107 protein-coding genes, 2 tRNA genes and 2 riboswitches (2 of these 111 running past the window's edge) are annotated in these 111,549 nt (G+C 68.1%); of the genes, 60 read left to right on the forward strand and 49 right to left on the reverse strand.

Annotated features, from left to right (window positions below; translation table 11 throughout):
* The 3 genes from JTE92_RS29105 to JTE92_RS29115 form a co-directional block, all read left to right on the forward strand.
* Positions 1-378: the 3' portion of a DUF488 domain-containing protein gene (locus JTE92_RS29105; protein WP_063240969.1), read on the forward strand. 9 nt of this gene lie to the left of the window's left edge; only the last 378 of its 387 coding nucleotides appear in the window; its start codon lies off the left edge, out of view; it ends in the stop codon at positions 376-378.
* Positions 379-432: 54 nt separating this feature from the next.
* The gene (locus JTE92_RS29110; protein ID WP_063240968.1) at positions 433-1,677 is read left to right on the forward strand and encodes a spore maturation protein; all 1,245 of its coding nucleotides are present in this window, start codon (positions 433-435) and stop codon (positions 1,675-1,677) included.
* Between the two features lie 519 nt (positions 1,678-2,196).
* Positions 2,197-2,475 carry a DUF1488 family protein gene (locus JTE92_RS29115; protein ID WP_029046679.1) on the forward strand — a complete coding sequence of 93 codons (279 nt, stop codon included), beginning with the start codon at positions 2,197-2,199 and terminating at the stop codon, positions 2,473-2,475.
* Positions 2,476-2,542: 67 nt separating this feature from the next.
* Here JTE92_RS29115 and JTE92_RS29120 read toward each other — a convergent pair whose 3' ends face one another.
* Positions 2,543-3,013: a universal stress protein gene (locus tag JTE92_RS29120; protein ID WP_063240967.1), complete on the reverse strand. Its 471-nt coding sequence runs from the start codon at positions 3,011-3,013 to the stop codon at positions 2,543-2,545.
* Between the two features lie 225 nt (positions 3,014-3,238).
* On the opposite strand from JTE92_RS29120, the gene paaA reads away from it, so the two are divergent.
* From paaA to JTE92_RS29160, 8 genes are all read left to right on the forward strand, one after another.
* Positions 3,239-4,255 carry a 1,2-phenylacetyl-CoA epoxidase subunit PaaA gene (gene paaA / locus JTE92_RS29125; RefSeq protein ID WP_063240966.1) on the forward strand — a complete coding sequence of 339 codons (1,017 nt, stop codon included), beginning with the start codon at positions 3,239-3,241 and terminating at the stop codon, positions 4,253-4,255.
* Between the two features lie 41 nt (positions 4,256-4,296).
* Positions 4,297-4,584 carry a 1,2-phenylacetyl-CoA epoxidase subunit PaaB gene (gene paaB / locus JTE92_RS29130; RefSeq protein WP_063240965.1) on the forward strand — a complete coding sequence of 96 codons (288 nt, stop codon included), beginning with the start codon at positions 4,297-4,299 and terminating at the stop codon, positions 4,582-4,584.
* A gap of 12 nt (positions 4,585-4,596) precedes the next feature.
* Positions 4,597-5,439, forward strand: a complete 843-nt coding sequence (gene paaC, locus JTE92_RS29135) for a 1,2-phenylacetyl-CoA epoxidase subunit PaaC (RefSeq protein WP_063240964.1) — start codon at positions 4,597-4,599, stop codon at positions 5,437-5,439.
* Positions 5,440-5,470: 31 nt separating this feature from the next.
* On the forward strand, positions 5,471-6,034 hold the full coding sequence (paaD, locus tag JTE92_RS29140) for a 1,2-phenylacetyl-CoA epoxidase subunit PaaD (protein WP_063240963.1): 564 nt from the start codon (positions 5,471-5,473) through the stop codon (positions 6,032-6,034).
* A gap of 28 nt (positions 6,035-6,062) precedes the next feature.
* On the forward strand, positions 6,063-7,151 hold the full coding sequence (gene paaE, locus JTE92_RS29145) for a 1,2-phenylacetyl-CoA epoxidase subunit PaaE (RefSeq protein ID WP_063240962.1): 1,089 nt from the start codon (positions 6,063-6,065) through the stop codon (positions 7,149-7,151).
* Between the two features lie 238 nt (positions 7,152-7,389).
* Positions 7,390-8,184 carry a DUF1835 domain-containing protein gene (locus JTE92_RS29150; protein ID WP_063240961.1) on the forward strand — a complete coding sequence of 265 codons (795 nt, stop codon included), beginning with the start codon at positions 7,390-7,392 and terminating at the stop codon, positions 8,182-8,184.
* 11 nt (positions 8,185-8,195) lie between these two features.
* Positions 8,196-8,813 (forward strand): TetR/AcrR family transcriptional regulator, encoded by a 618-nt coding sequence (locus JTE92_RS29155; protein WP_063240960.1) that lies wholly within the window; start codon positions 8,196-8,198, stop codon positions 8,811-8,813.
* Between the two features lie 446 nt (positions 8,814-9,259).
* On the forward strand, positions 9,260-9,958 hold the full coding sequence (locus JTE92_RS29160) for a GNAT family N-acetyltransferase (RefSeq protein WP_063240959.1): 699 nt from the start codon (positions 9,260-9,262) through the stop codon (positions 9,956-9,958).
* Positions 9,959-10,042: 84 nt separating this feature from the next.
* Here the strand turns inward: JTE92_RS29160 and JTE92_RS29165 are convergent, their stop codons facing one another.
* The 5 genes from JTE92_RS29165 to JTE92_RS29185 all read right to left on the reverse strand — a co-directional run bounded on the left by JTE92_RS29165 (position 10,043) and on the right by JTE92_RS29185 (position 14,296).
* Entirely contained in the window at positions 10,043-10,537 is a 495-nt protein-coding gene (locus tag JTE92_RS29165; RefSeq protein ID WP_063240976.1) for an Lrp/AsnC family transcriptional regulator, read from the reverse strand.
* Between the two features lie 416 nt (positions 10,538-10,953).
* Complete coding sequence (locus JTE92_RS29170) at positions 10,954-11,547, reverse strand: EF-hand domain-containing protein (protein ID WP_063240958.1); 594 nt, start codon at positions 11,545-11,547, stop codon at positions 10,954-10,956.
* Between the two features lie 154 nt (positions 11,548-11,701).
* Complete coding sequence (locus JTE92_RS29175) at positions 11,702-12,436, reverse strand: type II secretion system protein N (RefSeq protein ID WP_063240957.1); 735 nt, start codon at positions 12,434-12,436, stop codon at positions 11,702-11,704.
* Between the two features lie 93 nt (positions 12,437-12,529).
* On the reverse strand, positions 12,530-13,750 hold the full coding sequence (locus tag JTE92_RS29180; protein WP_063240956.1) for a globin domain-containing protein: 1,221 nt from the start codon (positions 13,748-13,750) through the stop codon (positions 12,530-12,532).
* Positions 13,751-13,843: 93 nt separating this feature from the next.
* On the reverse strand, positions 13,844-14,296 hold the full coding sequence (locus JTE92_RS29185; protein ID WP_063240955.1) for an RrF2 family transcriptional regulator: 453 nt from the start codon (positions 14,294-14,296) through the stop codon (positions 13,844-13,846).
* A gap of 207 nt (positions 14,297-14,503) precedes the next feature.
* Here JTE92_RS29185 and gspG point away from each other — a divergent pair, with 207 nt between their 5' ends.
* The 11 genes from gspG (at position 14,504) to gspF (ending at position 26,041) form a co-directional block, all read left to right on the forward strand.
* Positions 14,504-14,977: a type II secretion system major pseudopilin GspG gene (gene gspG / locus JTE92_RS29190; RefSeq protein WP_063240954.1), complete on the forward strand. Its 474-nt coding sequence runs from the start codon at positions 14,504-14,506 to the stop codon at positions 14,975-14,977.
* A gap of 33 nt (positions 14,978-15,010) precedes the next feature.
* Positions 15,011-15,508: a GspH/FimT family pseudopilin gene (locus tag JTE92_RS29195; RefSeq protein ID WP_063240953.1), complete on the forward strand. Its 498-nt coding sequence runs from the start codon at positions 15,011-15,013 to the stop codon at positions 15,506-15,508.
* A complete protein-coding gene (gene gspI / locus JTE92_RS29200; RefSeq protein WP_063240952.1) occupies positions 15,505-15,909 on the forward strand; it encodes a type II secretion system minor pseudopilin GspI in 405 nt (134 codons plus the stop codon). The genes JTE92_RS29195 and gspI overlap by 4 nt, the downstream gene beginning before the upstream one ends.
* Positions 15,887-16,603: a PulJ/GspJ family protein gene (locus JTE92_RS29205; RefSeq protein WP_063240951.1), complete on the forward strand. Its 717-nt coding sequence runs from the start codon at positions 15,887-15,889 to the stop codon at positions 16,601-16,603. Before gspI ends, JTE92_RS29205 begins: the two co-directional genes overlap by 23 nt.
* Positions 16,600-17,640, forward strand: a complete 1,041-nt coding sequence (gene gspK / locus JTE92_RS29210) for a type II secretion system minor pseudopilin GspK (RefSeq protein WP_063240950.1) — start codon at positions 16,600-16,602, stop codon at positions 17,638-17,640. Before JTE92_RS29205 ends, gspK begins: the two co-directional genes overlap by 4 nt.
* 209 nt (positions 17,641-17,849) lie before the next feature.
* The gene (gspL, locus tag JTE92_RS29215) at positions 17,850-19,319 is read left to right on the forward strand and encodes a type II secretion system protein GspL (protein WP_063240949.1); all 1,470 of its coding nucleotides are present in this window, start codon (positions 17,850-17,852) and stop codon (positions 19,317-19,319) included.
* Positions 19,320-19,338: 19 nt separating this feature from the next.
* A complete protein-coding gene (locus JTE92_RS29220; RefSeq protein ID WP_063240948.1) occupies positions 19,339-19,947 on the forward strand; it encodes a type II secretion system protein M in 609 nt (202 codons plus the stop codon).
* The gene (gene gspN, locus JTE92_RS29225; protein ID WP_063240947.1) at positions 19,947-20,771 is read left to right on the forward strand and encodes a type II secretion system protein N; all 825 of its coding nucleotides are present in this window, start codon (positions 19,947-19,949) and stop codon (positions 20,769-20,771) included. Before JTE92_RS29220 ends, gspN begins: the two co-directional genes overlap by 1 nt.
* Positions 20,772-20,805: 34 nt before the next feature.
* A complete protein-coding gene (gspD, locus tag JTE92_RS29230) occupies positions 20,806-23,268 on the forward strand; it encodes a type II secretion system secretin GspD (protein ID WP_063240946.1) in 2,463 nt (820 codons plus the stop codon).
* Positions 23,269-23,276: 8 nt separating this feature from the next.
* Positions 23,277-24,806 carry a type II secretion system ATPase GspE gene (gene gspE / locus JTE92_RS29235; RefSeq protein WP_063240945.1) on the forward strand — a complete coding sequence of 510 codons (1,530 nt, stop codon included), beginning with the start codon at positions 23,277-23,279 and terminating at the stop codon, positions 24,804-24,806.
* A 17-nt stretch (positions 24,807-24,823) separates the two neighbouring features.
* Positions 24,824-26,041, forward strand: coding sequence for a type II secretion system inner membrane protein GspF (gspF, locus tag JTE92_RS29240; RefSeq protein WP_063240944.1), 1,218 nt, complete (start codon positions 24,824-24,826; stop codon positions 26,039-26,041).
* A gap of 93 nt (positions 26,042-26,134) precedes the next feature.
* Here the strand turns inward: gspF and JTE92_RS29245 are convergent, their stop codons facing one another.
* On the reverse strand, positions 26,135-27,430 hold the full coding sequence (locus JTE92_RS29245) for an NYN domain-containing protein (RefSeq protein ID WP_063240975.1): 1,296 nt from the start codon (positions 27,428-27,430) through the stop codon (positions 26,135-26,137).
* A 339-nt stretch (positions 27,431-27,769) separates the two neighbouring features.
* Between JTE92_RS29245 and JTE92_RS29250 the strand changes: the two genes are divergently transcribed.
* Positions 27,770-31,363, forward strand: a complete 3,594-nt coding sequence (locus tag JTE92_RS29250) for an indolepyruvate ferredoxin oxidoreductase family protein (protein ID WP_063240943.1) — start codon at positions 27,770-27,772, stop codon at positions 31,361-31,363.
* A gap of 74 nt (positions 31,364-31,437) precedes the next feature.
* Here JTE92_RS29250 and JTE92_RS29255 read toward each other — a convergent pair whose 3' ends face one another.
* The gene (locus JTE92_RS29255; protein WP_063240942.1) at positions 31,438-32,049 is read right to left on the reverse strand and encodes an HD domain-containing protein; all 612 of its coding nucleotides are present in this window, start codon (positions 32,047-32,049) and stop codon (positions 31,438-31,440) included.
* A 173-nt stretch (positions 32,050-32,222) separates the two neighbouring features.
* Between JTE92_RS29255 and JTE92_RS29260 the strand changes: the two genes are divergently transcribed.
* The 3 genes from JTE92_RS29260 to JTE92_RS29270 all read left to right on the forward strand — a co-directional run bounded on the left by JTE92_RS29260 (position 32,223) and on the right by JTE92_RS29270 (position 34,388).
* Positions 32,223-32,573, forward strand: a complete 351-nt coding sequence (locus JTE92_RS29260) for a GFA family protein (RefSeq protein WP_063240941.1) — start codon at positions 32,223-32,225, stop codon at positions 32,571-32,573.
* An 8-nt stretch (positions 32,574-32,581) separates the two neighbouring features.
* Positions 32,582-32,995 carry a VOC family protein gene (locus JTE92_RS29265; RefSeq protein ID WP_063240940.1) on the forward strand — a complete coding sequence of 138 codons (414 nt, stop codon included), beginning with the start codon at positions 32,582-32,584 and terminating at the stop codon, positions 32,993-32,995.
* Between the two features lie 109 nt (positions 32,996-33,104).
* The gene (locus JTE92_RS29270; protein ID WP_063240939.1) at positions 33,105-34,388 is read left to right on the forward strand and encodes an MFS transporter; all 1,284 of its coding nucleotides are present in this window, start codon (positions 33,105-33,107) and stop codon (positions 34,386-34,388) included.
* Between the two features lie 27 nt (positions 34,389-34,415).
* On the opposite strand, the gene JTE92_RS29275 is transcribed toward JTE92_RS29270, so the two are convergent.
* Positions 34,416-35,300 carry a DODA-type extradiol aromatic ring-opening family dioxygenase gene (locus JTE92_RS29275; RefSeq protein WP_063240938.1) on the reverse strand — a complete coding sequence of 295 codons (885 nt, stop codon included), beginning with the start codon at positions 35,298-35,300 and terminating at the stop codon, positions 34,416-34,418.
* A 225-nt stretch (positions 35,301-35,525) separates the two neighbouring features.
* Between JTE92_RS29275 and JTE92_RS29280 the strand changes: the two genes are divergently transcribed.
* Positions 35,526-35,924 (forward strand): hypothetical protein, encoded by a 399-nt coding sequence (locus tag JTE92_RS29280; protein WP_232353199.1) that lies wholly within the window; start codon positions 35,526-35,528, stop codon positions 35,922-35,924.
* A 168-nt stretch (positions 35,925-36,092) separates the two neighbouring features.
* Positions 36,093-37,094 carry a hypothetical protein gene (locus tag JTE92_RS29285; RefSeq protein ID WP_232353200.1) on the forward strand — a complete coding sequence of 334 codons (1,002 nt, stop codon included), beginning with the start codon at positions 36,093-36,095 and terminating at the stop codon, positions 37,092-37,094.
* A gap of 10 nt (positions 37,095-37,104) precedes the next feature.
* Here the strand turns inward: JTE92_RS29285 and JTE92_RS29290 are convergent, their stop codons facing one another.
* On the reverse strand, positions 37,105-37,461 hold the full coding sequence (locus tag JTE92_RS29290; protein WP_063240937.1) for a hypothetical protein: 357 nt from the start codon (positions 37,459-37,461) through the stop codon (positions 37,105-37,107).
* A 139-nt stretch (positions 37,462-37,600) separates the two neighbouring features.
* Between JTE92_RS29290 and JTE92_RS29295 the strand changes: the two genes are divergently transcribed.
* Entirely contained in the window at positions 37,601-38,227 is a 627-nt protein-coding gene (locus JTE92_RS29295; protein ID WP_063240936.1) for a DNA-3-methyladenine glycosylase I, read from the forward strand.
* A gap of 310 nt (positions 38,228-38,537) precedes the next feature.
* Here the strand turns inward: JTE92_RS29295 and JTE92_RS29300 are convergent, their stop codons facing one another.
* Positions 38,538-39,506: a cation diffusion facilitator family transporter gene (locus tag JTE92_RS29300; RefSeq protein WP_063240935.1), complete on the reverse strand. Its 969-nt coding sequence runs from the start codon at positions 39,504-39,506 to the stop codon at positions 38,538-38,540.
* Positions 39,507-39,671: 165 nt separating this feature from the next.
* Between JTE92_RS29300 and JTE92_RS29305 the strand changes: the two genes are divergently transcribed.
* Positions 39,672-39,923, forward strand: a complete 252-nt coding sequence (locus tag JTE92_RS29305; protein ID WP_063240934.1) for a hypothetical protein — start codon at positions 39,672-39,674, stop codon at positions 39,921-39,923.
* A gap of 175 nt (positions 39,924-40,098) precedes the next feature.
* Entirely contained in the window at positions 40,099-40,446 is a 348-nt protein-coding gene (locus tag JTE92_RS29310) for a calcium-binding protein (RefSeq protein ID WP_063240933.1), read from the forward strand.
* A 95-nt stretch (positions 40,447-40,541) separates the two neighbouring features.
* Here JTE92_RS29310 and JTE92_RS29315 read toward each other — a convergent pair.
* The 17 genes from JTE92_RS29315 to JTE92_RS29395 all read right to left on the reverse strand — a co-directional run bounded on the left by JTE92_RS29315 (position 40,542) and on the right by JTE92_RS29395 (position 53,446).
* Positions 40,542-40,617 (reverse strand) — tRNA-Ala (locus tag JTE92_RS29315).
* 73 nt (positions 40,618-40,690) lie between these two features.
* Positions 40,691-42,412 carry a thiosulfohydrolase SoxB gene (gene soxB / locus JTE92_RS29320; RefSeq protein WP_063240932.1) on the reverse strand — a complete coding sequence of 574 codons (1,722 nt, stop codon included), beginning with the start codon at positions 42,410-42,412 and terminating at the stop codon, positions 40,691-40,693.
* A 54-nt stretch (positions 42,413-42,466) separates the two neighbouring features.
* Entirely contained in the window at positions 42,467-42,961 is a 495-nt protein-coding gene (locus JTE92_RS29325; protein WP_063240931.1) for a TlpA family protein disulfide reductase, read from the reverse strand.
* A gap of 5 nt (positions 42,962-42,966) precedes the next feature.
* Positions 42,967-43,629 carry a sulfur oxidation c-type cytochrome SoxX gene (gene soxX, locus JTE92_RS29330; RefSeq protein WP_063240930.1) on the reverse strand — a complete coding sequence of 221 codons (663 nt, stop codon included), beginning with the start codon at positions 43,627-43,629 and terminating at the stop codon, positions 42,967-42,969.
* A gap of 19 nt (positions 43,630-43,648) precedes the next feature.
* The gene (gene soxA / locus JTE92_RS29335; RefSeq protein ID WP_063240929.1) at positions 43,649-44,476 is read right to left on the reverse strand and encodes a sulfur oxidation c-type cytochrome SoxA; all 828 of its coding nucleotides are present in this window, start codon (positions 44,474-44,476) and stop codon (positions 43,649-43,651) included.
* Between the two features lie 100 nt (positions 44,477-44,576).
* Positions 44,577-45,041: a DsrE family protein gene (locus JTE92_RS29340; RefSeq protein WP_063240928.1), complete on the reverse strand. Its 465-nt coding sequence runs from the start codon at positions 45,039-45,041 to the stop codon at positions 44,577-44,579.
* 119 nt (positions 45,042-45,160) lie between these two features.
* On the reverse strand, positions 45,161-45,472 hold the full coding sequence (gene soxZ / locus JTE92_RS29345; protein ID WP_063240927.1) for a thiosulfate oxidation carrier complex protein SoxZ: 312 nt from the start codon (positions 45,470-45,472) through the stop codon (positions 45,161-45,163).
* A gap of 59 nt (positions 45,473-45,531) precedes the next feature.
* Positions 45,532-45,987 carry a thiosulfate oxidation carrier protein SoxY gene (gene soxY, locus JTE92_RS29350; RefSeq protein ID WP_063240926.1) on the reverse strand — a complete coding sequence of 152 codons (456 nt, stop codon included), beginning with the start codon at positions 45,985-45,987 and terminating at the stop codon, positions 45,532-45,534.
* A 218-nt stretch (positions 45,988-46,205) separates the two neighbouring features.
* Complete coding sequence (locus JTE92_RS29355) at positions 46,206-46,532, reverse strand: c-type cytochrome (RefSeq protein WP_063240925.1); 327 nt, start codon at positions 46,530-46,532, stop codon at positions 46,206-46,208.
* Positions 46,533-46,652: 120 nt separating this feature from the next.
* Complete coding sequence (locus JTE92_RS29360; RefSeq protein ID WP_063240924.1) at positions 46,653-47,690, reverse strand: c-type cytochrome; 1,038 nt, start codon at positions 47,688-47,690, stop codon at positions 46,653-46,655.
* Positions 47,674-49,023: a sulfite dehydrogenase gene (soxC, locus tag JTE92_RS29365; RefSeq protein ID WP_063240923.1), complete on the reverse strand. Its 1,350-nt coding sequence runs from the start codon at positions 49,021-49,023 to the stop codon at positions 47,674-47,676. Before soxC ends, JTE92_RS29360 begins: the two co-directional genes overlap by 17 nt.
* Positions 49,024-49,131: 108 nt before the next feature.
* Positions 49,132-49,548 (reverse strand): ArsR/SmtB family transcription factor, encoded by a 417-nt coding sequence (locus JTE92_RS29370; RefSeq protein WP_063240922.1) that lies wholly within the window; start codon positions 49,546-49,548, stop codon positions 49,132-49,134.
* 138 nt (positions 49,549-49,686) lie between these two features.
* Positions 49,687-50,961 carry an NAD(P)/FAD-dependent oxidoreductase gene (locus JTE92_RS29375; protein ID WP_063240921.1) on the reverse strand — a complete coding sequence of 425 codons (1,275 nt, stop codon included), beginning with the start codon at positions 50,959-50,961 and terminating at the stop codon, positions 49,687-49,689.
* 13 nt (positions 50,962-50,974) lie between these two features.
* The gene (locus JTE92_RS29380; protein WP_063240920.1) at positions 50,975-51,346 is read right to left on the reverse strand and encodes a c-type cytochrome; all 372 of its coding nucleotides are present in this window, start codon (positions 51,344-51,346) and stop codon (positions 50,975-50,977) included.
* Between the two features lie 159 nt (positions 51,347-51,505).
* Positions 51,506-52,345 (reverse strand): BON domain-containing protein, encoded by an 840-nt coding sequence (locus tag JTE92_RS29385; protein WP_063240919.1) that lies wholly within the window; start codon positions 52,343-52,345, stop codon positions 51,506-51,508.
* A 64-nt stretch (positions 52,346-52,409) separates the two neighbouring features.
* Positions 52,410-52,997: a phosphoheptose isomerase gene (locus JTE92_RS29390; protein ID WP_063240918.1), complete on the reverse strand. Its 588-nt coding sequence runs from the start codon at positions 52,995-52,997 to the stop codon at positions 52,410-52,412.
* Between the two features lie 53 nt (positions 52,998-53,050).
* Positions 53,051-53,446: a YraN family protein gene (locus tag JTE92_RS29395; RefSeq protein WP_063240917.1), complete on the reverse strand. Its 396-nt coding sequence runs from the start codon at positions 53,444-53,446 to the stop codon at positions 53,051-53,053.
* A 15-nt stretch (positions 53,447-53,461) separates the two neighbouring features.
* Here JTE92_RS29395 and rsmI point away from each other — a divergent pair, with 15 nt between their 5' ends.
* Complete coding sequence (gene rsmI, locus JTE92_RS29400) at positions 53,462-54,382, forward strand: 16S rRNA (cytidine(1402)-2'-O)-methyltransferase (RefSeq protein WP_063240916.1); 921 nt, start codon at positions 53,462-53,464, stop codon at positions 54,380-54,382.
* Positions 54,383-54,470: 88 nt separating this feature from the next.
* On the opposite strand, the gene JTE92_RS29405 is transcribed toward rsmI, so the two are convergent.
* Complete coding sequence (locus JTE92_RS29405; protein ID WP_084254758.1) at positions 54,471-55,238, reverse strand: septal ring lytic transglycosylase RlpA family protein; 768 nt, start codon at positions 55,236-55,238, stop codon at positions 54,471-54,473.
* 294 nt (positions 55,239-55,532) lie between these two features.
* Between JTE92_RS29405 and JTE92_RS29410 the strand changes: the two genes are divergently transcribed.
* From JTE92_RS29410 to JTE92_RS29420, 3 genes are all read left to right on the forward strand, one after another.
* Positions 55,533-56,183 (forward strand): MBL fold metallo-hydrolase, encoded by a 651-nt coding sequence (locus JTE92_RS29410; RefSeq protein WP_063240915.1) that lies wholly within the window; start codon positions 55,533-55,535, stop codon positions 56,181-56,183.
* Positions 56,184-56,187: 4 nt separating this feature from the next.
* Positions 56,188-56,844, forward strand: coding sequence for a hypothetical protein (locus tag JTE92_RS29415; protein WP_063240914.1), 657 nt, complete (start codon positions 56,188-56,190; stop codon positions 56,842-56,844).
* A 208-nt stretch (positions 56,845-57,052) separates the two neighbouring features.
* The gene (locus JTE92_RS29420; protein ID WP_063240913.1) at positions 57,053-57,286 is read left to right on the forward strand and encodes a hypothetical protein; all 234 of its coding nucleotides are present in this window, start codon (positions 57,053-57,055) and stop codon (positions 57,284-57,286) included.
* 81 nt (positions 57,287-57,367) lie between these two features.
* Here the strand turns inward: JTE92_RS29420 and arsC are convergent, their stop codons facing one another.
* On the reverse strand, positions 57,368-57,727 hold the full coding sequence (gene arsC / locus JTE92_RS29425) for an arsenate reductase (glutaredoxin) (protein ID WP_063240912.1): 360 nt from the start codon (positions 57,725-57,727) through the stop codon (positions 57,368-57,370).
* 179 nt (positions 57,728-57,906) lie between these two features.
* Here arsC and JTE92_RS29430 point away from each other — a divergent pair, with 179 nt between their 5' ends.
* A complete protein-coding gene (locus JTE92_RS29430; RefSeq protein ID WP_063240911.1) occupies positions 57,907-58,482 on the forward strand; it encodes a GNAT family N-acetyltransferase in 576 nt (191 codons plus the stop codon).
* A gap of 87 nt (positions 58,483-58,569) precedes the next feature.
* On the opposite strand, the gene JTE92_RS29435 is transcribed toward JTE92_RS29430, so the two are convergent.
* Positions 58,570-59,838, reverse strand: a complete 1,269-nt coding sequence (locus JTE92_RS29435) for a M20/M25/M40 family metallo-hydrolase (protein WP_063240910.1) — start codon at positions 59,836-59,838, stop codon at positions 58,570-58,572.
* Positions 59,839-59,891: 53 nt separating this feature from the next.
* Complete coding sequence (locus tag JTE92_RS29440) at positions 59,892-61,172, reverse strand: allantoate amidohydrolase (protein ID WP_063240909.1); 1,281 nt, start codon at positions 61,170-61,172, stop codon at positions 59,892-59,894.
* A gap of 407 nt (positions 61,173-61,579) precedes the next feature.
* On the opposite strand from JTE92_RS29440, the gene JTE92_RS29445 reads away from it, so the two are divergent.
* The 5 genes from JTE92_RS29445 to JTE92_RS29465 all read left to right on the forward strand — a co-directional run bounded on the left by JTE92_RS29445 (position 61,580) and on the right by JTE92_RS29465 (position 66,679).
* On the forward strand, positions 61,580-62,986 hold the full coding sequence (locus JTE92_RS29445) for a C4-dicarboxylate transporter DctA (protein ID WP_063240908.1): 1,407 nt from the start codon (positions 61,580-61,582) through the stop codon (positions 62,984-62,986).
* A gap of 47 nt (positions 62,987-63,033) precedes the next feature.
* A complete protein-coding gene (locus tag JTE92_RS29450) occupies positions 63,034-63,726 on the forward strand; it encodes a GntR family transcriptional regulator (protein ID WP_063240907.1) in 693 nt (230 codons plus the stop codon).
* Positions 63,727-64,147: 421 nt separating this feature from the next.
* Positions 64,148-64,951 (forward strand): SDR family oxidoreductase, encoded by an 804-nt coding sequence (locus tag JTE92_RS29455; protein WP_063240906.1) that lies wholly within the window; start codon positions 64,148-64,150, stop codon positions 64,949-64,951.
* Positions 64,952-65,004: 53 nt separating this feature from the next.
* Positions 65,005-65,790: an enoyl-CoA hydratase-related protein gene (locus JTE92_RS29460; protein WP_063240905.1), complete on the forward strand. Its 786-nt coding sequence runs from the start codon at positions 65,005-65,007 to the stop codon at positions 65,788-65,790.
* 52 nt (positions 65,791-65,842) lie between these two features.
* On the forward strand, positions 65,843-66,679 hold the full coding sequence (locus JTE92_RS29465; protein WP_063240904.1) for a crotonase/enoyl-CoA hydratase family protein: 837 nt from the start codon (positions 65,843-65,845) through the stop codon (positions 66,677-66,679).
* Between the two features lie 10 nt (positions 66,680-66,689).
* On the opposite strand, the gene JTE92_RS29470 is transcribed toward JTE92_RS29465, so the two are convergent.
* The 3 genes from JTE92_RS29470 to JTE92_RS29480 form a co-directional block, all read right to left on the reverse strand.
* Positions 66,690-67,058 carry a DUF2784 domain-containing protein gene (locus JTE92_RS29470; RefSeq protein WP_063240903.1) on the reverse strand — a complete coding sequence of 123 codons (369 nt, stop codon included), beginning with the start codon at positions 67,056-67,058 and terminating at the stop codon, positions 66,690-66,692.
* Between the two features lie 15 nt (positions 67,059-67,073).
* The gene (locus JTE92_RS29475; protein WP_063240902.1) at positions 67,074-67,994 is read right to left on the reverse strand and encodes a LysR family transcriptional regulator; all 921 of its coding nucleotides are present in this window, start codon (positions 67,992-67,994) and stop codon (positions 67,074-67,076) included.
* Positions 67,995-68,169: 175 nt separating this feature from the next.
* On the reverse strand, positions 68,170-68,871 hold the full coding sequence (locus tag JTE92_RS29480) for a hypothetical protein (protein ID WP_063240901.1): 702 nt from the start codon (positions 68,869-68,871) through the stop codon (positions 68,170-68,172).
* A gap of 295 nt (positions 68,872-69,166) precedes the next feature.
* Between JTE92_RS29480 and gcl the strand changes: the two genes are divergently transcribed.
* The 6 genes from gcl (at position 69,167) to ypfJ (ending at position 76,978) form a co-directional block, all read left to right on the forward strand.
* A complete protein-coding gene (gcl, locus tag JTE92_RS29485) occupies positions 69,167-70,951 on the forward strand; it encodes a glyoxylate carboligase (RefSeq protein ID WP_063240900.1) in 1,785 nt (594 codons plus the stop codon).
* A 126-nt stretch (positions 70,952-71,077) separates the two neighbouring features.
* Positions 71,078-71,860: a hydroxypyruvate isomerase gene (gene hyi, locus JTE92_RS29490; RefSeq protein ID WP_063240899.1), complete on the forward strand. Its 783-nt coding sequence runs from the start codon at positions 71,078-71,080 to the stop codon at positions 71,858-71,860.
* Between the two features lie 98 nt (positions 71,861-71,958).
* Complete coding sequence (locus JTE92_RS29495) at positions 71,959-72,879, forward strand: 2-hydroxy-3-oxopropionate reductase (protein WP_063240898.1); 921 nt, start codon at positions 71,959-71,961, stop codon at positions 72,877-72,879.
* 117 nt (positions 72,880-72,996) lie between these two features.
* On the forward strand, positions 72,997-74,319 hold the full coding sequence (locus tag JTE92_RS29500; RefSeq protein WP_063240897.1) for a glycerate kinase type-2 family protein: 1,323 nt from the start codon (positions 72,997-72,999) through the stop codon (positions 74,317-74,319).
* A gap of 74 nt (positions 74,320-74,393) precedes the next feature.
* On the forward strand, positions 74,394-75,857 hold the full coding sequence (gene pyk / locus JTE92_RS29505) for a pyruvate kinase (RefSeq protein WP_063240896.1): 1,464 nt from the start codon (positions 74,394-74,396) through the stop codon (positions 75,855-75,857).
* 251 nt (positions 75,858-76,108) lie between these two features.
* Positions 76,109-76,978, forward strand: a complete 870-nt coding sequence (ypfJ, locus tag JTE92_RS29510) for a KPN_02809 family neutral zinc metallopeptidase (RefSeq protein WP_063240895.1) — start codon at positions 76,109-76,111, stop codon at positions 76,976-76,978.
* A gap of 193 nt (positions 76,979-77,171) precedes the next feature.
* Here ypfJ and JTE92_RS29515 read toward each other — a convergent pair whose 3' ends face one another.
* The 3 genes from JTE92_RS29515 to JTE92_RS29525 form a co-directional block, all read right to left on the reverse strand.
* A complete protein-coding gene (locus JTE92_RS29515; protein WP_029046599.1) occupies positions 77,172-77,585 on the reverse strand; it encodes a hypothetical protein in 414 nt (137 codons plus the stop codon).
* Positions 77,586-77,851: 266 nt separating this feature from the next.
* Positions 77,852-78,280, reverse strand: coding sequence for a nucleoside diphosphate kinase regulator (rnk, locus tag JTE92_RS29520; RefSeq protein ID WP_063240894.1), 429 nt, complete (start codon positions 78,278-78,280; stop codon positions 77,852-77,854).
* A gap of 482 nt (positions 78,281-78,762) precedes the next feature.
* Positions 78,763-79,224 (reverse strand): Cd(II)/Pb(II)-responsive transcriptional regulator, encoded by a 462-nt coding sequence (locus JTE92_RS29525; protein WP_063240893.1) that lies wholly within the window; start codon positions 79,222-79,224, stop codon positions 78,763-78,765.
* A 192-nt stretch (positions 79,225-79,416) separates the two neighbouring features.
* On the opposite strand from JTE92_RS29525, the gene JTE92_RS29530 reads away from it, so the two are divergent.
* Positions 79,417-79,791 (forward strand): hypothetical protein, encoded by a 375-nt coding sequence (locus tag JTE92_RS29530; RefSeq protein ID WP_063240892.1) that lies wholly within the window; start codon positions 79,417-79,419, stop codon positions 79,789-79,791.
* A gap of 147 nt (positions 79,792-79,938) precedes the next feature.
* Positions 79,939-80,817, forward strand: a complete 879-nt coding sequence (gene htpX / locus JTE92_RS29535) for a protease HtpX (RefSeq protein WP_063240891.1) — start codon at positions 79,939-79,941, stop codon at positions 80,815-80,817.
* A 24-nt stretch (positions 80,818-80,841) separates the two neighbouring features.
* On the opposite strand, the gene arfB is transcribed toward htpX, so the two are convergent.
* Together arfB and JTE92_RS29545 are read right to left on the reverse strand one after the other, a co-directional pair.
* Positions 80,842-81,246 (reverse strand): alternative ribosome rescue aminoacyl-tRNA hydrolase ArfB, encoded by a 405-nt coding sequence (gene arfB / locus JTE92_RS29540; RefSeq protein WP_063240890.1) that lies wholly within the window; start codon positions 81,244-81,246, stop codon positions 80,842-80,844.
* Positions 81,247-81,280: 34 nt separating this feature from the next.
* Positions 81,281-82,114 (reverse strand): MipA/OmpV family protein, encoded by an 834-nt coding sequence (locus JTE92_RS29545; RefSeq protein WP_174544878.1) that lies wholly within the window; start codon positions 82,112-82,114, stop codon positions 81,281-81,283.
* Between the two features lie 309 nt (positions 82,115-82,423).
* On the opposite strand from JTE92_RS29545, the gene JTE92_RS29550 reads away from it, so the two are divergent.
* Positions 82,424-84,175, forward strand: coding sequence for a diguanylate cyclase (locus JTE92_RS29550; protein ID WP_063240889.1), 1,752 nt, complete (start codon positions 82,424-82,426; stop codon positions 84,173-84,175).
* 56 nt (positions 84,176-84,231) lie between these two features.
* On the opposite strand, the gene JTE92_RS29555 is transcribed toward JTE92_RS29550, so the two are convergent.
* A tRNA-Arg gene (locus tag JTE92_RS29555) sits at positions 84,232-84,307 on the reverse strand.
* Between the two features lie 455 nt (positions 84,308-84,762).
* On the opposite strand from JTE92_RS29555, the gene JTE92_RS29560 reads away from it, so the two are divergent.
* Positions 84,763-85,656, forward strand: a complete 894-nt coding sequence (locus JTE92_RS29560; protein WP_063240888.1) for a c-type cytochrome — start codon at positions 84,763-84,765, stop codon at positions 85,654-85,656.
* A 70-nt stretch (positions 85,657-85,726) separates the two neighbouring features.
* Here JTE92_RS29560 and hemN read toward each other — a convergent pair whose 3' ends face one another.
* Positions 85,727-87,223, reverse strand: a complete 1,497-nt coding sequence (gene hemN, locus JTE92_RS29565; protein ID WP_063240887.1) for an oxygen-independent coproporphyrinogen III oxidase — start codon at positions 87,221-87,223, stop codon at positions 85,727-85,729.
* A 181-nt stretch (positions 87,224-87,404) separates the two neighbouring features.
* On the opposite strand from hemN, the gene JTE92_RS29570 reads away from it, so the two are divergent.
* The gene (locus JTE92_RS29570) at positions 87,405-88,526 is read left to right on the forward strand and encodes an ABC transporter substrate-binding protein (RefSeq protein WP_116386729.1); all 1,122 of its coding nucleotides are present in this window, start codon (positions 87,405-87,407) and stop codon (positions 88,524-88,526) included.
* 115 nt (positions 88,527-88,641) lie between these two features.
* Here JTE92_RS29570 and JTE92_RS29575 read toward each other — a convergent pair whose 3' ends face one another.
* Positions 88,642-90,747 carry a UvrD-helicase domain-containing protein gene (locus JTE92_RS29575; RefSeq protein WP_063240886.1) on the reverse strand — a complete coding sequence of 702 codons (2,106 nt, stop codon included), beginning with the start codon at positions 90,745-90,747 and terminating at the stop codon, positions 88,642-88,644.
* 251 nt (positions 90,748-90,998) lie between these two features.
* Between JTE92_RS29575 and JTE92_RS29580 the strand changes: the two genes are divergently transcribed.
* The 8 genes from JTE92_RS29580 (at position 90,999) to JTE92_RS29615 (ending at position 100,011) form a co-directional block, all read left to right on the forward strand.
* On the forward strand, positions 90,999-91,226 hold the full coding sequence (locus JTE92_RS29580; RefSeq protein WP_063240885.1) for a YMGG-like glycine zipper-containing protein: 228 nt from the start codon (positions 90,999-91,001) through the stop codon (positions 91,224-91,226).
* A 104-nt stretch (positions 91,227-91,330) separates the two neighbouring features.
* Positions 91,331-91,417: riboswitch (glycine riboswitch) on the forward strand.
* Between the two features lie 21 nt (positions 91,418-91,438).
* Positions 91,439-91,577, forward strand: a riboswitch (glycine riboswitch).
* Between the two features lie 96 nt (positions 91,578-91,673).
* Positions 91,674-92,801, forward strand: coding sequence for a glycine cleavage system aminomethyltransferase GcvT (gcvT, locus tag JTE92_RS29585; protein WP_063240884.1), 1,128 nt, complete (start codon positions 91,674-91,676; stop codon positions 92,799-92,801).
* 99 nt (positions 92,802-92,900) lie between these two features.
* Entirely contained in the window at positions 92,901-93,281 is a 381-nt protein-coding gene (gene gcvH / locus JTE92_RS29590) for a glycine cleavage system protein GcvH (protein ID WP_063240883.1), read from the forward strand.
* Between the two features lie 116 nt (positions 93,282-93,397).
* Entirely contained in the window at positions 93,398-96,328 is a 2,931-nt protein-coding gene (gcvP, locus tag JTE92_RS29595; RefSeq protein WP_063240882.1) for an aminomethyl-transferring glycine dehydrogenase, read from the forward strand.
* Positions 96,329-96,479: 151 nt separating this feature from the next.
* The gene (locus JTE92_RS29600) at positions 96,480-97,856 is read left to right on the forward strand and encodes an L-serine ammonia-lyase (protein ID WP_063240881.1); all 1,377 of its coding nucleotides are present in this window, start codon (positions 96,480-96,482) and stop codon (positions 97,854-97,856) included.
* Positions 97,857-97,929: 73 nt separating this feature from the next.
* Positions 97,930-98,667, forward strand: coding sequence for an MBL fold metallo-hydrolase (locus JTE92_RS29605; protein WP_063240880.1), 738 nt, complete (start codon positions 97,930-97,932; stop codon positions 98,665-98,667).
* A gap of 26 nt (positions 98,668-98,693) precedes the next feature.
* On the forward strand, positions 98,694-99,167 hold the full coding sequence (locus tag JTE92_RS29610; protein ID WP_063240879.1) for an OsmC family protein: 474 nt from the start codon (positions 98,694-98,696) through the stop codon (positions 99,165-99,167).
* A gap of 106 nt (positions 99,168-99,273) precedes the next feature.
* On the forward strand, positions 99,274-100,011 hold the full coding sequence (locus JTE92_RS29615; protein WP_371136936.1) for an alpha/beta hydrolase: 738 nt from the start codon (positions 99,274-99,276) through the stop codon (positions 100,009-100,011).
* A gap of 37 nt (positions 100,012-100,048) precedes the next feature.
* On the opposite strand, the gene JTE92_RS29620 is transcribed toward JTE92_RS29615, so the two are convergent.
* From JTE92_RS29620 to JTE92_RS29645, 6 genes are all read right to left on the reverse strand, one after another.
* Entirely contained in the window at positions 100,049-101,164 is a 1,116-nt protein-coding gene (locus tag JTE92_RS29620; protein ID WP_063240877.1) for a YbdK family carboxylate-amine ligase, read from the reverse strand.
* On the reverse strand, positions 101,164-102,387 hold the full coding sequence (locus JTE92_RS29625) for a cation:proton antiporter (protein ID WP_063240876.1): 1,224 nt from the start codon (positions 102,385-102,387) through the stop codon (positions 101,164-101,166). Before JTE92_RS29625 ends, JTE92_RS29620 begins: the two co-directional genes overlap by 1 nt.
* A 160-nt stretch (positions 102,388-102,547) precedes the next feature.
* Complete coding sequence (locus JTE92_RS29630) at positions 102,548-104,506, reverse strand: tetratricopeptide repeat protein (protein ID WP_063240970.1); 1,959 nt, start codon at positions 104,504-104,506, stop codon at positions 102,548-102,550.
* A gap of 161 nt (positions 104,507-104,667) precedes the next feature.
* Positions 104,668-105,819 carry a branched-chain amino acid ABC transporter substrate-binding protein gene (locus JTE92_RS29635; RefSeq protein WP_063240875.1) on the reverse strand — a complete coding sequence of 384 codons (1,152 nt, stop codon included), beginning with the start codon at positions 105,817-105,819 and terminating at the stop codon, positions 104,668-104,670.
* A gap of 179 nt (positions 105,820-105,998) precedes the next feature.
* Entirely contained in the window at positions 105,999-109,976 is a 3,978-nt protein-coding gene (putA, locus tag JTE92_RS29640) for a trifunctional transcriptional regulator/proline dehydrogenase/L-glutamate gamma-semialdehyde dehydrogenase (RefSeq protein WP_063240874.1), read from the reverse strand.
* Between the two features lie 195 nt (positions 109,977-110,171).
* Positions 110,172-111,549 carry the 3' portion of a primosomal protein N' gene (locus JTE92_RS29645; RefSeq protein WP_063240873.1) on the reverse strand. It continues 920 nt past the right edge of the window, so 1,378 of the gene's 2,298 nt are visible here — the last part of the coding sequence; its start codon lies off the right edge, out of view — the gene reads right to left on this strand; it ends in the stop codon at positions 110,172-110,174.

Raw genomic sequence — 111,549 nt, forward strand, 5'->3', positions numbered from 1 at the left:
CGAATCGTAAGACTGGGAACGCCACGCGCAGCAGACGAAGGGCTCCGTATCGGTACTGTGCGGCGGCCGCCACGCGGCGTGCCGAAGTCCGAGTTCGCCAGCCGTGACTATTACGACGTCTGGTACCCCGCTCTGTCTCCCACCCCGGAACTCGTTGCGCAAGCGCAGGGCGCAGCGGACGACAAGGCATGGCGAGCATTCGTCCGGCATTTCCGTAAGGAAATGAACGAGCCGGAGCCAAGCCGCACGCTCGACCTGCTGGCTGCGCTGTCGCACCAGACCAATTTCTCGCTTGGCTGCTATTGCGAAGACGAGGCGCACTGCCACAGGTCGGTGCTGCGCGAACTGCTGGGCGAGCGCGGCGCCAAGATCGCCTGATCCGCCCCCGCCTGGCGGGAGACCCCGCTTTGACCTTTTCGTTTGCGCAATCCGATGGCCCTGAACGTTGTCTGGCTCGGCTTTTTCCTGGTTTCCTTTGTCGCCGCGTGCATCCAGCTCGCTAGTGGCAACCTGACAGTCTTCCCCGCCATGCTGGCGAGCCTGTTCGACAGTGCCCGCACAGCCTTCGAGATCGCGCTTGGGCTGGCGGGCGTGATGAGCCTGTGGCTGGGCATCATGCGCGTCGGCGAACGCGCCGGCGTCGTCGATGCCTTTGCGCGCCTGGTAAATCCGTTGCTGCGGCATTTTTTTCCCGGCGTGCCGCAGGGCCATCCGGCGCAAGGCGCCATGATGATGAATGTGTCGGCTAACCTGCTCGGCCTGGATAACGCGGCGACGCCGCTCGGGCTGAATGCCATGCGTGAGCTGCAGACGCTGAATCGTCGCCCGGACGTGGCCACCGACGCGCAAATCATGTTCATCGTGCTGAATACAGCCGGGCTGACGCTGATCCCGACGTCCGTCATCGCGATTCGTCAGGCGATTGCCGTCAAGCAAGGGCTGGTGGGCTTCAATGCGGCGGACATCTTCCTGCCGACGCTGCTGGCCACCGGCGGCTCGTGCCTGGCCGGTCTGCTGGCTGTCGCCTGGGTACAGCGGCTCAACCTGCTGCGGCCGGCGGTGCTGGTCGCATTCACCATGGTCGCCGCGGCACTCGCCGGCATGTTTGCCTGGTTGAAGCATGCGCCGCCCGAGCAAGTAGGCAGCGTGACGGCGTTGGCCGGTGCGGGCTTTATCCTGTCGCTGATCACGCTGTTCCTGGCCTGCGGCGCACTGCGGCGGGTCAACGTTTACGAAGCCTTCATCGATGGCGCCAAGGAAGGGTTCGGCGTAGCCGTGCAGATCATTCCTTATCTGGTCGCCATCCTGGTTGCGATCGGCTTGTTCCGGGCGACCGGCTGCATGGACGTGCTGATGGGCTGGCTGACGCTGGGCTTTGCGCATCTCGGCATCAATACCGATTTTGTCCCGGCCCTGCCGGTCGGCCTGATGAAGATCCTGTCCGGTGCCGGCGCGCGCGGGCTGATGGTCGATGTGATGACGACTTATGGGGTCGACTCATTCCAGGGACGCCTTGCGGCCATCATCCAGGGTTCGACCGAAACAACGTTCTATGTCCTGGCTGTCTACTTCGGCAGCATCAATGTGCGGAATACCAGGCATGCGCTTGGCTGCGCGCTGGTGGCAGATGCCGCCGGCATCTTTTGTGCGGTAGGCGCTGCTTATTTGTTCCGCTAGCGGGCAACGATTCGATACTTGTTGTATGAACACAACATCATTGTGTGCATCGCCAGACATTGACACAATTGGGCTTGGTGCGACGCAACAAACCATGTATAGTGAAGTCTGTCTCCTCCACCACCTCGGTGGATTCCAACCCACGCACAACCTGCGTGGGTTTTTTTTGCCTTGAAGCCAGCCGTTGCAACAATCGTTACGCAGGCAGCGCTGGCAGGACTCGCACTTTGTGCATCACGCACCACGGGATGCCTGTTGCCCCCCTGACCAGGCAGTGCGGTTCTGCCCTGCCTGCTTTTGTTGCAACGCACCAATTCCTGTCCTGGTGATCCGCGCGTTGGACTGGGCGGTGGCGCCAACGCCATCGCGTCGTCGTCCCTGACGTGTGTGGCTGCCCTGCGCCATAACATTGGCAGCCGGCGCGCCAAAGTCCTTTAACGGTCCTTTGCGGCGCCCTTTACGGAAGGCCGCGATGACCTAGAATGATTGAATACGTCCGTCGCCAGCACGAGGCACGCCATGCCTGAGATCACGTTCCCTCGCAGCGTCCCGACCTACTGCGCAGCCAGCCTCACGCTGTCCTGCCCCGCCACGGTCAATGGCAGTCCGACCCAGTATTCCGTCACCGCGGAAGCCCTTGAGGCCCACTTCGGTGCGCGTTCGCCGCGCGAGGAAGACCTGGTTGCCGCCTTCACCAGTAATCGCCAGCGTATTGAAAGCCTCGCCGAAAGCCTGTTCGAGCTGACGCAGGCACGCGAGATCGTGCTGCGCAGCGGCCATTTCCGCTTCGCCGGCTGACCCGCCGCCGCGATTGACCGCAGCATTCACGCCAAGACGCCGGGCCCACCCGGCGTCTTGCGCATGCTCAGTCGGCCGTGGCTTCGCCACGCACCAGCAGCACCGGCATGGTCGACTGCCGGATCACCGCTTCCGCCACGCTGCCCAGTACCAGCCGGCGCACGCCACGCCGCCCGTGCGTGCCGATTACCAGCAGATCCGCGCCCCACTGGCGCGCGGCCTCGTTGATCGATGCGCCGATATCGCCGGGCACCGGCGCCTCGCTGACCAGCCGGGTTTCATGCGGCACGCCTGCCGCCGACAGTTGTTGCGCGGCGTCCCGCAGCGCGCGCTGGCCGCTTTCCTCGAATGCCTTCTGCAGCTGGCTCGGATCGTAGTAGCCGACGTCGAACATCGGCGTACCCGTGTCGACGACATAGAGCGCCAGCACCGTGGCACCGCCCGGCGCCGCTACACGGATGGCTTCGGCGAGTGCCAGTCCGGACGTGCTGCTGCCATCCACCGCCACCACGATCTTGCTGTATGCCGCGCTTGCCATTTGCGTTACCTCCGTAGACAAAGGGAATAAGAAGTTGGACGGCAGGACGCCGTCCCGCCTTTGATACTACACATGCACAGGCCGTCACGTGACAGCACTGCCCCGGCGGCAGCCAACACAACCCGGCCAGCCTTAAATTGACCGACCGGTCGGCTTATATATAATAGGGCCAGCCGCCGCGCCAACGGTCCCCACCGGCCGCGGCCCCCGCCCAGAGGAGGCGCTATGTACACCCAAAGCCTGGACGTTCCCGGCCACGCTGACTCCGCCCGAAGCCCCGCCCCTCAGGACGATGACGTCCGCCAGGCCGCTTTCGACGCGCGTATGGCTGCCGACGGCAAGATCGAGCCGCAGGACTGGATGCCGGCGGCCTACCGCAAGACACTGGTACGGCAGATTTCCCAGCACGCGCACTCCGAGATCGTCGGCATGCTGCCCGAGGGCAACTGGATCAGCCGCGCGCCGTCCCTCAAGCGCAAGGCGATCCTGCTGGCCAAGGTGCAGGACGAAGGCGGCCACGGCCTGTACCTGTACTCCGCGGCCGAAACGCTCGATACCTCGCGCGACGAACTGGTCGACGCGCTGCACAGCGGCAAGGCCAAGTACTCGTCCATCTTCAACTACCCGACGCTGAGCTGGGCCGACGTCGGCGTGATCGGCTGGCTGGTGGACGGCGCGGCGATCATGAACCAGATCCCGCTGTGCCGCTGCTCATATGGCCCGTATGCGCGCGCCATGATCCGCATCTGCAAGGAAGAGTCGTTCCACCAGCGCCAGGGCTTCGACGCGCTGCTGGCGATGATGCGCGGCACCGATGCCCAGCGCGAGATGGTGCAGGACGCGGTCAACCGCTGGTGGTTCCCGGTGCTGATGATGTTCGGCCCGCCCGACGCGGCCTCGACCAACAGCGCGCAGACCATGGCCTGGGGCATCAAGCGCATCTCGAATGACGACCTGCGCCAGAAGTTCGTCGACGCCACGGTGGAACAGGCGCGGGTGCTGGGCGTGACCCTGCCCGACCCGGGGCTGCAATGGAACGCCGAGCGCGGCCACTATGACTACAGCCCGCTGGACTGGGACGAGTTCTGGCGCGTGATCAACGGCGACGGCCCCTGCAACAGGGAGCGCCTGGCCACGCGCGTCAAGGCGCACGAGGAAGGCGCCTGGGTCCGCGAAGCCGCGCTCGCCCACGCCACCAAGCTGGCCGAGCGCGAAGCGGGCGAGCGCCGCGCGGCCGCCTGACCCCATGCCGCAGCCCGGGCGCAAGGATTGAGGAGACAACGATGAACCGCAAGGAATGGCCGCTGTGGGAGGTGTTCGTGCGCAGCAAGCAGGGTCTTGAGCACAAACATTGCGGCAGCCTGCACGCCGCCGACGCGCAGCAGGCGCTGCACATGGCGCGCGATGTCTACACGCGGCGCCAGGAAGGCGTGTCGATCTGGGTGGTGCCGTCTGCCGCCATTACGGCGAGCGCGCCAGAGGAAAAGCCGGAGCTGTTCGACCCCATGGCCGACAAGATCTACCGGCACCCGACGTTCTACCAGTTGCCCGACGAAGTCAACCATATGTAAGGGCCACGCACGATGACCGCGTCCCCGCAACCCGCCTCCCTGGATCACCTGCCGCCGGCCCGCGCCGCCGCGCTGCGCTACCTGCTGCGCCTGGCCGACAACGCGCTGGTGCTCGGCCAGCGCAATGCCGAGTGGTGCGGCCACGGCCCGGTGCTGGAAGAAGACATTGCGCTGGCCAACATCAGCCTCGACCTGATCGGCCAGGCACGCCTGCTGTACGGGCATGCCGGCGAACTGGAAGGCGAGCTGACCGGCCTGCCGCGCCATGAAGACGACTATGCCTACTGGCGCGCCGAGCGCGACTTCCGCAACTGGACGCTGGTGGAACTGCCCCATCGCGGCCCGCTGGCGGGCACCGCCGCCGCGGAGCGCGACTACGCGGTCACCATCATGCGCAACTTCCTGTACAGCGCGCTGATGGTTGAGCTGTGGGAAGCGCTGCGGTCCAGCAGCGATGCGCAGCTTGCCGCCATCGCCGCCAAATCGGTCAAGGAGGCGCGCTACCACCTGCACCATGCCGCCGGCTGGGTGGTGCGCCTGGGCGACGGCACCGAAGCGTCGCACACCCGCATGCAGCGCGCCCTGGACCACCTGCTGCCCTATATGAATGAGTGCTTTGCCGAAGACCCGGTGGAAGCCGAGGCCGCGGCGCAGGGCATTGGCGTCGTCACCGCCTCGCTGCGGGCTGCCTGGGACGCGACCGTCGCCGAGACCCTGCAAGCCGCCACGCTGGCGCTGCCGCCTGCGAGCAGCTTTGTCTCGACCGGCAAGTTCGGCGTGCATTCCGAGCACATGAGCTACCTGCTGGGCGAGATGCAGGGGCTGGCACGGGCCCATCCGGGCGCCCAATGGTAAGCGCCCGCTTCGCCTCAAAGGACTGGCCGGCATGAACGTCACCACCCTGTCCCGCCCGGCGAAAGCTGCCGCCGATGCGCGCGTCGCGAAGGCGTGGGCGGCGCTGGAAGCGGTCCCCGACCCGGAGATCCCGGTGGTGTCGATCCGCGACCTCGGCATCCTGCGCGGGATCGCCGCCGATGCCGGCGGCACGCTGGAGGTGACCATTACCCCCACCTACTCCGGCTGCCCGGCGATGTCACAGATCGCAGAAGACATCGGCCAGGCGCTCGACGCCGCCGGCCTGGCGCCGTGGCGCCTGCGCACCGTCCTGGCGCCAGCATGGACCACCGACTGGATCACACCCGCCGCGCGTGAGCGTTTGCGCGAATTCGGCATCGCGCCCCCCGGCCAGTGCGGTGCGGCGGCGGCGGCGGCACAACCGTTGCGCTTCGTCCCGCGTGCAGCGCGCGCCGGCGCCCCGGACCGCGTCGCCTGCCCGCGCTGCGGCAGCATGCACACGCAGGAAATCTCGCGCTTTGCCTCGACGGCGTGCAAGGCGCTGTACCGCTGCCTGGATTGCCGCGAGCCGTTCGACTATTTCAAACCCTACTGAGCCCCCGCCGGGCCGAAGCCAGGCTGCCATGACCCCACAGTTCCATCCGCTGCGCGTGGCGCAGGTACGTCCCGAGACTGCCGACACCATCTCGATCGCGTTCGAGGTGCCGGAAACGCTGCGCGACGCCTACCGCTTCACCCAGGGCCAGTTCCTGACGCTGAAGGCGCCGGTCGACGGCAAGGACTTGCGGCGCTCGTATTCGATCTGCTCGGCGGTGCAGGACTATGATGCACAGGGCGAACTGCGCGTGGCGGTGAAGCTGGTCGAGGACGGGCTGTTTTCGTCCCACCTCCACGACTCCATCGCACCCGGCCAGGTGATCGAGGTGATGACGCCCGATGGCCGCTTCCACGTGCCGCTGGATCCGGCCGCGGCGCGCCACTATGTCGCCTTTGCCGCGGGCAGCGGCATCACGCCAGTGCTGTCGCTGATCCGCACCACGCTGCAGGCCGAGCCGCGCAGCCGCTTCACGCTGGTCTACGGCAACCGCAATGTCGACAGCATCATCTTTTCCGAGACGCTGGAAGACCTGAAAAACCAGTACCTGTCGCGCTTCACGCTGTACCACGTGCTGTCGCGCCAGCCGCAGGAGGTCGACCTGCTGCACGGCCGGGTTGACCACGACCGCGTCACCGCGTTCCTCCAGACCCTGATCCCGGTGGACGACATCGATGCCGCCTTCGTCTGCGGGCCGGCGTCGATGATCGACGAAGTCGAGGCGGCACTGCGCGACGCTGGCGTGGATCCGCACCGCATCCACGCCGAGCGCTTCGGCGTGCCGCTCGCGCAGGCCAGGCCCAAGCCATCGCACACGCACGCCGACCATGCCGGCACCGCCGAGCTGGTGGTCGTGCTCGACGGCAAGCAGCACAGCATGCGCCTGCCGATGGAAGACGCCAACGTGCTCGATACCGCGCTGGCCGCCGGGCTCGACCTGCCGTACGCCTGCAAGGGCGGCGTCTGTTGCACCTGCCGCGCCAAGGTGCTGGAAGGCCAGGTCGAGATGGAGAAGAACTACACACTCGAGCCGTGGGAGATGGAAAAGGGTTTCGTGCTCACCTGCCAGGCGCGCGCGCTGACGCCGCGGGTAGTGGTCAGCTACGACGAGCGCTGATCCGGGTACGCGGCGGAGGGCTGCAGGCGGCCGGCGCCGCGTACGTGTGCCGACACTCGCCGCCATTGGCCAGGCGTCGCCGTGATTACAATGGCGGCAGGCCGGCAGCGGCCTGGCGCGATGCTTGCGGAGGCGGTAAACAGCGGCGGCGCATTGCCTTGCACGGCAGCGCCTGCCGACTGTCGCGCCGGCGCCGCGCGGTGCCAGCGAACCGTCCCACCCATATACAATCACGGCCATGCAATATATCCACGTCGTCAACGGTGATGTAGCAGGCACGACCCTGCGCCAGGCGCTGGCGCAGGCTGCGCGGCCGGACCCTGTCGTGGTGCTGCGCGACGACCTGGCCGTGGGGCCGCTGGCCGATATCGACAGCACCGGCCTGATCCGTTCCGGCTTCTGGCAGCGGGTCGCCCCGCACACCGATATCGATTTCGCCGCCGAGATGCGCCAGGCGCTGGACCAGCTCCAGAGGCTGCGCCAGGACGACATGGAAGTGGCCATCTGGCACGGCCAGAGTGCGGCCGACCAGCTGATGCTGCGCCGGGTCGTGTTCCACCTGTACCAGGCGCCGCAACGGATCAATGAAGTCGCGATGGACCTGCGCGAGCTGGAGATGCCCGCGCAAGGCAACCTGGCCGCCATCGGCATGTATTCGTCGGCGCGGCTGGCGCGGCGCTTCTCCACGATCGCGCCGGTTTCGGTGCTGCGGCTGGGACGGCTCGGCTACGAGTGGCAGCAGAACGTCAAGGAAAATGCCGACGTCCGGCTGTGGAAGGGCAACACGCTGGTTCCCGCCGCCTACCACACCATCGACGACATCATCATGGATCGCGCGCCGGCGGAATGGACCCCCGCGGCGCAGGTGGTGGGCAGCGTGATGGGTGCGATCGAAGGCCTGCTGGCCAGCGACTGGTTCGTGTTCTGGCGCTGCCGCGAGCTGATCGCCTCCGGCCAGATGGTGCTGCGCGGCAATTCCGACTCGCTCGAGACCTGCGAGCTGCGCCGCCGCGCCGGTGGCAGTGGCGAGTAACCCCGATACACATGGCCCGTACCAAGGCACCCGATTTCGAGGCGCAGCGCGAACAGATCCTGGACCTGGCCGCGGCTGCCTTCGCCAACAGCAGCTACCCCAGCACCTCGATGGCCGACCTGGCCGCCGCCTGCGGCACGTCCAAGGCGCGCCTCTACCACTATTACGAGAGCAAGGAAGCGATCCTGTTCGACCTGCTGGACCGCTACACGCGGCGGCTGATGCTGCTGGTCACCGAGGTCGAAGCCGATGCCGAGCGCCATGCGCGCACCGACAAGGAGGCGTTCGCCAACCTGATCCGCGCCTTCCTGGCCGAGTACGAAACCTCGCAGACACGCCATATCGCGCTGATCAACGACGTCAAGTTCCTCGCCGAAGGCCAGCGCGACGTGATTCTCGGCCGCGAGCGCGACGTGGTGGCGGCCTTCTCGCGCCTGCTGCGCCGGGCCTACCCGGAGCGCGTCACGCGCGATAACCAGACCGCGCTGACCATGACCGTGTTCGGCATGATCAACTGGACCTTCACCTGGCTCAAGCCGGGCGGCCGGCTATCGTACGCCGACTTTGCCGAGACGGTGCTCGACCTGCTCGAAGGCGGTCTGCCGGGCCGCGCCGCCGCGATCCGCTGACGACGTCGGGCCCGTCCCGGCCTGCCCCCGCTATCGTCAGGACCATCCTGCCGCTCCGCGCTGCCGGCGCTGCTCGTGGTCCTGCCTGAACATTTCCTCCAGCTCGCCGCGGCCCTGGCGGCCCAGGCCGTCAATCGCCGCCACCGCAATGCGCGCGGGCAACACCGGTTGCGGCGTTGCAACATATCCACAGTTGATCCCACGCAACAATTCGTCAAATCTTCTTAAATCATTGATTTAATTGAATTTTTATGCGTTATGCGGCCACGTGCCCGGCTGCTGCGGCGCAGGAAGCTTACGTCAGACTGACAATTCCACTACAATACTTTTCACGCTGCATCAAGTTGGTGTTTCCCCGAATCACGCACCGAGCCAGGGAAAAGTGCCTGGCAAAACACCAAGGCAGTGCCTATTTTTATCTGTGACTGCATCAGGAAGGATTTAACGTGAACCCGCTCGAACTGAGCAAGGCTGTCGGCGCACTGACCGACGAAGATCTGCGCAAGGCAGCTGCAGCGACGCAGGCCGCCCATCGCGGCACCGTTCTGGTGCGCGAGCTGGCCGCCCATCACCGCTCGCGCCTGCTGAAGCATTTCCTCGCCCTGGGCGAGGACGATCGCCTGCTCCGATTCGGCCAGTCGGTGGGCGACCACGTGATCGAAGCCTACGTGGACAGCATCGACTTCGACCACGACACCGTGTTCGGCGTCTACGACGACAAGCTCGAGCTGATCGGCGTGGGCCACTTCGCCAACCTGCGCGACAATGCCCAGGGCCGCGTGGCGGAGTTCGGCGTGTCGGTGTCGCGCAGCGCCCGCGGCCGCGGTATCGGCAGCGCGCTGTTCGAGCGTGCGGCCATGCATGGCCGCAACACCAGCGTGCGCACGCTGTACATGCACTGCCTGTCGCGCAACGCCGCGATGATGCACATTGCCAAGAAGGCCGGCATGAAGGTCCAGTATGCCTACGGCGAGGCCGACGCCTACCTGGAACTGCCGCCGGCGGACACCGTCAGCCGCCTGACCGAGGCGCTGGACGAGCAGATGGCCGACCTTGACTACGCGGTGCGCCGCAACCTGCGCGACGCGCGCCGCTTCGGCCTGCGCTTCTGGCGCTCCATGGTGCCGCAAAAGCACACCGCCTGAGCGGGCTGCCCGCCCGCTTCGCCGCCCACGGCCACCACGGCGCATCGCAACGATGCGCCGTTCTTGCATGCGCCCCCGGATCGCTCAGGCCGCGCCGCCAACCGGCAGCGCCGTGGTGTCCTTGATGCTTTCCAGCGCAAAGCTGGAGCGCACGTCGATCACCGACGGATGGGCCAGCAGTTGCTCCTGCATGAAGCGCGCGAAGTGCTCCATGTCCTCGACATAGACCTTGAGCAGCAGGTCCATTTCGCCGGTCATGGCATGGCATGCCGCCACCTCGGGCCATACTGCGATGGAAGCGCGGAACAGGTCCAGCGGCGCCTTGCCTTTGGGCGCGCCGCCATGCTTCTCCAACCGGACGTTGATATAGGCCAGCAGGCCGAGTCCGATCTTGTTCGGCTCCAGCAGCGCCGCGTACTGCCGGATCACGCCGATCTCCTCCAGCCGCTGGATGCGGCGCAGGCAGGGGCTGGGCGACAGGTTGACGCGCTCGGCCACCTCCAGGTTGGTCAACCGGCCGTTGGTCTGCAGCACTTCCAGGATCTTCCGGTCGATCTTGTCCAACTCCACCTTGCTCACGATATTGTTGCTCCGCAATATGTTTATTGGCAATTTTTTTGCGCAAATTTAGCAAACCGTGCACAAGTACGCAATTTTTTGTGTGATTGCGTCCGCTGCGGGCCGGATTTCTGGCCAATCAGCGCCTTTTGGGTCACTCGTGCTGCAGCCGATCGGGCTGGGCAACCTGCCTGGTCGCACAGCTGCGGGGGTTGCAGTCGTGCCCGCGGCAACCGGAGAAGGCAAGGATGGTGCCAAGGCCGGCGCAGCACAGGGAAGCGGCATTCTACGGGCGTTTGCCGCCGGGGTCAGATACTTCCTGGTTGACGCGCTGCCAGCGCAGTTACGAACCGAGCCAAAACAAAAGCGCGCGGCCCGGGGGCACGCGCGCTGAACAGCGGTTTCGGGCGGACGGCCACGGCCGTCCTGCCGCGGCATCAGCCGCCGCTGGTAGATGGGGCACCCGGTGCAGACGGGGTCGCGGGAGCTGGCTGGCTGCCGGGAGCACCCTGGCCCTGCGGGCCACGGCGATGGTGGTCGCGGTGCATCTTCTGCATGCCGGCGCGGATTTCGTCGCGGGTCAGCTTGCCGTCGCGGTTGGCGTCGAGCTGGTCGAAGCGCTTGGCCAGCCGCGGCATGCCGGCATTGGCCTCGGCCTTGGTCAGGGCGCCGTCGCTGTTCTTGTCGGCAGCCTTGAATTTCTCATCGAAGGCAGCCTGCATGCGGGCGTGGCGCTCAGCCATGACGGCCTTGCGGTGCGCGTCCATCTCTGACTTGTCGATCTTGCCGTCGCGGTTGGTGTCGAGCTTGTTGAAGTAGGCATCGGCCTCGGCCTTGGAGATCGCGCCGTCGTTGTCGGTATCGACCGCCTTCATCCAGCCGCCGCCATGGCCCATATGGTGGTGGTGGCCGGGCTTGCCGGCCGGTGCGGCGGGCGCACTGGCCTGGGCGAAGGCGCCGCCGGCAACCAGCAGGGCGGCCGAGGCGGCCAGGAACGGCTTCAGGATCTGCTGCTTGTGATTGCGTTGCATGTCTTGCTCCTTGTCATCACGTTGGCATGTACGGATTAGAACGCAGACGATGCAGGGAGGTTGGCGCTTTTAATACGATGTTACCCGCCTCACAGAAAGGCTGGCGCCCCGTAAGGGAACGCAACGCGCCGCGAATATTCGCGGCCTTGCCAGCTTAATTCTTGGGGACCAGCATCCCATCCTGGCTGGGCGGCGGCGCCATCATGGGCTGATGCTGGGCAGCAGGTTGCGCCTGGGGCTGGGACTGGACTTGCGGCTGTGGGGGCTGGCCTGGAGCTGCGTGGGTCGGTTGGGCCGCTTGGGGCGGTTGGGGCGGTTGGGTCGGTTGGGTCGGCGGGCTGGCCACCGGAGCCGGCGGCGGCATCGGCGTCGCCATCGGCGCGGCGGCGCCGGCGGGCGGCGTAGGCAGCGCGGGAGCCGGTGCACCGGCGGCCGGTGCACGCGCGGCGCCCGCCTGCACCGGCAAGGCGATTTCCTGGCGCACGCCGCTGCGTTCGATCACCACCGAGCGCTGGCGGATTTCCACCAGCCGGATCTGCTGCGACAGTTCGGCACCGGACCGCACCGCCTTGGGCGGCCCGCCGTCCATCGACACGATCGCCGCGCCGGCGCCGCCATTGACCTCAGCCACCACGCCGAGCAGCTGCACGTCGCGCGGACCGCCCTGGGCCGAGCCGCCGAACAGTGTCGCCACGGCACCGGTCTCGACAGCCTCGGTCTGGGCAACGCGCGCGCTCTGCGGCACCGGCAGGGTGCGCATCGCGCTGAAGGTCAGTACCCAGTATGTAACCAGCGCGCACAGCGCGACAAACAGCGCCACGCTTGCCAGGCGCGGCAACCACGGCGCGTGGGCGTTGAAGCGAAGGACGGGCCGGAGGGAGAGTTGCACGGGAACGGTACCCCTGACGCAGATGAACGATCGCGCCAAGCGTACCAGAGCCACATGACACTGTCGCCTTCACCGGCCCGGCCGGCGAGGGCCTCAGAGCAGGTCGTCGAGCAGGTCCGGGCCAAAGACTTCGCGGTCGATGTGCGCCACCGGCACGCCGGCGCTGACCAGCGCATGGCGCTGCGCCTGCATGAAGCCCAGCGGCCCGCACAGGTAGAAGCGGCCGTCGATGAAGCGCTGCAGCTCCGGCCGGGCCAGCAACTCGGCCATCGGCATGGTGCCGGCGTGGTCGTAGTCGCGGCCGATGGCGTCGCCGGCCTCGGGCGCTTCATAGCTGATATGCGTCACCAGTTGCGGCAACCGTTCGCGCGCCCACTGCAGGTCAGCGCGATGCGCGTGGTGGCGACCGCCGCGAGCCGCATGCGCGAACAGGATCGGGCGCTGCGAGCCCTGGGCGGCAAGCGTGCGCAGCACCGAGATCATCGGCGTGATGCCGATGCCGCCCGACAGCAGCACCAGCGGGCGGCGGCCGTCGAGCGCCGGGGTGAAATCGCCGAACGGCGCGCTTACCTTCAGCTCGGTGCCGTCCTGCTCGTTGGCATGCAGCCAGTTGGAGACCGCGCCAGCCGGCGTCGATTGGTCGCCGTCCTCGCGCTTGACCGAAATGCGCCAGGTCGGCAGGCCGGTCTCACCCGACAGAGAATACTGGCGCAGCTGGCGCGTACCGTCATCGAGATGCGCCTCGACGCTGATGTACTGGCCGGGGCGGAAGTCGCGCAGCGGGCCGCCATCGGCTGCCGCCAGCGTCAGCGACACCACCTGCTCGCCCTGCGCTTCGCGGCGCATCACGCGCACCGCCGTCAGCTCGCCGGCAGCCACGCCGCTGCGCTGGTACAGCCGTGCCTCGGCGGCAATCAGCTCGCCGGCCAGCAGCCAGTAGGCTTCGTCCCAGGCGGCCAGCAGCGGCGGCGTGGCGGCATCGCCCAGCACCGCCTTGATCGCGCCCAGCAGGTGGCGGCCGACGATCGGGTAATGCGACGGAGTCAGGCCCACTGCCGCATGCTTGTGCACGATGCGGTCGACCACCGGCGCCAGCGCCGCGCCATTGTCGATATTGGCGGCGTAGGCGAACACGGCCGACGCCAGCGATTGCTGCTGGCTGCCGTTGGCCTGGTTGCCCATGTTGAACATCTGCGTGAGTTCAGGCCGGTCGGAGAACATCTCGCGGTAAAAGTGGGTGGTGATGGCCAGGCCATGCTCGCGCAGCACGGGGACGCTCGCATCGATATAGGGGCGGGAAGCGGCGGACAGCATCAAATAACACTCCGTTAATTCATGCATGTTATATGCATGTTTTTTCGCACAATAAAACCGGCGCTCGTGGGCGCCTGCGCGGACTCAGTCCACTCAGGCCGAACGCCGGTTCAGGAAATCGCGATGCAGCTGGATGATCGACTCGGCAGTCTTGCTGCCGGTGACATCGGCCAGCGTGACATCGTCCAGCGCGCGGTAGAACGCCTGCTCGGCCACGTCCAGCGCGCGCTTCAGGCGGCAGTTGCCGTTCAGCGCGCAGGGCGGGTTGTCGCAGTCGATGATGGCCTTGTGGCCTTCCAGCTCGCGCAGGATGGTACCGATGGTCAGCTGTTCGGCACCCGGCCCGAGCTGCAGGCCGCCGTGGCGACCGCGCGTGGCGGTGATCCAGCCCAGCTTCGACAGCCGCGCCGCCACCTTGACCAGGTGGTTGTGCGAGATGTCGAACTGCTGGCCCACTTCCGCAATGGTGATGGGCCGGCTGCCGTCGCCACGGGCGACGTACATCAGCAGGCGCAGTGCATAGTCGGAAAAACGGGTCAGTTGCATCGTGGCGACATCTTAAAAAATATGCATCCTGGATGCAAGTTAAATACGGTCTGGCGCACCGGCTGTGATTTGCATCACACATTGCGGCGGCGCCGACGCCACCTCCCATAAAACAGTCATGTGGCGCCGGTTATACTGACTGGCGACACCGGCCCGCCGCCAGCCCGGCCGCGGGCGCAGCCATTCCAGCAACGAGGTTCACAGACGATGCGCATTTTCCCTACCCGTTCCGCCAGCCCTGCCCGTTCCCGGCCCGCACGCGCCCGCCGCGCGCGCGGCTTCACCCTGATCGAAATCATGGTGGTGATCGTGATCCTTGGCGTGCTGGCGGCGCTGGTAGTGCCCAAGATCATGAGCCGTCCGGACGAAGCGCGCATCGTCGCGGCACGCCAGGATATCTCGTCGATCATGCAGGCGCTCAAGCTGTACCGGCTCGACAACAGCCGCTACCCGACCACCGAGCAAGGCCTGGCCGCGCTGGTGACCAAGCCCGCCACCGAGCCGGTGCCGAACAACTGGAAGGGCGGTGGCTACCTGGAAAAGCTGCCCAAGGACCCCTGGGGCCATCCGTATCAGTACCTGAACCCGGGCGTGCGCGGCGAGATCGACGTGTTCAGCTTCGGCGCCGACGGCCAGGCCGGCGGCAACGGCAACGACGCCGATATCGGCAACTGGGAATAAATCCCGGCGCGCCCCGCCCCCACCCTCTGACCCATGACCACGGCGCCGCGCCGCCGCGCGCCCTTGCGGCCCCGGGGCTTTACCCTGCTCGAGCTGCTGGTGGTCATGGTGATCGCCGGCATCGTGATCTCGCTGGTTGCGATCAACGCCTCGCCCAACGAGCGCGGTCGCGTGCTGGATGACGGCCAGCGCATCGCGCGTCTGTTCGAGCTGGCGCAGGAAGAGGCGCAACTCGGCGCCCGCCCCATCGCCTGGGAGGGCGATGCCGGCGGCTGGCGCTTCCTGGAATCGACCCCGAACGGCTGGATTCCCATGCGTACCGACGTGTTCGCGCCGGGCCGGTGGCGGCTGGCGCTGGACCAGGTGCTGGTTGCCGAAGGCGGCCGGCCCACCGGCACCGGCGGCCCGCTGCGGCTGGTCTTCGGGCGCGAGCTGATCGATATGCCGCAGCGGCTGATCCTGGTGCGCGGCAATATCCGCGTGGACGTTACCGGCGACGGCGGCGGCCGTTACTTCGCCAGCACGCCATGACCCGCCCCCTGTTGCACGGCCGCCGCCGCGCCGGCTTCACGCTGATCGAGGTACTGGTCGCGCTGACCATCCTGGCGGTCGCGCTGACCGCGGCCATGCGCGCCATGGGCTCGATGGTCGACGCCGGCGCCGCGCTGCAGACCCGCATGCTGGCCGAATGGAGCGCCGAGAACCACCTGGCCGCGCTGCGCCTGTCCAAGACCTGGCCCGAGCCCGGCGTCAGCGGTTATGCGTGCCCGCAAGGCGGCACCCCGCTGTATTGCGAGCAGTCGGTCTCGGGCACGCCCAACCCCGTTTTCCGCCGCGTCGAGATCGCGGTCTACCCGTCCGCCACCGACAAGTCCGTGCGGCTGGCGTGGCTGGTCACCATCGTTCCCAATGAAGCCCGCAATGTGCTCTGAGCGTCAACGCCCAGGCCAGCGCACCGGCGGCACCGGCGGCTTCACGCTGCTGGAGATGCTGGTCGCGATCACGCTGCTGGCGGTGATGGCCGTGATCGGCTGGCGCGCGCTCGACAGCCTGACGCGCAGCCACGAGCGCCTGACCGACCACGATGCGCGCCTGGACGCGTTGAAGATTCTCTACGGCCAGTTCCAGGCCGACTGCGAGCACCTCGCCAACCCCACGCTGCTGCAGGGCAGCCCGGTCGAGGTCGGCCAGGACCGGCTGCTGCTGGTGCGCGACCGCCGCGACGAGGGGCAGCCGCCCACGTGGCAGGTGCTGTCGTACCAGATCGACGGCAATACGCTGGTGCGGGTGGCCGCGCCGCCGGTGGCGGACCGGGCCGGGCTGCAGTCGGCGCTGCTGTCGCTGCGCCAGGGCGGCAACAATGCGGCGCAGGTGCGGCGTGTGCTGCCCGACGTCGCCGGCATGAGCGCGCGCGCCTGGGTGGAGCCTGCCGGCTGGCAGGCCGATACCGGCCGCATCCGCAACGTGCTGTTCGCCGGCAACGCCGCCAGCGCGGTGGCGGCCTCGGACGCCGGCACGGCGCAGCCCAACACCGCGGTGCGCGCGGTCGAACTGACCGTGCTCGCGCGCATGGGCGACGGCGATGCGCCGCGGCAGTTCCAGAAGATCTGCATGACCGGGCTATGAGGCGCGCTCCCGTCCGCTTCCGCCCGGGCTTCGCGCGGCGCCGCGCCCGCGGCGCCGCCGTGGTCACTGCGCTGCTGATGGTGACGCTGGCCGTGGTGGTGGTGTCCGGCATGCTGTGGCGCCAGCAGGTGCAGATCCGTGCCATCGAGAACCAGCGGCTGCTGGCGCAGGCGACCTGGATCGAGCGCGCCGCGGTCGACTGGGCGCGGCTGATCCTGCGCGACGACCAGCGCCGCACCAACGTCGACCAGCTCGGCGAGCCCTGGGCGGTGCCGATCGCCGAAACCCGGCTGTCGGATTTCCTTGGTGCTTCGCTTCGCACCGACGTTGCCGGCGAAACCTCGTTCCTGTCCGGCCGCATTCTCGATGCGCAGGCGCGCTTCAACCTCGCCAACCTGGTGATCTGGACCGCCACCGCCGGCCAGGGGCGCGCCGCTTCGGTCGATCCCGCGGCCGAGGCCGCCTATCGCCGCCTGCTGCAGACCGTGGGCCTGAACCCGCAACTGGCCGAGTCCACCGCGCGCGCCATGCTGCAGGCGGCACAGGGCGGAAGTGGCAGCGGCGATGGCGGCGGCCGCGCGGCGCCGCGCCCGCTCGACAGCGTGCAGGGGCTGCTGTCCCTGCCCGGCTATACGCCGGAAATGGTTGCGGTGCTGGAGCCGTTCGTCACCGTGCTGCCCGAGCGCACCCTGGTCAACGCCAATACGGCAGAGGCCGAGGTGCTGGCCGCCGTGATCGACAAGCTGCCGCTGGAGCGCGCCCGCGAGCTGGTACGCCAGCGCGACCGCGCCTACTTCAACAACATCGGCAACGTGCAGACCCAGTTGGCGGCGGTCGCGCCCCAGGCCGACAGCACCAGCCTGGCCAATATGATCGACGTGCGCACGCACTATTTCCTGGTCTACGGGCTGGTTCGCCACGAACGCGCCAGCCGGCTGCAGGTCTCGCTGATCTTCCGCGGCGAGCCGCTGGGTGCCACCAATACCACGCGTGTGGTCTGGATACAGGATGCCGACCGGTTGCCAGACCTGCGCTGAATGTCTGATACAACGCGCACGAAGCAGGCATGGGCGGCGCGATTTGCAGGCGCTGGCAACCGGGGAGAATGGTATTGACGCGGTTTAGTCACACAGGCAAGGTATGCTGCGACGCTGGCGCGAGCGAGGCGCCACGCGGCAATGCGCCTTCCCGGGTTTTTTCCTCCATGTCCCGCCATTGACGCCACTGACGCCACGTTAAGGAAAACTTGAGCACCACCCTGTATGTCCGCCTGCCGCTCCGGCCGCACGATCAGCCGCAACCCTGGCAGTTCGGCGTCCTGCCGTTCGCGCTTGTGCGCACCGACGCCGCGCGGCGCGGACCCGGCAGCACGGCCCCTGAAGTGTTGCGCGAAGGCCACGCCCGCATCGCCGACCTGCCCGCTGCCGAACGCCTGGTGCTGATCCTGGCGGCCAGCGACGTGCTGCTGACCACGGCCGCCGTGCCGCCGCTGCCGCCGGCGCGTTTGAAACAGGCGCTGCCCAACCTGATCGAAGACGCGCTCGCCAGCGACGCCCAGCCCTGCCATATCGGCGTGGGGCCTGTGCTCGACGGCAGCGCCGCGATTCGCGGCCCGCGCCGGCGACTGCTGATGGTGGCCGACCGAGCCTGGCTGCGGGCCGTGCTCGATGCCTTTGCCGAACACCGCCATCGCCGCCGCCATGTGCTGCCGGCGCAGTTGTGCGTGCCGTTGGCAGCGGCAGGGGCACCCATAACCGAGGCACCCATAACCGAGGCACCCATAACCGAGGCGCCCGGAGCCGAGCCCACGCTGCGCCCGACGGAGGAAGCCGTACCGGACGAGCCCGCCACGCTGGTGGTCGAGTCCGCCGCCAGCGCCCTGGCCGACGGCGGCGGACTGCTCGACAGCGCCACCGAGCCAGCCGCCGCGCTGGCCAGCCAGTGGCAACTGACCGTGCGCACCGGCGCACACGCCGGCTACGGCTTGGTGCTGGGCGGCGACGCGCTCGCTGCCTGGCAGGCGCTGGCGCCCGACGGCACCTGGTATGCCGACGCCGCAGCCGCCGCAGCGGCACCGATTCCCGCACTGCGCGGCGCCGCGCGCGCCGGCTGGCCGCTGTGGATCGAAGGCGCGCAGGCGTGCCTGCGCGAGCCGGCACTGGACCTGGCGCAGTTCGAGTTCGCGCAGGGCCGCGCCGACCGCTGGAACCTGGCGGCATGGCGGGTGCCGCTGGCGCTGCTGGCCGGCATCGTGCTGGTGCAGGTGCTGGGCATGAACATCCACTGGCTGCTGCTGCGCAACGAGCAGCAGCGCGTGGAAGCTGCGCAGCAGCAGGCCTTGCGCAGCGCCTTCCCGCAGACCCAGGCCATCCTGGACGCGCCGCTGCAGATGCGCCGGCAGGTCGAGCAGTTGCGCATCGCCAGCGGCCGCAGCACGCCGGAAGACTTCCTGCCGCTGGCCGACCGCTTTGCCCAGGCCGCGCGCCGGCTGCCGCCCGATGCGCTGCAGGCGCTGGAATACCGCGGCCGCATGCTGGTCGTGACGCTCAAGCCAGGCACGGACATTGCCGGTCTGCGCAATGCCGCGCGCCAGGCCGGCCTGCAGATGGAAGAAGACAAGACCGGTGGTGCGGCAGGCGCAGCGGCAGGTGGCGCGACGGGCAGCGCCACGCCGGTGACGCCGGGCTCGCGCTGGACCGTCAGGCCGGGCCTGTGAGCGCGGCAGCACGATACGCATGGATGCCATGAAAGACTCCGCCCGAAAGCAGACGCCAGGCCAGGCCCGCGCCGCCGGTCCCACCGCACTGCGCGCCCGCCTGGCGCGGCTGCGCCCGAGCGTGCCGCAGGCCTGGCAGGAACGCTTCAACGCGTTCTGGTCGGCGCGCAACCCGCGCGAGCAGGCCATCCTGGCCGGCGGCGGCGCGGTGCTGGTGCTGGTGATCGGCTACACGCTGCTGTGGGAGCCGGCCGCCGAAGGCCGCCAGCGCGTGGCGCGCGGCCTGCCGCAGATGCGCGCCGACCTGGCCGAAATGGCAACGCTGGCGCAGGAAGCGCGCGGCCTCAAGGCCACGCCGGCACCGGCGCTGCGCGGCGACGCGCTGACGCAGGCGCTGCAGGACAGCCTGGGCCAGCACGGCCTGAAGGCGGCCCGGCTCGCCGCCGGCGCCGACAACAATGTCCAGGTGCAGCTCGACAAGGTGCCCTTCGGCGCATTCAGCAGCTGGCTGCAGGACGTGCGCCAGCAGCAGCGCATGAAAGTGATCGACGCCCGCATCGTCTATGTCGGCGCCACGGCGCTGGTCAATGTCAGCGCGACCCTGCAGGGTCCGGGCGGCCGCAGCTGATGGTACGGCTGGAAACGCTGCGGCTGCCGCGCCGCAAGCTGCGCCAGCCGGGTGCGTGGCGGCGCCTGCGCTGGCTCGCGCTGGGACTGGCCAGCGCCGCGGTAACGGTGGTGGCGATGCTGCCGGCCGCGTGGATCGCCGAGCGCGTGGCCACGCAGACGCAGGGACGGGTCCTGCTGGCCGATGCCAGCGGCTCGCTGTGGCGCGGCAGCGCCACGCTGGCGCTGTCGGCCGGCGCCGGCAGCCAGACGGCCACGGTGCTGCCGGGCCGGCTGCAATGGACGCTGGCGTTCTGGCCGCTGCTAGCCGGCACCGCGCGCGCGGTGGTGACGCACACCGAAGCCATGGCCGCGCCGGTGGCGATCACCGCGACGCCGGGCGGCTGGACCGTGCAGTCCGGGGCGATGCGGCTGCCGGCATCGCTGCTGGAGGGCATCGGCGCACCGTTCAATACGCTGCGCCCGGATGGCCTGATGCGTGCGGACTGGTCGACGCTGCAAGGCAGCTTTTCCGGCCAGAAAGGTGACGGAAGTGGCATGCGCGGCCATGTCACGCTGCGCATCGAGCAGGTGTCGTCCGCGGTCAGCCGGCTGCGCCCGCTCGGCAGTTACCGTGCCGAGATCGACTGGAGCGGCGCCGGCGGCGGCAAGCTGCAACTGAGTACTATCGCCGGGCCGCTGCACCTGGAGGGCAGCGGCACACTTGGCCGGCAGGCGCGCTTCGAAGGCACCGCGCATGCCGAGCCCGATGCGCAAACGCAACTGACCAGCCTGCTGAGCCTGCTGGGACGACGAGACAACAACGTGACAAGGCTGCGCTTCTGATGCCAGGCAGCGCCAGGAGCGTACGGAAATGACTATGACAACCCATGCCACCCGACCTGTTTTCCAGACCGCCTGCGCCCGCGCCGTGGCCCTGCTGTGCGGGCTCTCGCTGCTGGCGCCCGCGCCGCTGTGGGCCCAGCCGGGCGCACGCGCCACGGGCACGCCGCCGGCACCGCCCGACGTCACGCCGGCCAACCGCGACCAGGTGGTGCTCAACTTCGTCAATGCCGACCTGGACTCGGTAATCAAGGCGGTCGGACAGGCCACCGGCAAGAACTTCGTGATCGACCCGCGCGTGAAGGGCACGGTGAACCTGGTCACCGAGCAGCCGGTATCGCGCGCGCAGGCGCTGCAGACGCTGGGCTCGGTGCTGCGCATGCAGGGCTACGCGATGGTCGAGAGCAACGGCTTCACCAAGGTCGTGCCCGAGGCCGACGCCAAGCTGCAGGGCTCGCCCACGGTGATCGGCGCGACGCCGAGCCGCGGCGACCAGGTGGTGACGCAGGTGTTCCGGCTCAACTACGAGTCGGCCAACAACCTGGTGCCGGTGCTGCGGCCGATGATCGCGCCCAACAACACCATCACCGCCTACCCGGCCAACAATACGCTGGTCATCACCGACTACGCCGACAACCTGCGCCGGCTGGCGCGCATCATCGCCGCGATCGACGCGCCCGCTTCGGGCGAGGTCGAACTGGTGCCGCTGCGCCATGCGCTGGCCAGCGACACCGCGCAAGTGCTGCAGAAGCTGCTCGACCCCGCCGCCGCGGGTGCGGGCGGTGGCGCGGCGCCAGGCGCCGATGCCACGCTGCGCACGTCCGTCGTGGCCGAGCCGCGCAGCAACGCGCTGATGATCCGCGCCTCCAGCCGCGCGCGGCTGCAGCAGGCACGCCAGCTGATCGAGAAGCTCGACCAGCCCTACGCCCGCCCCGGCAATATCTGGGTGGTGCCGCTGAAGAATGCCGATGCGGTCAAGCTGGCCGCCACGCTGCGCGCCATCGTCGCGGCCGACAGCAGCTTTGCCTCTTCGACCCAGCCCGGCACCGGCGGCGCCGGTGCCCCGGGCGGCATCGCCGGCGCGGGCGGCATGACCAATGTCTCGACACCGGCCGGCGGCCAGTTCACCGGCGGCACCACCGGCACGCAGACCGGCATGCGCGGCGGCACCAGCGGCATGGGCGGCGGCGGTGCTTATGGCAACTCGGCCTTCGCCGCATCGTTCGGCACCAGCACGCAGCCGACCACCGGCGGCATCATCCAGGCCGACCCGTCGACCAACTCGCTGATCATCACCGCCAGCGAGCCGGTCTACCGCAACCTGCGCGGGGTGATCGACGACCTCGACGCGCGCCGCGCGCAGGTCTATATCGAATCGATGATCGTTGAGGTCACCGCCACGCAGGCGAGCGAACTCGGCATCCAGTGGCAGGGGCTGATCAGTTCGTCGAGCGGCAACAACAACGTCTTTGCCGGCACCAATTTCGGCACCGGCGGCCAGAACATCCTGAACCTGACCCTGGCCGGCGCACTGTACAACAGCAACCAGGCCGCCGGCATCGTTGCGGCGCAGCAGCTGGTGCCGGACGTGGGCGGCCTGAACCTGGGCATCGTCAACCGGGCGATGGGGCTGGGCGCGCTGCTGCGCGCGCTCGGCACCAACGGCAGCGTCAACCTGCTGTCCACGCCGAACCTGATCACGCTGGAGAACGAGGAAGCCAAGATCCTGATCGGCCAGAACATCCCGATCACCACCGGCTCGTATGCGCAGACCGGCGGCGCGGCCTCGGTGACGCCGTTCCAGACCTTCGACCGCAAGGACGTCGGCATCACGCTGCGGGTGAAGCCGCAGATCACCGACGGCGGGCTGGTCAAGATGCAGATATTCCAGGAGTCGTCGTCGGTGGTGCCGGGCACGCTGTCACAGGTGCAGGGCCCGACCACCAATGTGCGCTCGATCGAGACCAACGTGCTGGTCGACGATGGCCAGATCATCGTGCTCGGCGGCCTGATCGAGGATTCGTACGGCGACGGCGTGCAGAAGGTGCCGCTGCTGGGCGACATCCCGCTGATCGGCGGCCTGTTCCGCTACGAGAACAAGAACCGCTCCAAGACCAACCTGCTGGTATTCCTGCGCCCGTATGTGATGCGCACGGCGGGTGCCGCCGACCGCCTGACGGCGGACCGCTACGACTATATGCGCGCGCAGCAGCAGGGCTTTGTATCGCCTAACATCATGGTGCGCGACACCAACACGCCGCTGCTGCCGCCTGCGGATGCGCCGGCCACGCCGTTCGTCGATCCGCGCGCCAACGGCCCGGTGGCGGCGCCGCTGCCTATCCCGCAAACGCTGCCGCAGACGCTACCGCAAACGCTGCCGCAAAATCCGCAGCAGCCCGGCGTGCCGGCACAGCCGCAGCCGGTGCCGCCGCCCGCGGCGGTGCAGCAGCCGCTGAGCCAGCGCGGCGAAGCCGCCACGGCGGGCGCTGTCCAGAACTGAGGCCTGCCATGGCGAGCGAAGTCCAGACCCCTCCCCTCGATACGCTCGAACCGCCCTCGCCGATGGCGGCGCGGCTGGTTTCGTACGGCTTTGCGCGCGAAGCGCCGCTGCTGATCGCGCACCAGCGCCCCGACGGACTGGAGGTATGGGTCAGCCGCGCCACCTCCCCGACCGCGCTGGCGGAAATCGCCCGGGTGCACGGCGCGCTGCGGCTGCGCGTGCTGGAGCCGGAGGCGCTCGAGCGCGCCATGTCCGACGCCTATAACCGCCAGGACGGCAGCGCCGCGCAGGTGGTGGGTGAAGTCGAGGGCGAGGTCGACCTGTCGCGCCTGATGCAGGACATTCCTGCCGTGGAAGACCTGCTCGAGTCCGAGGACGACGCGCCGATCATCCGCATGATCAATGCGCTGCTGACGCAGGCCGCGCGCGAAGGTGCATCGGATATCCACATCGAGCCGTTCGAGTCGTCGTCGGTGGTGCGCTTCCGCGTGGACGGCACGCTGCGCGACGTGGTGCGGCCCAAGAAGGCGCTGCACGGCGCGCTGATCTCGCGCATCAAGATCATGGCGCAGCTCGACATCGCCGAGAAACGCCTGCCGCAGGACGGCCGCATCACGCTGCGCGTGGGCGGGCGGCCCGTGGATGTGCGCGTGTCGACGCTGCCCACCGGCCACGGCGAACGCGCGGTGCTGCGCCTGCTCGACAAGGAAGCCGGCCGGCTCGACCTGGCGAAGCTGGGCATGTCGCCCGACACGCTGCGCGGCTTCGACCACCTGATCCGGCAGCCGCACGGCATCGTGCTGGTGACGGGGCCGACCGGCTCGGGCAAGACCACCACGCTGTATGCCGCGCTGTCGCGGCTGGATGCGCGCACCACCAACATCATGACGGTGGAAGACCCGGTCGAGTACGACCTCGACGGCATCGGCCAGACCCAGGTCAACCCGCGCATCGACATGACCTTTGGCAAGGCCCTGCGCGCGATCCTGCGCCAGGACCCGGACGTGGTGATGATCGGCGAGATCCGCGACCTGGAAACCGCGCAGATCGCGGTGCAGGCCTCGCTGACCGGCCACCTGGTGCTGGCGACGCTGCACACCAACGATTCGGCCTCGGCGGTGACGCGGCTGGTCGACATGGGGATCGAGCCGTTCCTGCTGTCGTCGTCGCTGCTGGGCGTGCTGGCGCAGCGGCTGGTACGGCGCCTGTGCCCGCACTGCAAGCGCGAGGAAGTGATCGAGGTCACCGCCGTCGATGCCGAAGCGCTGCACGCGCAGGGCAAGCCGCTGCAGCATGTGTGGCATCCGGTCGGCTGCGACAAGTGCGGACAGTCGGGCTATCAGGGCCGCATGGGGGTCTACGAGCTGCTGACCGTCGGCGACGAGATCCGCACCATGATCCACCGGCAGGCGCCGGAATCGGACATCAAGCAGGTGGCGCTGGCACACGGCATGCACACCATGCGCGGCGACGCACAGCGCTGGATCGACAGCGGCGCGACCTCGCTTGAGGAAGTGCTGCGCGTGACGCGCGACTAGGGCGGAGCAGACACCGGATGCCAGCCTTCCGCTACGAAGCCGCCGACGCCGCCGGCAAGACCGACCGCGGCGTCATCGAGGCCGACAGCGCGCGCCAGGCGCGCTCGCAACTGCGCGCGCGCGGGCTGACGCCGCTGACCGTCGATGCGCTGGCCGGGGCCGGGCTGGCGCCGCGCAGCGGCAGCCAGCTGTTCGCGCGCAAGCTGTCGACGCAGGAGCAGGCGTTGTTCACGCGCCAGCTCGCCAGCCTGATCGTGGCCGGCCTGCCGCTGGACGAAGCGCTCGGCGCGCTGGCCGACCAGGCCGAACGACCGTACGTGCATGAACTGCTGGCCGGCATCCGAGCCGAGGTGATGGGCGGCAGCTCGCTGTCGGTGGCGCTGGCGCAGCATCCGCGCGACTTTCCGGACATCTACCGCGCGCTGGTTTCGGCTGGCGAGCATTCGGGCCATCTCGGGCTGGTGCTGGAGCGGCTGGCGGGCTATATCGAGTCGCGCAATACGCTGACATCGAAGATCCGGCTTGCCTTCACCTATCCGGCTATCGTCACGGTGGTCGCGTTCGCGATCGTGATCTTCCTGCTGTCATACGTGGTGCCGCAGGTGGTAAGCGTGTTTGCGAACACCAAGCAGAAGCTGCCGACGCTCACCATCATCATGCTGTGGCTGTCGGATTTCGTGCGCAACTGGTGGTGGGCGGCACTGGCGTTCATCGCCGTGGTTGCCCTGGCGGTCCGCAGCCTGCTGAAGCAGCCGGCGGTGCGGCTGGAATGGCACCGGTGGCTGCTGACCGCGCCGCTGTTCGGCAAGCTGATTCGCGGTTACAACACCGCACGCTTTGCCGGCACGCTGGCGATCCTGGTGTCGGCGGGCGTGCCGATCCTGCGCAGCCTGCAGGCGGCCGGCGAGACGCTGACCAACGAGGCATTGCGTGCCAACGTGGAAGATGCCAATACGCGCGTGCGTGAAGGCGCATCGCTGGCGCGCGCGCTGGCGGCGCAGAACCAGTTTCCGCCGGTGCTGGTGCATTTGATCCGCTCGGGCGAGGCGACCGGCAACCTGCCGGTGATGCTGGACCGGGCCGCGCAAGGCGAGGCGCAGGAGCTGGAACGGCGCACGCTGTTCCTGACCAGCTTGCTGGAGCCGCTGCTGATCCTGACGATGGGGGTGGTGGTGCTGTTGATCGTGCTGGCGGTGTTGATGCCGATCATCGAGATCAATCAGCTGGTGCGTTAGGTGGGATATAGCAGTGGCGTCTGTTTGCCTGACGCCGCTCGCACAGGCTCCCCTCCCCCGCGTGCGGGAGAGGGAGCAAACCGCCGCGCTCAGTTACTCCGCGGCTGGTGCAGTCTTCTTGCTAGGCCGCTTGCGCGGCTTCCGTGCCGGTGCCGGTGCAGCTGCCGCTTCGGCCACCGCCTCGGCTACCACTTCGGCTACCACTTCGGCGACTCCTTCCTGTTCCGCCGCCACTTCCGGCCCCGCCCCCACCGTCGCCGTCAACACCGTCGCTCCCGGCGCCGCAAACACCGACTGGTCGATCGGCCACGGCGTCTCGCTCAACGTTACTTCCGGACGGCGCGCTGGGCGTTTGCGGCTGCGGGACTTGGGTTCCGCATCGGGCTTGGGATCGGGATCGGGCTGGGGCGCGGCTTCGAGCGGTGGCACCGGTTCGGGCTCGGGCTGCACGACGTCCGCAGCAACGAACGGGGGCGCGTCGTCGGCCAGGAATGCCGGCTGGACAGCCGCCGGTTCGGGGGCCGGCTCGGGGCTTTCCACCGGCGCCGGGATGGGATTGCGGCGCGCCGCTTCGGGCTGAGGTGCGGGTTGCTGCTGCGACGGCCGCTGTTGCTGCTCGCCGCCGCCCTTGCCGCGCTTCTTCAGCCGGATCCAGATGGTCTTGTTGTTGCCGCCGTTGCGCGTTTCCACCTCGAACAGCCCGGTCGCCGCCACCAGCTCCGAGAGCTTGCCGTAGCCATAGTTGCGCGAGTCGAATTCCGGCGCCTGCTTGGCGATGTGGTTGCCCATGCTGCCCAGCGTCAGCCAGCCGTCCTCATCGGACACGGCCTGCGCCGCGCTCTGCAGCAGGCGCACCAGGCGCGAATCCTGGCGCAGTTCGCCGGTGCTGCGCTTGCGCGTGGGCGCGGCCGCTTCGTCCGCGCCTTCGGTGTCGGCCTCGGCACGCAGCACGTCGGAGTAGATGAACTTGTCGCAGGCGGTGACGAAGGGCTTGGGTGTCTTGCGCTCGCCGAAGCCATAGACGATCAGCCCCTGCTCGCGGATGCGCGAGGCCAGCCGGGTGAAGTCGCTGTCGCTGGAAACGATGCAGAAGCCGTCGAAGCGCCCGGTGTACAGCAGGTCCATGGCGTCGATGATCATGGCGCTGTCGGTGGCGTTCTTGCCGACGGTGTAGCGGAACTGCTGGATCGGCTGGATCGAATGCGACAGCAGCCGCTCCTTCCAGCCGGCCAGGTTGGGCCGGGTCCAGTCGCCGTAGATGCGCTTGACGGCGGCGACGCCGTACTTGGCGACTTCGGCCAGCAGGCCTTCGACGATGGCGGGCGCCGCGTTGTCGGCGTCGATCAGCACGGCCAGGGTCGCGGTGCCCTGGCGGGGGGAATTGGTCATGTTCGGGTATTCGCTGGTTTGCCCGTGCATGAGACGGGCAATCGAAAATCAGGTTGCACCAGGCTGGCGCGGCAGATGTGGTGCATCGAAGACTGCGGGGCGGCAGCGCCGGCGTTCTCGATGCAACGCAGTGTACACGCGAACCCCTGTCCATACGGGAAATCACGGTTGCCGCGGGCATGTTTCGTGCTGCGCTGCAAGGTACCGCCGACCGCACGGCGGTGCTACCATGCCGCGCAGAGACACAGCCGCCCAACGCCTCCACAAGAGGCCGCGAGGCGATTGCCCACAACTGTAGGTGTCGGTGATCCCGACAAGACGCCCCATAGAGGAGCACCTATGAATGCCCCACTGACCACCCCGGTCAGCGACGCCATCCGCAGCGCGCTCGCTAATGTTTCCCTCGACGACAAATACACGCTGGAGCGTGGCCGCATCTACATCAGCGGCACGCAGGCGCTGGTACGCCTGCCCATGCTGCAGCAGGAGCGCGATCGCGCCGCCGGGCTGAACACCGCCGGCTTTATCTCCGGCTACCGCGGGTCGCCGCTGGGCGCGCTGGACCAGTCGCTATGGAAGGCCAAAAAGCACCTTGCCGCGCACAGCATCGTGTTCCAGGCCGGGCTGAACGAGGACCTCGCCGCGACCTCGGTGTGGGGCTCGCAGCAGGTCAACATGTACCCCGACGCCAAATTCGATGGCGTATTCGGCATGTGGTACGGCAAGGGGCCGGGCGTGGACCGCACCGGCGACGTGTTCAAGCACGCCAACTCGGCCGGGTCGTCGAAGCACGGCGGCGTGCTGGTGCTGGCCGGTGACGACCACTCGGCCAAGTCGTCGACGCTGGCGCACCAGTCCGAGCACATCTTCAAGGCCTGCGGGCTGCCGGTGCTGTATCCGTCGAACGTGCAGGAGTACCTGGACTACGGCCTGCACGGCTGGGCCATGAGCCGCTATTCCGGCCTGTGGGTGGCGATGAAGTGCGTGACCGATGTGGTGGAATCGTCGGCCTCGGTGGAACTGGACCCGCACCGCGTGCAGATCGCGCTGCCGGAGGATTTCATCATGCCCCCGGGCGGCCTGAATATCCGCTGGCCCGATCCGCCGCTGGAACAGGAAGCGCGCCTGCTCGACTACAAGTGGTACGCGGGCCTGGCTTATGTGCGCGCCAACAAGCTGGACCGCATCGAAATCGATTCGCCGCACGCGCGCTTCGGCATCATGACCGGCGGCAAGGCCTACCTGGATACGCGCCAGGCGCTGGCCGACCTGGGCCTGGATGACGCCACCTGCGCGCAGATCGGCATCCGCCTGTACAAGGTCGGCTGCGTGTGGCCGCTGGAAGCGCATGGCGCGCGGGCGTTTGCCGAGGGCCTGCAGGAAATCCTGGTGGTCGAAGAAAAGCGCCAGATCATGGAGTACGCGCTCAAGGAAGAGCTGTACAACTGGCGCGACGACGTGCGCCCCAAGGTCTACGGCAAGTTCGACGAAAAGGACAACGCCGGCGGCGAATGGTCGATCCCGCAGAGCAACTGGCTGCTGCCGGCGCATTATGAGCTGTCGCCGTCGATCATCGCCAAGGCCATCGCCACGCGGCTGGACAAGTTCGAGCTGCCGATGGACGTGCGTGCGCGCATCACCGCGCGCCTGGCCATCATCGAGGCCAAGGAAAAGGCGTTGGCTACCCCGCGCGTGACCGCGGAACGCAAGCCGTGGTTCTGCTCGGGCTGCCCGCACAACACCTCGACCAACGTGCCGGAGGGCTCGCGCGCGCTGGCAGGCATCGGCTGCCACTACATGACGGTGTGGATGGACCGCAATACCAGCACCTTCAGCCAGATGGGCGGCGAGGGCGTGGCGTGGATCGGCCAGGCGCCGTTCGCGGGCGACAAGCATGTGTTCGCCAACCTGGGCGATGGCACGTACTTCCACTCCGGGCTGCTGGCGATCCGCGCTTCCATTTCAGCGGGCGTCAACATCACCTACAAGATCCTGTACAACGACGCGGTGGCGATGACCGGTGGCCAGCCGGTGGACGGCCAGCTGTCGGTGCAGGACATCGCCTGGCAGGTGCACAGCGAGGGCGCGAAGAAGATCGTCATCGTCACCGACCAGCCGGAGAAGTACAACGCGGCGATCAAGCTGCCCCAGGGCATCGACATCCATCACCGCGACCGGCTCGACAGCGTGCAGCGCGAGCTGCGCGACGTGCCGGGCTGCACCATCCTGATCTACGACCAGACCTGCGCCACCGAAAAGCGCCGCCGCCGCAAGCGCGGCACGATGGAAGACCCGGCGCGCCGCGTCTTCATCAATGACGCGGTGTGCGAAGGCTGCGGCGATTGCTCGGTCAAGTCGAACTGTTTGTCGGTGGAGCCGCTGGAGACGGATTTCGGCACCAAGCGCCAGATCAACCAGTCGTCGTGCAACAAGGACTTCTCGTGCCTGAACGGCTTCTGCCCGAGCTTTGTCTCGGCCGAGGGCGCACAGGTGCGCAAGCCCGAGCAGCACGGCGTGTCGATGGACAGCCTGCCCGCACTGCCTGCGCCGGAGCTGCCGGCGATTCGCCGCGCGTACGGCATCCTGGTGACCGGCGTGGGCGGCACGGGCGTGGTGACGATCGGCGGTCTGCTGGGCATGGCGGCGCACCTGGAAAACAAGGGCGTGACCGTGCTCGACATGGCGGGCCTGGCGCAGAAAGGCGGCGCGGTGCTGTCGCACGTGCAGCTGGCCGCGCGCCCCGATGACCTGCACGCAACACGCATCGCGATGGGAGAAGCCGACCTGGTGATCGGCTGCGATGCCATCGTATCGGCCACCGATGAAGTCATCTCCAAGACCCAGGCGGGCCGCACGCGCGCCGTGGTCAATACCGCGCAGACGCCCACCGCCGAGTTCATCAAGAACCCGAAGTGGCAGTTCCCGGGCGTATCGGCCGAACAGGACGTGCGCAACGCCGTCGGCGAGAAGTGCGACTTCATCAACGCCAGCGGCCTGGCCGTGGCGCTGCTGGGCGATGCCATCTACACCAACCCGCTGGTGCTGGGTTACGCCTGGCAAAAGGGCTGGATCCCGCTGACGCTGCAGGCACTTGAGCGCGCCATCGAACTCAACGGCGTGGCCGTCGAGAAGAACAAGGCCGCGTTCGACTGGGGCCGCCACATGGCGCACGACCCGGAGCACGTGCTGTCGCTGACCGGCAAGCTGCAGACCACCGCCGAAGGCGCGGAAGTGGTCAAGCTGCCAAGCTCGACCGGCGCGATGCTGGAGAAGCTGATCGCCCGCCGCATGGAACATCTGACGGCCTACCAGGACGCCGCCTACGCGCGCACCTACCGCGAAGCGGTCGAGCGCGTGCGCACGGCCGAAAGCGCGCTGGCAGGCAGCGGCAAGCCGCTGCCGCTGACCGAGGCCGCGGCGCGCAACCTGGCCAAGCTGATGGCGTACAAAGACGAGTACGAGGTGGCGCGGCTCTACACCGATCCCGTCTTCCTCGACAAGCTGCGCGCGCAGTTCGAAGGCGAACCGGGCAAGGACTACCAGCTCAATTTCTGGCTGGCGCCGCCGACCACGGCCAAGCGCGACGACAAGGGGCACCTGGTCAAGCGCAGGTTCGGTCCGTCGACAATGACGCTGTTCCGCGTGCTGGCGAAGATGAAGGGCCTGCGCGGCGGCATGTTCGATGTCTTCGGCAAGACCGAGGAGCGCCGCACCGAGCGCGCGCTGATCGGCGAATACCGTGCCTTGCTGGATGAACTGGTGGCGGGCCTGAATGCCGCCAACCACGACACCGCCGTGGCGCTGGCCAACCTGCCGGACGATATCCGGGGATTCGGGCACGTGAAGGAAAACAACCTGAAAGCGGTGCGTGGGCGCTGGACGAAACTGCTGGAGCAATTCAGGCATCCGGAGACGGCGCAGCGTGCGGCGTAGGGCAAGAGCCTTTAAATCTCCCCGCTGTTCCTCCCCTCTCCCCGTGAGGGAAGCGGGGAACACAATCGATCCGCCTACGGCCGCGCCAGTTCCTTCTCCCCCGGCTTCACATACATCGAATGCTTCGGCTGCGACAAGACCCGCCGCACCATCGGCTCGAAGAACGACAACGGCAGCGTGTCGTAGTCCGTCATGAACGCCGCCGCATCGTACTTGCGGCAGAACTCGGCCGTGCGTTCGAACAACTCCGGCTGGCTGCGGTACTGCTCGCGCAGGTTCCGGTCGAGGCCGAGGTGATGGAAGAAGTAATAGCCCTGGAACACGCCATGCTTTTCCACCATCCACAGGTTCTCGGCGCTGACGAACGGCTTCAGGATCGCGGCCGCGATATCGGGATGGTTGAAGCTGCCGAGCGTATCGCCGATATCGTGCAGCAGCGCGCAGACCACGTATTCCTCGTCCTGCCCGTCCCGGTGCGCGAGGGTCGCGGTCTGCAGCGAATGCGTGAGGCGGTCCACCGGGAAGCCTCCGCAATCGCCGTCGAGCAGCCGCAGGTGCGCCAGCACGCGGTCCGGCAGCGCCCGCGCATACGGCATGAACTCGGCGGAAATGGCCGCCCAGTCCTCGCGGGTGCCGTGCTCCATATGGCTGAAGCTCGCGCGCGCAGGCGCGTGGGTGTCGCTCATGCTGGTCTCCTTTTGTGGGAGGGTGCGCGAGGGCCGCACATCCGCTCGTCATGTTGTGCTGGCATTGTGGCACCCGCAGCGGCGCTACACTGTCAAAAAGCTAACAATGTGCCGGCATATTGCGGCGCACCACCGGTTCACCGCGGCAACAGACCGACGCTCAAGGAGACGACATGACTTTCAACGGAAGCTGCCACTGCGGCAACATTGCCTTCGAAGTCGAGGCCGACAGCATTCCCAGCGTGATCCGCTGCAATTGCTCGATCTGCCGCCGGCGCGGCCACCTGCTGTGGTTCGTGCCGCGCGCGACGTTCAAGCTGGAAACGCCGGAGAGCAATGCATCGACGTACCGCTTCAACACCATGAAGATTGCGCACCGCTTCTGCCCGGTGTGCGGCTGCGGCCCGTACGCCGATGGCCAGGACAAGGATGGCAAGCCGATGGCGGCGGTGAACGTGCGCTGCCTGGACGATGTCGACCTGGACAGCCTGAAGGTCATCGATTACGACGGCCTGCACCACTGACGCCCGCCATGTTCCGCATCCTCGATCTCGACCACCTGGTGCTGCGCACCGCCAATGTGGACGCGCTGCGGCGTTTCTACGTCGACGTGCTGGGCTGCAGCATCGAGCGCGAGCAGCCCGACTTCGGCCTCACGCAGTTGCGCGCGGGCAGCGCGCTGATCGACCTGGTCTCGCTGGACGGCCCGCTGGGCAGCGCCGGCGGCGCGGGACCGGGCGCGGAAGGGCGCAACCTGGACCATTTCTGCCTGCGCATCGAGCCGTTCGACGAGCCCGCGCTGCGCGCCTGGCTGTCCCGGCAAGGCGTGCAGGCCAGCGAAGTCGCGCAGCGCTTCGGCGCCGAAGGCAAAGGCCCGTCGCTCTACGTCAGCGACCCGGACGGCAACGTGGTCGAACTGAAGGGTCCGCCGGTGACCGCACAGTAAAGGCGCGCACCGTTACCGCAGCGTGGGCAGCGCGCGCGCAGGATCGCTACAATTTGCCACTGGCCCCGCGCGCCGCCAGCCATGGCGACTCCCCCCGCCGGGGCCCGCCATGACAACACTAGAAGCCAGCTCCGGTCCGGACGCTGCCAGTACCGCCAGTTCTCCCTCCGGCTCCAGCCCCGCGCAGCCGGCCACGCCGCCACGCCGGCTGGTCTGGATCCTTGGCCTGACCGAGACCATCTCCTGGGGTACGCTGTTTTTCGCCTTCACCGTGTTCATCGAGCCGATGATCCGCAGTACGGGCTGGTCCAGGCCGTTCCTGGCGGGCGGCTATTCGCTGGGGCTGCTGGTGTGGGCGACGTGCTCGTTCGCGGTGGGCCGGCTGCTGGACCGCGCACCCGCGCGCAGGGTGATGGGCGCCGGTTCGGTGCTGGCCGGCCTGGGGCTGCTGCTATGGGCGTGGTCGCCCTCCCCCTCGGTATTCCTGCTGATGTGGGTGCCGATCGGGCTGGCCATGGCTACCACGCTGTACGAGCCCGCCTTCGTGGTGCTGCGCCAGGCCTATGGCGACCAGTACCAGAAGCCAATCATGGTGGTCACGCTGATGGCCGGCTTCGCCAGCACGATCTTCGTGCCGCTGGCGCAATGGCTGGTGCTGCATGTCGGCTGGCGGCCCACGCTGGTTGGCTTCGCGCTGCTGAACCTGCTGGTCTGCGCGCCGCTGCACGCACGCATGCGCTATGCCATGCATCCCACCTACACCGGCACGCCGACGGCCGGCGCCGACGCGGGCAGCGCCGGCATCGCGCGCGCCGCGCTGCGCCAGCCGGTGTTCTGGGCCGTGGTGCTGGCCTTCACCGCGACCGCGGTGGTGGCCTCGCTGCTGGGCGCGCACCTGATTCCGATGCTGACCGAGAAAGGCCTGCCGGTGTCGCAGCAGCTGGCGGTGGCAGCGCTGATCGGCCCGGCGCAGGTAGTGGGCCGCATGCTGATGATGCGCGCGGCGGTGCGCCACCCGGTGCGGCTGTCGCTGCCGGTCTACGTGCTGATGAGCACTGGGCTGCTGTGCTTCGCGCTCGGCCACGGCGCCTGGCTGATGGTGGCCGCCGTGCTCTACGGCTGCGCCAACGGCGTCAACACCATGCTGCGCGCGATGGCCATGCCCGAACTGATCTCGCCCCACCACTACGCCACGCTGAACGGCCTGATGATGACGCCGGTGCTGCTGATGCAGGCCGCCGCGCCGTGGCTGGGCGCGCTGCTGTGGCGGGCCGCGGGCGGCTACTGGCTGATGCTGTGGGTAATGCTGGCGCTGGCCCTGGCCGCACTGCTGGCGTTCGGCTACGCGCTGCACCGGCGCGGGCTGCTGCGCCTGGCGGGTGCCGCGCCGTAGCGCTGCCGAGCCGCGGCGGAAAACAACTCAGGCGGCCGCGCGCAGCGGCGTGCCGGTGCCTATTCCCTCGAACACGAAGCTGTCCATCGCCAGCACGCCGTAGGTGACCTCATCCGCCACGCGGGCCACGCGGGCTGCCGGCGTACCCGCGCCTGCGGTCCGCGGCCCCAGCGCTGCGCCCAGCGCCACGTAGAACGGCAGCAGATGCTCATCGGTCGGGTGCGCGCGGCGGGCGTACGGGGCCTGCGCACGGTAGTCGGCAATGCACCGGGTGTCGCCGGTGGCCAGCGCCTCGTCCAGCGCGTCGCGCATCCAGCCCCGAAAGGCCTCGACATAGGGCTCGGGCTGCGGCCCGTGCTGGTCGCGGCGGCTGCCACTGCCGAACACCTCCTGCAGGTTGTGCGTGAAACTGCCCGAGGCCAGCACCAGCACGCCTTCCTCTCGCAGCGGCGCCAGGGCGCGGCCGATCTCGATCTGGATGGCAGGCGACAGGTAGGGATTCAGCGCGAGCTGCACCACCGGTACGTCGGCGTTCGGGAAGAAGTGCCGCATCGGCATCCAGGCGCCGTGGTCGAGCGGCCGTTCGTCGTCCTCGCCGACAAACCCCGCGCCGGGAATGGCAGCGGCCTCAACCAGCGCCTTGACGCGCGCGGCCAGCGCCGGCGAGCCCGGGGCATCGTAGCGCAGCGCGTACAACTCGCGCGGAAAGCCGCCGAAGTCGTGCCAGGCTTCCTGGCGCTCGCGGCTGCTCACCGCCAGCGTGCTGTAGATCCAGTGCGCCGACACTGCCAGCACCGCGCGCGGCGGCTGCGCGCGCAGCCGCTCGCCAAGTGCGTCGAAGGCTGCGCCGGTCGGACCGGGGTCGATGGCGAGCATGGGCGAACCGTGCGAGATATACAGGGCGGGAAGCATGGCGTCGGGTCTCATGGATCGGTGTATTTGCCATTGAGTTTGGCAAAGATCGGCTGCCGGCATGCCCCGCTTTTGTGCATCTTTCATGCAAAAAAACTGAACTGGCGCGCGCGACGTGGGCTGGGCCACACACCGCCGCATGGGCACCGGGACGCCACCGGACACCGCGCCCTATGATGCAGCCGAGGGACAAGTGCCGCGCCCGGCAAGCCCCTCCGCCAACGCATGACGCCGCCAGCACACCACGCGTGCCCGGTGGCCGGAGACATCGTGGTACCGAACCTGCTGCGCCGCCCCGGGCGGCGCTTCCCCCTTCCCGCCTGGTGGCAGCCGGGCGTCTACGGCAGCGTGCCGGCGGTCGCGCTGTGGATCGCGGCCAGGCTGCCGGCGCAGTGGCTGTGGTCGCTCGCCGGCCAGCCGGATGCCGCTGAGTGGCTGAACCAGGCCGGCGACACGGTGTTTGTTGCCGGCTGGGCCGGCAGCGCGCTGATGCTGTGGCTGGGCCGCCACCGGCCGGCGCCGGCTGCCAGGTCCGAAGCGGCCGACGAGAGCAATGCGGGCGGTGTGGGCGGTGCAGGCGGTGCGGGCGCACAGCGGACACCTCGCCGTCATCCGGCATCCTGATCCGGGCATTGCCGCTTCCGCGCCCGATTCAACGCCTCGGCAAACCGATCTGAAAACTTTTGCGCATCGTTCCCACGCCTGCCCGCATGGCTAGAATTGCGTCGGACGGCTGCCGCCTCGCGGCGCGCCAGGTGAGCCGTGTAAGCCGTGAGCAAGGGGGGAATACCCATGTCCGTACGCCTGCCGACTGCCCGGCTTCGCGCCAGCCTGCGCCGCGCGGCCCGCTGGCGCGCCGCGGCGGCGGCGCTCGGCTTGCTGGCCACGGGGACCGCGCACGCCCAGGCCGGCAACGGACTGCAGCTGGTCGGTGCCAACGTGCAACGGCACGCCAACGCGGTGCTGTCGCTGATGGCGTATTCGGTGGTGCCCGACCTGACCTCCAGCTCGCTGTCGATCAACAACGCCAGCACCGATGACCCCGGCGTCGTCATGTCGCAGCTCGGCGGCGGCTTCACCATCAGCAAGTCGTTCCCGCTCTACCTGGAAGGCGCGATCGCCTACAGCCGCTACGATCCCACCTTTGTTGCCAGCAACGGCAGCGAATCGCGCTCCATCCCGACCCGGTGGAACACGTTCTCGGGCACCATCGGCATCGGCTGGGATTTCCCCATCACCGCCAACAAGGAGCTGGTGATCCGGCCGATCTTCAATTTTTCGCTGGGCAATGTCTCGAGCGACCTGTCGATCGGCAAGTTCGCGGTGGAGCAGGCCACCGACCGCCAGATCGACTTCCTCGATGGCGGCAGCCTGAACGCGTACGGTCTGGGCGGCGCGCTGATGCTGGACTGGGAGCACTACCGCGAGAACTACGAAGTCGACGTCGAGCTGCGCTACACCAGCATCCATTTGCAGAGCTTCGGCGGCTCCTCCAGTGCGGTGACCGGTTCGGCGACGGCGCAGACCGCCAACCTGTGGGCGCGCTGGCGGGCACCGACCGGCCTGCGCGCGCTCGACCGGCCGGTGCGCTATGTGCTGGAGCTGTCGCATTCGCACTATTTCGGCAGCCAGGCAGGCATTCTCGGCTTCAACTACCTGACCACGCTCGGCACCGGGCTGGAGCTGGATACCAGCGCGCATGAAGTGTTCGTGACGCGCATCAGGGCCGTGGTGCGCTATGTATTCGGCAACAACGTGTCCGGGGTGTCGCTCGGGCTGGCGGCCAGCTTTTGAGAATCGGCGCCTACGACTCGTCCTGCCCTTCCCGGAAGATATGGATCACGTGCCGCGCCTCGAAGCACAGCGGCATGCCCGGCGCCATCTCGTCGGTGCAGTACGGCTGGTTATCCAGTTCGCCGGTATAGAGGCTGCCCTCGCGCCCGGTCACGATCACCCACATCCGCTCGACATGGACCTCCTCGCTGCCGTCTTCGTCCGCCACCAGGATGCGGAAGATCAGCTTGACCTGCTGCCCCGGGGCCAGCGCGTCACGTTCCTCGCGGGGCGGGATCCAGAAGGTGTCGGGATGGGCGGCGGCAATGGGTTCGCCGTCATCCAGTTCCCAGCCGTCTTCATCCAGGGTCGTCAATCGCATGTCCATTTTCAGCCTTCCGCAATGTCTCAGGTGCGGGCATGATCGCAGCAAATGCGGCGCGCCGCGAGCCGGTTGAGCAGCCACTTGAGCAGCCACTTGAGCGACCACCGCGCCGGGATCCACCGAAAAGGGAGAAAGGTTACGCATGACAAGCAAGAAGGAAGCGCCGGCAGCGCCGGTGCGCTGCGGCTGGTGCGGCACGCTGGAAGACTATTGCCACTACCACGACCACGAGTGGGGGTTCCCGGTCGCGGATGACCGGCGCCTGTTCGAGAAGCTGTGCCTGGAGGGCTTCCAGTCGGGCCTGAGCTGGCTGACCATCCTGCGCAAGCGCGAGGCCTTCCGCAAGGCCTTCTCCAACTTCGACATCGACAAGGTGGCTCGCTTCGGCGAGCGCGATATCCAGCGCCTGCTCGGCGATGCCGGCATCGTGCGCCACCGCGGCAAGATCGAGGCCGCCATCAACAATGCGCAGCGGGCGCGCGAGCTGCTCGAAACCGAATCGTCGCTGGCGGCCTATTTCTGGCGCTTCGAGCCCGATCCGGCCAGCCGGCCCGAGATGCTGACGCCCGAAGTGCTGCGCACCATGGCGATCTCGCCCGAATCGACGGCGCTGTCCAGGGACCTGAAGAAGCGCGGCTGGCGCTTTGTCGGACCGACCACCATGTACGCGCTGATGCAGGCAATGGGCCTGGTCAACGATCACCAGGAAGGCTGCGCGACGCGGGCGGAGGTGATACGGGCGCGCCGGGCGTTCAAGGTGCCGCGTTAACGCCTGCTGCGATCGATGCAATGGTCCTTGTGATGGTTCTTACATTGTTTACATATGTAAACATAGTAGTAGTAGGTAAACCCATCGCTGGGCCGTGGATAAGTCACCTTTCCCCTTTCGGCTCAAGGACTTGCAGGAAAGATAACCCTGGCTGCAGCGCGCGCGTATACGTGGATAGCCAGCCGCTGGCGTATACGTCCGCGGCGACGGCCCGATGGTTGTTCGTATACGTCCCACAGCGCGCCCCCAGGCGGGGCACAGCTTGTCAGGCAAGTTATCCCCAGGCGCGGGCGCAGATGTCCACAACTGCCTAGCCAGCGGCGGCGGTGCTGGCGACGTATACCGGATCGACGTGTGTCATCACGTTGAGCACATGGTGATGCGCGAGCGCGCGGCGGCGTGCCTCGACCGCGATCGCATGGCCTTGCGCCACGGTCAGGAAGCCGTCGATCTCCAGATGCACGTCGACCAGCACCTGGTCGCCCATCTTGCGCGTGCGCAGGTCATGCAGGCCCTGCACGCCCGGCGTGCCGAGCAGGGTCGCCTCGATTGCCGCGACGGTTTCCTCGTCCGCGGCGCGGTCCATCAGGTCGCTGAGCGCATCCCAGCCGAAGCGCAGGCCCATGCGCGCCACCATCAGCCCGACCACGATCGCCGCCACCGGGTCCAGCAGGTGGTAGCCGAGCAGGTTGCCGCCGATGCCCAGCGCCACCACCAGCGACGAAGCCGCATCGGAACGCGCATGCCAGGCATTGGCGACCAGCATGCCGGAACGCACGCGCCGCGCCACCGCCAGCATGTAGCGGAACAGCAGTTCCTTGGAAACCAGCGTGGCCAGCGCCACCCACAGCGCCAGCGCCTGCACCGGCTGGGCGCCGCCGGGGTGCTGCAGCTTGCCCACCGCGGCCCACAGCATGCCCGCGCCGACCGCCAGCAGCAGCCCGCCCAGCGCCAGCGACGCCGCCGTTTCGAAACGCAGGTGACCGTACTGGTGGTCGGCGTCGGGATCCTTGCGGCTCTGCCGGGCGGCCAGCAGCACCACGAAGTCGGAGAGCAGGTCGGACAGTGAGTGCGCCGCGTCGGCCAGCAGCGCCTGCGAGCCGGCGACCACGCCCGCCACGCCCTGCGCCGCCGTCAGCCCGATATTGACCGCCACGCTGACCAGCGTGCTGCGCCGGCCCGCGCGGTGGCGCGCGTCGGCCTCGGCCGCAGTTGCCTCGGTGGTGTCGTCCGGCAGGCCGGTGCCGGAGCCAAAGCGTTTTTTGGATTCCGATTCCATTCGCGCGACTATAGCCCAGGATACGCCGGCGCCCCACCGCATTGCCCGACGGCCCGGCGCTGCCTGCCTCGTGCCGATTTCGTAACAGCGCTGGCGAAGTTCTTGCGACGCCCTTACCGTAGTCATTGACCGGCATGCAGGTCCAATGCAAGGAGGTTCCCTACGATGGCGATTCGGTCACTTGCCTCGCACAGCACGTCGCAACTGCGCCGCCTGGTCGGCCAGATGCAGGCGGAAGTCGACGCACTCGAACAACTGTCTACTCCCGATGCCGATGCGCAAAGCCGGCTCGGCTACGCCACTGCGCGGCTGCGCGACGGCATCGAGGCCGTGGAAGACGCGCTGCAGTCGCTGCGCGCGCTGCAACAGGTACGGCCTTCGGCAATGAAAGCCCGGCGGCCGACGCGGGCAGCGTGAGCCAACGGGCCCTGCAACAGCGCGCCGGGCCGCTCTCAAACGATTCAACCGGCTTCAGAAAAGATTGAATTCTGCCGGGCAATCCTCGCTGCTAGAGTGCCCCTTGCCAGTCCGGCCAGGCAACCATGCCGCCGGCACGGGCCGGCTATTCCAAGATAAAGGCGAGGAGATTCTGATGACGAAACGTGTACTGCTTACCGGTGCCATCCTGGCTGCCGCGCTTGCCACCGGGCAGGCCGCCGCACAGCAGCAGCCGCAAGCGCAGCCGGGGCAGCCGCAGAAGCCGATGACTGCCCAGGAGGCCAAGGCGATGTTTGCCGAGAAGTTCAAGGCCGCCGATGCCGACAATGACGGCAAGCTGACCCGCCAGGAAGCGGAGGCCGGCATGCCCGAGGTGGCAAAGAACTTCGACAAGATCGACCGCAAGAAGACCGGCTATGTCACGCAGAAGCAGGTCGGCTCTTACGCTGTCGCGAAGGCCAAGCAGCGCAAGACGGCGCAGGACCCCAGTTCGCTGAACTGACGATTGACGGCGGTCCGAGGATCCTTGTTCGGGCCCCCCAAAGCAAAACAACGCACGGCATCGGGAGATGCCGTGCGTTGTTTTGTAAGAAATCCTGGTGGACCGAAGGAGGATCGAACTCCCGACCTCTGCATTGCGAACGCAGCGCTCTCCCAGCTGAGCTATCGGCCCGTAGCGAAGGATTGTAGCCTACTTGGGCAGCGGCCTTCAATCCTCCCCGCTGGCATGAGGATGCTGCACAACATCAGGCTGCGATGCCCGGGTTGCCGTCCATCCGACGCACCTTGGGCTGGTTCAGCGGCCGCGCCGTGACCTCCTTCGTGCTGCGCAGCCATTGCGCCATCACGTCCCAGACCGGCGCCCCGCCGGCCTCGCGCGCGTCTTCCGCCACCGGCGCCCAGCCCGCCACCTTGTAGGTCTTGCCCGCCTCCAGCGGCTTGCCCGCGAGGCGCATGTCGGTGATGCGCCTGCCCATGCCGGCGGTGGGATCGATGGTGTACTGCAGGCCGCCGACGCGCACCATGTCCCCGCCCTGCTGGTAGTACGGGTCGGGATTGAACAGGTTGTCGGCCACGTCTTCGAGGATGGTCTTGATGGTCTCGCCGCTCATCGCCGTCACGGTCGTGTACGGGTAGGTGATGGCGGTCTGGTCCATCAGGTGTTCCATGGTGATGGCCTGGCCCGGCAGCAGCGTGGTGCCCCAGCGGAAGCCCGGCGAGAACGCGATCTGCGCGCCCTGCACCTGCATCAGGCCGTCCAGGATCAGCTGGTCGAAGGTGCCGTTGAAATTGCCGCGGCGGTACAGCAGGCCGCGGTTGACGGCGAGGACTTCGCCGAGCTTCTGTTCGTACGGTGCCCGCACCTTCCTGATGAGCGCGTCCATGGCCGGGTCGGCCGGCAGGTAATTGGCGAACACCGGCAGCAGCCGGTAGCGGAAATCTGCCACCTTGCCGCCCTTCACGTCGAAATCCAGCACGCCCAGGAACTTGCCGTTGGAGCCGGCATTGGTCACCAGCGTGGTGCCGCCGGCGTTCTTCACCGCCACCGGCGCGGGCACGCCGTCATGGGTGTGCCCGCCGAGGATGGCGTCGAGTCCGCGCACGCGCGAGGCCAGCTTCAGGTCGACGTCCATGCCGTTGTGCGACAGCAGCACCACCGCCTGCGCGCCCTTGCCGCGCGCCTGGTCGATGACCTGCTGCAGGTTTTCTTCCTGGATGCCGAAGGTCCAGTCCGGCACGAAGTAGCGCGGGTTGGCGATCGGCGTGTAGGGGAAGGCCTGGCCGATGATGGCCACCGGCACGCCGTTGATCTCGCGGATCACGTACGGCTCGAACACCGGGTCGCCGAAGTCGTTGGTCTTGATGTTCTGCGCCAGGAAGGCGACGCGGCCCTTGAAGTCCTTGTCGACGATTTCCTTGACGCGGTCCGCGCCGAGCGTCATTTCCCAGTGCGGCGTCATCACGTCGACGCCGAGCGCCAGCGCCGCATCGACCATGTCCTGCCCCTTGGTCCACAGCGCCGTGGCCGAGCCCTGCCAGGTATCGCCGCCATCGAGCAGCAGCGCCCCCGGCCGACCCGCCTTGAGCCGCTTGACCAGCGTGGCCAGGTGCGCAAACCCGCCGACCTTGCCATAGCGGCGCGCGGCCTCGTTGAAATCGAGATAGGTGAACGCGTGCGCCTGCGGCGTGCCGGGGCGGATGCCATAGTGGCGCAGCAAGGCGTCGCCGACCAGGTGCGGCGGCTTGCCGGCGTAGTCGCCGATGCCGAGGTTGACGCTGGGTTCGCGGAAATACACCGGCCGCAGTTGCGCGTGACAGTCGGTGAAATGCAGCAGGTGGACGTTGCCGAAGCGCGGCAGGTCGTACATCGACTCGGCGGCCTGCGCGGCGTGCGCGTCCTGGTGGGGGAAAGTCATGCCGCCGGCGCCGGCAATGGCCAGCACCTGCAGGAACTCGCGTCGGTTCATGTCTCTTCCTTGGAGAGTGTGCCGGTATCGGCCGGTATCGGCCGGCATCACGGGCTATGGCTTCGCGTAACGCTCCAGCGCGGCCACGTCTTCTTCGAGCATCTCGCCCACTTCCTTCTGCACCACGCGCCCGTGCGCGTCGATCACGTACAGCTCGGGCAGGCCCTTGCGTTTGCCGAACACGGCCTGCAGCGCGGTCGAATCCATCGTCGCCGGGAAGGTATAGCCGCGCTTTTTCATGTAATCGGCGGCTTCGCGCGGATCCTTGTCGATGCTGATGGTCAACACCTGCAGCGGCGTGCCGCGCGTGCGCTCGTACAGCTTCTGCAGGCGCGGGTTCTGCATCGCGCAGAACGGGCACCACGAGGCCCAGTATTCGACGACCAGCGGCTTGCCGGCCAGCGTGGCGGCGCGCAACGTGCGGCCGTCGAGCGTCTGCACGTCGGGCAGGCGCACGGTGTCGCCCACTTCCAGCGCGGCGGCACCGCCGGCGGCGCAGGCCAGGCCCGCGGCCAGCAGCCAGCGCAGCAGGACGGCACGCGCGCGCATCGGGCTTACTGGTTGACCGGCGAGGCCGGGTCGAGCAGCAGCGCCATCACGTCGCGGATCTGGGCCTCGGTCAGGATGCCCTTGTGGCCGAAGCGCGGCATGTTGGAGCAGGCGGAATAGGCGTTCGAATCCCAGATCTTGCCCCAGGTGTACTTGACCACTTCCTGCGAGTTGCCGCGCAGCTTGCCGTACTGATACAGCGACGGGCCGATATTGCCGAACGAAATCTCGGCCTTGGTCATCTGGTGGCAGGCGTAGCAGTTGCCGCCGTTGGTACCGCCGACCTGGTCGGTGAACTGCATGCCGCGGCCGTTCTGGGCGACCTTCTCGCCTTCCTTCCAGTCGCCGAGCCAGTTGCTGTCGGTGGGGTATTTCACCTGCTTGAGTTCGGCCGCCTCGATCTTCTTCGCCAGCTTGTCCGGCACCTTGCTGCGGTCCGGGTACTGGCTGCAGGCCTGCTGCATGGTGTCCTGGTTCAGCACGCCTTCCACGGTAGCCGGTCCCCTGGACGAAAACGAGTCCTCGATCAGGTGCTTCATGTCGGCGTTGCTGACGGCGGCGGGCTTGCCCTTGGCCGGGCGGGTCTTCGCGCTGTCTTGCGCGTACGCGCCGGTTGCCAGCAGGGTGGCCAGGGCTGCGACGGCCAGTGCCTTGGTGTGTCGTTGCATGTTGTCTCTCCCGTACTGGTCAGCGCTTCATCGCCGGGCCGTCGTAGGTGCCGCCGTTGGCGTTCTTCGCCAGGAACATGGTCAGCGCGGTGATCACGTCCGAGCCATAGGCGGGTTCGGGAAAGCGTTGCTGGCGCAGGCAGTCGTACAGGCGGTGCTGCATCGAGCGGACGTCGCCCTGCGACACGCGGTACGCCGGCCACGTGGTGTAGGCCGCCTGCGCGCCCTTGTCGGTCAGCAGGTTGGGCAGGTCCTGCAGGCGGATGCGCTGGCCATCGACCGCGTGGCAGGTGGCGCAGGCAAAGTCATAGGCGCCGCCGCGGTAATAGAACATCTTCTGGCCGAGGGCGTAGGTGCGCTTCTCTTCCGGGTGGTTGAGCTGGACGTTCATCTTCACGCCGCGCGATTCGCCGGTCAGGTAGGCGACCAGGCGTTCGATGTCGGACGGCTTGCCCGAGGCGGAGAACGGGTTCTTCGTCGCCTCTTCTTTCGTGAGGCCCTGCAGCGTCGTGCGGCACCAGGCCAGCCGCTGCTCCAGGTCCATCACCTTGTTGGCGTCCTTGAAGTAGCGCGGCAGCTCGGCGTAGGCACCCTTGGTCACGCCCGGGCCCTTGCCCAGGTCGCATTGCTCGAGCGAGACGTTCTTCGGGCCGGCCGGCTTCTTCCACAGCTCTTCGCCGGCGGCTTCCCACAGCTCGGCGGGATTGCCTTCGGCCAGCATCTGGCGGTACTTGGCGATTTCGTCGGCGGTGCTGCCCTGCGCGTGCACGGCGGCAGCGCCTGCGGCCGCCGCGGTGGCGGCCAGGGCCAGCGCAGCGCGCCGGGCCAGGCTTCGGATCGGTTTCATGGGGCTTCTCCTCGCGGCCGCGCCTCTCGGGACAGGCCGCTGCTTTTTCTCGCTTCTTCGCTTCTTCTCTTGTCTTGCCGTCAGGCCACGCCAGCCCGGCTCAGGGCTTGATATAGGCGTAGCCTTCCTCGGCCTGCAGGCGGGCGATCTCGACCACGCCGGCCTGTACCACTTTTGCTTCCATCAACAGCTGCGATTCGGTAATCCTGCGCGCGGTCAGTGTATTGCGGCACACGCGGAACTCCACGCCTTCAGCGGCCAGCGCGCCTACCGGGCTCTCGAAGCTGTTGCCGCGCGCATCCTTGGCGCCTTCGACCAGGAAATCGATGCCGTAGCCGAACGCGACCACCACGATCCTGGTGCCAGGGGCGCCATTCAGGTGGTTGCGCAGGTTGCCCATCGCGCGCACCGCCTGGTCGATGCCTTCCGACAGCTGGTACACCACCTTCACGCGCCCGCCCTTGCCGGCACCGGCCGGCGCCGGCTGGCCGGACTGTGCCGAGGCCTTTGCCGCCAGGCCGATGGCTGCCAGGGCCGCCGATGCTCGAATGAATGCTCGCCGCATATTGCTCCTTCCGGCCGGGTCCGTCCCGGCATTCCGCCCCGAACCTTAGCAGAGGACGGCGTGGCGTGCCGGGCGCAGGCCGGCATCGGGACCGGCGATCCGGACCAGGACCGGCAGCGTCAGGCGATGGTCGCTTCGTCGGTGCGCTTGTCGCCCTTGTTGTCGACCCAGGTCACCGTGACCTTGTCGCCCTTGGCGCCGCCCTTGAACTTGAAGTTCAGGAACGGATCCTTGGACACCGCCGGGCCGAACTGGGCGCGGAACACTTCCTTGCCCTTGCACTGGGCCGTCACGGTCTGGATATGCCAGGCCGGGATGAGCTTGCCGGACGCATCCTTGCGCTGGCCGGTCTCCATGTCGTGCTTCATCAGGATCTTTACATCAACCACGCCGCCGTTCTCGGTGGCGCGTACGCGCATCGGGTCTGCCATGTGTTTCTCCGGTTGCAGTTGGCGGGAATCTCGGTAACGGTTGTGAGGGGGTGCCGGCGTCAGCCGCCGCAGCCGCCCAGCGTGACCTTGATTTCCTTCGATGCCACGTACCACTTGCCGCCGGCCTTGACCGCGGCATGCACCACCGAGGTCTGGCCCATCTTCACGCGCGTGGAGACGAACGGCTCGGTGCCGGCCGGGATGATGAAATCGGCGGCCAGGGTATTGGGGTTCTTTTCCACCAGGATCGCGATCTGTTCGGTATCCGGGATGGTGCTGGTCACGGCCACCGGCACCACGGCGCCGTTCTCGGCGATGTCGGGGGCGTTGAAGGTGATGGCGGTGCTTTTCTCGGTGCCGCTGCCGCCGAGCGCCTTGATCACGTCGGCAACGCTCTTGCCGTCAAAGGCGGTCTTGTTCCACTCGGCCGCCTGCGCTTCGCTGATCAGGCCGGTGGCGGCCATCAGCGACAGGACAGCGGTGACCCGCAGCACTTCTCGTCGTTTGGAATTCATTTTTTGCTCTCCGGCTACTCCGTCCCAATCGGTTTGCGTGACCGCTTTGGCGGTACTCGTTGGTGTGTCTGGCTTGTGCCTTGCTTGTGCCCTGCTTGTACTGCATGTGTCCTGCTCGCGGCCGGTACATTGCCGGCCGCTGGATCTGTCCAGGTCGGGTCGGCTTGCGCCGTCCGGCCCGTTGCATCGGCGGACTGCCCGCGCGGGGCGGTCAGGCTTTACTTGGCGGGCGCGCCTGCGAGCACCCACTCGACCACGGTCTTCAGGTCGGCGTCGCCGATGGCGGCGTTGGCCGGCATCGGCACCGGGCCCCAGACGCCCGCGCCACCGCTCTTGACCTTCTTGCTCAGCGTCGCGAGGGCGTTCTTGTCGCCCTTGTACTTGGTGGCGACTTCCTTGTAGGAAGGACCGACCAGCTTCTTGTCGACCTGGTGGCAACCCATGCAGGCGTTCTTGTTGGCGATCTCCTGTGCCTTGGCGGCATCGACCGCGTGAGCCGATGCGGCGGCGCCCAGCATCAGCGCTGCGATGACAAACTGCTTCATTGTTAAGCTCTCCAAGCTCTGTAAAGCCGTGGGGACGGCAAAGGCCGCTCGGCACGTACTGCAAACGGCTTCGCGGCATACACCGGCCGCCGCCTCGGGGGCACTGCGGCGGCCAGCCCGCTATTTTGCCTCAAGAATCCACCCCACCATGGCATGGACGTCCGAATCGGGAATCTGCGGCTGCGGCGGCATCGGCACGCTGCCCCAGGCGCCCTGCCCGCCTGCCTTGACCTTCCGGGCCAGCGCGGCGTGCGCGTCCTGGCCCTTGTACTTGCCGGCGATGTCCGCGAACGACGGGCCGACCAGCTTCCTGTCCGTCGCATGGCAGGCCACGCACTGGTACTGGCTGGCCAGCCTGGCGCCGGCCGGCGCGGGCACTGAAGCGGCGGATGCGGCACTCCCAGGCGCTGCGGCGCTTGCCGCCACGCCGCGCACCGGGCCAAAGGCGCGCTGCTGCTGCGCCAGGTCGCCGTGCGCGTCGCGGGCATAGTCCGGCATCGCAGACGCGATCGAAACCTGCCCCGGACAGTCCTTCATGCACGCGGTATTGCGCGTGTCCGGGCGGCCGCGGCCAGGCCACAGGCCGTGGTCCGTGGTCATGCCGTCGCGGTTGGGCATGCGCCGCTGCACCGCGGCGATGTTGGCGTCCGACAGCGTGAAGTCGGCCGGGACGATCTCGCCCAGGTGCAGCATGTACGCAGTGACGGCATAGACCTCGTCGACGGACAGGCTCTTGGGCGCGTTCCACGGCATGGCGCGGCGGATGTAGTCCCACAGCGTGCTGACCGTGCTGACCTTCATCAGCGTGGTGCGATATGGCTGGTTGCCGGTCATGGCGGCGACCCGGCCGCGCTGGATGTCCTCGGCCGTGGTGCCGCCCACGAGCGGCGTGAAGACCTCGTTGGACTCGCCGAAATCGCCGTGGCAGGACGCGCACTTGCCGTCCCACACCTGCTGCCCTTGCGCGACGGTGCCGCTGCCCCTGGGCAGGCCCTTGAAGTCCGGGCGCACGTCGATATCCCACGCGGCCACCTCGGCCGGGGTGGCGGTGCGGCCAATTGCCGCACGGGCCTCGGCCGTGCCGGCGGCCCAGGACGGCACGGCGCAGGCCGCGGCCAGCGCCAGCGCGGCGGCGCAGCGTTCAGCCCAGGTGGACATTGGACACCTCGCCGCCTGCCGCCACCTGCCAGCTCTGGATGGCGTTGTTGTGATAGATCGAGCGCGTGCCGCGCACGGCGCGCAACTGGGCCATCTTCGGCTGTACGTAGCCGGTCTCGTCGATGGCGCGGCTCTGCAGGATCGCCGGGCTGCCATCCCAGACCCAGTCGAGGTTGAAGCGCGTCAGGCACTTGGACAGCACCGGCGACTCCAGCCGCGCGGTGCGCCAGTTGCGGCCGCCGTCGGTCGAGACATCGACCCGCGTAATGCGCCCGCGCCCCGACCACGCCAGCCCGCTGATGTTGTAGAACCCCTTGCCCACCAGTTGCTGGCCGCCCGACGGCGTGGTGATCACCGACTTGCACTCCTGGATCGAGGTGTACTGGCGCAGCTTGCCGTCCGGCATCATGTCCACGTAGTGGATGGTCTCGTCCTTGGCATTCCACGGCTGGTCGCCCAGTTCCAGCCGGCGCAGCCACTTGACCCACGACACGCCCTGCACGCCCGGCACGACCAGCCGCAGCGGGTAGCCGTTCTCGGGGCGCAGCATCTCGCCGTTCATGCCCCAGGCGACGATGATCTCGTCGGCCAGCGCCATCGGGATGGTGCGCGTCATCGATGAACCGTCGCCGCCCTCGGCCAGCAGGTAGCGCCCGCGGCGCAGGTCGGCGCCGGCATCGTCGAGCAATACCCTGAGCGGCACGCCGGTGAACTCGCAGCACGACAGCATGCCGTGCGTGTACTGCACCGTCGGCACGGCGACGTTGCCCCACTCCATGCCGGTGTTGGCGCCGCACTCGATGAAATGCATGCGCGATACCGCCGGCAGGCGCATCAGCTCGTCCATGGTGTAGACGCGCGGCGTGCGCACCAGGCCATTGATCATCAGGCGGTGGCGGGCCGGGTCGATATCGTGCCAGCCCTGGTGGTGGCGCTCGAAATGCAGGCCGTTGGGGGTGATGATGCCGAAGAAGCCCTGCAGCGGCGCGAACGCGACCGACGCCGCCGACACCCGCGTCAGGCCCGGCGATTCGCGCCGGATCAGGTTCTTCTCATGGACCGAGGGCTGGCCATAGGGCCGGGCCGCGACTGGCTGGCCGAGCGACGTGGCCCAGGGCTGCGGTTGCAGGATGGCGGGATCGCCGTCCGCCGCCAGCGCGCGCCGGCCGGCAGTCGCGGCGGCGATGCCTGCCGCGGCGCCGAGGAAGCTCTTGCGCAGGAAGTCGCGGCGCGGCGCGTCCAGGCCGTGCCGGCCGATGTCCTGCTGCAGCGATGCGCTGACGAAGTGCTCGGGCGCGGGCACGATGCGCCCGGGCCGGTTCCGTTCCTGCAATGCCGTCTCCTCCGGCAGCTTGCGTCCGTGGGGCCGCGCCGCCTGTTATTCGCGCCGCCGCGCGGGCCGCGCAACAGCGATCGATGGGCCGGAAGAGCCGCAGCGCGCTCAGCCTGCCGCCCGGCGCCTGCGCGCGGGCGCTGCCTCGGGCTGCACCATGAAGCGGTCGACCGCGCCGGAGGGCAAGGCGTTGTCCTCCAGCCGGCTGGCCACCTGCACGCACACGGTGCGGCACAGCTCGATCACGCTTTCGTCCGCAATCGCGTAGAAGACCAGGTTGGCTTCCTTGCGGCGCGACAGCACGCCCGAGCGGTACATCGCGTTGAGATGCCGCGACACATTGGTCTGCGACGAACCCACCGTCTCGACCACCGTGCTGACCGGCTTCTCGCCATCGCACAAGGCGTGCAGGATCTTCAGCCGCGTCGGCTCCGCCAGCAGGCTGAAGTAGCCCGACACCTTCTCGAATACGCGATCCAGCTCTTCCATGCCGTCCAATATATTCGTATATGCGTGAATGCGCATATAGTGTTTACCCAATGATGCCGCCCAGCAGCACATGCGCCGACATCAGCCCCCCCCCCCGCGCGGCATTGCACGTTCTTGCGGTTTTGTCATGAGGCGCCCTGGCAGTGCCCCGGGGTTGCCAGGGCCGCTAGTGCCCTATCCCAGCATCTCCGACCAGATGCCCTTGGCCCACGACAGCGCGTACACCCCCTCCAGCGTATTGGGCGCGTCCGACAGGCCGCCCGAGCCCGGCACGGTCAGCATGGTCTTCTGCGCAGCGTCGTAGCGGTGCACGCTCGCCACGTGCACCGCCTCGCGGTCCGAGGTGAAGCTGTAGCAGGTGTTGTTATAGAGCGGCTGTGGGTCCGGCGTCCGCCCCGACAGCAGCGCGACGATCGCCGCAGCCGCCACCTTGCCATGCTGGTTGGCCATATGGCCGGACTTGGGCATCAGCGGCGCGATCTGGATGGCGTCGCCGACCACATGGATATTGGGCGCCGCACGCGACTCGAAGGTGACGAAATCGACATCGCACCACTTGGCGTTGGCCGTGGCCAGTCCTGTCGCCACCGCGATTGCCCCCGCGCGCTGCGGCGGCAGCACGTTGATCACGTCCGCGCGCACATCCTCCTGCACCTCGAACTTGAGCGTGCGCGTGGCCGGGTCGACATCGACCGTGTTGTACTGCGGCCGGTACTCGACCATGCCGGGGTACTGCCCGGCCCACACCTTGCGGAACAAGCCCGCCTTGGAGGTGATGTCCGGGTTGGCGTCCAGGACCAGCACCTTGCTGCGCGGCTTGTGCTGCTTGAAATAGTGCGCCACCTGGCAGACCCGCTCGTACGGGCCTGGCGGGCAGCGATACGGTGCCGTGGGAATGGTGATGGCGTAGGTGCCGCCGTCGGGCATCGCTTCCAGCTGGCGGCGCAGCGCCACGGTCTGCGGGCCGGCCTTCCAGGCGTGCAGCACCTGGTCGCCGCCGGGCCGCTTCAGGCCGGGCAGCGCGTCGCTCATCAGGTCGATGCCGGGCGACAGCAGCAGCCGGTCGTAGCGCAGCGTGCCGCCGCCGGCCAGCCGCACCGTGCGCTTGCCGGGATCGATGGCGGCGGCGGTGTCGCGCACCAGCTTGACGCCATGGCGGCGCACCAGTTGGTCGTACGTCAGCGTGAGCTCGGCCATCTGCCGGCTGCCGCCGATCACCAGGTTGGACAGCGGGCAGGAAATGAATACAGGATTGGGTTCGACCAGCGTGACTTCGATGGCGTTGCCGCTCCACTCGCGCAGGTAGCGCGCGGCGGTGGCCCCGCCGTAGCCGCCGCCGATCACCACCACCCTGGCCGGCGCCGCGGCCCTCGCCGCCCGCACGCCCATCGCACCCATCGAGCCCAGCACCGCGGCGCCGGCGGCGCCCAGGAAATGTCGTCGTTGCATGGCGTTTTCTCCCTCAACGCACGTTGGCGAACCACGCCGCGATCGCGGCGAGCTGTTCGTCGGTGTAGCCCTTGGCGATCTGGTGCATCACCGTGGCCGGGCGCGCGCCGGAACGGAACGCCTGCAACTGCGCCAGCAGTTCGGCCTGCTGGCGTCCTGCCAGCGACGGAATGGTGCTGCCTTCGGGCGCGCGGCCGGATGGGCCGTGGCAGCTGGTGCAGGCGGCGGCATGGATGCGCACGTGCTGGGCGGCGGGGGCTGCGGCAGGCGCCGCGGCGGGGGCGGAGGCCGCGGGCTCGGCCGACAGTGCGGGCTGGGCGCCGCAAAGCGCCGAGGCCAGCAATGCCAGCCGCACGAACACAGCGGGCCGGGGGATGGTTGTCATGGTCTCGCTCCGTGTGGGGTGCCGGGCGCCGGCATCGGCAAGATGCCTGCGGGCGTGGCAACCGTATCACATCGTGTGCGGACGGTGTGCGGCGAAAACCGCAGATGGAAAAACGGCGCCCGCATGTGCGGGCGCCGTAGTGCTGGCGAGCGAGCCGGCTCAGGGCAGGTTCCGGCCCGGCGGCAGGGCTACCGGCGAGGCAACCGGCGAACTCACCGGGCTGGCAGTCGCCTCGCCGGGCATGCTGGCCGGCGCATCGACCGGACCGCCCACGCCCGGCACCGACTGCACCGGCGCCGGCGTGCCGACGTTGCCGTCGATCGACGGATTCTGCGCGGTCGAGGCCGCATCCAGGCGTGCGCGTTCGGTGTCATTGACGTAGTCGAACGCCTTGACCACCTTGGTCACGCCGGAGGCATTGCGCGCCACGTCGGTGGCGCGGTCGCCTTCCTGCTGGGTCACCACGCCCAGCAGGTAGACCACGCTCTTCTCGGTGGTGATCTTGATCGAGTTCGACGGCACGCCGTCGGCGGTCATCAGCAGCGTCTTGACCTTGCTGGTCAGGTACGCGTCCTGGCTCTGCGTCATGAAGCCGGGAGAATTGACCACCTCGAGCTCGTTGATCACCACGCGCGCATTCTGCAGGCCGCGCACGTATTGCTCGACCTGCTGCTTGACGCTGTCATTGCTGGCCTCGCCCGTGAGCAGCACCTTGCGGTTGAACACGGTCACGTTGACGCGGGCCTGGCCGCTGTAGCGCGAGTTGATGGTGCTCTCCGCTTCCATCTGCAGGCCGCGGTCGACGGTCTGGGTGGCGGCCGGACGGCGGTCGGTGGCCATGGTCACGCCGGTGCCCACGGCGCCGGCGATCACGGGAAAGCAGCCGGCCAGCTGGGTGGCGGAAACCAGCACCGCCGCCGCGGTCAGCGTGGCGCGAAGGATGCGGCCGGTGCCGGCGGCGCCGGTCCGGGTTTCAGGCGTAGTGGGCAGGTTCGTCATGCGGTCCTTGCTGTGGCTGGATGTTGGAAATCGGGGGCGGAAGCGGGTAAGCAGACGGGCGGGCTCAGGCTTCCCCGAGCAATGCCTCGTCGATGCCGTCGCACAGGCAATGCAGCGTCAGCAGGTGCACTTCCTGGATGCGTGCGGTGCGCTCGCTCGGCACGCACACGTGGATATCGAATTCGTCGAGCAGGCCGCCGATGACGCCGCCACCCTTGCCGGTCAGCGCAATCACCGCCATCTCGCGCTGGCGCGCCGCCTCGATTGCGGCGATCACGTTGGCCGAGTTGCCCGAGGTGGAAATCGCCAGCAGGATGTCGCCGGGCACGCCCAGCGCCTCGACCTGCTTGGAAAACACCTTGCTGAAGTCATAGTCGTTGCCGATCGCGGTCAGGATCGAGCTGTCGGTGGTCAGCGCAATCGCCGCCAGGCCCGGGCGCTCGCGCTCGAAGCGCCCGACCAGCTCGGCGGCGAAGTGCTGCGCATCGGCCGCCGAGCCGCCGTTGCCGCACGCCAGGATCTTGTTGCCGCTGGTCAGCGCAGCGACCATGCGTTCCACGGCGGCGTCGATGTAGGGGGCCATTACCGCCGCGGCCTGCTGCTTGGTCTCGGCGCTGTCTAGGAATTGTTGCTGGATACTCTCGATACTCATGGCTCTGTGGCCTTTCATTGGCAGTTGCGCGCTCGCTCACGCGCCAGCGCGCATTATGAACCAGCCTCCGCGATGTCCAGGTCAAATGCGTGCTGCAGCCAGTCCAGACGCCCCGGCTCCAGCGCCACCACGTCGAAACGGCACGGCGGCAGTTGCGCCAGCGTGGCGAGGTAGTGAGCCGCAGCCAGCAAAACGCGTCGCTGCTTGGCCGGCGTCACGCTCGCTGCGGCGCCGCCGAAACCGCGTCCGCTGCGCTGGCGCACCTCCACGAACACCAGCGTGCCGTCCGGCGCGCGCATCACCAGGTCGATCTCGCCGCCTTTGCAGCGATAATTGCGGACCACGGGCTGCAGGCCCTGGCGCCGCAGATGCGCCAGCGCCCGGTCCTCCGCCCGCATCCCGCGCGCCTGCGCGTCACTCGGCTGCGTGGTGGATTTGAATGATGGCATCGACGGAAGTTCTCAATGAGTGACTGGATCTCGCTGGCGGCCAGCCAGTCGTACCCCGGCGGCACGCTGTATGTCGTGGCCACGCCCATCGGCAATGTCGCGGACCTGTCGCTGCGGGCGCTGCATGTGCTCGGCCTGGCCGATGCGGTGGCCTGCGAAGACACCCGCAATACGGCCCAGCTGCTGTCGCGCGTAGGCCTGCAGCGGCCGCTGGTGGCCGTGCACGAGCACAACGAGCGCGAGGCCGCCGGCCGCATCGCCGCGCGGCTGGCCGCGGGCGAGCGTATCGCCTATGTCTCGGACGCCGGCACGCCGGGCATATCGGATCCGGGCGCGAGGCTGGTCGAGGCGGTGCGCGCCGCCGGCCACCCGGTGGTGCCCCTGCCCGGCCCCAGCGCCGCGGTGGCCGCGCTGTCGGTGGCGGGCGACATGCTCGAGACCGGCGCAGGCCGTTTCACCTTCGTCGGCTTCCTGCCGAGCAAGCCCAAGGCGCGCGGCGAGGCCATCGCGCGGCTCGCCGCGCTGGACCATGCCTGGGTCTGCTACGAGGCGCCGCACCGCATTGCCGACACGCTGGCCGCGCTCGCCGCCGGGCTGCCCGGCGAGCGCCGGCTGCTGGTCGGGCGCGAGCTGACCAAGCTGTTCGAGGACATCGCGGTGGTGACCGCGGCGCAGGCACCGGCATGGCTGGCGGCCGACCCGAACCGGGCCAAGGGCGAATTCGTGCTGGTGGTGGAGGGCGCCGGCGCCGATGCGGCCACGGACGGCGCGCCCGATGCCGAGGCGCAGCGTGTGCTGGGGCTGCTGCTGGCGGAAGTGCCGGCCAAGCGCGCCGCCAAGCTGGCGGCCGCGATCACCGGGGCAAACACCGGCGCGCTCTACCAGCTGGCGCTGGCGCAGCGTTCCGGCCAGGGTACGGGCGATAGCGGGGACTGAAGCCGCCCGGGCGACGCCGCCGGGGCGGTGCGGGGAAAGTAACGGAGAGGTGTCAGCGCGCGGTGGCATGCATCGGGCGCTGCCGGTCTCAGCGGCGCTTGCGCTTGACCGTCTTGCCGCTGGCCTTGGTTGCCTTGCGCGCCTTGGCGGGCGCCAGCGAGTTGGCGAGTTCGGGCACGGAGACATCGTCGTCACCACTGCCATCGCCGGCCTCGGTGCCGCCGGCTTCGATCTGCGGGCCCAGCGCCGCAACTTCGGTGCGTGTCAGCCGGCGGATCTCGACGTTGACGGCGCCGCGCTCGACGAAGCCAAGCCGGCGCGCGGCGCCGTAGGACACGTCCAGCACGCGGTTGCCATGGTACGGGCCGCGGTCGTTGATGCGCAGCACCGCGACCTTGTTGTTGCGCAGGTTGCGCACCAGCACCCAGCTGTCGAGCGGCAGCGAAGGATGGGCGGCGGTCATCGCGCGCATGTCGAAGCGCTCGCCATTGGCGGTCTTGCGGCCATGGAAGGCCTTGCCGTACCAGGACGCGACGCCGCGCTGCTCGAACGTGCCGATGTCCGCGCGCAGGCCGTCAAGCGAGCTGCCGCTGCGGCCTTCGTCCGGGTCGTAGCCGAACAGGTTCCAGCTGCCGCCTTCGGAAGATGCGCGGGCGCTCTTGTCCGCGTCGTTGCGGGCGGCCTTGCCGGTGTTCTTCGCGGCGCGCGTGGGCACCGCGTTCGACGTATCGGCGACGTCCGCATTGTCGCCCCCGGGAGGCGTGGCACAAGCGGCCAGCACCAGGGCGCATGCAGTGCATGTCCCGAGCTTGGCCAGCCGTTGCCAGCGCTTGGTGAGGGCGGTCAAATTCAGCATGGGCGCGAGTCTAGCATTCACTACTGCTGACTATCTCTTTCATTTTGTTACGAAATCTGTTCGATCTCGCACGAACGAGGGCGATCTCGCCCGCGATCGACGGTGTGGCAAGGGATTGCGGGGGATCCGGAAATTTTGTAACAGAGAGATTCATACAGCACATTAAAGTATGCGCCGCAACAATTTTCCGCCCGGCGCTACAATGCAAAGCATGAATGCCGGGCGGTTTACCGACGCTGTCGCGGCGCGTGCGGTGCATGTTGCCAATGCCGCATCGATCACAAAAATCCACCGATGAAAGTCCTCCTGATCCCGGTCACCCCTTTCCAGCAAAACTGTTCGCTGCTGATCGACGAGAGCACCGGCACGGCCGCCGTCTGCGACCCGGGCGGCGACCTCGAACGCATTCGCGAAGCCGTGCGGGAGCAAGGCGTCACGCTGCAGAAAATCTTCCTGACGCACGGCCACGTCGACCACTGCGCCGGTGCCGCGGCGCTGGCGCGCGAATTCGGTATCCCCATCGAAGGGCCGCAGCAGGACGAACGCTTCTGGATCGAGCAGTTGCCCGACCAGACGCGGCGCTTCGGCTTCGGCCATGCGGAAAGCTTCGAGCCTGACCGCTGGCTGGAGAACGGCGACACCGTGCAGTTCGGCAACGAAACGCTGGAGGTCTACCACTGCCCGGGCCACACGCCCGGCCACGTGGTGTTCTTCTCGCGCGCCCACAAGCTGGCGGTGGTGGGCGATGTGCTGTTCGCCGGCTCGATCGGCCGCACCGATTTCCCGCGCGGCAACCACGCCGACCTGATCCGCTCGATCCGCACGCGGCTGTGGCCGCTGGGCAAGGACGTGACCTTCATTCCCGGCCACGGCCCGGTTTCGACCTTTGGCGAGGAGCGCCGCAACAACCCCTTCGTGGCGGACCACCTGAGCGACGTGGGCTGATCCCATGGCCAAGCGACAGCTACCCGACACCCGGCCGGAAATCTACGTCAGCACCGACGTCGAGGCGGACGGCCCCATTCCTGGCCCGCATTCGATGCTGTCGTTCGCTTCGGCCGCCATGCTGGCGGACAAGACCGTGATCGGCACGTTTTCGGCAAACCTGGAGACGCTGCCCGGCGCCGCGGGGCACCCGGTACAGATGCAGTGGTGGCAGACCCAGCCCGAGGCCTGGAGCGCCTGCCGGCGCGACCTGCAGCGCCCGGAGGACGCATTGGTGCGCTACGTGGAATGGGTCGAGAGCCTGCCCGGCAAGCCGGTCTTCGTGGCCTTCCCGGCCGGCTTCGATTTCACCTGGATGTTCTGGTACATGATGCGCTTCGCCGGGCGCTCGCCGTTCGGCTGGGCCGCGCTGGACATCAAGACGCTGGGCTTTGCGCTGACGGGCCGGCCCTACCGCAAGACCGTGAAGGCGACCTTCCCGAAGGAATGGATGGATCCGCTGCCCCACACCCATGTGGCGCTGGACGATGCGCTGGAACAGGGCGCGCTGTTCTGCAACATGCTGGCAGCGCAGCGAGCGCGGGAAGCGGCGCTGGCAAGCCTGGCGCCGGCTGCAGAGAACGGCATAAGCGAGTCCTCACAACCTGATCCGGCCGCCTGAAGCGTTGCTGCAGCGCGGCATGCACTGCGGCACGCCCCTTGCAGACCGCGCTCACGCATCTGCCGCCAACCCGCCTATAGTAGAAGCGGATGTGGCGCACCGGGCGAAACGAGCCAACCGATCATTCGGCGCACTTGCGCAACCCGCCACCATCCGCCTGACCGATGTTGCCCGGAGCCGCGCGGCGCCTGCCGAGGAGGTGTGGATCATGCGTTTTCCTACCGACCTGCACTTGAGGGGCCTGGCCGGCCGGATTCACTGGCCGCATGGGTCGCACGCGAAGGGCGCCACGCCCATCACCCATCACCATACCTCGGATGAAGACGCCGAAGTCGCCAAGGCAACGCTGTACGTCAGTACAGTGACGCTGGTGGTGCTGCTGGTCGTGCTCGCGGCCATTGCTTTCGGTCAGGAGGCCATGCACTGGCTGGGTGTTCATTAGACGACCCGCCTGAAGCTGTTTGTCTCGCAGACCGGCCGGCCCCCACAGTTCGTGGGGGCCGGTTTTATTCCGGCGTCCGCTTCAGGCCAGCAGCGGCACCACGTTCTCGGGCGGGCGGCCGATGGCGGCGCGGCGGTTGCGCACGACCACGGGGCGCTGCAGCAGGATCGGGTTGTCGGCCACGGCGGCCAGCAGCTCGGCATCGGTCAGGCCCGGGTCGTCCAGGCCCAGCTCCGCGTACGGCGCCTCGTTGGCGCGGATCATCTCGCGCACCGGCACGCCCAGCATGGTGTTGAGCTGGCGCAGCGTCGCCACGGACGGCGGGTTCTTCAGGTACTCGACGATTTCCACCGGCTCGCCCAGGCGCCCGGCGGCTTCCTCGACCATGGCAAGCGTCTCGCGCGACTTGGAGCAGCGGGGGTTGTGGTAGATCGTGATCATGGCAGGTGTCCTTTCTTGTTGATGCGCGCCCCATGCTGGGGCGTGGCACTAATGCGGTGCAAATCCAACGGCACTATATACAACACATCGGGCCGCGCGCAGGTACAAGGGAACAAGTGCCGGGCACGCATCCTGCGTTGCCCCAAGTCCATGCATCCGGCCACTGGCCTGCTCTCCCGATGACCTCCCCCACCGCATCCCTCCGTCCCGTCGCCGCGCGCAAGCCGTTCACGCTGCGCGACGCCACCGCCTCGGACGTCGCGGCCATCCACGCCATCTACACGCACCATGTCCTGCACGGCCGCGCTTCGTTCGAGGAAGTGCCGCCTACCGTCGATGACATGCGGCTGCGCTTCGCCGAGGTGCGCCGCAAGAACCTGCCCTACCTGGTCGCCGAGCGCGATGGCGCGGTGTTGGGCTACGCCTATGCTTCGGCCTACCGCACCCGCAGCGCCTACCGTTTCGCCATCGAGGACTCGATCTATGTCGACCACCGCTGTGTTGGCGAGGGCCTGGGACAGGCGCTGCTCGCCGAGCTGGTGGCGCGGTGCGAAACCGGCCCGTGGCGCCAGATGGTCGCGGTGATCGCCTGTACCGCCAGCGGCGAAGGCGCCGGCTCCCTGGCCGTGCATGAGCGGCTGGGCTTCCGGACCGTGGGCCGGCTGGAAGCGGTCGGCTTCAAGCATGGGCAGTGGATCGATACGGTATTGATGCAGCGGGTGCTCGGGACGGGGGCGAATACGCTGCCGGAGTAGGCGCAAGCGCTCATAAAAAAACGCCACGACCCAAGCCGTGGCGTTTCTGTCGCCGCTCCGTCGCCGGCGCGGAGATGCCTTCCCCGCTTACTTCATCAGGTCCGACAACGCCAGCGCCACCACCTTGGTTGCACGGTTCAGGTCGTTCAGGCGCAGGTTCTCGTCCGAGTTGTGGCCGCGCGCTTCCATCAGCGTGCGCGGGCCGGCACCATACAGCACCGTCGGGATGCCGCGCTTGGTGTAATGGCGGGCGTCGGTGTAGAGCGGCACGCCCTGCACCGGGATTTCCACGCCAAACACCGACTCGGCACGGCTCTTCAGCGCGCCGATCAGCTTCTCCACGCCGGGCAGTTCCGACAGCGGCTCGGCCAGGATGATGCGCTCGACCTTCACTTCGATGCCGGGGCGGTCCTTGGCGGCCTGCTCGACCACGGCGCGGATCTCGCCTTCGGCGTCGAAGCCGATTTCCTCGGGGATCATGCGGCGGTCGACGCGGAAGGTCACCAGGTCCGGCACCACGTTGGTGTTGATACCGCCCTTGATCAGGCCGACATTCAGCGTGGCGGTGTCGATGCCCGGCACCTTCGACTTGCGCGTGGCCAGCTCGGCGCGCAGGCCGTAGATGGCCTGCAGGATATGCGTGGCGGCCTCGATCGCGTCGACCCCGGTGTGCGGCATGGCGGCGTGGCCCTGCTTGCCCTTGACCGTCACTTCGACGTGCAGGCAGCCGTTGTGCGACGAGGTGATGCCGTACGAGAAGCCGGCCGAGATGGCGTAGTCGGCCTTGCTCAGGTTGTTGTCGAGCAGGAACTTGGGACCGATATCGCCGCCGGTTTCCTCGTCATAGGTGAACTGCAGCTCGACCGCGCCGTTGATCTTCGCACCCTGCTTCTCGGCTTCCATCAGCGCCAGCACGGCGTAGGTGTAGGTGGCGAAGTCCGACTTCGACACCGCCACGCCGCGGCCGTACATGACCGGGCCGTGCTCGCTGTCGGCCACCTCGCCGCCATACGGGTCCTTGGTCCAGCCCAGGCCCGGAGGCACCACGTCGCCGTGGGCGTTCATGGCGATGACCGGGCCGCCCGTGCCGAACTGCTTGCGCACGATCAGGTTGGTGGCGCTGATCATGCCGGCTGCCTGCACCTGCGCGTCGGGCACCTTGTGCGCCTCGACCGTGAAGCCCAGGCCCTCCAGCAGTTCCCTGGCGCGCTTGCCGTGGGCATCGCAATCGCCGGCCGGGTTGTCCGACGGCACCTTGACCAGCTCGGCCAGGAAGGCTTCCTGCTGCGGGCGGTGCTGGTCGATGAACTGCGTCAGCGTGGTTTCGATGGGGTTCATATTGTCTCGTGCGGTCATGACTTGTTCTCGTAACTTCTCAGGAGGGTTCGGGTGGGCTTCCGGGCGCGGGCTTACTGCTGCAGCCGGAAGTGTTCGACGAAATCGCTGAACACGCGCGCGGACAGTGCTGCGTCCTCGGCGGTCATGGTTTCGGTGGGATGGTGGCTGATGCCGCCGTTGCCGCAGCGCACGAACAGCATGGCGACATCGGCGATGGCGGCAATGGCCATGGAGTCATGGCCGGCACCGGACGGCAGGTGGCGCACCGGCACGCCCTGGCGGGCGATGGCGGCGGCCCATTGCTCTTGCAGCCACGGGGCGCACGGCACGCTGTTCGCCTCATGGGTCTTGCGCACCTGCGCACGCACGTTGCGGCGCGCGCACACGCGTTCGATCTCGGCCAGCACGTCGTTGACGGCGGCCTCGCGCTCGGCGTCGACGCCGGAACGGATGTCGATGGAGAACACCGCGTGGCCAGGCACCACGTTGGTGGCGCCGTTGGGCACGTTGAACTGGCCCACCGTCCCGACCAGGCCCGGCTTGCCGCCGCAGCGCTTCTCGATATACAGGCCGATTTCGGCGCCGGCCATGGCGGCATCGCGGCGCATGTCCATCGGCACCGTGCCGGCGTGGCCGGCCAGGCCTTCCAGCTCGACGATAAAGCGCGTGGCGCCGGAGATCGCGGTGACCACGCCGACCGGCAGGCCCTCGTTGAGCAGCACCGGGCCCTGCTCGATATGCACCTCGATGAAGGCCGCAACCTTGCTGCGGTCATGCCTGGCGGCAGGCAGGCCGGCGGGATCGAAGCCAGCCTCGCGCATCACCTCGCGCATGGTCTTGCCGCTGTCGTCGACGTTGTCCAGCACCTTGTTGTCGAAGGTGCCGGCGATGGCGCGGCTGCCCAGCAGCGTCGCCTTGAAGCGCACGCCCTCTTCCTCGGCAAAGCCCACCACCTCGAGCGCGAACGGGAAGCGCTTGCCCTGGCGGTTCCATTCGGCCACGCACGCGATCGGCAGGATCACGCCCAGGTTGCCGTCATAGCGGCCGGCGTCACGCACGGTGTCGAAGTGCGAGCCGGTCAGCAGCGCCGGCGCGCCGGGCGTGGTGCCCTCGTAGCGGCCGATCACGTTGCCGGCGGCATCGCGCCGCACCGTCATGCCGGCCTGCTGCATCCATTCGGCCAGCTGTGCTGCCGCGCCGTGGTGGGCCTCGGTCAGGTAGGTGCGGGTGAGCATGCCGGGCTGCTCGGTGTGGGCGGCCAGGGCATCGGCCCAGGCCATGATGCGCGTGCCTGCCTCTGCGGCTGCCGGCGCGGCTGTCGGCATGCTGGCCGACGACGGATTTGCTGCCATGCGTGTCTCCTGCTGGAAGTGCTTGAAAGCCGCGGCGGCGTGGCTGGCGGGGTGCCAGTGCGGGCGGGGATGCCCATGGCCGAAGCTCTATTCTGTGCGATTCATGGTAGCACAGTGAATTCAAAAATTGCATACAAAAATGATATGCACTATATTCGGTTCCACGTTCAGACAATCCGCTGCGGACAATCCCGTCCCAACAACGGATTGCGTGGATTCCGCCCCAACAGGGGGGCTGTCCACGCGGTGGCGCGCTCCCGACCCGGAGCCCTGCCCGAGAACGTAAGGCCGGCAGCCCACCCAGCCGTCAGAGCAGTACGGGGCCGCCGGTGATTCCTGGATCGAAATGGGCCAGCCAGCGCACTTTCCCTGCAAATGCGCAGGACCGGCCCGGCACGGAGACAACCATGCAGCATGCAGTACCCTCGCAGCCCAGCCCGGGCACACCACGCCTGCACACCCGCTTTACCCGCTCGCTGTTCGGCCAGGTGCTGATCGCCCTGGTGATCGGCACGGCACTCGGCCTCGCCTTCCCCGAATTCGCCGCCAAGCTCAAGCCGCTCGGCGATGCCTTTATCAAGCTGATCAAGATGCTGATCGGCCCGATCGTGTTCTGCGTGGTGGTGGCCGGCATCTGTGGCGCCGGCGAGCTGAAGAAGGTCGGCCGCGTCGGCATCAAGGCGGTGGTGTATTTCGAGATCGTCACCACCATCGCGCTGGCGCTGGGCATCCTGCTGGCCTACTGGTTCCAGCCGGGCGTCGGCATGAACGTGGATCCGCGCTCGCTCGACGCGTCGGCCATTGCCGGCTTTATCGACAACGCCACCAAGGTCAAGGACCAGGGCACGGTCGATTTCCTGCTCAAGCTGATCCCCAATACCGTGTTCGGCGCCTTTGCCAACGGCGATGTCCTGCAGGTGCTGCTGGTGTCGATCCTGTTCGGCTGCGCGCTGTCGCTGGTGGGTGAGCCGGGCCGGCCGCTGGTCAGGCTGATCGATACGTTCTCGCACACGCTGTTCAAGATGATGGGCTTCATCATCAAGCTGGCGCCGCTGGGCGTGCTGGGCGCGGTGGCCTTCACCGTGGGCAAGTACGGCATCGGCTCGCTCAAGCAGCTGGGCTTCCTGGTGTTCCTGTTCTACGGCGCGGTGATCGTGTTCGTGCTGGTGGTGCTGGGCTCCATCATGCGCGTGTGCGGCTTCTCGGTGATCAAGCTGATCCGCTACCTGCGCGCCGAGCTGCTGGTGGTGCTGGGCACGGCCTCGTCGGACAGCGTGCTGCCTCAGGTGATGAAGAAGCTGGAGTTCATGGGCATCAAGAAGTCGGTGGTGGGCCTGGTGATCCCGACCGGCTACTCGTTCAACCTGGATGCCTTCTCGATCTACCTGACGCTGGCTGCGGTGTTTATCGCCCAGGCCACCAACACGCCGCTGGCGATGGCCGACCTGCTCGGCATCCTGGCGGTGGCGCTGGTCACCTCCAAGGGCGCGCACGGCATCCCGGGCTCGGCCATCGTGATCCTGGCGGCGACGCTGTCGGCGCATCCGGCAATCCCGGCGATCGGCCTGGTGCTGGTGCTGTCGGTGGACTGGTTCATCGGCATCGCGCGCGCGCTCGGCAACCTGATCGGCAACTGCGTGGCGACCGTGGTGGTGGCCGCGTGGGAGAAGGATATCGACCGCGAACGGGCGCGCGGCGTGCTCAACGGCACGATCGAGGCGACCGACCTGGATGCCGGCCTCGCCGCCATGGCGGATGACACCGCCGTGGCCGGTTCGCCCGCCGCCGTGCCGGGGACTGTCGCAGGGCGCTAGAATCACGGCATTTCCCCAACGCGCAGCCCCTGCGCAAGTGCGCTGCCATGCCCGAGCATATCGATCCCGACATGACCGCCGAAGCGATCGCCGACGACATCGTCGCGGCGATCGTCTCGCACCGCCTGCCGCCCGGCACCAAGCTGCGCGAGGAGGCGCTGGCCAGCGTCTACCGCGTCAGCCGCACCAAGGTGCGCGCGGCGCTGCTGATGCTGAGCAAGGACAAGGTCATCCAGATCGTGCCGGACAAGGGGGCGTTCGTCGCCAAGCCCAGCGCGGAAGAAGCGCGCGAGGTCTTTGCCGTGCGGCGCATCCTGGAAGCGGCGCTGGCGCGCGAGTTCGTCGCGAAGGCCACCGCGGCCGACTACAAGCGCATCGACAAACACCTGGCGGCCGAGCGCAAGTCGATCGGCGGCAACGACGCGCAGGTGCGCACACGGCTGCTGGGCGACTTCCATATCGTGCTGGCCGAGGTGGTCGGCAACGGCGTGCTGACCGAGATGATGCGCGAACTGTCGACGCGCAGCGCGGTCATCACCATGCTGTACCAGTCCCGGCGCGATGCGGCGTGCTCGTCGGACGAGCACCGCGAATTCATCGAGGCCGCGCGCGCGGGCGATGCCGAGCGCGCCGTCGCGCTGATGGTGGACCACCTCAGCCATGTCGAAAGCGCGCTGCATTTCGAGGAAACCGCGCCGGTGGCACGAGGCAAGGACTTGGTCGCGGCGCTGCTGGCGTAGCACCAGCGCTGGCCGTTGACCAGCGCTTGACGTGAGTCAAAGCGGCCTGGGCTGCGCCCGGGCACACTTGTCCTCGCCATGAAGACGCGGGGGCGCACTTCATGAGCACTCTGCCTTCCGCGCATCATCGCCGGAAGGCCGCCCGCACGCTGCAACGGTGTGCGGGCTTTCTTTTTTCTGAGGGCTGGCTTTTGCAGTGCTGAGCGCCGCCAGCCCGCGAAGCCTGCAAACAATGCCGCAGCGTGGCATTTTTCCTTTCCGGCCAATCACTTGCGCGAAAGCGTGCAGCGGCGAGGCCGTGCGGGATCGCGCACATTGCCGCGCCGGCCCCATCGCGTTGCTGACGAACGCAGCCATAACCGAATGCATGCCTCGGGTTAGGATCGCGAGGGCCCGACACAGACGATCAAGAGGACTATCCATGCCCAGTGCCTTTCGCGCAGACGCCTTCGCCGGCAAGACCGTATTCATCGCCGGCGCTTCTTCCGGCATCAACCTCGGCATCGCGCACGGCTTCGCCCGCGCCGGCGCGAAGCTGGCGCTGATCAGCCGTACCGAGGACCGCATCCAGGCCGCCGCCGAGGGCATCGCCGCCGCAGGCGGCACCGCGATCGGCATGGCGGCCGACGTGCGCGACTACGCGGCGGTGGAAGCGGCGCTGGCGCGCACGCGCCAGGAGCTCGGCCCGATCGACGTAGTGATCTCCGGCGCCGCCGGCAACTTCCTCGCGCCGGTGGTCGGCATGTCGGCCAATGCATTCAAGACCGTGGTCGACATCGACCTGCTCGGCACCTTCAACGTGTTCCGCGCCAGCTTCGACCATCTGCACAAACCCGGCGCATCGCTGATCGCCATCACGGCGCCGCAAGGCGTCAACGCCATGATGTTCCAGGCCCATGCCTGCGCGGCCAAGGCCGGCATCAACATGCTGATCAAGTGCCTGGCGATGGAATGGGGCCCGGCCGGCGTGCGCGTCAACGGCATTTCGCCCGGCCCGATCGCCGATACCGAAGGCATGGCGCGGCTGGCGCCGACGCCCGAAGCCGAGGCACGCTACAAGGCCCGCCTGGCACTGCGCGACTACGGCACCAAGGACGATATCGCCGACGCCGCCATGTACCTGAGCAGCGATAACGCGCACTTCGTGACCGGCACCATCCTTGACTGCGATGGCGGCAGCAAGCTGGGTGACGCGTCGGCCGATGCGCTCAAGCCCATGCGCTGACGCGCGATCCGAAAAAACTCAAGAGCAACCACAACGTACATGGAGATCCAACGATGACAGCATCCGTGCTCTACCAATCCAGCGCAGGCGTCGCAACGCTGACCCTGAACCGCCCGGACGTGCTCAACGCAATGAACGCCGACCTGATGCGCGAGCTGCGCGAAGGCGTGGACCGCGCCGCGGCGGATGCCGAAGTGCGGGCCGTGCTGATCACCGGCGCCGGCCGCGGCTTCTGCGCCGGCGCCGACCTGGCGGCGCGCCAGGCCGGCGGCAATGGCCTGCAGGACTCCGGCCAGATGCTGCGCGAGCGCTATCACCCGGTCATCCTGGCGCTGCGCCAGATGCCCAAGCCGGTCATCACCGCGGTCAACGGTGTTGCCGCCGGTGCCGGCATGAGCCTGGCGCTGGCCGGCGACGTGGTGCTGGCGGGCCGTTCGGCCAGCTTCCTGCAGGCGTTCTCCAAGATCGGGCTGATCCCCGATGCCGGCAGCACCTACTTCCTGCCGCGCTATGCCGGCGAGATGCGCGCCCGCGCGCTGGCCATCCTGGCCGAGAAGATCGACGCCGAGGAAGCGCACCGCATCGGGCTGGTATGGAAGGTTCATGACGATGCCGCGCTGCAGGACGAGGCCGGCAAGCTCGCGCAGCACCTCGCCACCATGCCGACGGCGGCCTACGGCATGATCAAGGAAGCGCTGAACCAGAGCTTCGGCAACGATCTCGCCGCGCAGCTGGAAATCGAAGCCACGCTGCAGTCGCGCGCCAGCCGCAGCGAAGACTGCAAGGAAGGCGTCGCTGCCTTCGTGGAGAAGCGCAAGCCGCAGTTCAAGGGCCGCTGAGCAGACCTCGCCGTTGCAGCACACCTGGCATACCAACCCAAGGAGCCCGCGCATGAGCGCCAGCAGCAATGAACGGATCATCGTCACCATCGAAGGCGGCGTCGCCGACGTCCGCCTGAACCGACCCGACAAGATGAACGCGCTCGACCAGGCGATGTTCGATGCGCTGATCGAGACCGGCGAGCAGCTGGCCCGCACGCAGGACCTGCGCGCCGTGGTGCTGTCGGGGGAAGGCCGTGCGTTCTGCGCGGGCCTGGACATGGGCCGCATGGCCGGCATGCTGTCCGGCGATGGTGGCAGCAGCGAAAGCGACAGCATCGGCGGCGGGCGGCTCGGCAAGCGCACCAACGGCATTTCCAACCGCCCGCAATATGCCTGCATGGTGTGGCGCGAGCTGCCGGTGCCGGTGTTCGCGGCGGTGCACGGCGTAGCCTTCGGCGGCGGCCTGCAGGTGGCGCTGGGCGCCGACGTGCGCTACGTCGCGCCCGACACGAAGTTGTCGGTGATGGAGATGAAGTGGGGCCTCGTGCCGGACATGGCCGGCATGGTGCTGACGCGCGGCCTGGTGCGCCCCGACGTGCTGCGCGAGCTGGTCTACAGCGCGCGCGTGCTCAGCGGCACCGAAGCGTGCGAGCTGGGGCTCGCCACCTACGTCGCCGACGACCCGCGTGCCGCGGCACTGGAAGCGGCGCGCCAGGTGGCGCAGAAGAACCCGGATGCGATCCGCGCTGCCAAGCGGCTGATGGCCGTGGTCGAGCGCGGCGACAATGCCGCCATCCTGCAAGCCGAGTCGGACGAGCAGGACCGCCTGGTCGGCTCGCCCAACCAGCGTGAGGCGGTGCTGGCCAACATGGAGAAACGCGTGCCGCGGTTTGACCCGGCGCGTTGAAGCCTGTAGCTCAGTGGCGGCGCCGGCGGCGCCACCAAACCGCGTAGACCGCCACGTTGACGACCAACACCACCAATCCCAGCCACAGCTGCACGGCGGGCGTCAGGCCCGGCGGATAGATCAGCGGCAACAGGTAGCGCTCGATAAATCCGCCGCTGTAGCCCGCCTCCCCCGCGGCACGGCGCAGCGCATTCTCCAGCGGCGTCAGCGGGCAGATCCACCCGGACCACTCGATCAGCACGCCCCACGCCGCGGCGGGCAGGTGGACCCATGCCAGCCGCGGCCAGCGCAGCACCAGCAGGCCGCCGGCCACCACGAACACGATAAACAGCCCATGCACGATGACGACGAGGTCGGCCAGCCAGGCTGATATTGGCATCTTGTCCCGTTGCGCTCAGTCGCCGTTGCCGCCGGCCATCCAGTAACCGGGGCGCGCGAACTGGGCTTTCAGGTGCTCGATGAAGAAGCGGATCTTGGCCGGCACCGGGCGCTGCTGCGGGTACACCGCGAGGATGTCGTAGTCGGGCAGCGCGTATTCGTCGAGCACGGTGATCAGCTCGCCGCTCTCCAGCTGCGGCAGGATCTCCCAGGTCGAGCGCCAGCCCAGCCCCAGGCCCTCGCCGGTCCAGCGGTGCAGCAACTCGCCGTCGTTGCAGTCGAGGTTGCCGTTGACGCGCACCGTCACGGCCTTGCCGTTCTGGCTGAAGTACCAGCCGCGCTGCTGGCCGCCCTGCAGGTTGAACGCCAGGCAGTTGTGATGCTCCAGGTCGTCCAGCGTCTGCGGCACGCCGAATTTGGCAAAGTACGCCGGTGTGCCGCACACCACGCGCTTGTTCTGCGCCAGCTTGATCGCGACGAAGTTGGGGTCGATCGCGCCGCCGATGCGGATGCCCACGTCATAGCCCTCGCGCACCAGGTCGACCACGCGGTCGGTCAGGTTGAACGAGATCTGCACTTCCGGGTTGGCGGCCAGGAAGCCCGGCGCGTGCGGTGCCACGTGCTTGCGGCCGAACGCGGCCGGCGCCGACACGATCAGGTGGCCGGTGGCCTTGTGCTTGCCTTCGGCGATCAGCATCTCGGCGCGGTCCAGATCGGCGAGGGCCTTCTTGCATTGCTCCATGAACACCGCGCCCTGCTCGGTCACGGCGATGCGGCGCGTGGAGCGATGCAGCAGCTTGACGCCGATGCGCGCTTCCAGTGCGTTGATGCGGCGGCCGATCATCACCGGCGTGACGTTCTGCGTCAGCGCCGCGGCGGCCATGCTGCCGTGCTCCACCACGGCGATAAAGGCTTCGATTTGCTTGAGTTTGTCCATCGGATATCAGTCTCCCGGCCGTCATTGTGCGGCATCGGCGCCGCTGTGGCATCCCGGCTGCGCTTATGAAGCGGATCGGGCCCGGCGCATGGCGGGCGGTGCGTCGCGGCGCTCGCGGGCACATCCGCGGCGGCGCCACGCACAACGTGATTCCGGAAGCCGTGACGCTGGGGGCTCAACGTGCGCGCCGCGCGTCCAGTTCGGCATTCATCCGCGCCGCCTCTCCCAGCACGTAGGCCAGCCGCCGCAACGGCCGGCTGCATTGCACATGCAAGTACAGGTAGGTGGCGCCGCCGGCGACCAGCATCACGCCATAGCCCCACAGCAGCGTTGGCACCGTCTGCTCCGGACGCGGCAAGGCGCGCCACGCGCTGGCCAGCACCACCGCGGCGGGCGCCAGCGCCAGCAGCAGGCCCACGGTTCGTGCGGCGCCTTCCCATAGCCGCAGTTGCAGGGCCACACGCCGCTGGCGCGCCTCCAGCTGCGCCGGCGGGATGCGCGCCAGTTGCCGCAGCAGCGCGTCTTCGGCCGCGCGCTGGCGGTCCATTTCGCGGGCTTGCCAGCGCAGCGGGTTGCGCAGCCTGCCCAGCACCGAGCGCGTGCGCGCCAGCCCGGCGCCCACATAGCAGGTGGCCGCCACGGCCAGGAAGGCCTCGAACGCGCGCAGCGACCACGGCGGCACCGGGTGCTTCAGCCACAGCCGCCACACGGCCAGCGCCCCGCCGCCGAGCAGGGTCGCCAACAGCGCGACGATAAAGCCGATCCACAGCAGGCGGGCCAGGCCGCCGGCCGGCGGGCTCGCCGATGGCGGCGTGGGCGCGCTGGGGGCGTCGAGCGCTTCAAGCAGTTCGTAGGTCGGCGGCAGCCTGGAATACATGGTCGGCACGGGCAACGGGATGGCGCCATTTTCGCCGCTCGGGCACGTGCCGGATAGCCACCTCGACGGGCGGTGCGGGCAGCGTACCCACCGCTGCGCAGCGTGGCCGCTTCATCACACCACATATCCAATTGCATACGCTGGCGTGCCATCGGCGACCGTCTCATCAGGCTTCCAAGGCCACATTCCATACCGGAAGTATCGAATCAACTGATCGTCCTTCTGTTTATCCCGGCCCGGTTAGGGGAATAGGATCGACTCCAATGCGAATCCCACCACCATTGGAGACAAGATCATGGCAAAGATGAGAGCAATCGACGCGGCCATCGCGGTTCTGGAGAAGGAAGGCGTGACCACGGCGTTCGGCGTGCCGGGCGCGGCGATCAACCCGTTCTACTCGGCGATGCGCAAGTCGGGCAACATCAGCCACGTGCTGGCCCGCCACGTCGAAGGCGCCTCGCACATGGCCGAGGGCTACACCCGTGCCGAGCCGGGCAATATCGGCGTCTGCGTCGGCACCTCGGGCCCCGCCGGCACCGACATGATCACCGGCCTGTACTCGGCCTGGGCGGATTCGATCCCCATCCTCTGCATCACCGGCCAGGCCCCGCGCGCGCGCCTGTACAAGGAAGACTTCCAGGCCGTCGATATCGAGTCGATCGCCAAGCCCGTGACCAAGTGGGCCGTGACCGTGCGCGAGCCGGCGCTGGTGCCGCAAGTGTTCCAGCAAGCCTTCCACATCATGCGCTCGGGCCGCCCGGGTCCGGTGCTGATCGACCTGCCGTTCGACGTGCAGGTCGCCGAGATCGAATTCGATCCCGAGACCTACCAGCCGCTGCAGCCGTACAAGCCGGCCGCCTCGCGCGCCCAGATCGAGAAGGCCATCGCCATGCTGAACGCGGCCGAGCGCCCGCTGATCGTGTGCGGCGGCGGCGTCATCAACGCCGATGCATCGGACCTGCTGGTCGAGTTCGCCGAGCTGGTCAACGTGCCCGTGGTGCCGACGCTGATGGGCTGGGGCGTGCTGGCCGACGACCACCCGCTGCAAGCCGGCATGGTCGGCCTGCAGACCTCGCACCGCTACGGCAACGCCACGCTGCTGGCTTCGGATTTCGTGATGGGCATCGGCAACCGCTGGGCCAACCGCCACACCGGCAGCGTCGATGTCTACACCAAGGGCCGCAAGTTCGTGCACGTCGATATCGAGCCGACCCAGATCGGCCGCGTGTTCGGCCCGGACCTGGGCATCGTGTCGGACGCCAAGGCCGCGCTGGAACTGTTCGTCGAAGTGGCCCGCGAAATGAAGATGGCCGGCCGCCTGCCGTGCCGCAAGTCGTGGGTGGCCGACGTGCAGAAGCGCCGCCGCACCATGCAGCGCAAGAGCGACTTCGACAACGTGCCGGTCAAGCCGCAGCGCGTGTACCGCGAGATGAACCAGTACTTCCCGCGCGACGTGCGCTACGTCAGCACCATCGGCCTGTCGCAGATCGCCGCGGCGCAGTTCCTGTCGGTCAACGAGCCGCGCCACTGGATCAACTGCGGCCAGGCCGGCCCGCTGGGCTGGACCATCCCGGCCGCGATCGGCGTGAAGACCGCCTCGCCGGATTCTGACGTGGTGGCGATCTCGGGCGACTACGACTTCCAGTTCATGATCGAGGAACTGGCCGTGGCCGCGCAGTTCAAGGTGCCGTACATCCACGTGGTGGTGAACAACTCCTACCTCGGCCTGATCCGCCAGGCGCAGCGCGGTTTCGAGATGGACTACTGCGTGCAGCTCGCCTTCGACAACGTCAATTCGCCTGAGCTGAACGGCTACGGCGTGGACCACGTCAAGGTGGTGGAAGGCCTGGGCTGCAAGGCGATCCGCGTGTTCAAGCCGGAAGACATCGCCCCCGCCTTTGCCGAGGCGCGCGACCTGATGGCCGAGTTCTCGGTGCCGGTGGTGGTCGAGGTGATCCTGGAGCGCGTGACCAACATCGCGATGGGCACCGAGATCGACAACATCAACGAGTTCGAGCCGATCGAAGACATCGAGGAAGCGGACGAGGCCATCCTGAACGAAGAAGTGGAAACGGCGTAAGACGCCACAGCCCCCTGCAGTCCGACACGTCATTCCCGCGCAGGCGGGAATCCAGCGTCTTTGAAAGCCACTGGGTTCCCGCCTGCGCGGGAACGACAAGAAAAACCAAGTCACCGGAGATGACAAATGACCAAACTTGCGGCCAACCTCACCATGCTGTTCAACGAAACGGGCTTTCTCGACCGCTTCGAAGCCGCCGCGCGCGCGGGCTTCCGCGGCGTGGAATTCCTGTTCCCGTATGCGTTCCACGCGGACCAGATCGCTGACCGCCTGAACCGCTTCCAGCTGGACCTGGTGCTGCACAACCTGCCCGCCGGCAAGTGGGACGCGGGCGAGCGCGGCATTGCCTGCCACCCGGACCGCGTCGGCGAGTTCCAGGACGGCGTGGGCGAAGCCATCAAGTACGCCAAGGTGCTGGGCGTGCGCCAGCTGAACTGCCTGGTCGGCATCCTGCCGCAGAACGTCAAGCGCGAGCAGGCCCAGGAAACGCTGGTGGAAAACCTGCGCTTCGCCGCCGGCGCACTGGCCGCCGAACATATCGACCTGCTGGTCGAGCCGATCAACACCTTCGACATTCCCGGCTTCTTCCTGTCGCGCACGCAGCAGGCGATCGACCTGATCAACCAGGTCAACGCGCCCAACCTGTACGTGCAGTACGACATCTATCACATGCAGCGGATGGAAGGCGAGATCGCCAACACCATCAAGGCCAACCTGCCGAGGATCAAGCACGTGCAGCTGGCCGACAACCCGGGCCGCAACGAGCCGGGCACGGGCGAGCTGAACTACCAGTACCTGTTCAAGTTCCTGGACGAGATCGGCTACACCGGCTGGATCGGCTGCGAGTACAAGCCGAAGACCACCACCGAGGCCGGCCTGGGCTGGCGCGCCGCGCACGGCGTGCAGTAAGCGCCCCGCTGCGTCATCCCCTGCGGTAACCCCTGCGGTAACCCGTTACCACCTACGCGAACCAAGACAGACTTACTCTCAAGCAAGGAGACATCAATATGGCAAACCAACGCAACGTCGGCTTCATCGGCCTGGGCATCATGGGCGCACCGATGGCGGGCCACCTGCGCGCCGCCGGCCACACGCTGTTCGTGCATGACGTCAACCCGGCTCCGCAAGCGCTGGTCGACGCAGGCGTGACCGTCTGCACCAGCGCCGAGGAAGTCGCCAAGCGCGCCGACATCATCGTCATCATGGTGCCGGACACGCCGCACGTTGAGGCCGTGCTGTTTGCCGACAAGGGCGTTGCCGCCGCGCTGAAGGCCGCCGGCAAGGAAGCCAGCTACAGCAAGATCGTGGTCGACATGAGCTCGATCTCGCCGATCGCCACCAAGGACTTTGCCGCGCGCATCAACAAGCTGGGCGCATCGTACCTGGACGCCCCGGTGTCGGGCGGTGAAGTGGGCGCCAAGGCCGCGTCGCTGACGATCATGGTCGGCGGCCCGCAAGAGGCCTTCGACCAGGTCAAGCCGCTGTTCGAGCTGATGGGCAAGAACGTCACGCTGGTGGGCGGCAACGGCGATGGCCAGACCACCAAGGTGGCCAACCAGATCATCGTCGCGCTGAATATCCAGGCCGTTTCCGAAGCGCTGCTGTTCGCCTCCAAGGCGGGCGCCGATCCGGCCAAGGTGCGCGAGGCGCTGATGGGCGGCTTTGCGGCCTCGCGCATCCTGGAGGTGCACGGCGATCGCATGGTCAAGCGCACCTTCGATCCGGGCTTCCGCATCGAACTGCACCAGAAGGACCTGAACCTGGCGCTGCAGGGTGCCAAGGCGCTGGGCGTGGCACTGCCCAACACCGCCACCGCGCAGGAGCTGTTCAACACCTGCTCGGCCAACGGCCTGGGCAAGCAGGACCACTCGGCCCTGTGCCGCGCGATCGAGATCATGTCTAACCACCAGATCGCCAACGCCAAGTAAGCAGCAACCCCGTCGTCCCCGCCCCGCGGGGACGACACGCTTTGAAGTACCCGATCAGTACGCGATCAGTACCCAAATCGGCACCCCGTCAGTACCCCGTCAGCACCAGGATTCTTCATGCTCGTCACCGAACCCCAAGCCGCCCTGCTGTCGCCCCAGCGCACGGCAGCCCATCCCGGACAGCTCGATCCGCGCGCGCTGCTGCGCGACCTGTTCGATACCGCGGTCGCTTCCGTCAGCGCCAGCCATTGCCTGCCGCCACACCTGCCGGCGCCGCCCAGGGGCCGCACCGTGGTGATCGGCGCCGGCAAGGCCGCCGCGGCGATGGCACAGGCGGTGGAAGCGAACTGGCAAGGCGAGCTGTCGGGCCTGGTGGTGACGCGCTACGGCCATGGTGCCGATTGCAAACGGATCGAAGTGGTCGAAGCCGCCCACCCCGTTCCCGATGAAGCTGGCGCGCGCGCCGCGCAGCGCATGGTGGAACTGGTGCAGGGCCTGACCGCCGACGACCTGGTGCTGTGCCTGATTTCCGGCGGCGGCTCCGCGCTGCTGGCCGCGCCCGCGCCGGGCCTGACGCTGGCCGACAAGCAATCCGTGAACAAGGCGCTGCTCAAGAGCGGCGCGAGCATCGGCGAGATGAACTGCGTGCGCAAGCACCTGTCCGCGCTCAAGGGCGGACGCCTGGCGCTGCACTGCGCGCCGGCGCGCGTGGAAACGCTGCTGATTTCCGATATTCCCGGCGATGACCCGACCCTCATTGCCAGCGGCCCGACGCTGCCCGATGCGACCACCTGCGCGGATGCGCTGGCCGTGATCGCCAAGTACGGCATCGACGTGCCCGCCAACGTGCGCGCGCACCTGGAGAGCGGTGCCGGCGAGACGCCCAAGCCGGGCGATGCACGCTTCGAAGGCCATCGCCATGTGACGCTGGCCACCGCGCAGCAATCGCTGGAAGCCGCCGCGGCGCGTGCGCGCGAACTGGGCTTCGAGGCCCACATCCTGTCCGACTGCATCGAAGGCGAGGCGCGCGAAGTGGCCGAAGTCCACGCCGCCATCGCGCGCCAGGTCGCCCAGCGCGGCCAGCCCTTCAGCAAACCGTGCGTGATCCTTTCTGGCGGCGAAACCACGGTGACCGTGCGCGGCAAGGGCCGCGGCGGGCGCAATGCTGAGTTCCTGCTGGCGCTCGCGGTGGCGCTCGACGGCCTGCGCGGCGTGCATGCGATCGCCGGCGACACCGATGGCATCGACGGCTCGGAAGACAACGCCGGCGCGCTGCTGTCGCCCGACACGCTGACCCGCGCCGCCGCGCGCGGGCTGAATGCGCGTGCGCATCTGGACAACAACGATGGCTACGGCTTCTTTGCCGGCGTGGACGACCTGATCGTCACTGGGCCGACCCGTACCAACGTGAACGACTTCCGCGCGATCCTGATCGTCTGACGATCGCCGCCAACGTAGTACCGACTGACTCGCGGCGCCGACGCGCCGCTACCGAGAATGGAAGAGGAGACATCATGAGACGCCAGCGCAAAGCGAAGATCGTGGCCACGCTCGGCCCCGCCAGCACCGACATCGCGTTGATCCGCGCGCTGTTCGATGCCGGCGCGGACGTGTTCCGCCTGAACTTCAGCCACGGCACGCACGAGGACCACCGCGCGCGCTACGACGCGGTGCGCCAGGTCGAGGCCGAGACCGGCCGCCCCATCGCCGTGCTGGCCGACCTGCAGGGCCCCAAGCTGCGCATCGGCACCTTTGCCGCGGGCAAGGTCGCGGTGCGCACCGGTGACGTGTTCGTGCTCGACAGCGACCCGACGCCGGGCGACGGCACCCGCGTCTACCTGCCGCACCCCGAGTTGTTCGAGGCCGCGCAGCCGGGCCAGTCGCTGCTGATCGACGACGGCAAGGTGCGCCTGGCGATCGAGTCGGTGACGACCGGCACCATCACCACGCGCGTGGCCAACAACGGCACGCTGTCGGACCGCAAGGGCGTGAACGTGCCCGACGCGGTGATCCCGATCCCCGCGCTGACCGCGAAGGACCGCAAGGACCTGGATTTCGCGCTGTCGCTGGGCGCGGACTGGATCGGCCTGTCGTTCGTGCAGCGCCCGTCCGATATCGTCGAGGCGCGCGAGATCGTCGGCACCCGTGCCGGCATCCTGTCCAAGATCGAGAAGCCGGCCGCGCTGCAGCAGCTGGAAGAGATCGTGCGCGTGTCCGATTCGGTGATGGTGGCGCGCGGCGACCTCGGCGTGGAACTGCCGCCAGAGCGCGTGCCCGGCGTGCAGAAACGCATCCTGCGTGTGTGCCGCCAGCTCGGCAAGCCGGTGGTGATCGCCACGCAGATGCTGGAATCGATGATCGACTCGCCGGTGCCGACGCGCGCCGAAGCCTCGGACGTGGCCAGCGCGATCTATGAAGGCGCCGATGCGGTGATGCTGTCGGCCGAGTCGGCCAACGGCCGCTACCCGGTGCAGGCGGTGTCGATGATGAACCGCATCGTCACCGAGGTCGAGCGCGACCCGCTGTACCGCAACCTGCTCGACGCGCAGCACGAGACTCCGCTGAACACGCGCCAGGACGCGATCTGCGCCGCGCTGCGCGAAGTCACGCAGATCATCGGCGCGGCGGCGACGGTGACCTATACGTCGTCGGGCGCCACCGCGCTGCGCGCCGCGCGCGAGCGGCCGTGCGCGCCGATCGTCAGCATCACGCCGAACCTGGACATCGCGCGCCGGCTCGCGATCGCGTGGGGCATCCACTCCACCGTGAGCCCGGACGTGCAGAGCGTCGACGAGATGGTCGATGCCGCGACGCGCGCGGCGCTGGCGGAAGGCTACGCCGCGCCGGGCGACCAGATCACCATCGCGGCCGGCATGCCGTTCGGCCAGGGCGGGACGACCAACCTGCTGCGCGTGGCGGAAGTCGGCGCCGGCGCGGTGGCCACGACCTCGTCCACGCGGGAAGCCGCATTGGCCTAGCCCCCGCACCAGCGTCCCGTCCTGGGACGTTCACGCAGTGACCGGACCGGGCGCAAGCCCGGTTTCTTATGTTTGCCGCACACCGCCCGCATTGCCCGTCTCCAGGGTGATCGGGTGGTGTTTTTTTCTTGATGGCCCAAAAAAGGCGGGCGCGGGAGAGGGGGGAAAACCATCGCCACACCCATTGCTATACTGACTTCCACCCGGCCTACCCCGGGACCGCCCATCACTTTCCCCCAGGAGCCCGCAGCATGCGCCTCGATGACGAAGCCGAAAGCCAGCACGTAGAAGACCGACGTGGCGGATTCGGCGGGCTGGGCGGCAAGTCGATCGGCATCGGCACGGTCATCATCGCGCTGGCAGCATCGTACTTCTTCGGTATCGACCCGACGCTGATCATGCAGGGCGCATCCGTGTTGCAAGGCTCGGGCCAGCAACAACAGCAACAGCAGGCCAACCGGCCGCCCGCCACGGACCAGATGACGGTCTTCACGCGCAAGGTGCTGGGCAATACCGAGCGCACCTGGCAACACATCTTCGAGACCGAGCTGAACCGCCGCTACGCGCCGCCGACGCTGGTGCTGTTCTCCGGCGCCACGCCGACCGCGTGCGGCACCGGCCAGTCTGCGATGGGCCCGTTCTACTGCCCCGGCGACCAGAAGGTCTATATCGACCTGGCGTTCTATGACGAACTGCGCAAGCGCTTCGGCGCCGGCGGCGACTTTGCCCAGGCGTATGTGATCGCGCACGAGATCGGCCACCACGTGCAGAACCTGCTGGGCGTGTCCGAAAAGGTCGACGCCGCCCGCCGCCGCATGGGCGAGGCGCAGGCCAACCAGCTGTCGGTGCGCATGGAACTCCAGGCCGACTGCCTGGCCGGCGTCTGGGCCGCCACCGCGCAGCGCGCCAACCAGCAGTTGCTGGAACCGGGCGATATCGAAGAAGGCCTGAAGGCCGCCGCCGCGATCGGCGATGACCGGCTGCAGCGCCAGTCGCAAGGCTATGTCGTGCCGGAAGCCTTTACCCACGGCTCCAGCGAGCAGCGCGTGCGCTGGCTGCGCCGCGGCATCGAGTCGGGCGACGTCCGCAAGTGCGACACCTTCGCCGCGCGCGAGCCATGAAGCCTCAGGCACGGCACCCGGCGCCGCGGGCGTGCGGCAAACAGCAAACAGGAAGGGGAGAAAAACGCCTGCCAGGCGAAGAGAGAAGGAGGAGGAGGTCAGCCGGGCAGGCGGGAGAGAAAAAGTGCGGCCACCGTGGTGGCCGCTTCAGGTCGGGTGAGGACCGGAGAAGTCAGGCGTTCGGCTGCGCCGCTCAGACGCGATAGCCGTACAGCGAGCCGTCACCGGTGCGCGAGTTGTCGAGCGCGCGGTCAGCGATATCGCCGCTGAAGGTGTGCGTCCCTTCACTGAAGGTGTCGAACTTGCCTTGCTTGGAGATCTCGCCGCTGAAGGTATGCGTGCCTTCGGTAAAGGTGTCGAACTTGCCACCCTGGCGCGAGCCTTCCGAGTACACATCGAAGCGGCCGGTGCGGGCGCCATCGGTGTATGTATCGAACTTGCCTTGCTTGGCGCCGTCCGTGTACACGTCATACTTGCCGGCGCGCAGCGCATCGGCATACACATCAAACTTGCCGACCTTGCTGGTGGCGGGGGCAGCCAACGCCGCAGCGGACGCGGCAACTGCCGCGAACACAAGCGCGCCGCCAAGGATACGTCTGGCGATCATTTCGGGACTCCTTCAACTGATTTCGTCTGGCTTGTTTTCTGGCCGGGTGAAGCTCCGACCGCCCGGCAATCTACGTTGCGATACGAGCACGGACTGAAGATTAGTCACAGTGCGCGCAAGCAGAAATGCCGCTGCGACGAATGGTGCGTTGCGAGTCGTGAAACGACTCGCTTGCCGATGAATGGTGTCCACGGATCGCCGGTTGCAAGCACGCGGTGCGGCGTGCATGTGTTCTATCCGGCATGCGCCGCTGGCGCGGCGGCCGCTCAGAGCGTGTACTGGCCGCTGGCTTCCGGCTGGAAGGCGATCTCGCTGACCGTCACCTGCTGCTCGCGGCCGTCCGGGAGGCGGTAGCCGACGGTCTGGCCGGCGCGTGCGCCCAGCAACGCCTGGCCCACCGGCGACAGCACCGACAGCCGGCCGGCGTCGAAGTCGGCCGCATCCGGGTAGACCAGGGTCCAGTTGCGCGGCGACGGATCGCCCGGCAGGGTGCACACCAGCCGGGAGTTCATGGTGACCACATCAGTCGGGATTTCCTCCGGCGCGACGATGGTGGCGCGCGCCAGCAGGCTGTCGAGCATGTCCTCGAGCTGCGTCGAGCCGGCGCGGCTGGCGATGCGCTCCAGGCGCGTGACGTCGAGTTCGGTCAGGTACAGCGACACGGATTGTGCGGATTGTTTCTTGGTGGCCTTCATGGCGGATCCTCCGGCAGTCATGGGTGGGCGCGGCCCGGCCGCATGACAAGTGGCAGGCGGCAGCGCGGTCAAGTCTTGGCTTTGCGCGGCAGCGCAGATATCAACGGTGCCGGCAATGGCGAGTCAGTCGCCGGCAACCATGGAGAGGCTGGCTCGGGCCCGGTTCGGCCCGGGCCCCGTGGTGGGAGACAGTCAGGCTGGGAACCGGGCGGATGCAGGCGGTGCGCTGATCCGGCGGGGGGACATGGCGAACGCGGACGCGCGCGGACGGCCGGTCCGCTGCAGGCGGACAGGCGCGTCGGTCATCGGCGTCGGGCGATCGTTCACGGTCATGTGGAAAAGATTGGTGTGCGGCGGCCATTTGGCCACAAGGCCCGCAACGTAAGTCATCGCTTACGATGCAAGGCACCGCCCGGATTGGCGCACCGCTGTGGTGCGATCACGGTGACAGCCATCGTAGCACAGCGGCATGCCCGTGTACCTCACCCATTGGCAGCATGTCCGGCATCGTGCGCGGGCGCATGGCATTCACAGGCGGCCCCGGCCGCCGCCTGCTGCAGGTTCTGCAGGATGCCGCATTCGCTGGCGGGCTGGTGATGGTGGTGATGGCAGGTTTCGCGCAGTGCGCGCAACTGCCCTTCCAGCGCCTCCAGCGCCACCCGCTGCGCATGGATCTGCGCGATCTGGCGGTCCAGCAGCGTGTTGATGTCGTCACAATCCTGCGACGGGTTGCGCTCGAACTCGCGCAGCCGGCGCACGTCCGACAGGCTCATGCCGAGCGAGCGGCAATGGCGCACGAAATTGAGCTGCACCAGGTGGCCGTCGTCATAGCGCCGGTAGCCGTTGGCCTCGCGCCGCGGGGCGTCGAGCAGCCCCTCGCGTTCGTAATAGCGGATGGTCTCGACATCGCAGCCGCTGGTACGGGAAAGTTCGCCGATACGCATGGTGGAGGTCCTGTCTTGGGTGGCCAGATCCCTGTAATCACTCCAGGGTTTTGGCTAGTGTAGGGCAGTCTGCGCGACCTTGCAGCGACGTGCCGCAACCGGCGCCGGCGTCCTGGCGCATCCTGTAGAATCCCTTCACACCTACCGATAAGTCGTCCCCACGTGCGTTCGCTCCGGCTTCTCCTGCTGGCCATGATGCTGGCCTTCCTGCCCCTTCCGGGCTGGGCGGGCGCGCTCGCGCATGCCGTGGATACGATCGGCCACGGGCTGGTGGCGTCCGCCACTGCACAGGCTGCAAGTGCAGCCGACGGCATGGCCGACGACATCGCCGACAACACGGCCGGCGACGCCCTGCAAGCCGAGCACGCCACCCCGGCAGATGCTGCGCCGGCGCCCGAATCCCCCGAGCCGCAACCGCAGCCCGGCGCCGACCTTGCCGAGCAGTTGCTGCCGGCATCTCCCCTGCGCCTCGCCGCGTGGGCGGGCCGCGCCGGCCCGCCGCGCTACGCCGGCGTCCCACTGCCCGAACCCGACCTGCCGCTGCTGCCCCGCCCGCCGCGCGCCTGAGCGTGCGCGGCCGCGGTTGCCCGCGTCCGCCGTTTCCCGCGCGCCGTGCCGCGAGTGCGGTGCGCCCTTGCGGCTCGTCCGCATCCCCGCTGTAGTTGCTCCACTGTTGCTCCACTTCGATTGCACTCGACTGCATTCCATACACACATGAAACGCGTACTGCTTTTCCTGGCGACCAACATCGCCGTCATGATCGTCCTCAGCATCACCGCCAGCGTGCTCGGCGTGAACCGGTTCCTGACCGCCAATGGCCTGAACCTGGGGATGTTGCTGGCCTTTGCGGCACTGATGGGCTTTGGCGGCGCGTTTATCTCGCTGCTGATGTCCAAGACCATCGCCAAGTGGTCCACCGGCGCGCAGGTGATCACCCACCCGAGCACCAGCACCGAGCTGTGGCTGGTGCAGACGGTGGAAAAGCTGGCGCAGCGCGCCGGCCTGCCCATGCCCGAGGTGGCGATCTACGACGGCGAGCCCAACGCCTTCGCCACCGGCGCGACCAAGAACAGCTCGCTGGTGGCCGTGTCCACCGGTTTGCTGCAATCGATGTCGCACGAGGAAGTGGAGGCGGTGCTGGCACACGAGGTCGCGCACGTGGCCAACGGCGACATGGTCACGCTGACGCTGATCCAGGGCGTGGTCAACACCTTCGTGATCTTCCTGGCGCGCGTGGTCGGCTACTTCGTCGATTCGATGCTGCGCAAGAATGACGAGGAATCGAGCGGCCCCGGCATCGGCTACATGGTGACGGTGATCATCTGCGAGATCGTGTTCGGCGTGCTGGCCAGCATCATCGTGGCGTGGTTCTCGCGCCAGCGCGAATTCCGCGCCGATGCCGGCGCATCGGGCCTGATGGGATCGCCCACGCCGATGGTCTCGGCGTTGCGACGCCTGGGCGGGCTGGAGCCGGACGGACTGCCGCAGAACATGCAGGCCATGGGCATCGCCGGCGGCAAGTCGTGGATGGCGTTGTTCTCCAGCCATCCGCCGATCGAGCAGCGCATTGCCGCGCTGCAGTCCGCGCGCTGACCTGGGGCTTGCCTCGCAAGCGGGCTAGTCGAACACCCTGCCGCGCAGCGCCTTGACCTGGCTGCGCTGGCTCTTGCCTTCCAGCCTGCGCTGGCGCGATGCCAGCGTCGGACGCGTGGCCCGCCGCACGCGCGGTGGCGTGGCGACGCTGCGCACCAGCTCATGCAGGCGCCGCACCGCTTCGTCGCGGTTCTGCTCGAGGCTGCGGAATTGCTGCGCCTTGATCACCACCACGCCATCGCGCGTGATGCGGTGATCGTGCAAGGCCAGAAGACGTTCCTTATGGTCAGGTGGCAGCGAGGAGGTCCGCACGTCGTAACGCAGGTGTACGGCGTTGGACACCTTGTTGATGTTCTGGCCGCCCGCGCCTTGCGCGCGGATCGCAGTGATCAGGTATTCGTGGTGGGGAATGACTAGCTCGTCGGCCATGGCTGCATCATAGCAAGCCGGGCGCCGGTCCGTGCTAGTGCCATGCATAGGCCAGTCCGATGCCATAGGTGACCTGGTTGCGCGTGCCGCGTTGCGTGACGATGGGACTGTCGGCCGCGTCGCCGGTCAGCCGCTGTGCGTAGATCATGGCGCCGCCATACCAGTGCTTGTCGAACTGGTAGATCATCGCCAGCCAGCCCGTAAACTGCTCCAGCCCGCCGCCGGGGCTGTAGGCGGGCAGGCCGCTGGCCGCCGAGTCTGCCGGCGTCACGCCGAAGTAGGTACGGTTGAAGCTGCCGCTGACCCAGGTCGCGCCGAGCCCCATCCCCGCATAGACGCGCCGGTGCAGCGGCATCCAGAAAGTGCCGGTGGCGGTGACGCGGCTGCCGCCGTAAACGATGCCGCCATTGGTCATCACGTTGATGCCGCCGCGCAGCCGCCAGGGGACGCGGCCGGAGTTCAGGTATTCGTAGCCGATGTAGCCGCCCGCCTCCACCGTGGTGTCGATCTCGTGCAACTGCGCCACCACCGGATCGTCGACGTTATTGCGGCCCAGCCGCAGCCCCACCGCCGGCCCCCACTGGAAACCCGTCAGTTCGCCGAAATTGAACTGCGCATACGGCCCATACCACTCCAGCAGCCGCCCGCCCGGGGTCACGTAGCGCACGCCGGGCACCACGCCGATCATGCGGTCCTTGCCGCCGGCGAATTCGGTGGTGGAGCCGACGCCGAGGCCGACCATGTTTGGCAGCGATCCTGGCAGGCTTACCGGCGCGGCCTCGGCCTGCGCGGCCACGGCCAGCGCAATGCCGGCTAGCGCGCCGCGTAGCCGGCGCAGTCGGCGCGGTCGGCTTGTCGAGATAACCATGACAGGGCATTCGGAACAGGATGTGGTCGGGTGAATCTATCAGTACGGCCATGGCGCAAGGTGGCGCGACCGTCATGAAACTTTTCGTATGGGGAATTAAGTGCGTGTCGATACCCCTGCCAGCAGTGCCGATATCCTTACTTGATCGCCTCGATCATTTCCCGTTTGGCAATGAAACATAGACGTCCTTTGCCTTTTATTCCGGATGGCACATGATGAGTTCAGCTTTCGCTGAACTCCGCGCCGACGAACCCGATCGCGAATGCAGTAGGCTGCGTGCACGGATTCAGGAACCCCCTGGAGTCACTCATGCGTCCCCGCCTTTCCGCACTGCTCGACCATCTCTGGGAGCAGGCAGTGCGCACGCCGCAACGCTTCGTGGTGCTGTCCTTTGCTGCCGCTGCCGTGCTGCTGCTGGTAATTTCCGCGCACGGGCTGGTGGTGCTGCGCGACCATGAAGTGCAGACCCTGCAGCAAACCCAGCAACTGCAGGTGGCCGGCATCAGTTCGGTGCTCAACGTCGAGACCGAGCGGCTGCGCAGCGTGCGCAATTTCGCCCAGCACCTGATCCGCCTGCAGATGGGCCCGCACGCAGTCGAAGCCGACCCGCCGCTGCAAGCCGCCTACGCGCACCGCAACGATGACCTGTGGCAACTGCCTGCGCCAGAAGGCGATGCGGTGCTGCTTGGTGTCGGCCCCCGGATGCTGGAAGGCATGGACAGCTTTTACCGTCGCGATGAAGACCTGCTCCCCGGCCTGTACGTGGCACGCGGCATCAGCCATCTGCTGAGCGCCGAGCCGGTCAATCCGTTGGTCACGCGCAAGCTCATGTATGTCTCCAGCAACGGTTTCTTTGTCGCCTATCCGCCGGTGCCGCCTGCACGCACAGCCGCCGTATTGCGTCGCGTCGACGATGCCGGCTTCCTGCGCGAGCACCTGCCGCACAACAACCCCGATCGCACCCTGCGCTGGCAGATGATGCCGGCCGGTGATGGCAGCGGCGACGTGTACCTGACAGTCAGCCTGCCGGTCTACCTGCACGCCCAGTTCCGCGGCGTGGCGATCTCAGGTATTTCGCAGCGCAGCCTGGATGCCTACCTGACCAACACCACGCGCAAGGGCGTGCGCAGCTTCCTGATCGATATCGACGGCCGCCTGGTCGGCGCCAGCACGCGCGACGTCAGGAGTGTCGAAAAATTTGCCGCGGCCGTGCCATCCGCCTCGGGCGAAGCCACGCCCCATGAGATGTTCCGTCGCGGCTCCGGCACGCTGCACCTGGCCGACGGCAGCCGCCTGATGTTCCAGCGCATCGGCAGCACCAACCTGATGCTGGTGGACTACTTCTCCGCCACGGACCTGCTGCTGCGCACCGCCTCGCACCTGAGCGTGGTGCTGGCGGCCAGCGCGCTGTCGCTGGCGGTGCTGCTGTGGGTCACGCTGCAGGGCTTCCGCAAGCTGTTCTCGCACTACCAGGCCCGCGGCGAAGCGTTGCGCGAACTGGCCGAGACCGACGCGCTGACCGGGCTGGCCAACCGCCGCGTGTTCGAGGCGCGTTTTGCCGTCGAGCACAGCCACAGCCTGCGCGAGAAGACGCCGATGTCGATGCTGATGATCGATATCGACCGCTTCAAGCGCATCAACGACAACTGGGGCCACGCCAGCGGCGACCGCGTGCTGAAGACGCTGGCCGACGTGATGCGCGCGACCGTGCGGGCCATCGACGTGCCGGCGCGCATCGGCGGCGAGGAATTCGCCGTGCTGCTGCCGCGTACCAGCATCGAGGAGGCGACCCAGACCGCCGAGCGGCTGCGCAAGATCCTGGGCCAGACAGTATGCGGGCCGGCCGCCGATGCGGCCGACATGGGCGATATCCGGTTCACGGTTTCCATCGGCGTATCGGATCTCGGCGCCGACGGCACCGACAACCTCGACACCATGCTGATGGTGGCGGACCGTCGTCTCTACGCCGCCAAGAATGCGGGCCGCAACCGGGTGGTCAGCGACGACCGCGTGCCGGAGCCGGCGGGCGACAGCGCGCCTGCTCCGGCGCCGACGGCCTGAGCGTCGCGGGAAAATGGCTGTGGTTCTTCGCGGAAAAGCGGGAATCCGGATGGGATTGGCGCGCCCGGCTGGGATCGAACCAGCAACCCCTGCCTTCGGAGGGCAGTACTCTATCCATTGAGCTACGGGCGCACAGAGACGGTTTTTCAACCGGTTTTGCGGGTACAGCGATTGCGGCGCGCGAATGCTGCCGCAGGAAAGTCGCATAGGATACCGCGTTTGCCCCGTGCCGTCCATGCGCGCTTCGCCGGGGTGGCCGTCAGACGTTTCGCAACCGCCGCTTTTGGCACTGGCGAAGGGTGGAATGGGGCTATAATCGCCAGCTATTTGCGTCAAAGCGTGCTCCTCACGCAGTCGACCGGGATCAAGGCTTTGCGGCTTGGTTTCGGCGACAATCCGGGGCCCGGTCCGGGAGACAGTCCGAGGCGCGCAGATGGCGACGGACCCAAGTCAGGCAATGGCCGCAAGGCAGCCTGGGCGGACTTCTGTCGGGCCCCTTGCGGGCCAGGCAGTGGTCAGACAAGGGCCAGATAAAGCAAGCCGAGGGTGAGCGGCCAGAAGGTTTCCTGCAAAACTGAGAGTTCTGTATGAGCGACGTCCACAACGAACACCACGAACACGAGTCTCCCATCAAGACACCCAAGCAGCTGATCGCCGTGGTGGTCGCGGCTTTCCTGGTACCGATCATCGTGATCGCCCTGCTGGTCAACTTTGTGGGACACGGCTCGACTGAAAGTGCCGGCGCGGTCACCACTGCAGAAGCCGTCAATGACCGCATCAAGCCGGTCGCGTCGCTCGAAATCAAGGATCCCAACGCACCGCGCGTGTTCAAGACCGGCGAACAGGTCTACAAGGAAATCTGCGCGGCCTGCCACGCCACCGGTGCGGCGGGTGCGCCCAAGTACGGTACTGCCGGCGACTGGACCGCACGAATCGGCCAGGGCTTCGACGGCCTGATGAAGTCGGTGGTGGCCGGCAAGGGCGCAATGCCGCCGCGCGCCGGCAGCACGCCTGACGACTACACCGATTACGAACTGGCCCGCGCCGTGGTCTACATGGCCGACGCCGGCGGCGCCAAGTTCCCCGAGCCGCCCGCGCCGGCTGCCCCGGCACCGGCCACCGCCGCGGCACCCGATGCCGCTGCCGCCCCGGCTGCTGCCGCTGCACCGGCACCGGCCGCGCCCCCTGCTGCTGCTCCGGCGGCTCCGGCAGCCGCTGCCGCGGCCCCGGCTGCTGCCTCTGCCGACGTCGGCAAGAAGGTCTATGACCAGGTCTGCGCCGCCTGCCACGCCGCCGGCGTGGCAGGCGCGCCCAAGTTTGGCGACAAGGCCGCCTGGGCGCCGCGCCTGAAGGAAGGCATGGACACGGTCCACAACTATGCGCTGAAGGGCAAGGGCGTGATGCCGCCCAAGGGTGGCTACGCCGGTCCGGACGCCGACGTGATCGCCGCGTCGGACTACATGGCGAACGCTGCCAAGTAAGACACGACTGCGCTGCAAGCAACAACGCCCGCGAGATTTCGCGGGCGTTTTCATTTTTGCCTGGCGGCGATTACACGACGCGCGAGTAACGCGCCCGCGGCACGATGCGGATCGGCTGTACGCCGTCGTTGGCGGCAGGAGTGGCGGCCTCGCCTTCCAGCCCGGCGACCGCGGCGCGGGCGGCATCGTCGCGCAGGTAGCGGTCGAACACCATCGCCACGCGCCGCACCAGCAGGCGTCCCAGCGGCGTGACCGTGATGCGGGCGGGCTCGACCTGCACCAGGCCGTCGGCTGCCAGGGTGGCAAGTTCGGCCAGTTCCGGCGCGAAGTCGGTGCCGAAATCGATGCCATGGCGCCGCTCCAGCGCGGGAATATCCAGCACGCCGCTGCACATCAGCGCGCCGATCAGCTCGCGGCGCAGATGATCGTCGGCGGTCATCGCCACCCCGCGCGCCAGCGGCAGGCGGCCCTGGTCGAGCGCGCCGTAGTACTCGTCCAGCGTGCGGGCATTCTGCACGTAGCGCCCCGCCACCGCGCCGATCGCTGAGATGCCGAGGCCAAGCTGGTCGTAGCCGGCGTGCGTGGAGTAGCCCTGGAAGTTGCGCTGCAGGCGGCCTTCGCGCTGCGCCACGGCGAGGTCGTCGTCGGGCAGCGCGAAGTGGTCCATGCCGATATAGACGTAGCCCTCGGCGGTCAGGCGTTCGATGGTGGAGACCAGGATGTCGAGCTTCTCGCCGGCCGGCGGCAGCGCGCTTTCGTCGATGCGGCGCTGCGGCTTGAACACATGCGGCAGGTGCGCGTAGCTGTAGACCGCAAGGCGGTCGGGCCGCAGCGCCAGCACCTGGTCGATGGTGCGGCCAAAGCGTGCGGCGGTCTGGTGCGGCAGGCCGTAGATCAGGTCGAGGCTGACCGAGCGGAAGCCGAGCCGGCGCGCGGCGTCGACCACGCCACGGGTCTCTTCGTACGACTGGATCCGGTGGATGGCCTGCTGCACCTCGGGATCGAAATCCTGCACGCCCAGGCTGACGCGGTTGAAACCCAGCTCGGCCAGCAGCGCCATGCGGGTGTCATCGACGCGGCGAGGGTCGATCTCGATGGAATGCTCGCCATCGGGCGGCAGTTCGAAATGCTCGTGCAGCAGCGCCATCACGCGGCGCATTTCGTCGGGATCCAGGAAGGTCGGCGTGCCGCCGCCCCAGTGCGACTGGAGCACGCGCCGGCGTGTGCCGAGCTGCGCGGCCAGCAGCGCCATCTCGCGGCCCAGGTACGTGACGTAGCGGGCGCTGCGGCCGTGGTCGCGCGTGATGATCTTGTTGCAGCCGCAGTAGTAGCAGATGTTCTCGCAGAACGGGATATGCAGGTACAGCGACAACGGCGCGGGCGCATCGGCACGGCAGGCGGCCAGGGCGTCGTGGTACAGCGACAGGTCCGGGCCGTTCCTGAAACGGTCGGCAGTCGGGTAGGAGGTGTAGCGCGGGCCGTTGCCGTCGATGCGGCCGGCGAGTGCGCGAAAGTCCGACAGCGCGCGGCGGTCGGGCGCAGGGGTAGTCATGGCAAGCGGATTCATGGGGGCGCGGGGGAACGGTTTTGACAGCTCATGCTAGGACCGCACGCCACCCATTGCGTTGATCGTCGTCAAGCGCAGCACCTGCACGGCACCGGCACGTGGGCGCTCCGCGTCACACGGCGGTCATACGTGGCGGATACGCTGCGCGCTGGCGCGGCTTGCGCCCCTTTCCTATTGCGCGATGCCGATGCCGGACTCCCTGCCCCCGACCTCCCTGCCGTACCTACCGCTGCGCCGGCGCCTGCTGGCTGTCGGCGCGGCCGCGCTGGCGCTGCCCGGCGCACCGCTGCTGGCCCAGTCCCCGGCGCGCCGCACCGTGGTGGTCGGCCACCTGATCGACCGCAGCGGTGCGCAGGCCGACCTGGCCCGTGATTACCTGGCCGGCGCCAAGGTGCTGTTCGACGCGGCCAACGCCGCCGGTGGCCCGATACGCATCGTCCACGTGGTGCGTGATGCCGATCCCGATCCGCGCCGCGCGCTGGCGCAGGCGTTGGCGCTGGCCGACAGCGAGCACGCCGAACTGATTTTCGGCGCCGGCGACCGCATCCTGCCGGCGCTGGCGTCATCGGCCGAGCTGGCCCGGCGCGGCGTGCAGATCGTCGCGCCGCTGTCTGGCCTGGCGCTGGCGGAGGACAACGTCTGGTTCACCCGGGCCGACTACCAGGCCGAACTCGATGCCGCGGTGCGCCAGCTGCGCAGCTATGGCCTGAGCGCCATCGCGCTGGCGGTGGCGCCGGACTTCGCCACGCCGTCGCTGGCCCGGCTGGAGGCGCAGACCGGCACGCGCGCGGTGCCGCTCGATCCCAAGGCCGATCCGGGTGCCGCCGCCGCGGCACGGCGCATCGCAGCGGCCCGCCCCGGCGCGGTGATCGTGGCGGGCGATACGCTGGCCTATGCCGGACTGGGCCGCGCGCTGGCGGCGCAGGGCTGGTATGGCTTCCTGGTCGGCCTGTCGTCGGTCAGTGCCACGGTCGCGCGCGAGATCCTGGGCCCCGGCTATGCCGGCGGCATGGTGCTGACCCAGGTTGCACCGGGTCCGCAGCAGGCCACGCTGCGCGTGGTCAGGGAACACGTGGCGCGCATGAAGCAATACCTGGATGAGCCACCGTCTTCGGCGACGCTGGCCGGTTATATCGGCGCCGCATGGCTGGCGCGGGCGCTGGCCGGCGCGCGCGCCAGCGGTGCCGCTGAGTTGCGCCGGGCGCTGCAGGCTCGTGTGGACGTGGGCGACTTTACCCTCGACTTCAGCCACGGCCAGCGCGGCTCGCAGTACGTCACGCTGGCCGTGTCAGGCGCGCGGTAGCGACAGGCGCGCGCAGGCCGCCGTCGGGACGGTTGGACAAAACCAGCTCGCCGCCATAGCGCCGCGCGCGGTCTTGTCTGCCTGGCAGGGTTTTGTATCGGGACTGTACTGCATCTCAGCCAGCCGCCGTCTTGCCCGGGCCGCCGAGCAGCGCCTTGAGCGCGCCGAGCCGGTCCTTGGGGCTCATCGCCGGGGTTTCGTCCTTGGGTGCCGGCGCTTCTTCCAGCTTCATCTCGCCGATAAAGCGCGACGGCTGGCACGAGTAGGTCTCGCGCGCACGCTTGCGCTTCTTGCACCAGCTGATCTGCAGGCTGCGCTGCGCGCGCGTGATGCCGACGTACATCAGCCGGCGCTCTTCCTCGATCTTCTCGTCGGTCATGTCGTCGTCTTCGCGGCAGTGGGGCAGGATGCCCTCTTCCACGCCGACCAGGAACACGTGCGGATATTCCAGCCCCTTGGAGGCGTGCAGCGTGGACAGCCGCACGGCGTCGGGATCTTCCTCGCGCCCTTCGAGCATGCTCATCAGCGCCACGGTCTGCGTCAGTTCGAGCAGGTTCTTGCCTTCGCTGCCGAAGCCGTCGGCGTTGTCGTAGCCGGTGGCTTCCTCGCCCTCGGCCGCTTCCGGCTTGGTGCCCTTGCGCTTGAGCCATTCGAGGAACTCCAGCGTATTGGTCCAGCGCGACTGCGCCTGGCGCTCGTCGAAGCTGTCGTACAGGTAGGCCTCGTAGTGGATGCCGGCCATCAGGTCGTCGAGCACTTCGGTGGCCGGATCTTTGGCCGCGCGGTCGGCCAGCCGCACCATCGATTCGCAGAACACCCGCAGCGGCTCCAGCTGGCGCGGCTGCAGCTTGCCCTCGATGCCGCCCATCATCGCCGCCTCGAACAACGACACCTTGGCCTGCCCGGCGAACGTGCCCAGCACTTCGAGCGTGGTGTTGCCGACGCCGCGGCGCGGCGTGGTGATCGCGCGGATAAAGGCGGGATCGTCGTCGGGATTGGCGATCAGGCGCAGGTAGGCGCAGATGTCCTTGATCTCGGCCTTGTCGAAGAAGCTCTGGCCGCCCGACAGCACATAGGGAATGCGCTCGCGCCGCAGGATCTGCTCGAACAGCCGCGCCTGGTGGTTGCCGCGGTACAGGATGGCGTAGTCGCGGAACTGCGCGCGGCGCTCGAACTTGTGCGCCGACAGGCGGAACACCACCGACTCGGCCTCGTGCTCCTCGTCGTTCATCGGGTGGATGGCGATGGGATCGCCCATGCCGTGCTCGCTCCACAGCTTCTTGTCGAAGAGCTTGGGATTGTTGGCAATGACCGCGTTGGCCGCTTCCAGGATGCGCACGGTGGAGCGGTAGTTCTGCTCCAGCTTGATCACCTTGAGGTCGGGGAAGTCGGTCTGCAGCCCGCGCAGGTTGTCCAGGGTGGCGCCGCGCCAGCCGTAGATGGCCTGGTCGTCATCACCCACCGCGGTAAAGGCCGGCGCGCGCAGGTGCGAGCCGCCCGCCAGCAGCTTGAGCAGCTGGTACTGGCAGGCGTTGGTGTCCTGGTATTCGTCGACCAGGAAGTAGCGCAGCCGGTTCTGCCACTTGAGCTGCACCGCCTCATTGCGCGCGAACAGCTCCGCGGGCAGGCGGATCAGGTCGTCGAAATCCACCGCCTGGTAGGCGTTCAGCGTGGCGACGTAGTTGCGGTAGACCAGCGCGGCCTGGTGCTCGTCGGCATTCCCGGAAACCGCGGCCTGCGCGATCGCGGCCTCGGGGTCGACCATGCCGTTCTTCCACAGCGAGATCGTGCTCTGCACGCCGCGGATCAGCTTCTTGTCGGTGGTGCCGAGCTGCTCCTGGATCAGGCCGAAGCAGTCGTCCGAGTCCATGATCGAGAACTGCGGCTTGAGGCCCACGTGCTCCGCCTCCATGCGCAGGATCTGCACGCCCAGCGAATGGAAGGTGCAGACCGTCAGCTGCCTGAGCGGGATGCGCTTGCCTTCGCGCGTGGTCTTGCCTTCCATCAGCTTGCCGATGCGCTCCTGCATCTCCTTGGCCGCCTTGTTGGTGAAGGTCACGGCGGCGATATGGCGCGGCTCGAAGCCCTTGTCCTCGATCAGGTGCGCGATCTTCTGCGTGATCACGCGGGTCTTGCCGGAGCCCGCCCCGGCCAGCACCAGGCAGGGGCCGTCCAGGTAGCGGACGGCTTCGGATTGGGCGGAATTCAGGCCATGGCTCATGCGAAGGGCGGTCGGGAGATGGGGCGGCGAGGCGCGCGCCAGGGGCAGGCAGCACACGCGCCCGGCGGCAAAGCTGTCGATGTTAACACGCTGGCCGCGACCGGTCAGTCAGCACCTGCCGCATCGTCGCCCCTCCTTGTGTCACTGGCGTAACACTTCGTAAAGCCCGGAGCCAATGAACCTGCGCCAGGTTCTAACCATCATGTCCAGGCGTGTCTCGGACATGCAATATCCATCACTCGGAGCCAACAATGAAAACCCTGCAGAGATTGACCAAGGTGGCCCTGATCGGCGCGACGGTCGCGGCATTCGCCGGTTGCGCGGACATGACCCCGAAGCAACGCAATACCGCCATCGGCGCGGGTGCGGGTGCCGTGGGCGGCGCCATCCTGACCGAGGGCAGCGCACTGGGTACGCTGGGTGGCGCGGCCGTGGGCGGCGTGATCGGTAACGTCGTGACCGACGACAAGCGTAAATAAGGACGCTGCGATCCACCCCTGGCGGCGGGGCGCAGGAACGGGTACAGCCGCCGGGCGGCCGTCCGGCCTGGTTTGACAAAGGCCGGGGCCTCCCGTACATTGCGCGCATCCGACCGGGAGAGCGCGCACAACTGCGCCGCCGAAGGGGTATCACCCGAAAACTCTCAGGCACCACGGACCGTTCGGATCGGCATGCAACATGCACACGATGCATGCCGAACTCTGGAGAGCGGCACCCGCCATGCGTGGCGAGCGTGCCCACCGAAGGGGCGCGCGAGGCAGATGTTGATCGGATCCGGTCCACCGGATCCGCCTCGTAATCTCTCAGGTATCGAGGACAGAGGGGTCATCCGCCGCAGCGGATCGCTTGGCCATTTGGGCATAGCGATCGTTGCGGCGGATGGCCCTTTTTTGTTTTCGCAACCCGACATTGCCCCCGAGGATTCCATGACGCTCCAGGCCACGCCCCTCAATGCCATCCACCGCGCCCTCGGCGCCCGCATGGTCGACTTCGGCGGCTGGGATATGCCGGTCAACTACGGCTCCCAGATCGAAGAGCACAATGCCGTGCGCACCGACGCCGGCATGTTCGACGTGTCGCACATGTGCGTGGTCGACCTCAGCGGCGCCAATACCCGTACCTTCCTGCGCGGCCTGCTGGCCAACAACGTCGACAAGCTGCAGACGCCGGGCAAGGCACTCTATTCCTGCATGCTCGACGAAAAAGGCGGCGTCATCGACGACCTGATCGTCTACTTCTTTGCCGAGGACCGTTTCCGCCTGGTGGTCAACGCCGGCACCGCGGTCGGCGATATCGACTGGATCCGCGCCCGCAACGAGGCCACCGGGAGCGGCGTGACCATCACGCCGCGCCGTGAAGACGTGGCGCCCGAGGGCGTGCAGCCGCTGGCGATCGTCGCGGTGCAGGGGCCCAACGCCCGCGCCAAGGTGTGGAGCACCTTCCCGTCGACCCAGCCTTCCGACGCGCTCAAGCCCTTCAACGCTGCCGTGGTCCAGGACTCCGCGCTCGGCGAGGTCATGGTCGCGCGCACCGGCTACACCGGCGAAGACGGTTTCGAGCTGGTCGTGCCGGCGGCCAGCGTCGCCGGCCTGTGGGAAAAGCTGAACGCCGCGGGCGTGCGCCCGGCTGGCCTGGGTGCGCGCGACACGCTGCGCCTGGAAGCCGGCATGAACCTGTATGGCCAGGACATGGACATCAACACCTCGCCGCTGGACGCGGGCCTGGCCTGGACCGTCGACCTGCAGAGCGAGCGCGACTTCACCGGCAAGACGGCGCTGGCCGCCAACGGGCAACAGCAGCAGTTCCTCGGCCTGATCCTGCGGGACAAGGGCGGCGTACTGCGTGCCCATCAGAAAGTCATCACGCCTGCCGGTGACGGCGAAATCACCAGCGGCACCTTCAGCCCCTCGCTGTCGCAATCGATCGCGTTCGCGCGCCTGCCGAAAGGCGTGAACGTCGGCGACACCGTGCAGGTGGAGATTCGCGACCGCAAACTCAACGCGACTGTGGTTAAACTGCCGTTTGTGCGTAATGGCAAGGCACTCGTGAGCTAAGGGAAGCACCCGCTCACCCAACGGTCGCCCTCGCCTGCCGGCAGCGTTGCCGGGCAGGCATCACCCAACAAGAAACAGATCTGAATCCGGAGAACCTTCATGAATTTCCCCGCCGACCTCAAATACACCGAGTCGCATGAGTGGGTGCGCGTCGAAACCGACGGCACGCTCACCATCGGCATCACCGACCACGCACAGGACGCGCTGGGCGACATCGTCTTCCTGGAACTGCCCGAGGTGGGCAAGTCGGTCGGTGCCGGCGACGCGCTGGCAGTGGTCGAATCGGTGAAGGCCGCTTCCGACATCTACGCCCCGGTGGCCGGCGAAGTGATTGCCGTCAACGAGGCCGCCACGGCCGCGCCGGAAAGCGTCAATGCCGACGCATTCGACGCGTGGCTGTTCAAGCTCAAGCCGGCCAACAGCGACGACGTCAACGGCCTGATGTCGGCCGACGCGTACAAGGCCAGCGTCGGCGCCTGATATTTCGTCGTTCCCGCCCACGTGCCCTTTGGGTATGCGCGGGAACGACAAGCGAATTTGCAGCGCTGCGGCACGGCTGACCACCTGCCGCGGCGCTCCCCACGAGGTTCTTGCCCATGAACGCCCCGCTTCCCATGACCGCCGCCCAAGGTAACCGGCCCACGCTGGCCGAACTGGAGGCGCGCGACGCCTTCGCCGCCCGCCATATCGGCCCCGATACCCCCGAACAGCAGCACATGCTGAAGGTGCTCGGCTACGACAGCCGGGCCGCGCTGATCGATGCCGTGATCCCCGCCGCCATCCGCCGCCGCGACGGCATGCCGATGGGCGAGTTCACCGAGCCGCTGAGCGAGGAAGCCGCGCTGGCGAAGCTGCGCGGGCTGGCCCGCAAGAACCGCGTGCTGAAGAGCTTCATCGGCCAGGGCTACTACAACACCGTCACGCCCGCGGTCATCCTGCGCAATATCTTCGAGAACCCGGCCTGGTACACGGCGTACACGCCCTACCAGCCGGAAATCTCGCAAGGCCGCCTGGAAGCGATGCTGAACTTCCAGCAGATGGTCACCGACCTGACCGGCCTGGATATCGCCAATGCGTCGATGCTGGACGAAGGCACCGCCGCGGCCGAAGCGATGACGCTGCTGCAGCGCGTGAACAAGCACGACTCGAACACCTTCTTCGTCGCCGACGACGTGCTGCCGCAGACGCTGGAAGTGGTACGCACACGCGCGCTGCCGATGGGCATCGAAGTGAAGGTCGGCCCCGCCGCCGACGCTGCCGCGGCCGGCGCCTTCGGCGTGCTGCTGCAGTACCCGGGCGTGAATGGCGATGTCAATGACTACCGCGCCATCGCTGCCGCCGTGCACGCCGCCGGCGGCCTGGTGGTGGCTGCCGCCGACCTGCTGGCGCTGACGCTGGTCACCGCGCCGGGCGAATGGGGTGCCGACGTGGCCGTGGGCAACTCGCAGCGCTTCGGCGTGCCGCTGGGCTTTGGCGGCCCGCATGCCGGCTACATGGCGGTGAAGGATGCGTTCAAGCGCTCGATGCCCGGCCGCCTGGTGGGCGTGACCGTCGACGCGCAGGGCAACAAGGCGTATCGCCTGGCGTTGCAGACGCGCGAGCAGCATATCCGCCGCGAAAAGGCCACCTCCAACATCTGTACCGCACAGGTGCTGCTGGCCGTGATGGCATCGATGTACGCCGTGTACCACGGCCCGCAGGGCCTGAAGCGCATCGCGCAGCGCGTGCATCGCCTGGCCGCGACGCTGGCCGCCGGCCTGGAACAGCTCGGCTTCGCCCGCGCCAACGCCACCTTCTTCGATACGCTGACGCTGGAAACCGGCTTCAACACCGAAGCCATCCACGCCGCCGCCACCGCGCGCGGCATCAACTTGCGCCACGTCAGCGCCACCCGCGTCGGCGTCTCGCTGGACGAGACCGCCACGCGTGATGACGTCATCGCGCTGTGGGAAGTGTTCATGCACGGCAAGCCGCTGCCGGCGGATCTCGACTTCGACAAGGTCGAAGCCGCCGCGCAGGACGCCTTTCCGGCCGAGCTGGCGCGCACCAGCGAATACCTGACGCACCCGGTGTTCAATACCCACCACGCCGAGCACGAGATGCTGCGCTACCTGCGCATGCTCGCCGACAAGGACCTGGCGCTGGACCGCACCATGATCCCGCTGGGCTCGTGCACGATGAAGCTGAACGCCACCAGCGAGATGATCCCGGTGACCTGGCCCGAGTTCAGCCAGATCCATCCGTTCGCGCCGCTGGACCAGACCGTGGGCTACCGCGAGATGATCGACCAGCTCGAGGCCATGCTGTGCGCCGCCACCGGCTACGCTGCAGTGAGCCTGCAGCCCAACGCCGGCTCGCAGGGCGAGTACGCGGGCCTGCTGATCATCCATGCGTATCACGCCAGCCGCGGCGAAAGCCATCGCGACATCTGCCTGATCCCGTCGTCGGCGCACGGCACCAACCCGGCGTCGGCGCAGATGGCCGGCATGAAGGTGGTGGTGGTGGCCTGCGATGAAAACGGCAACGTCGACCTGGAAGACCTGGCGAAGAAGGCCGAGCAGCACAGCAAGAACCTGGCTGCGATCATGATCACCTACCCGTCCACGCACGGCGTGTTCGAGCAGGGCGTGCAGCAGATCTGCGAGATCGTGCACAGGCACGGCGGCCAGGTCTATGTCGACGGCGCCAACATGAACGCGATGGTCGGCACCGCCGCGCCGGGCCAGTTCGGCGGCGACGTGTCGCACCTGAACCTGCACAAGACCTTCTGCATCCCGCACGGCGGCGGCGGCCCGGGCGTGGGTCCGGTTGCGGTCGGCGCGCACCTGGCGGACTTCCTGCCCAACCAGGACAGCGTCGGCTATCGCCGCGACGACCGCGGCATCGGCGGCGTGTCGGCGGCGCCGTTCGGCTCGGCCAGCATCCTGCCGATCTCGTGGATGTATATCGCGATGATGGGTTCGGCCGGCCTGACCGCCGCCACCGAGAACGCCATCCTGGCGGCCAACTACGTGGCCAAGCGTCTGGCGCCGTACTACCCGGTGCTGTACACCGGCCAGCACGACCTGGTCGCGCACGAGTGCATCCTGGATGTGCGCCCGCTGCAGAAGGAAACCGGCATCAGCAATGAAGACGTGGCCAAGCGCCTGATGGACTACGGCTTCCACGCGCCGACCATGAGCTTCCCGGTGCCGGGCACGCTGATGATCGAGCCGACCGAGAGCGAGGCGCTGCACGAGCTGGACCGCTTCATCGACGCGATGATCGCGATCCGCCAGGAAATCGGCCGCGTCGCCGACGGCACGTTCGACCGCGAGGACAACCCGCTCAGGCACGCGCCGCACACCGCCGCGGTGGTGACCGCCAACGAGTGGACCCACAAGTACACGCGCGAGGAAGCCGCCTATCCGGTGGCATCGCTGCGCACGCAGAAGTACTGGCCGCCGGTCGGCCGTGCCGACAACGTGTATGGCGACCGCAACCTGTTCTGCAGCTGCGTGCCGGTCAGCGACTACGTGGTCGACTGACGTGCATCCAGGCCGGTGCCGCCGCGACCGCGGTGGCCCGGCGGTGGCACTATCCTCAAGCTGACGGGCCCGCCGGCGGCGGTGTCTGTCGGCGTACTTCGACCGCCTAACAAGAGCCTCTTCAGGGCCATCCCATCGCTGGAGACATTCCGTGGCAGTCAGCGTCTTCGATCTGTTCAAGGTGGGCATCGGCCCGTCGAGTTCGCATACCGTGGGCCCGATGCGCGCGGCCCTGATGTTCGCGCAGGGGCTGGAGCGCGACGGCCTGCTGGCGCAGGTAGCCAGCGTGCGGGTCGAGCTGTACGGCTCGCTCGGCGCCACCGGCAAGGGGCACGGCACCGACAAGGGTGTGATCCTTGGCCTGATGGGCGAGTCGCCCGACACCATCGATCCCGATTCCATCGACACGCGGCTCGCGGCGTTGCGCAAGGCGCGCCAGTTGTCGCTGCTGGGCCGCCATATCGTTCCCTTCGTCGAGAAGGAGCACATCGCGTTCTACCGCCGCGAGGCGCTGGCGGAGCATCCCAACGGCATGAAGTTTCATGCCTTCGACAGCAGCGGCGCGAGCCTGCGCGAGGCGCGCTACCTGTCGGTGGGCGGGGGTTTCGTGGTCACCGCCGGCGCGCCCAACACCCAGGTGCTGAACGCCGCGCAGCAGTTGCCGCATCCGTTCCGCAGCGGCAAGGACATGCTGGAAATGGCGCAGGCCAGCGGCAAGAGCATTGCGCGGCTGATGCTGGAAAACGAACTGACCTGGCGCAGCGAGCAGGAAGTCAACGACGGGCTGCTGCATATCTGGGACGTGATGCAGGCCTGCGTCGCGCGCGGCTGCCGCACCGATGGCGAACTGCCGGGGCCGTTCAAGGTGAAGCGGCGCGCCCCCGAGCTGTACCGCAGCCTGACCGAGCGCGCCGAGCGCACCTTGTCGGATCCGCTGTCGGTGATGGACTGGGTCAACCTGTACGCCATCGCCGTCAATGAAGAGAACGCCGCGGGCGGGCGCGTGGTGACCGCGCCGACCAACGGCGCCGCCGGCATCATCCCGGCCGTGCTGCATTACTACGACCGCTTCGTGCCGGGCGCGAACCAGCAGGGCGTGGTCGACTTCCTGCTGACCGCGGGCGCGATCGGGCTGCTGTACAAGCTCAACGCATCGATCTCCGGGGCCGAGGTCGGCTGCCAGGGCGAGGTCGGCGTGGCCTGCTCGATGGCCGCCGGTGCGCTTGCCGCGGTACTCGGCGGCAGCCCGGCGCAGGTGGAAAACGCGGCCGAGATCGGCATGGAGCACAATCTCGGCCTGACCTGCGACCCGGTCGGCGGGCTGGTGCAGATTCCGTGCATCGAGCGCAATGCGATGGCGTCGGTCAAGGCGGTCAACGCGGCGCGCATGGCGCTGCGAGGTGACGGCACGCACTACGTATCGCTCGATTCGGTGATCAAGACCATGCGCGAGACCGGCGCCGACATGAAGACGAAGTACAAGGAAACGGCGCGCGGCGGACTGGCGGTGAATATCGTGGAGTGCTAAACCGACGTACATTGTCCATGGTTTGCGGCGTATCATGGCGGCGTTCCCCGACTGCAGAACAAGAGGGCCCGCCATGCAGACCTTCCACCAGCTCTTTGACGAAACCTCGTCCACCTTCACCTACCTGCTGATCGATGCGGAAACGAAGGACGCGCTGCTGATCGACCCGGTCGACCATCAGTTCGAACGCGATCTCGCGCTGGTCAAGGAGACCGGCGCACACCTGGCCTGGGTCATCGAGACCCACGCCCACGCCGACCACATCACCTCCGCCGGCCATCTTGCGATGCAGACCGGCGCGCACACCGCGGCGCCGTCGGGCTGCGAGATCAAGCCGGCACAGAAACAGCTGATCGACGGCGACACTGTCGCATTCGGCAAGCAGGTGCTGCGCGCGATCCATACGCCCGGCCACACCGCCGGCAGCATGAGCTACCTGTGGGAAGAGCCCACGTCCGAGGGCATCGTGCGCCGCGTCTTCACGGGCGACGCCCTGCTGATCGATGGCTGCGGCCGCACCGATTTCCAGTCGGGCGATGCCGGCACGCTGTACGACAGCCTGACCCGCAAGCTGTTCGCGCTGCCCGACGACACCCGGGTCTATCCCGCGCACGACTACAAGGGCCAGACCTCCTCCACCATCGGCCATGAGCGCGCGCACAACAGCCGCGTATCCGGCCGCACGCGCGAGGAGTTCATCGAGATGATGCGCAACCTGAACCTGCCGCGGCCCAGGCTGATCGATATCGCGGTCCCGGCCAACCGGCGCCTGGGCCTGCGCGACGGCGAGAGCGTGCCGCACGGCGCCTGAAGCATTCCAACCTTGGGAGTCTGCGCATGTCCGTATATACCGCCGAAGTCCTGTGGCAGCGCGACGGGCAGGATTTCACCGGCAACCGCTACAGCCGCAGGCACGTGCTGCGCTTCGACGGCGGCGCGGAAGTCCCCGGTTCATCGTCGCCCCATGTGGTGCCGTTGCCGATGTCGGACGCCAGCGCGGTCGATCCGGAAGAGATGTTCATCGCCTCGCTGTCGAGCTGCCACATGCTGTGGTTCCTGTCGCTGGCGGCGAAGCAGCGCTTTGTCGTCGACCGCTATGTCGATGCCGCCACCGGCCTGATGGAAAAGAACCGCGAGGGCCGGATGGCGATGACGGTGGTGACCCTGCGCCCCCAGGTCACCTTCTCCGGCGAGCGCGAACCCACCCGCGACGAGCTGGAGCGCCTGCACCATGCCGCGCACGATGCCTGCTTTATCGCCAGCTCGGTCCGGACCGAGGTGCGGTGCGAACCGGTGGTCGCCGGCGCCTAGCGCATCCGCCATGCCGGCCACCGCGCTGCCTGCGGCACGGTCCGCGTCGGCGCGGCGCCTGCTGCGCTGGCTGCTGGCCGGCGTGGTCCTGCTTGGATCCGTCCTGATGCTGCAGGATCGCTTCCTCTACTTCCCCGGCAAGGCCTCGGTCGACGACATGGTCGCGCCCGGACTGCGCGCATGGCCGGGCCCGGATGATTTTCGCGGCCTGCTGGCCGAACCGCACGGACCCGCCCGCGCCACCGCCATGGTCTTCCACGGCAATGCCGGGCATGCCGGCCATCGCGGCTACTATGCCAGCGTGCTGACGCGGCTGGGCATCCGCGTGATCCTGGCCGAATATCCCGGCTATGGCCCGCGCGACGGCGCGCTTGGCGAGCGCAGCTTCGTCGACGATGCCGGGCAGGCGATTGCGCTGGCCCGGCGCCAGTTCGGCGGCCCGCTGCTGCTGGTCGGCGAATCGCTCGGCGCCGGTGTTGCCGCGGCCGTCTCGGCGCGCCAGCGCGAGCACGTCGATGCCGTGCTGCTGATCACGCCGTGGGACAAGCTCGCCCACGTCGCCGCCCACCACTATGCATGGCTGCCGACCGGATGGCTGCTGCGCGACCGCTACGACAGCGTGACCCACCTGGCCGCCTTTGGCCGCCCGGTCATGGTGGTCGTGGCCGAACGCGACAACATCGTGCCGCCCCGGTTCGGCAAGGCGCTCTATGAAGCGCTGGACGAGCCCCGCCGCCTGGCGGTCATCGACCATGCCGGGCACAACGACTGGACCGGATACGTCGACGAGGCATGGTGGCGCAACGCGCTCGCGTTCCTGCTGCCGCCGCCCGCATCCCGCTGATCCGCGCGTGCGCCGCCGCACACGGCGGCGGGTGCTGCTACACCGCCCAGCGCTCGCACGCCTTGCGCACGGTCTCGCGCTGGCTGCGCGCGTCGGCATCGGTCTGGCGCAGCCATTCGGCATCGCCGTCGCGGCGCTCGGCCAGCACGCGGATATTGGCCAGCGCCGGCAGCGAACCGAGCGCCTCGGCATGCGGCACCAGCGCATCGCAGATCGACAGGATGTGGTCGGCGATCGGCATCCGGGTCAGCTCGTTGGGATGCACGTATTCGCCGTCCAGCCCGAAGCGGCACGCCTGGAAGCGGTTGAAGGTGTACACCAGGTAATCGTCTTCCTGCGGCATGAACGGGCGCGACAGGAGCAGGTAGCGCGCCAGCATCTGGATATAGGCGGCGATATCGCAGGCGCGCTGCACCGTCAGCGGCGTGTCCATCACGCGGACCTCGATGGTGCCGAACTCCGGCTTGGGACGGATATCCCAGTAGAAGTCCTTCATGCTCTCGATCACGCCGGTATTGCGCATCTTCTCGAAGTACGCGGTGAAGGCATCCCACGTCAGCAGGAAGGGCGCGCGCCCGCTCATCGGGAAGGCCGCGACCGAATTCAGGCGCGCCGAGGCAAAGCCGGTATCGACACCCTGCACATACGGCGACGACGCCGCCAGCGCGATGAAGTGCGGCACGTAGCGGCCGATGGCGTGCAACAGGAACAGCGACTCGTCCGCTGTCGGGCAGCCGATATGCACGTGCTGGCCGAACACGGTGAACTGCTTGGCCAGGTAGCCATACAGCTCGGAGATGTACTGGTAGCGCGGCGAGTCCGAGATGGTGCGGTCGGACCATTGCATGAACGGGTGCGTGCCGCCGCCGGAAATGCCCAGGTTGAGCGAGTGCGAGGCCGCCACCATCAGGTCGCGCATGGTGGTCAGCTCGTCCAGCGCCTGCTGGTAGCTGTGGCAGATACCCGTGCTGATCTCGATCATCGACGGGCTGATCTCCGGCTTGATGTCGCCGGCATGCTCGGCGCCCCTGAGCGCACGCAGCAGGTCGGGCGCGAACGGCGCCAGGTCATAGTCGTGGCGGTTGACCAGCTGCAGCTCCAGCTCCACGCCGAAGGTCAGCGCCTCGGATTGCTTGAACGATTCGAGCGACATCAGCGCCCTCCCCCATTGGCCCGGGATTCGCCGGCGAAGCGCAGCGCCCACGCTGCCATCACCGGGCCGAGCAGTTGTTCGATCGCCAGCGCGCACAGGATGATGGCGGCCAGCGGCTGTCCGGTGCCGGGGTAGATGCGCGCGACGTCGCTCATCAGCAGGTAGGCCAGCCCCGACATCGGCGCCAGCGCCACCCCCAGCGCCATGCACTGGCGCAGGCTCAGGCCGGAGAACGATCCCAGCGACACCACGCCGGCAAACTTGGCGAGGTGGCGCAGCAGCACCAGCACAACGGCATATGCGCCACCCACGACCCAGTCATGCGCGGTCAGCGGCAGGCCCAGCGACACCACCATGACGATGATCAGCAGGCTGCCGGCGCTGCCGAAGTGCGGCGGCCACACATGCGGCTGGCTGTCCTGGTGCTTGAACACCACGCCGGCCAGGAGCAGCGTCAGCGGCATCGACAATTTTAGTACCCGGGTCAGCGCCAGCGTGAACAGCACCAGGCCCACCAGCACCAGGAAGCTGTAGTGGTCATCGGCCGACATGCGCTCATAGATCACGTGGCCGACCTTGCCCGCCACCCATGCCAGCAGGCACGACCCCACCAAGAGGTAGAGCGGGTGCAGCAGCGCGGCGCCCAGGTTGCCGTATTCGGAATGCAGCCAGCCGGTGGTCAGCTGCACGATCGCGGCGGCGTAGATGCTGTTCAGCGCCGCCATTGCCATCAGCCGCTCGGTGACCTGGCCCTCTGCGCGCAGTTCATTCTTGAGCTGCAGCACGATGGTGGGCGAGGTGCTGACGGCAATGCCGCCGGCCAGGATCGCCACGCCGGGCGAGGCGCCGATCCATTGCAGCACCGCCGCGACCAGGCCCCAGGTCAGCAGGCTCTCGAAGGCGCTGGTCAGCAGCAGCCAGCGGTTGGCGCGCAGCCAGGTCAGCGACAGCCGGTGCCCGAGCTCGAACAGGGCCAGTGCCAGCGCCATATCGATCAGGATACGGGTCTGGTTGATCATGTTCTCGTCGACGATGCCGCGCCCGAGCAGCCCGGCGAACAGCCCCGCGACGGCATAGCCCACGATGCGCGGGCAGCGCAGCCAGCGGCGGCTTACCTCGCCCGCGAGGCCCGCGCCGACGAGCGCCAGCCCGACCCAGAACAGGCCGCCTGGGGCGAGGGGGAATGATGGAAATAGTTGGCTCAGTCCGTTCATGGTCGACATGGTAATGTAAGCACATCCCAATCCATGTCAGTGATTGTCCGACACCGCACCAAACGTACAACGAACTTCGGTCAAATTCTCGTAAAAAACGCTATTTACCGGAATAGATTTTTTTACATTTTGCGCGGAACCGAACGCGGCCAGGTACTGATGCGGCGTTTCAGACGCCCCAGACTTTCCAGCGCGGGCGGGTGGACTTCAACGCCGTCTCCACCTGCGCGTACAAAGCGCGCGTGGCGCCCTGTGCACCGCCACGGGCCCGTGCCTTGTCGAAGTAGGCCAGCGCCGTCTCGCGCTGCCGCAGCCCGAGCGCCGACTCGACCACACGCAGGCATACCTCGGCATCCCAGTCGTCGCGCACCGCAAAGGCCGCGGCGAAGTCCGCCATGGCCGCTTCGTGGCGCCGCGCGGCGTTATGGACCAGGCCGCGCTGCACCCGCGGACCGGCCTGGTCCTCGGGATCGCCTTCGGTCAGCGCGACCGCCTGCTCGAACATCGGCAGCGCGCGCTCCGTGTCGCCCAGTTCGCGCCACAGCAGGCCGAAGCGGTTGTACAGCCAGGCATCCTCGACCAGCAGCGCGCGGCGCTGCTGGGCCTCGATCTCGGCCAGCGCGTCGGCCCGGTCATGCTCGTCCATGCGCGCCATCTGCCCCTGCAGCAGCGCGGAAAAATGCGCGCGCGCGTGGGCCATCGGGTGCGCGGCCTCGCTGCGCGCCTCCACCGGCAGCGCATCCAGGCGCGCGTCCATGTGTGCCATCGCGGCGCGCGCGGCCTCGGCCGGTTCGGCGCCGCCCATGGCCTTCCACGCCGCGATCAGGCGGCTGAAGGCCCAGGTGACGTCGGCCGGGTTGCGCTCGAGCGGATAGCGGTTGAGCACCTCGCCGGCCAGCTCGACCACCTTGCCGTGCTGGCCCGCGCCGGCATGGCAGTCGAGCAGGTCGATCCAGTGGTCGATGAACTCGCTGGCGGCCATGCCCTGGCGATGCAGCGCGATGCGCTCTTCCAGGTGCGCGGCATCGGCGGGCAGGCTGCGCGCCAGCAGCCGGCACAACAAGGAATACACGTGCGGATCGGCATTGCCGCCATGCCCGGCGGCATCGCCCTGGCCGGTGGCGAAATACTGGTCGTAGCACCTCACGCCATGGCGGCACGCGGCCACCAGCGCGGGGCGCAGCGCCGCCTCGGCGGCGGGGACTTCGTCGATGAACTCGCCCAGCGCCATGGCGGCGCGGTAGTATGCGGCGCCGTCGTCGGACTTGTCGGTGATGGCCAAGCGCAGCCAGGGCTCGCGTTCGGCATCCTGCGCGCCGGCCCTGGCCAGTTGATGGCGCCAGGCCAGTTCGCGTACCTGGGCCTGCGGGTCGGGCACCTGGCGCAGGTAGACGGCCAGGTCGTCGAGCGCGCCCTGCGTGTCGCCCACGCCCCAGCGCAGCGGCGCGCGCAGCCGGCGCGCCTCGGGATGGTCGGGATGCTCGGCCAGCACGCGGGCGGCCTGGTCCGCGGCGAGCGCGTCACCGGCAGCGGCGTCGAGCTGCAGCAGGTGCGGGTTGTCGAGCGCCACGCGTCCCAGGCAGACGCGCATCAGCGGCTCCACCGGCACGCCGGCGGCCTCGGCGCGGGCAACGTAGTCGCGCACCAGCGGCGTGATGTCCTCGGCGCCCAGGTCGGGATTCCGGAACATCAGATCGTGCCAGTAGCGCGCCGCGGCGGCCATGTCGTTCATGCGCAGCGCGGCCAGGCCGGCGTGGAAATGCGCCGGCCACTCGCCCGACAGCAGGCCGCTGCGCTGCGCGGCCTCGTGCAGCCACGGGCGCGCCTCGGCGTCGCGGCCGAGGCTCATCAGCATGGCGCCGTAGCGGTGCGCGATCACGCCGCGCGAGGCCCAGCGGTGCGGCGGCTGCAGCGGCAGGCTGTCCAGGCGCGCAAGCGCCTCGTCCAGCACGGCAAGCGCCGTGGCGGCATCGCCGTTGTCGAAGTGCAGCCGCGCGCGCAGCGTGACGAAATCGACCACCTCGGGCCGGGCCTGCGCAAGCTGGTCGGCGATCTGCAGGGCTTCGGCGAAGCGGCCCTGGTTGGCAAGCTCGATGGCGTGGTCGTAGCTGACTTCCGGCACGGACACGTACTGCTCCTTCTGCATTTTTGGTAAGCGAGTGCGGGATTATGCGCCATGAGGACGATCCGCATCCGGACAACCATCGGCACCGCAGCCGCTTTCCTTAAGCCTTTGCACAAATACAAAACGCCACCCGAGGGTGGCGTCCTGCCTGGCGGGCAGACTGCTTACTTGCCGCCGACCGTTTCCAGCACGGTCCACTTGCCGCCCACCACCTTATAGACGGTGATGCCGCCGTCCTTCAGGTCGCCGCGAGCATCATAGGCCAGCGTCTTGGTGGTCACGCCCTGCATGCTGGTCGCGGCCAGCACCGGCAGGTAGCGTGCCGGATCGGCCGAACCGGCCTTGACCATCGCGGCCATCATCGCGGTGGCGCCGTCATACGAGTAAGGCGAGTAGGTCTGCACCTTGGAGCCGAAGCGCTTCTCGTACTTCTTCTCGTAGGCGGCGCCGCCCGGCATCTGGTCCAGCGGCAGGCCGGCCAGGGACACCACGGTGCCTTCGGCGGCAGGGCCGGCCAGCTTCAGGAAGTTGTCGGTCTTGGACATTTCGCCCGACACCAGCGGGGCCTTGATGCCCAGTTCCTTGACCTGCTTGGCCATCGGCGCGGACTGGGTCTCGGCGCCGCCGTAGAAGATGATGTCCGGGTTGCTGCGCTTGATGTTGGTCAGCACGGCCTTGAAGTCCACCGCCTTGTCGTTGGTGAACTCGCGGCGCACGATCTTGCCGCCGGCGGCCTTGGCGGCCTTCTCGAACTCGTCGGCCAGGCCCTGGCCGTAGGCGGTGCGGTCATCGACGATGGCGATGTTCTTCGCGCCCAGCTTCTTCACCACGTAGGCGCCGATCACCGAACCCTGCTGGGTGTCGGAGGTCATCATGCGGAAGGTGGTCTTGAAACCCTGCTTGGTGTATTCCGGCGCCGTCGCCATGGCGATCTGCGGAATGCCGGCGCGGCTGTAGACCATCGACGCCGGGATGGTGGTGCCCGAGTTGAAGTGGCCGAGCATGCCCTGGATGCCGTTGTCGACCAGCTTCTGCGCGACCACCGAGCCGGTCTTGGGGTCGGCCTGGTCATCTTCGGAGACCAGCACGAACTTGACTTCCTTGCCGCCGATCTTGGGCTTGGTGGCGTTCATGTCCTCGATCGCGAGGACGATGCCGTTCTGCATGTCCTTGCCATACTGGGCCTGGCCGCCGGTCATCGGGCCGGCGTAGCCCAGCTTGATTTCCTGCGCCTGCGCGAAGGCGGCGGAGGCGCCGGTCAGGCCGGCCAGGGTCAGGGCAACGGTCAGTGCCGTCTTGTGGAATGTCGAGCTCATCAGATCTCCTTGGGTCCCAATTGGTGCCACGCTGTGCCGCGGTGGTGCCGGTATGGCGCCCTAAAGCGGCGTATTTTCTAGGCGCGGCCTGGCAGTGCCGCGCCCTCCTTGGTATGCGCGCCGGGACGGGATCGCCGCCACCGGTGCGCGCTTCGACAAGACGCGCGTCCGAGAATGCCTCAGCCGATCGTCATCAAACTTGCATTGCCGCCCGCGGCCGCGGTGTTGACCGACAGCGAGCGCTCGATCAGCAGGCGGTCGAGCGCGACGTTCGGTTCGCCTTGCGCCAGCCCCTGCACGCCGATGATCGGACCCGGGCGCGCCGCCACCTGCTCGCACACCGTGCGCAGCTGGTCGGAGTCGCCGTGGTGCAGCACCGCGTCGATGGCGATGTCCGCAGTGGTCCAGTCAGCCACCATGCGGACGCGCGATTGTACGCCCTTGGGCAGGCGCGCAAACAGCCCCTGCGCAACAGGGCTTTCCGGCCACACGGCCTGCGCGCCCACGGTCAGCACGGCACCCAGCTGCAGCGCCAGGTCGGCTTCCTGCGCGGCCAGGCACAGCACGCGTTCGCGTGGCAGCAGCGTGTAGGTGTTGCGCTCGCCGGTGGGGCCGGCCAGGGTCACCGCCAGGCCCGACGGCGATGCCTCGGCAAAGCGCGCGCAGGCGTCGGCGACCGCCGGCAGCTCGGTGCCGGCCCAGTTGCGGAAGGCTTCGGCGGCGCGCACGGCGTCATCGTCCGGGCCGACCGTCTCGGCATGGTTGGTCACGTCGGCCGCGCGCACGCTGCGTGCCACCGCGTCCTGCGGACACACCGACAGCAACCGGTGCAGGTAGAGCGGGCCGCCCGCCTTGGGACCGGTGCCCGACAGCGCCTCGCCGCCGAACGGCTGCACACCCACCACCGCGCCGACGATATTGCGGTTCACGTACAGGTTGCCCACATGGGCGCGGCTGACGATAAACGAGATGGTTTCATCGATGCGCGTATGGATGCCCAGCGTCAGGCCGTAGCCGGTGCCGTTGATCTGGCTGACCATGGTGTCGAGCGCCGCGCGCGGGAAACGCACCACGTGCAGCACCGGGCCGAACACCTCGCGCTTCAGTTCCTCGATGCTGTCCAGCTCGATCAGCGTCGGCGGCACGAAGGTGCCGTTGCGGCAGCTGGCGCCCTGCGCGGCGTTGGGATCGGCCTGGTGGACACGGCGACCCTTGGCGCGCATGGCATCGATATGGCGCACGATGCTGGCGCGCGCCTCTTCGTCGATCACCGGGCCGACATCGGTCGACAGGCGGTCCGGGTTGGCCATGGTCAGTTCCTGCATCGCGCCCTTGAGCATTTCCAGCACGCGGTCGGCCACGTCTTCCTGCAGGCACAGCACGCGCAGCGCCGAGCAGCGCTGGCCGGCCGAATCGAAGGCGGAGTTGACCACGTCGCCGACCACCTGCTCGGCCAGCGCCGAGGAGTCGACGATCATCGCGTTCTGGCCGCCGGTCTCGGCGATCAGCGGGATCGGGCGGCCGGCGGCGTCGAGACGGCCGGCGACATTGCGTTGCAGGATGCGCGCGACCTCGGTCGAGCCGGTGAACATCACGCCCTTGACGCGGGCATCGCCCACCAGCGCGGCGCCGACGGTCTCGCCGCGGCCCGGCAGCAGCTGCACCGCGCCGGCCGGCACGCCGGCCTCGCGCAGCAGGCGCACCGCGGCGGCGGCGATCAGCGGGGTCTGTTCGGCGGGCTTGGCCAGCACCGGGTTGCCGGCGGCCAGCGCCGCGGCCACCTGGCCGGTAAAGATCGCCAGCGGGAAGTTCCACGGGCTGATGCAGACCACCGGGCCCAGCGGGCGATGGGTCTCGTTGTCGAAGCCGCGGCGGATCTCGGCGGCGTAGTAGCGCAGAAAGTCCACGGCCTCGCGCACTTCGGCGATGGCGTTGGAGAAGGTCTTGCCGGCCTCGCGCATGATGATGCCCATCAGCGACTGCATCTGCGCTTCCATCAGGTCGGCGGCGCGTTCCAGCGCGGCGGCGCGCACATCCGGCGGCGTGGCTTGCCAGATCGGCGCGGCATTGACGGCGGCCTGCAGCGCGGCGTCGACATCGGCCTGGCTGGCTTCGGTGACCTGGCCGACCACATCGCGGTGATCGGCGGGGTTCAGCACGGGCGTGGTGATGGCGTCGGCCGCGCGCGGCACGTCGGTCCCCAGCATCGGCTCGGCGACCACGCGCTCACTGGTGCCGGCCAGCAGCGCCGACGACAGCGAAGCCAGGCGGTGCTCGTTGGCCAGGTCGATGCCAGCCGAGTTGGGGCGGCTCTTTCCATACAGCGTGCGCGGCGACGGGATGCGCGGATGCGGCAGGCCCAGCGTGCCTTCGTCCCGGTGCATGGCTTCGACCACGGCGACCGGGTCGGCGACCAGTTCGTCCAGCGAGATGGTCTCGTCGGCGATGCGGTTCACGAACGAGGTGTTGGCGCCGTTTTCCAGCAGGCGGCGCACCAGGTAGGCCAGCAGCGTCTCATGCGTGCCGACCGGCGCGTAGATGCGGCACGGGCGGTTGAACTTGCCGTCGGCGGTCGGGCCCACCACCTGGTCGTACAGCGGCTCGCCCATGCCGTGCAGGCACTGGAACTCGTACTGGCCGGGGTAGTAGCTGTGGCCGGCGATCTGGTAGATGGCCGAGAGCGTATGCGCGTTGTGCGTCGCGAACTGTGGATAGATCGCGTCCGGCACCGACAGCAGCTTGCGCGCGCAGGCCACGTACGACACGTCGGTGTAGACCTTGCGCGTGTAGACCGGATAGCCCTCCAGCCCTTCCACCTGGCCGCGCTTGATCTCGCTGTCCCAGTAGGCGCCCTTGACCAGGCGGATCATCAGGCGGTGGCGGCTGCGGCGGGCCAGGTCGATCAGGTAGTCGATCACGAACGGGCAGCGCTTCTGGTAGCCCTGCACCACGAAGCCGATGCCGTTCCAGCCGGCCAGCTCGGGCTCGAAGCACAGGCGCTCGAGCAGGTCCAGCGAGATCTCCAGCCGGTCGGCTTCCTCGGCGTCGATATTGATGCCGATGTCGTACTGGCGCGCCAGCAGCGTCAGCGACTTCAGGCGCTCGTACAGCTCGCCGATCACGCGTTCGTGCTGGGCGCGGCTGTAGCGCGGATGCAGCGCCGACAGCTTGATCGAGATGCCCGGGCCTTCATAGATGCCGCGGCCGCGCGAGGCCTGGCCGATGGCGTGGATGGCTTGCTCGTACGACGCCAGGTAGCGCGCGGCATCGTCCTCGGTCATGGCCGCTTCGCCGAGCATGTCGTAGGAGTAGCGGAAGCCCTGCGCCTCGTACCTGCGCGCGTTGGCGAGCGCCTCGGAGATGGTCTCGCCGGTGACGAACTGCTCGCCCATCAGGCGCATCGCCATGTCCACGCCCTTGCGGATGAGCGGCTCGCCGCCCTTGCCGATGATGCGCGTGAGCGCCTTGGTCAGGCCCGATTCGGTATGCGTGGCGACCAGCTTGCCGGTCAGCAGCAGGCCCCAGGTGGCGGCGTTGACGAACAGCGACGGGCTCTGGCCCAGGTGCGACTGCCAGTTTGCGCCGCTGATCTTGTCGCGGATCAGCGCGTCGCGGGTGGCCTTGTCGGGAATGCGCAGCAGCGCCTCGGCCAGGCACATCAGCGCCACGCCTTCCTGCGACGACAGCGAGAATTCCTGGATCAGCCCCTGCACCAGGCCTTCACGACCAGTGCCAACCTTCTGTTCGCGCAGCGCGGTCGCCAGCTTCTTGGCCATCTTGATGGCGGCCTCGGCCTGCTGCTGCGGCAGGCGCGCCTGTTCCAGCAGCACCGGCACGCAGTCGGTCTCGGGACGGCGGTAGGCGGAGGTGATGGCGGCGCGCAGCACCGACTGCGGCTGGATGCTCTGCGCGAATTCCAGGAACGGCTGCGGCGCGCCGTCGGCCGTGACCAGGTCGGAGGCGTCGGCACCATCGGGATCGGCCGAACCGGCGGCGCTGGTCTCGTGCGGCAGGTGCCCGCGCTCGACCTGTTCCAGGTAGGTGAAGATGGCCTGCTTGATCAGCCAGTGCGGCGTGCGGTCGATGGATTGGGCGACACGCTTGAGGCGATCGCGCGAGGCGTCGTCGAGCTTGACGCCGAGAGTGGTGGTGGCCATGCGGGCAGTTCTCCGAAAACTGGGGGGCGCCGCCGGTAATACCGCGCCGATGCCACAAGGCACGGACGCACGACCGGCCGCAGCCTGTGAGCTGGCGCGATCTTACTCCCGAAAATCCAAAAGGTGCAACCTAGTGCAACCCTATAGTTAACCCTGATAGATTGGTTGCACCTACACCAGCTGCCGCAGCCCGGCTCATATCCGGAGCGGATCGATTTCCAGCTGCCAGCGCACCCCTTTCACCGCCGTCCCTACCTCTGCGAAAGTCTGTACCCACTCGGCCACAAACCGTTGCAGCGCCGGCCTTGACGTCGCCTCGACCAGCATCTGGGCGCGCTCGCGATTGGCGATGCGCACCATCGACATCGGCACCGGGTCGTGCAGTTGCACCTCGGCCCCCAGCTGGCATGTTTCCGCATGCCGCCGCGCCGCCTGCAGGAACTGCAGCGCCCTGTCCAGCTCGCCGTGCTCGGCCGTGACCAGCACCTGGAAGCAGAACGGGGGCAACCCGGCCTGGCGCCGCTCGCGCAACTGGCTGGCCGCGAATCCATCATAGTCATGGCGCGTCAGCGCCTGCAATGCCGGGGTGTCCGGGTAGCGGGTCTGGATCAGCACCTCGCCCGGCAGCCCGGCGCGGCCGGCGCGGCCGGCCACCTGCATCAGCGAGGCGAACAGGTGCTCGGCGGCGCGGAAATCATGGCTGAACATGGCGGCGTCGGGGTGGACTATCCCCACCAGCGTCACGCGCTGGAAATCATGGCCCTTGGCAACCATCTGGGTGCCCACCAGGATGTCGACTTCGCCGGCGTGGACTTCGTCGAACATCGCCTGCGCGCTGCCCTTGCGCCGGGTGGAATCCGCGTCGATGCGGGCGATGCGGGCCTGGGGGAAGCGCGCCGCCAGCGCTTCCTCGATACGTTGGGTGCCACGGCCGAGTGGCGCGATATCGACATTGCCGCAGTCCGGGCAGTGGTGCGGCACCAGGGCCTCCAGCCCGCAGTGGTGGCAGCGCAGGCGCCGCTCGGGCCGGTGCAGCACCAGGTACGCCGAGCAGCGCGGGCAGCCGGACAGCCAGCCGCAGCTGTCGCAGGCAATCACCGGCGCGTAGCCGCGGCGGTTCAGGAACAGCAGGCTCTGCTCGCCGCGCGCCAGCCGGGCATCAATGGCTTCCAGCAGCGGCACCGACAGCCCCTCGAACAACGCGCGCTGGCGTTGCCGCTCATGGTTCAGGTCGACCAGCCGCACGGTTGGCAGCGCGGCATCGGCCTGCGCCCGCTCGCGCAGCACCAGCTTGCGGTACGTGCCCTGCCCTGCTCGCCACCAGGTTTCCATCGACGGCGTGGCCGAACCCAGCACGACCGCGATGCCGCGCTGCTTGGCGCGCCACACCGCCAGGTCGCGCGCCGAATAGCGCAGCCCTTCCTGTTGCTTGTAGGACGTATCGTGCTCCTCGTCGACCACGATCAGTGCCAACGCCGGCAGCGACGCCATCACCGCCATGCGCGTGCCGAGCACGATGCGGGCCTCGCCGCGGTGCGCGGCCAGCCACTGCAGGCTGCGCTCCTGGTCAGCC

This window comes from Cupriavidus oxalaticus, assembly GCF_016894385.1.
GTDB classification, from domain to species: domain Bacteria; phylum Pseudomonadota; class Gammaproteobacteria; order Burkholderiales; family Burkholderiaceae; genus Cupriavidus; species Cupriavidus oxalaticus.

What these genes read in the sequence shown, in the direction of transcription:
- JTE92_RS29570 (WP_116386729.1), top strand. Translation starts at nt 87,405, where the DNA reads ATGCCGATGCCGGACTCCCTGCCCCCGACCTCCCTGCCGTACCTACCG.
- JTE92_RS29515 (WP_029046599.1), bottom strand. Translation starts at nt 77,585, where the DNA reads ATGATCGCCAGACGTATCCTTGGCGGCGCGCTTGTGTTCGCGGCAGTT.
- JTE92_RS29495 (WP_063240898.1), top strand. Translation starts at nt 71,959, where the DNA reads ATGGCAAACCAACGCAACGTCGGCTTCATCGGCCTGGGCATCATGGGC.
- JTE92_RS29580 (WP_063240885.1), top strand. Translation starts at nt 90,999, where the DNA reads ATGAAAACCCTGCAGAGATTGACCAAGGTGGCCCTGATCGGCGCGACG.
- JTE92_RS29410 (WP_063240915.1), top strand. Translation starts at nt 55,533, where the DNA reads ATGAAAGTCCTCCTGATCCCGGTCACCCCTTTCCAGCAAAACTGTTCG.
- JTE92_RS29245 (WP_063240975.1), bottom strand. Translation starts at nt 27,430, where the DNA reads ATGACCAATTCCCCCCGCCAGGGCACCGCGACCCTGGCCGTGCTGATC.
- JTE92_RS29575 (WP_063240886.1), bottom strand. Translation starts at nt 90,747, where the DNA reads ATGAGCCATGGCCTGAATTCCGCCCAATCCGAAGCCGTCCGCTACCTG.
- JTE92_RS29405 (WP_084254758.1), bottom strand. Translation starts at nt 55,238, where the DNA reads ATGCTGAATTTGACCGCCCTCACCAAGCGCTGGCAACGGCTGGCCAAG.
- JTE92_RS29460 (WP_063240905.1), top strand. Translation starts at nt 65,005, where the DNA reads ATGACAGCATCCGTGCTCTACCAATCCAGCGCAGGCGTCGCAACGCTG.
- gspF (WP_063240944.1), top strand. Translation starts at nt 24,824, where the DNA reads ATGCCAGCCTTCCGCTACGAAGCCGCCGACGCCGCCGGCAAGACCGAC.
- JTE92_RS29550 (WP_063240889.1), top strand. Translation starts at nt 82,424, where the DNA reads ATGCGTCCCCGCCTTTCCGCACTGCTCGACCATCTCTGGGAGCAGGCA.
- JTE92_RS29545 (WP_174544878.1), bottom strand. Translation starts at nt 82,114, where the DNA reads ATGGTTATCTCGACAAGCCGACCGCGCCGACTGCGCCGGCTACGCGGC.
- JTE92_RS29115 (WP_029046679.1), top strand. Translation starts at nt 2,197, where the DNA reads ATGCCTGAGATCACGTTCCCTCGCAGCGTCCCGACCTACTGCGCAGCC.
- gspK (WP_063240950.1), top strand. Translation starts at nt 16,600, where the DNA reads ATGAGGCGCGCTCCCGTCCGCTTCCGCCCGGGCTTCGCGCGGCGCCGC.
- JTE92_RS29275 (WP_063240938.1), bottom strand. Translation starts at nt 35,300, where the DNA reads ATGCTTCCCGCCCTGTATATCTCGCACGGTTCGCCCATGCTCGCCATC.
- JTE92_RS29395 (WP_063240917.1), bottom strand. Translation starts at nt 53,446, where the DNA reads ATGCCATCATTCAAATCCACCACGCAGCCGAGTGACGCGCAGGCGCGC.
- JTE92_RS29560 (WP_063240888.1), top strand. Translation starts at nt 84,763, where the DNA reads ATGAGCGACGTCCACAACGAACACCACGAACACGAGTCTCCCATCAAG.
- JTE92_RS29295 (WP_063240936.1), top strand. Translation starts at nt 37,601, where the DNA reads ATGACAAGCAAGAAGGAAGCGCCGGCAGCGCCGGTGCGCTGCGGCTGG.
- ypfJ (WP_063240895.1), top strand. Translation starts at nt 76,109, where the DNA reads ATGCGCCTCGATGACGAAGCCGAAAGCCAGCACGTAGAAGACCGACGT.
- JTE92_RS29285 (WP_232353200.1), top strand. Translation starts at nt 36,093, where the DNA reads ATGTCCGTACGCCTGCCGACTGCCCGGCTTCGCGCCAGCCTGCGCCGC.
- JTE92_RS29390 (WP_063240918.1), bottom strand. Translation starts at nt 52,997, where the DNA reads ATGAGTATCGAGAGTATCCAGCAACAATTCCTAGACAGCGCCGAGACC.
- JTE92_RS29155 (WP_063240960.1), top strand. Translation starts at nt 8,196, where the DNA reads ATGGCCCGTACCAAGGCACCCGATTTCGAGGCGCAGCGCGAACAGATC.
- JTE92_RS29475 (WP_063240902.1), bottom strand. Translation starts at nt 67,994, where the DNA reads ATGGACAAACTCAAGCAAATCGAAGCCTTTATCGCCGTGGTGGAGCAC.
- JTE92_RS29470 (WP_063240903.1), bottom strand. Translation starts at nt 67,058, where the DNA reads ATGCCAATATCAGCCTGGCTGGCCGACCTCGTCGTCATCGTGCATGGG.
- JTE92_RS29300 (WP_063240935.1), bottom strand. Translation starts at nt 39,506, where the DNA reads ATGGAATCGGAATCCAAAAAACGCTTTGGCTCCGGCACCGGCCTGCCG.
- JTE92_RS29205 (WP_063240951.1), top strand. Translation starts at nt 15,887, where the DNA reads ATGAAGCCCGCAATGTGCTCTGAGCGTCAACGCCCAGGCCAGCGCACC.
- JTE92_RS29280 (WP_232353199.1), top strand. Translation starts at nt 35,526, where the DNA reads ATGACGCCGCCAGCACACCACGCGTGCCCGGTGGCCGGAGACATCGTG.
- JTE92_RS29635 (WP_063240875.1), bottom strand. Translation starts at nt 105,819, where the DNA reads ATGAGCTCGACATTCCACAAGACGGCACTGACCGTTGCCCTGACCCTG.
- gcvT (WP_063240884.1), top strand. Translation starts at nt 91,674, where the DNA reads ATGACGCTCCAGGCCACGCCCCTCAATGCCATCCACCGCGCCCTCGGC.
- soxY (WP_063240926.1), bottom strand. Translation starts at nt 45,987, where the DNA reads ATGAATTCCAAACGACGAGAAGTGCTGCGGGTCACCGCTGTCCTGTCG.
- gspD (WP_063240946.1), top strand. Translation starts at nt 20,806, where the DNA reads ATGACAACCCATGCCACCCGACCTGTTTTCCAGACCGCCTGCGCCCGC.
- JTE92_RS29370 (WP_063240922.1), bottom strand. Translation starts at nt 49,548, where the DNA reads ATGCGCATTCACGCATATACGAATATATTGGACGGCATGGAAGAGCTG.
- JTE92_RS29150 (WP_063240961.1), top strand. Translation starts at nt 7,390, where the DNA reads ATGCAATATATCCACGTCGTCAACGGTGATGTAGCAGGCACGACCCTG.
- gcl (WP_063240900.1), top strand. Translation starts at nt 69,167, where the DNA reads ATGGCAAAGATGAGAGCAATCGACGCGGCCATCGCGGTTCTGGAGAAG.
- JTE92_RS29195 (WP_063240953.1), top strand. Translation starts at nt 15,011, where the DNA reads ATGACCACGGCGCCGCGCCGCCGCGCGCCCTTGCGGCCCCGGGGCTTT.
- JTE92_RS29340 (WP_063240928.1), bottom strand. Translation starts at nt 45,041, where the DNA reads ATGCGGCGAGCATTCATTCGAGCATCGGCGGCCCTGGCAGCCATCGGC.
- hyi (WP_063240899.1), top strand. Translation starts at nt 71,078, where the DNA reads ATGACCAAACTTGCGGCCAACCTCACCATGCTGTTCAACGAAACGGGC.
- JTE92_RS29625 (WP_063240876.1), bottom strand. Translation starts at nt 102,387, where the DNA reads ATGTCGACCATGAACGGACTGAGCCAACTATTTCCATCATTCCCCCTC.
- soxA (WP_063240929.1), bottom strand. Translation starts at nt 44,476, where the DNA reads ATGAAACCGATCCGAAGCCTGGCCCGGCGCGCTGCGCTGGCCCTGGCC.
- gspN (WP_063240947.1), top strand. Translation starts at nt 19,947, where the DNA reads ATGGTACGGCTGGAAACGCTGCGGCTGCCGCGCCGCAAGCTGCGCCAG.
- JTE92_RS29450 (WP_063240907.1), top strand. Translation starts at nt 63,034, where the DNA reads ATGCCCGAGCATATCGATCCCGACATGACCGCCGAAGCGATCGCCGAC.
- JTE92_RS29290 (WP_063240937.1), bottom strand. Translation starts at nt 37,461, where the DNA reads ATGGACATGCGATTGACGACCCTGGATGAAGACGGCTGGGAACTGGAT.
- JTE92_RS29610 (WP_063240879.1), top strand. Translation starts at nt 98,694, where the DNA reads ATGTCCGTATATACCGCCGAAGTCCTGTGGCAGCGCGACGGGCAGGAT.
- JTE92_RS29120 (WP_063240967.1), bottom strand. Translation starts at nt 3,013, where the DNA reads ATGGCAAGCGCGGCATACAGCAAGATCGTGGTGGCGGTGGATGGCAGC.
- arfB (WP_063240890.1), bottom strand. Translation starts at nt 81,246, where the DNA reads ATGGCCGACGAGCTAGTCATTCCCCACCACGAATACCTGATCACTGCG.
- JTE92_RS29170 (WP_063240958.1), bottom strand. Translation starts at nt 11,547, where the DNA reads ATGCAACGCAATCACAAGCAGCAGATCCTGAAGCCGTTCCTGGCCGCC.
- JTE92_RS29530 (WP_063240892.1), top strand. Translation starts at nt 79,417, where the DNA reads ATGATGCTGGCCTTCCTGCCCCTTCCGGGCTGGGCGGGCGCGCTCGCG.
- gcvH (WP_063240883.1), top strand. Translation starts at nt 92,901, where the DNA reads ATGAATTTCCCCGCCGACCTCAAATACACCGAGTCGCATGAGTGGGTG.
- pyk (WP_063240896.1), top strand. Translation starts at nt 74,394, where the DNA reads ATGAGACGCCAGCGCAAAGCGAAGATCGTGGCCACGCTCGGCCCCGCC.
- JTE92_RS29480 (WP_063240901.1), bottom strand. Translation starts at nt 68,871, where the DNA reads ATGTATTCCAGGCTGCCGCCGACCTACGAACTGCTTGAAGCGCTCGAC.
- putA (WP_063240874.1), bottom strand. Translation starts at nt 109,976, where the DNA reads ATGGCCACCACCACTCTCGGCGTCAAGCTCGACGACGCCTCGCGCGAT.
- arsC (WP_063240912.1), bottom strand. Translation starts at nt 57,727, where the DNA reads ATGATCACGATCTACCACAACCCCCGCTGCTCCAAGTCGCGCGAGACG.
- JTE92_RS29455 (WP_063240906.1), top strand. Translation starts at nt 64,148, where the DNA reads ATGCCCAGTGCCTTTCGCGCAGACGCCTTCGCCGGCAAGACCGTATTC.
- hemN (WP_063240887.1), bottom strand. Translation starts at nt 87,223, where the DNA reads ATGAATCCGCTTGCCATGACTACCCCTGCGCCCGACCGCCGCGCGCTG.
- JTE92_RS29220 (WP_063240948.1), top strand. Translation starts at nt 19,339, where the DNA reads ATGGATGCCATGAAAGACTCCGCCCGAAAGCAGACGCCAGGCCAGGCC.
- gcvP (WP_063240882.1), top strand. Translation starts at nt 93,398, where the DNA reads ATGAACGCCCCGCTTCCCATGACCGCCGCCCAAGGTAACCGGCCCACG.
- rsmI (WP_063240916.1), top strand. Translation starts at nt 53,462, where the DNA reads ATGAGTGACTGGATCTCGCTGGCGGCCAGCCAGTCGTACCCCGGCGGC.
- JTE92_RS29375 (WP_063240921.1), bottom strand. Translation starts at nt 50,961, where the DNA reads ATGCAACGACGACATTTCCTGGGCGCCGCCGGCGCCGCGGTGCTGGGC.
- paaC (WP_063240964.1), top strand. Translation starts at nt 4,597, where the DNA reads ATGACCGCGTCCCCGCAACCCGCCTCCCTGGATCACCTGCCGCCGGCC.
- JTE92_RS29305 (WP_063240934.1), top strand. Translation starts at nt 39,672, where the DNA reads ATGGCGATTCGGTCACTTGCCTCGCACAGCACGTCGCAACTGCGCCGC.
- paaB (WP_063240965.1), top strand. Translation starts at nt 4,297, where the DNA reads ATGAACCGCAAGGAATGGCCGCTGTGGGAGGTGTTCGTGCGCAGCAAG.
- paaE (WP_063240962.1), top strand. Translation starts at nt 6,063, where the DNA reads ATGACCCCACAGTTCCATCCGCTGCGCGTGGCGCAGGTACGTCCCGAG.
- JTE92_RS29265 (WP_063240940.1), top strand. Translation starts at nt 32,582, where the DNA reads ATGTTCCGCATCCTCGATCTCGACCACCTGGTGCTGCGCACCGCCAAT.
- soxX (WP_063240930.1), bottom strand. Translation starts at nt 43,629, where the DNA reads ATGCAACGACACACCAAGGCACTGGCCGTCGCAGCCCTGGCCACCCTG.
- soxB (WP_063240932.1), bottom strand. Translation starts at nt 42,412, where the DNA reads ATGAACCGACGCGAGTTCCTGCAGGTGCTGGCCATTGCCGGCGCCGGC.
- JTE92_RS29430 (WP_063240911.1), top strand. Translation starts at nt 57,907, where the DNA reads ATGACCTCCCCCACCGCATCCCTCCGTCCCGTCGCCGCGCGCAAGCCG.
- JTE92_RS29255 (WP_063240942.1), bottom strand. Translation starts at nt 32,049, where the DNA reads ATGAGCGACACCCACGCGCCTGCGCGCGCGAGCTTCAGCCATATGGAG.
- JTE92_RS29260 (WP_063240941.1), top strand. Translation starts at nt 32,223, where the DNA reads ATGACTTTCAACGGAAGCTGCCACTGCGGCAACATTGCCTTCGAAGTC.
- JTE92_RS29420 (WP_063240913.1), top strand. Translation starts at nt 57,053, where the DNA reads ATGCGTTTTCCTACCGACCTGCACTTGAGGGGCCTGGCCGGCCGGATT.
- JTE92_RS29500 (WP_063240897.1), top strand. Translation starts at nt 72,997, where the DNA reads ATGCTCGTCACCGAACCCCAAGCCGCCCTGCTGTCGCCCCAGCGCACG.
- JTE92_RS29605 (WP_063240880.1), top strand. Translation starts at nt 97,930, where the DNA reads ATGCAGACCTTCCACCAGCTCTTTGACGAAACCTCGTCCACCTTCACC.
- JTE92_RS29325 (WP_063240931.1), bottom strand. Translation starts at nt 42,961, where the DNA reads ATGCGCGCGCGTGCCGTCCTGCTGCGCTGGCTGCTGGCCGCGGGCCTG.
- JTE92_RS29620 (WP_063240877.1), bottom strand. Translation starts at nt 101,164, where the DNA reads ATGTCGCTCGAATCGTTCAAGCAATCCGAGGCGCTGACCTTCGGCGTG.
- JTE92_RS29110 (WP_063240968.1), top strand. Translation starts at nt 433, where the DNA reads ATGGCCCTGAACGTTGTCTGGCTCGGCTTTTTCCTGGTTTCCTTTGTC.
- paaD (WP_063240963.1), top strand. Translation starts at nt 5,471, where the DNA reads ATGAACGTCACCACCCTGTCCCGCCCGGCGAAAGCTGCCGCCGATGCG.
- htpX (WP_063240891.1), top strand. Translation starts at nt 79,939, where the DNA reads ATGAAACGCGTACTGCTTTTCCTGGCGACCAACATCGCCGTCATGATC.
- gspE (WP_063240945.1), top strand. Translation starts at nt 23,277, where the DNA reads ATGGCGAGCGAAGTCCAGACCCCTCCCCTCGATACGCTCGAACCGCCC.
- JTE92_RS29465 (WP_063240904.1), top strand. Translation starts at nt 65,843, where the DNA reads ATGAGCGCCAGCAGCAATGAACGGATCATCGTCACCATCGAAGGCGGC.
- JTE92_RS29360 (WP_063240924.1), bottom strand. Translation starts at nt 47,690, where the DNA reads ATGTCCACCTGGGCTGAACGCTGCGCCGCCGCGCTGGCGCTGGCCGCG.
- JTE92_RS29250 (WP_063240943.1), top strand. Translation starts at nt 27,770, where the DNA reads ATGAATGCCCCACTGACCACCCCGGTCAGCGACGCCATCCGCAGCGCG.
- JTE92_RS29355 (WP_063240925.1), bottom strand. Translation starts at nt 46,532, where the DNA reads ATGAAGCAGTTTGTCATCGCAGCGCTGATGCTGGGCGCCGCCGCATCG.
- JTE92_RS29525 (WP_063240893.1), bottom strand. Translation starts at nt 79,224, where the DNA reads ATGCGTATCGGCGAACTTTCCCGTACCAGCGGCTGCGATGTCGAGACC.
- JTE92_RS29180 (WP_063240956.1), bottom strand. Translation starts at nt 13,750, where the DNA reads ATGCTGTCCGCCGCTTCCCGCCCCTATATCGATGCGAGCGTCCCCGTG.
- JTE92_RS29615 (WP_371136936.1), top strand. Translation starts at nt 99,274, where the DNA reads ATGCTGCAGGATCGCTTCCTCTACTTCCCCGGCAAGGCCTCGGTCGAC.
- JTE92_RS29310 (WP_063240933.1), top strand. Translation starts at nt 40,099, where the DNA reads ATGACGAAACGTGTACTGCTTACCGGTGCCATCCTGGCTGCCGCGCTT.
- rnk (WP_063240894.1), bottom strand. Translation starts at nt 78,280, where the DNA reads ATGAAGGCCACCAAGAAACAATCCGCACAATCCGTGTCGCTGTACCTG.
- JTE92_RS29380 (WP_063240920.1), bottom strand. Translation starts at nt 51,346, where the DNA reads ATGACAACCATCCCCCGGCCCGCTGTGTTCGTGCGGCTGGCATTGCTG.
- paaA (WP_063240966.1), top strand. Translation starts at nt 3,239, where the DNA reads ATGTACACCCAAAGCCTGGACGTTCCCGGCCACGCTGACTCCGCCCGA.
- JTE92_RS29185 (WP_063240955.1), bottom strand. Translation starts at nt 14,296, where the DNA reads ATGCAACTGACCCGTTTTTCCGACTATGCACTGCGCCTGCTGATGTAC.
- JTE92_RS29415 (WP_063240914.1), top strand. Translation starts at nt 56,188, where the DNA reads ATGGCCAAGCGACAGCTACCCGACACCCGGCCGGAAATCTACGTCAGC.
- JTE92_RS29440 (WP_063240909.1), bottom strand. Translation starts at nt 61,172, where the DNA reads ATGGCAGCAAATCCGTCGTCGGCCAGCATGCCGACAGCCGCGCCGGCA.
- JTE92_RS29385 (WP_063240919.1), bottom strand. Translation starts at nt 52,345, where the DNA reads ATGACGAACCTGCCCACTACGCCTGAAACCCGGACCGGCGCCGCCGGC.
- gspI (WP_063240952.1), top strand. Translation starts at nt 15,505, where the DNA reads ATGACCCGCCCCCTGTTGCACGGCCGCCGCCGCGCCGGCTTCACGCTG.
- soxZ (WP_063240927.1), bottom strand. Translation starts at nt 45,472, where the DNA reads ATGGCAGACCCGATGCGCGTACGCGCCACCGAGAACGGCGGCGTGGTT.
- JTE92_RS29445 (WP_063240908.1), top strand. Translation starts at nt 61,580, where the DNA reads ATGCAGCATGCAGTACCCTCGCAGCCCAGCCCGGGCACACCACGCCTG.
- JTE92_RS29435 (WP_063240910.1), bottom strand. Translation starts at nt 59,838, where the DNA reads ATGACCGCACGAGACAATATGAACCCCATCGAAACCACGCTGACGCAG.
- gspG (WP_063240954.1), top strand. Translation starts at nt 14,504, where the DNA reads ATGCGCATTTTCCCTACCCGTTCCGCCAGCCCTGCCCGTTCCCGGCCC.
- JTE92_RS29270 (WP_063240939.1), top strand. Translation starts at nt 33,105, where the DNA reads ATGACAACACTAGAAGCCAGCTCCGGTCCGGACGCTGCCAGTACCGCC.